Raw genomic sequence first — 82,156 nt, forward strand, 5'->3', positions numbered from 1 at the left:
CGAGAAGCTTGCCGATGCCGGCGACCCGAAGCAGCTGATCAAGTTCGTCAACCAGAAGCAGGGCCGGGCGTACGAGTACCGCACCGACCTGCCCGAGGCGGACAAGCTGCGCGAACGTTGCGAGGACTACCGCGAGCTGGTCATTCCGGCCGGTGGGCTGATACTGTTCCTCACCGTCGACGTGCAGCACGACCGGATCGCCCTGATCCTGCGTGCCTGGGGGCGCGGCGAAGAAAGCTGGCTTGTGCTGTGGACGGAGATTGCCGCGCAGAGCGGCACATCGGACAAGACCGACCCCGTATGGGCTGAGCTCGACCGCATATTGTTCGGCACCTATGCCCACGCCAAGGGCTACCGCCTTCGCGTCAGCGCGGCCAGCATCGACTCCTCGGACGGCCAGACCAACGACGCCGTTTACAACTACGTGCGCACGCGCAAGAAGCGCTTCGCCAAGCTGCTGGCCATCAAGGGCAGCACCAACGTGGACGCTGAAATCCTCACTGCGCCGCGCAAGATCGACCTCAACACGCAGAGCACCAAGGCCTCGCGCTACGGCCTGCAGGTCTATCAGGTCGGTGTCACCAAGGCCAAGGATCTGCTGTTCGAACGGTTAAAGGTAACCGGCCACGGGCCGGGGCGCATGCACTTCTACAAGGGCGTGCGCGCCGACTACTTCGACCAGCTGCTGGCCGAGGTCAAAGCGCCCAGCCGCAAGCACGGTGGCAAGAAGGTGTACCAGAAGAAGGCCGGCGCCGCGAACGAGGCGCTGGACTGCGAGGGTTACCAGATCCACCTGGCCCGCTACATGCGCCTGCACCTGAAATCGCCGAGCGACTGGGACGATATCGAAGCCGGTTTGATGCAGGTCGACCTGCTGGCCGAAGCCGACGAGCAGGCGCCGCTGGTAGCGGAAGACGGGAAATCAACCGCTCCGCCGCCGCCGGCCGCCAAGCCTGCCGGCATGAGCCTGGCCGACCTTGGCCGGATGATGAACGGAGACGACTGATGATCACCCAGCAGCACCAGCTACAGGAGGCGCGCAATGCGCTGCACCTGCTGCTCACCGGGCAAAGCACGGTGAGCATCCAGCGCGACGGCAAGAAGGTGGACTTCTCACCGGCCAACCGCCGCGACCTCGAAAACTACATCAGCCAACTGGAGGGCCAGCTGGGTGTCGGCGGCCCGCGCCGTCGTGGCCCAGCTGGTGTGATCGCATGAAGACAGTCGAGATCCTGGCCCCCAACGGTCTGCCCGCGCGCGAGCAGCTCAGCACCTGGCAGGGCGCCGCGGGCGGTTTCGGTGGTCAGCTGGAGCGCTGGCTACCGGCTATGAAGAGCATGGACGCCGCGCTGCTGCCGAACCTCAAGCTTGGCAACGCTCGCGCTGAAGACGTCACCCGCAATAACGCCTTCGCCGCCAACGGCGTGCAACTGCACATCGATAACATCGTGGGTCACCTGTTCCGCCTCAGCTACAAGCCACGCTGGAAGCGCCTGGGCATCAGCGATGCGGACGCCCGCGCTTTTGCCGAGGATGTCGAGGCCTGGTGGTTCGAGTTTGCCGAGGATCCCGTGGGCTGCTGGCTCGACGTGGAGCGCAAACGCACGGCCACCATGATGGTGCGCGAGGCGGTCGGCACCCACACCCGGCTCGGCGAGATATCCGCCGCTGCCGAGTGGGTCGAACGACGTGGCACACCTATGCGCACTGCAGTACGTATGGTCAGCCCCAAGCGCATCGGTAACCCCGGTGATCGGTCGGACACTGCCACCATTCGCGGTGGCGTGGAGTTCGACCGCAACGGCGTGGCCATCGCCTACCACGTTCGGCAGTTGGCCTCGGGTGGTATGGGGCTGGGCAACGGCTATGGTCGCGAGTGGCGCCGGGTCGAGCGCGAGGCGGCCAATGGCAGGTTGAAGTTCATCCACGTGTTCGAGCCAACCGAGGACGGCCAGGCCCGCGGAGCCAACCAGTTCCTGAGCGTGCTCGAGCAGAGCCACATGCTGCCGAAGTTGCAGCACACCAAGCTACAGAACGCGATCGTCAACGCCATGTACGCAGCGACCATCGAAAGTGAGATGGGCACCGATGCGGCGTTGGAGATCATCGGCGCTGGTGATGAGGGCGTAAGCAACATCACCAAGTACATGATGGCGGTGAACAGCTTCAACACCGGCAGCAAGCTGTCGCTGAACGGCGTCAAGATCCCGCACCTGTTTCCGGGCGAGAAGCTGCACCTGCAGACCAGCGGCAACGTCGACAATGGCTATGCCGAATTTGAGTCGAGCATCCTGCGCTGGATGTCAGCGGGGCTCAACGTGCCCTATGAACCGTTTGCCCGCGACTACCGGCAGAGCACCTACAGCAGCGCTCGCGCCTCGATGATGGAAGGCTGGCGTTACTACATGGGCCGCCGCAAGGTCATCGCCTCGCGCTTCGCCACGCACCTGTTCGTGCTGGCGTTCGAGGAAGCACTGCAGCGGCGTCTGCTCACGCTACCGCGCAATGCTGCCCGCGGCTTCTACGAAGCTCGCGCCTCTTGGTGCAACTGCGACTGGATCGGCGCCGGCCGCCTGGCCATCGATGGCCTCAAAGAGGTGAAAGAGTCGGTGCTGCGCATCCAGGAAGGGCTCAGCACCTACGAGAAGGAGCTGGCCATTCTCGGTGAGGACTATCAGGAAACCTTCGCCCAGCAGGTGCGCGAAATGAACGAACGCCGGGAGGCAGGCTTGCCGCCGCCGAGCTGGATGCGCACGCAGGAACTATCGCCGGAAGTCGCCGAGCCCACCGAATAGGACAGGCCATGAACCAATATCCCCACATCGCCAGTCGGGTGCTGAACACGCCCCTGTTGCTGGAGCCTGGCTACGCCCGGGTGTTTTTCAGTGCCCTGAGCAGCCGCCTCGGCATCGCCTCGCTCAGCGACGAGCAGGGTGCCGTCGACATGAGCCAGAAGCTGCGGGTGGATGCCCGCAGCTACAGCAAGACTGCCACCAACCGCTGGGGCGAAGAGGAAGTGCTGTTCCAGGTCGTGGACGGCGTCGCGCTGCTCGACGTCAAGGGTTCCCTGGCCCACAAGACCGGCAACCTCAAGCCCTACAGCGGTATGACCGGCTACGACGGCATCATCAACCGCGCCGCCATGATGTTCGCCGAGCCGGACGTGAAGGGCGTGCTGATGGACATGCACACGCCGGGCGGCGAAGTGTTCGGTTGCTTCGATACCGCCGACCGCCTGCAGCAGCTGTCGCAATTGGCCGGCAAGCCGATCTGGTCGCTGGCCTGCGACTCCTCCTGTTCGGCAGGCATGGCGCTCTCCAGCGCCGCCAGCCGCCGGCTGATCACCCAGACCGGCTACGTCGGCTCGGTGGGCGTGGTCATGGCCCACGCCAGTTACGAAGACTATCTGGAGCAGGAGGGCATCAAAGTCACGCTCATCCACTCCGGGGCGCACAAGGTGGAGGGCAACCCCTACGAGGATCTGCCCGCCGAGGTGCTGAGGCGCTTCCAGGCCGACACCGACGCCTTGCGCCAACAATTCGCCCAGCTGGTGGCCCGCAACCTGGGGCTTTCCGTAGAGGCGGTACTGGCCACCGAAGCCGCGGTGTTCCGCGGCCAGGCGGCAATCGATGTCGGCTTCGCTGATGGCCTGGTCAACGGGCATGAGGCGGTGGCCGAGTTCTCTGAGTATCTGTCCACGCAGGGCAGGACAACCACCATAGGAGCCACACGCATGACCGGGACAACCCCCGCGCCATCTGCCGAAGCTGCCCCACCTGCGCAGGCAGGTAGTCAGCCGGCAGCACCCTTTGATGCTGCTGCAACCGCCAGCGCCGAGCGCGCTCGCGTCCAGGGCATTCAGCAGCACGCCGAGGCCGAAGGCCGCAGCAAGCTCGCCAGCCACCTGGCGTTCAACACGGACATGGGCGTCGAGCAGGCCGCTGCACTCTTGGCCGCAGCGCCGAAAGAGCAGGGCGCCGCCCTCGATGCCAGCACCGCGCTGGACAAAATGATGGCCGCTGAAGAACAGCCGAACCTCACCGCTGGTGCTGGCGACGCCAAACCCACCCAGGCCCAGGGCATCGCAGCCAGCTGGGCCAAAGCCACGGGAGCGAAAGTCTGATGGCCATCGTTGAACAGCCCGTCGACAACTGGGTCACCGGTTCCGACTCGTACCAGACCACCCTGGTCACCATCCTGCTGGGCCAGAACCTGCTGGAGAAGACGCCCCTGGGCGTCGTCGAGGCCAGCGGCAAGGTGGTCGCCTGGGATTCGGCGGCCAGCGATGGCCGCGAAAAGGCCGTGTACATCACCGCCTATGCCGTGGACGCCACCGCTGCCGACCAGCAGGCCCAAGTGATCAAATCCGGCACTTTCAACCCAGAGCAGGTCGTCTGGCCGGCCGGCACCACCGATGCGCAGAAACGGGCGGCCTTCGTGGGCTCGCCGATCAGCCTGCAACTGCCCGTATAAGGGCGCCACACCACACACCCAAGGGGCCGCTACAGCGGCCTTTTTCATTTCAGGAGACTGAACAATGGCCGCTGGCTACGATACGACCACCCTCTTGGGTGTGAAGGAAATCCTTCCCAAGTTCACCCCGCTGTTTCTGCAGATGTTCTTCCCGACTGCCGCGACCTTCGGTACCGAAGAAGTGGCGTTCGACAAAATCAAGAAGGACCGCCGCCTAGCGCCCTTCGTGTCGCCGCTAGTTTCCGGTCGCCCGCGCCGTGAGCGCGGTGGCTTCCTCAGCACCATCAAGCCGGCCTACATCAAGGAAACCGATGTGGTGCGGCCCACGCGCTTGCTCAAGCGCCGCCTGGGCGAGGCGCTGAATGGCGAGATGAGCGCCGCCGAGCGTCACGATGCTGTGATCGGCGACATCCTCGTTGAGCAAGAGGAAAACATCGTTGCCCGCGAAGAGTGGATGGCGGTGCAGGCGGTGCTCTACGGCAAGGTGATCATGGAAGGCCCCGACCACCCGGCGGTCGAGGTCGACTATGGCCGCAGCCCCGAGAACCAGATCGTGCTCGCCGGCGCTGCCAAGTGGGACGCCGCGGACGTGGAAACCTACGACCCCACCGACGACCTGGAAGAGTGGAGCGCCGAGACCACCGGCGCCGTCGGGCTGGTGATCATGGGTAAGGGCGCCTGGAAGCTGTTCAGCCGCTTCAAGGCCGTGAAGGCCCTGCTCGAAACGCGCCGCGGCAGCACCAGTCAGCTGGAGCTCGGGCCGCAGCTCGAGAAGGAAGTTATGCGCAAGGGCTTCTTCGGCGAGTTCGAGATCGTCGTCTACACCGGCAAGTACACCGACGACGAAGGCGCGAAGACCAATTTCATGCCGGACTACGGCGTGCTGATTGCCCCGGCCAGCGCCGACAACGTGATGGCCTACGGCGGCATTCAGGATGCCAAGGCCAACGCAAATGGCATCGCTGAGGCTACGCGCTACCCGTCGAACTGGTTCACCGACAACCCCAGCGTCGAGTGGCTGCAAACGCAGACCGCGCCGGTGCCGGCGCTGTTCGATGCCGACGAGTTCGTGTTCGTCACCGTAGCCTGATCGGCTCCCTTTCGCTGAGGCGCGCAGCCGCGCGCCTTCAGGAGATATCCCATGGCAAAGCTCTACATCGTGAAAACCACCGTGCACGCCATCCCGAAAAAGGGCGGCAAGAAGGTGATCATCAAGGCCTCGAAAGACCCGCAGCCGGTTCCCAGCGAGTTCATCAAGGAGCTGCTGGCCAGTAAGGTCATCGAGGAAGCTGGCAGCGACAACACGGCGGCCGTCGATACCACCGCTGCCCCTGCCGGCGGCGCTGGCGGCAGTGGCGACGACGCGACAGGCGACTGACCATGCCCAGCGACTTCGACCGACTCATGCGCCGCGCTGACGACAGCCTGTTCCGTGTGTTCGGCGAGGATCGCGCTACGTGCAAGCCCACCTACGTGGCACCCGGCAGTATACCGGTGCCGTGTGAGGTGATCCTGGCGCGCAACGTCACCGTGGCCGGCGCTGATGGCTTGTTCCGCCCCGTGCGGGTGCTGGCCGAACTGCGCTGCCACCAGGTGCAGGGCCGTCGAGGGGGCATCCTCACGGTGCCCGAAGGGCGCTTCAAGCTGGCCGAGCCGATTGATAGCGACGGCCTGGTCGAACGCTGGGAGCTACTGGAGGTGACCTGATGGCCGGCTACGACAGCTTTCGCGTTGAGGTCAGAGGTGGCGAAGCTGCGCTGGCCCGCTTCGCGGCCGCACCCAACAAGCTGCGGCGGGCCGTGCAAATGGCCTTGAACACCGTAGGGCGCGGCACCCGCACGCAGAGCTGGCGGGAGATTCGCGACGAAATCAACCTCAAGCCCAGCTACATCCGCAACGAAGTGAACTTCATCCCTGCCACGCCCGATGAGCTGCGCGTGATCATCTTCGCGCGGCGGCGCGGCGTCACCCTCAGCCAGTTCCCGAACCGCCAGATGTGGCGACAAGGCAAGAACGGCAAGCGGGTGAAGGCAGGTGTTCGCGTCGAGGTGGGCAAGGGCTGGACGGAGCTGATCGAAACCGCCTTTATCGCGCCTATTGGCCCGGCCGGCGGGTTGATCGCCGAGCGTACGGGCAAGCCTCGCCTGCCGATCGAAGTGCTGCACGGCCCGTCTCCGTCCCAGGTGCTCAGCACCAAGCTGGACGATATCGGTGCCGATGCTCAGCGCAAACTCGAACCCGAGATTGAACGCCAACTGAGGCGCATCAACTTATGACCAACCCCATCAAGCAGGCGCACCAGGCAATGGTCCAGCGCCTCGGGCAGATCATGCCTGCTAACGGCTACCTCACCGACGCCGGTACCCGCATCCGCGAAGGCTGGCTCAGCGAGCTGATGCAGGCGCCTGACCTGGTGTTCCCCTTCATCGCCCTGCAGCCCGGCCTGTACGTGCCGGGCAGCTGGGGGCCAGGCGCAACGCTTACACGCGTGGGGCGCCGGGTGGTTGGGGCAGTCAATGGCGCGGCGGACAACTACCTCGAGCAGCTCGAAGAGCTTTACTGCGACCTCGTCGCCTGCTTGCAAGTGGCCGAGGGCGTACCCAACCCCTGGGGCCGGCCTGGGCCGTACCAGGTCACGCTGGAGCCCGGCCAGATGTTCCCGCCGGGTGACGGGCTCAACGCTGGCACGGTGCTCATGCCGCTCCAGCTTCACATTATCATTCAGCAGAACGGAGCATGACCCCATGACCAGCAAGACCGCTGCCGATCAGGCAGCCGCTGCGCAGGCAGACAAGCCCAAGCGCGAGCTTGTTGAGGTCACCCTCAGCAAGCCCCATACCCACGCCGGCAAACCCTGCCAGGCGAAGAACAAAATCAAGGTGACGGCTGCTCAGAAAGAGTGGCTCGTTCGCCAGGGCAAGATCGAAGGCCAGGAGGTGAGCAATGGCTGATAACCGTGGCGCCTACCTCGGCGTAGGCAAGATGTATCTCGAAGATATCGACGAGCCCAAAGGCCTCATCTTCATCGGCAACGTCAGCTCGTTGACCTACGAGGCAACCCCTCAGGAAATCGAAGAGCAGGACTACACCAGCCCAGGCGGCGGCCTTGATGCCTCGGTACAGCGCATCAGCTCGCTGAACATCAACTACAACGCCCGCCACTTCAAGAAGGACAACATGGCCCGTGCGCTCTACGGCAGTGCGTCGGACGTGGCAGCCGGTACCGTAACCGGTGAAGAGCACAAGGCGTACCCGGGCGCGCTGCTCTTGCTACGCAACCCCGGAGCGACCAGCGTTGTGGTCACCCCAGCAGCCGGCAGCACGCCCTTGGTGTTGGACACCGACTACTCCCTCGACCCGGCTGGCTTCCCGGTCATCACCGAAGGCGGTGCAGTACCTGCAGCCGGCCTAGATGTGGAAGTGGACTACGCGTTCGCCAAGCACGCCACCATTCAGGCCTTGGTCAAGTCCGGCAAGCGCTATCGCCAGGTGTTCGTCGGCCTCAACGAGGCGCGCAGCGGCAAGCCGGTAGTGATCGAAGTGTTCCGCGTGAACCACTCGCCGGCCACGCTCGGCTTCATCGGCGACGAGTTCCAGGGCATGGAGTTCACCGCCAAGGTCGAGAAGGACCCTACCAAGGTCGGAACCGGCCTCTCGCAGTACATGGAGATCAAGGACGTGGAGTGATGCAGTGGGCCAAGGATGGCCCGACTTTCCAGCAGGTGGTAGATTCCCGCCATTGAATGGGAGGGAAGCCAATGTATAAAGCAATGACAGCATTGCTGGGATTGTCGATCCTCGCCGGCTGCGGTAAATCCGAATTCACTTGTAGCGAGTCACGGGCATATGGTGCAGCTCAAAGAATCATAGAGCGGCACTTGAATGCGCCTTCGACTGCTGACTTTCCGCTGTCCAGTTCATCCCGGGTGCGAATAACCGAAACTTCCAAATGCAAGTATCGCGTCGAGTCTTATGTCGACGCCCAAAACGCTTTTGGTGCAAAGATTCGTACCCCATTTTCCATTACCGTTGAGGGTTTTCCATCTAAGGATGAGTGGATGGGGTCTGACCTCTCAATGTGATTTTTTCCACCCGCACAAGCCCGCTTCGGCGGGTTTTTTATTACCTGGAGAAAAGCATGAGTGATTCAGCAGCGAAGGACGTCGTGCGTGTTGGTCCAGAAGAAAATCGGCGGGATATCGTTGTTTCCGAGCTGACGGTCGCGCAGATGCGTCAGGTGATGATGTTGAACACCTGGCCAGGCGCCGACGCCAGCCAGGAAGAGCTGATGCATTACCAGCTCGACAACTACCTCTTCGATGGCTGCCGACTGAGCGACCTTGGCGTGATGGCAAATCTCAGGAAGGAAGAACTCAGCCAACTGACCGGCGGTGAGCTGCGCAAGGTGCTGGCCAAGGCCAAGGAGTTGAACCCGGATTTTTTCGGCGCTCTGGCTCGAATGGCGGCGGCCCGGAGCAATTCCTAGCGGATCTCGAATCCTGCATCGCTGTGCTTGGCCGCCTCGGCCACCCCAACGCAATCCATTACCCGTGGCGCCTGTTCAAGCGCTGCCTGAAGGAGTGACCCCATGGCTGACGTTGAGCTGCGGCTGACGGCCGACACTGATGGTGCCGAGAAGGGGATCTCCGGTTTTCGCAAGGAATACCAGGAACTGGTCAAGGTCATCCAGAAGCCGCTGAGCCAGATCGAGGCGCTGCAGAAGACCACCGAGTCGGCCAAGAAGGCGACCGCCGAATTCTTTGCGGCAAAGCGTCGTGTCGATGAGCTGAAAACCGCTATTGCCGCCGCAGGGCAGCCAGTGAAAGAGCTGGATCGGGATCTGGCCCGCGCCGAACGCACCCTGAATAGCGCAACCCGCGCCTTTGAACTGCAGAAGAACCGCGTGCGCGAGCAGCGCGCCGAACTGAAGGCGGCGGGTGTGGACTACCGCAACCTGGCCGCCGAGCAGCAGCGCCTGCAGGGCGCTTTGGCGGGTGCCATTGGCAAGGGCCAGGGTGATGCAGCTATCAGCCGGGCCATGGATACCTTCGGCGTTACCAAGCTGCGCGAGCTACGTGCTCAGCTGGTCACCCTTCGTTCCGATTACGCCCGCCTGACCCAGGCTGGGCAGATGTCCGCCCAGGAACGCATCGCTGCCGAGATCCAGTATCAAGCGAGCCTGCGACGTACGCAGCAGCAGATCGCCGCGCTGGGGTCTGAGCAGGGTAGTGAGGGCGGTAGTGGGATTGCCGCCATCACGGCCCGAATCGCTGCTGTTGCCGCGGCGGCCTACACAGTGCAGCGGGTTGCAAGCTTCTACTTCAACGCCGCGGATGCAGTGGGCGAGCTGGAAGACCGCATGCGCAATGCGCTTCCTACCCAGGAAGCATACGAGCGTTCTCAGGCTAGGCTTGAGGATGCGTCGCGCCGTCTACGTGTTCCAATTGAACAGGTAAGTGAGCTATTCCTGGGTACGCTCAAGCCGTTGAACGATATGGGGTTCTCAACTGCCCAGGTCACTGACGTGGTCGCAGCCCTTAACGCGGGTTTAGTTGCCAACAGCATCAAGGGGCAGCGTGCGGCCTCAGTCATTGATGCCATAAATAAAGGCATGCAGACCGGCGTCATCCGTGGCGATGCTTTCAATGCTGTTCTGCTCAACTCAAGTGCCCTGACTGACGCTCTCACCAAGAGCCTTGGGGTCAGCCGTGCTGAGTTGATCCGTATGGCAAATGCGGGCGAGCTCACAACGGAGAAGTTCGTTAATGCTATGTCCGAGCAATCGGCTGCATTGCTCGGAATGGCCGATGCAATGCGCGTTACTGGCGGTGACGCCGCTGGCACCTTCTCTCAGTCGATCGACAAGCTGATCGGATCTATCGACAAGATCACCGGCGCCTCGGCTGCGGCCACAAGTGGGCTGGATAAAATCTCCGATTCCATCAGTGATCTGGTGGACGGCAAGGGCCAAAAAGCGGTGGACTTGCTGAACAGTCTGGCGATTACGGCCGGAAAGCAGTTGGGCACCCTCATTCCTGGTTTCGGCGCAGGCGCCAATCTGGCGGATGCATACCAGCAGTACAGCGCTCAGGCTGCCGATGCGATCGAAGATGTTACCCAGGCTGAAGAGCTTGGGCGGACTGAAGCCGAGCGCATCGAGGAGCAGCGGCTGGCATCTATGCGCGCCTACGCCAGCCAGTTCACCACCGTGCAGGAAGTCCTGACCAACGCCTTCAAGACTGCCGTGAACGACCAAGTGGCCGCGCAGACACGTGCGAACTCGAGGCTGCGCAAGGCTCAGGACGAGCAACTGGCCACGCAAAAGCGCTACAAGGATGCGTACGAAAAGCTGCGCGTTGGTGCCACTGGCCCGGCCAGCTACGGCAATGCCACTGACCTGAAGGTGGCAGCGAACCGCGCGCTGGTAGCTGGTGACTTCCAGCGGGCGAAGAAGTACGCCCAGGAGTCACTGGACATGCTCATTGAGTTGGCGGACGCCGGCGAGAGCACCTGGGGTTTCGCTGGGCTGATCAAGGGGCTGGAAGCCATTGAGAACCAGGCTGACAGCGCCCTGGTGAAGAACGCCGAAGCGCTGCGCCAGAAAGAGATCGACAAGGTTCGCGACCTCAAGAAGGAATTAGAGGAGCTGAAGAACTTCAAGCTGTCCCCGACCGTGGACGACGCGGCGCTGGCCGAGGCGACTGCCAAGATGCAGCGCTGGGCACAGATGATCGGCAAGTCGTTCGTCATCGATCCGCGCAGCGGTTCGGTGAGCACGCCCGGTGCCGCCAGCACGCCTTCCACGCCACCGGCAGCCACGCCCTCGGCACCACCGAAGGTCAGCGGTACCGTGGCGGCGGATGTGCAGCCGACCGGGATCAAGCAGGCCGCCGGCTCTGAAACCAGCCTGCCGCCTGTGAAGGCCCCGGTAGCGCCCTCGACCATCCGCCAGGACGGCCCCAACAGCTGGACCAACCTGCCTCCCGTGGAGGCGGACATCCTGCCGAAGGGCATCCGTAAGGTCGCCGAAAACAGCTTCACGAATTTGCCGGTGGTCGAGGTGGACGTGTTGCCTAAGGGTATCCGCAAGGATGGGGCGAACAGCTTCACCAACCTGCCGGCCGTTGAGGCTGAGGTGGTGGTGAAGAAGGTGAGCGTGCCAGAGGATGGGCCGCCGGTGGTGCCGGCACTGCTGCGGCCCATCGCCGTGGCGCCGGACGTGCCGCCGGTGGCGGTCGAGAGCAAGCTGAGCGAGGAGTCCACGAACGGGGTGCTGCAGCAGTTCAGCGCGCTGATCGAGCAGCTGAAGGGCTTGGGCAACGTGCCGATCAACCTTTCGGTTGGCCCGAGCATGGTGCCGTCCGGCCCGCTGCCTGGTTACGCCACCGGCGGCATCATCCGCGGCCCCGGTACCGGCACAAGCGACAGTATCGTGGCCAGGCTCTCGAACGGTGAGGGCGTGCTGAACGCCCGGGCCGTGCGGCACTTCGGCCCGGACTTCGTGCACCAGCTGAACCGGCTGCAGATGCCGGCGTTCGCCGAGGGCGGCGTGTTCCGCGCACCGCCGATCAGCGCGCCGAGTATTCCGCAGCCGAGCCAGGCACTTCTTGATCGCGCTGCCGGCCCGGATTATCCGGATCTCGGCTCGGTCAATTTCAACCTGCCCGGCGGGGAGTCGGTGACCGCTTACATGCCGTCGAACGAGGCGAGGAGGTTGCAGCGTTTGGCAATGAAATTTGGCAAGTCCGATTAAGCGAGTTGATGGCTATCTGCTATGTTTTGAAGTCCGACCATTTAAGGAGCTTTGCTATGGATGATGTTGCCGATGAAAAACGCAAGCCTCTAGGCGCGTTAGATGACAGGGATTGGATGCTGCAGACCCTCGTTGAGTGGGCCAATAACGGGATGAACCTGCCTATCACGGTGACTGTAGGCGCGGGATTCATCACTGGAACGCTTGTGTCTGGAAAGGAATACATCGAATACGTCGAGAAGGTTTACTTCCCGACTTCTGCCGGTGAAACCAACGATACTCTGGCTCAGCTCTTCAACTACTGGAAACGCCCCTATGAGCCCGGTTATGAAGATGATAATGACCTGGGTCGTTTCTACATTCATCTGAAGGACGCAAAGCTTTTCAACAACGGAGCGTTTGTACCGAACAACGGTACTTACTGGCGCGGGCGTATCAGTTCGATTGATGGTTTTTCGCTGGGTGAGTTGGCGAAGGCCGAGGATTAATAGCACTGCGTACTCAGCTAACCAGCCCGCCACCCGGCGGGCTTCTTATTTCTGGAGCCTTACCCATGGCATTGCCACCCCTCATGCTCGGCGGCGTGCCGATCGTGTTGCACGCCGGTGCGCCTGAAGAAAGCATCGAGCCTATCGGCGGCAACAGCCTGCTGCGCATGAGCGGCGGGGCGGCGGTGAAGCAACAGCACTGGAGCCGGTCTGCCGGCAGCATCAACGGCGCCGGCTGGATGCCGCCCGGTCTGGAAGGGCTGGAATACACCGGCCCGCTGGAGCTGCGCAGCACCAAGGTGCAGAACCAGGCGGGCGCTGGCCCAACCTTCAACCTCGCCGGCACGCCTCGCCCGGACTACGCCCCGTGGGGCATGGCCTTGGTGGGGCGCGATTGGGTGGATGTGCCGAGCAGCTACGAGCCTGGCGAAGACGGCGGCCCGGGCGTTCTGACCATCCCGCCAGTGCCTGGCGCCACGTTGTACATGGCAAGCTGGCTGCCGGTGTTCTCGGTGTTCGCCAACAAGCCAGGCGGCTCGCAGAGTGCGGCAACCGCCAACCACAGCTGGTCCATCACCTGGGAAGAGGCCTGACATGATCAACGGATCCCCGCTCAACAGCGGCCCGCTGAACACGCTCCGGGCCGGTGCGGCGCCGCAGCCTGAGCCCGAGTATCGCGTGCACGGCACCTCTTACGTGTGGCGTGTGCGGCTGCTGGTCGGCGGGGTGGACATGACGGCGATTCTCACCGGGCAGCTGGACGTCGACCGGGAAGAGGGCGCCGCCGCGGTGGCGGGCTTCAGCCTGTACCTGGCGCCCGGGCAACCAGTGGTGCCCACGCAGTGGATCGGCAAGGCCGTGACGCTCGACTACATCAGCCGTGACCGCTATGGCGTGGTGACCGAAGCCCGCCTGTACACCGGCCTGCTCGAGCTGCCCACCTGGGACGCCACCACCCGCGTTCTGGGCTGCGAGTGCAGCGACCAGCTGCAGCAGCGCATCGAGGGCCTGACGCTTGAACAGATCGACACGCTGTGCGGCGGCACCTGGTCGGCGGACGTGTTCGAGCCGGTCGATGGCCGCAGCCACTGGGACTACGCCGTCGAGCGCATGAGCACCCGCCCGGCCAGCCTGGATGCCGACACCTACGGCAACCTGCGCACCACCAGCTGGTACGCCGCGGCCACGCCACATTTCGTGTTCGGCTCAGGCCAGACCCTGGACGGCAGTGTGCAGATCGAGCTGCAGGCCCATGGCGGCACCACGAACTATGTCGAGATCACGCTCGACTACCGGTACAGCCGGTTGTGGCAGCTCAACCAGCGATTCGGCTGGACGCACACAGGCACAGGCGGATTTACAGGCCTTCAGGGTTTCTGCATGTGGCGCCGCGACTCTACCGAGTTGCCGACGACTGAAATGGTCGAAGCTGCCGTAACCGGTGCTGGTCTACAGATGATCGGTGCGGTGGGTGGCTACAAGCTACCGCTTGGCATGCCTAACCCTTGCGGTGACGGAATCCCTTGGGTCAACACATTCGACAACTTGTGGCTCAGCGCGAGCGCGGTCGGTGCGCGTCGCTGGGTGCAAACCGTTACCGAGCAGTACAAGCTTGCGCTGTTCACGCCTCTGGGCGCGGAAGAAGCCACCCGCGTAATCAACCGGGAATCCACCAGTTTCGAGGTGGAGAGCGAGCGGGCCGATGATTGGGAGCAGGGCAAGGCTTTGGGCGAAAGCCGTAGTGAAGACCTGATCGATGACTCACGCCGTGGTCTCGCGCTGGAGTGTTTGCTTCAGCGCGGAAGTACGTCGCTTGTGAGCGCGCACCGAGGCACGTCGCTGAGCTGGCAGGTACCCACCGATATGGCTCTGAGTATCGACCTGGTGCACACCCTCGAGCTTGGCGATCGGGCTCAGGGAAAAGGCAAGTGCCGGCGTATTCAGCATGTGCTCGACCTTGGGGAAGGCACGGCTATCACCACGCTTGATGTCGCACTTATGCAGGGCGGCGGAGAAAGCGATCCGTTGTCGGTACCTGGGTCGCCAGATACGACACTTCCTCCGGTGCCGGGGAACGCCCCAGGGCTCGGCACGCACATCGGCGGGCGCGTGGATTCACCACCGTTCGACGAAACATGGCTGGGCTTCACTGGCAATTACTCCGTGACGACGAGTGATGAAACCTACCCGCGCAACTTTCGCGCGAAAACCCACGACATCCTCGCCGAGTACCGCGACGAACGCACGGCAACCGCTGAGCGCTCGTACCGAGTGGGCATCCCGGACGATCTTCTGGAGCTGTAAGCATGTCACCTGGAGAACGCGAGCGCCGCGCAATCGGGAAAAAGAACGAAGCTGCTCGGCGGAATATCGGCACGAGCAATGAAGCGGCCCGCCGCCAGATCGGCCGCGACATGATCGAGCGCCGTACAGGCAAGCAGCAGGTCGATGACATCAACGCAGTGGTGACGCCACCCCGCCAGAATCGGACCCTGCAGCGGCAAGAACCGCGTGGTGGGTTGGCTGGAGGTGTCGGAGTGGGTGTATACACGCCGCCGCCGGCCAGCCCTGGCGGTGCCGGCATCGCCAGCCCACTGACCGTGCAGCAGATAATTTATGCGGAAGAGCCCAGCTACATCGCCACATTCGATGCAAGCGGCTACTTCGCAGTGAAGATGATCACCCGCATGGTGATGGTCGATGCCGAGGGGCGGCAGATCATCGTCGAAGGTTTCGACAAGCTGGACGAAAACGGCAACCCGAAACCACCGGAGAACCCGAATGGCTAACACCTGGCCGCCCAGCGCGATCATGGGCATCGATCCGCTGCCGTACCACGGCCTGGTGTACACCACCCAGGGCAATCCGCAGGTCATGCTCGACCCCATGGACGGCCGGGCGCCGGTACCCATGCCGGCGTTTTACTCGCTGTACCTGGGCGAGAACCACCGGATGGCGGATTACGCCGCGCAGCAAAACGGCTATCTCTGGGACATCGGTATGCCGGACCCGCCGCCCAACGAACAGATTGAGGCCGCTGGGGGCAAACTGCTTGGTCGCCGAATCGTGGGCGGCGGGTTGTACCTGCCGGTACGCCTTGGCGAGCTGACGCGCCACTTGTTCGTTTACGGCAGCGTGTTCGATGGGCAGGTGCGGTTCGAGGCGCAGCCGCGCGGTGGTGCATCGAGGATACTGACCCAACTGCCACTGGCCGATGTTCAGCTCGACTGGTCCAAGGCCGCGATCGAGTACGACGGATCCCTGGCCTCAAGGATCATGCCGGTGCCGAGCTATGGGCTCAGTACACTGGATATCAGCCCGGACGGTACGCGCCATCTATTCGGCGTGAGCCTAGCCGGTCTGGCGGACACCGCCGGGTGGGCGACCACCATGGTTGCGATCATCGAACTGGTGCTGAGCCTGGATGACCAGGGCGAGATAAAGGGCACGGCAACGATTCGGCGCACTGCCACCGAGCTTTTGGGCAGTTACAGCTTCACGGTTAACAGCGATCTCAAGCGCCTGACCAGCGTATCGGACGATTACCCGAGCTGTACCTCGCACCCCGAGGTGCAGGACAGGCCCAACGAAACCACCGGGGATAACGGTTCACGGGGCTGGGAGGGGCGACGAAGTAGCGTGGTGGTCGGTGCCGTGTTCGCAGGTGACGACATCGATTACATCACCGCAAGCTACAGCGCCGCCCGCCAAGAGACGATCACCACCTCTACTGATTCGTACCAGTGGGGCAAGCCAAACGCCGAATCTGGTACTTGCGAGCCCTGGCAGCCCGGTGAAGCGCCACCGATTCCGCCTACCCGGCAAAGCTACATCTTCAACTACCGCTACGAGCTCACGTTCAGCTTCAAGGGGGCGAGCATCGACGTGTGGATGGAGTCTGACGAGGTGGTCACGCTCACCAAGCCGGCCGGCCAGGCTGCCACCGGTACTTCGGCGTCCGTTGACAGAGCGTCGGTTGGGTTGGAGCACCAGCTCGATGAACCGATGACGATGAACTCGCTGCTGTCGCTGGACAAGGTGAACCCTCGTAACGACGCGGGGCTGATCTACCTGCCGGCGGCGCTCTGGGACACCAACTACTACACCGTCAGCGCCGTGGTGCGCAGGAACTGGGTGTCGCTTGCCACCTTCGAGAGCTACACCCTGACGGGCCAACCCGGCTACAAAACCTTTTGGGGCCCGCTGCTCACGCCGCTGGGTGTGGCGGGCGAAACCATCGAGTATCCGATCCGCACTGCCGGTGGCGGCGGGTTGGTACCGAACTTCATCTACAACGCCGCTTACAACCCCATCACCGGCCAGGCCATGCGCGACTGCGACATGCCCGGGCGAACCATCGCAGGATTCATATGAACTTCGTGAACAACTGGAACCGGCCGGTCACCCTGGCGCTCGGTGCGACTTCGCTCGCGCTGGATTTGCCGGATGGGCCGTACCGCCTGACGCTGACGGACAGTGCGGCCGAGCCGACCCGCTGGGAAATCATCGACTCGGTTGTGGCCAGTGGCACTGCCACGCTGCAGCGCGGCCGCGAGGGCACGCTCGAGCAGAACTGGCCGGTAGGCAGTGTGATTTACAACGCGCTCACCGCCGGGGTGATCACGGACTTGCTGCAGGCAGTGGCCGATCTTCAGGCGCGCGTGGCGGCTCTGGAAGGCGGCGCCGACGGGCACCTGGTGACCGTGGGCGACAACGGCTTTTTACTGGGCTACTTCCTCGACGCCCAGGGCAATCAGCTCGGCAGCATCCAGCCGCAAACCGTTTCAGTACCTGGGGCTGGCGATCGCCAGGTGATGGCGGTGGCCTTTCTACAGGGTGCCGACATGTTCGTGATCGGCTTGGGCGGCGGTGAGGTGCCGGAAGGCGCGCTCCAGTCTGTCGAGGTCGAGGGGTACGGCCTGCTGCTGGCGGCTGACGCGACCTTCACGGCGAACGTTGACGGCGGCCAGTGGCAGTGGACGGTTACCAGCACCGGCGATTGGGCCGATGGCGAGCAGCGCCGCATCGATATCCAGTTAGGCAGCTCGGGTGGTGGTAACGAGCTCACCAATTCACAAGGCCAGCCGCTGGTAGACAGCGCCGGCAATCAACTGACTACAGGGGAAACTACGTGAGCGTACAACATGAATACCAGGGTGGCGGCGACCCGAACGGCGTCGTTACCGCCGACGTCAACAGCCACTACCTGAACCTTGATGATCAAGGCGTATGGATCTGCACCAGCAGAACCGGGAATGTGTCGCAGTGGGCGCTGATCGGCGGGCCGCTGCGCGACGCCGCCGGCGAGCGTTACGACATTAACGGCCTGCAGTACTTCGATGGCGTGGTTGGGCAGAGCGTGCAGTTCGTGTTCAATCTGCCCAACCGCCTGCTCTCCAACGTGGAGATCGGCGGCAACCCAGCCGAGTTCTTCACCTCGGACCCTTACTCCCGCGTCGAAATCCGCCCGGTGGCCAACGGCGACCTCATGGTCTGCGTAACCCCGCTCACCGAGTACTGACCCCATTGCCCTGGAGTAGCCAGCCATGCAGCCGGCCTGCCTCGACCTGCCCGTGACAAAAGGCGCCACCCTGCGCAAACCGCTGCTGCTGATGCAGCCCACCTACACCTACCGACCGATCACCGCGATTCTGCCGACCGCGCCACTACAGCTCACCGTGCCGGCGCATGGCCTGCCCGGCGAGTGGCCGACGTGGATTGAGGGCGTAAGCCAGTGGTCCGCACTGAACCGCGACAAGGCACGCGAGCCGTTCCGGATCGCCAAGCCGGTGGATGCTGACACCCTCGAATACAACGACATCAATGGCCTGGGCCAGCGCGCCAACGGCGGCACACTCGTATACCAGTTGCCGGTCGACCTCGCCAGCTGCGGCGCCGAGTTGGTGATTTCGCCGGAGCAGGGCGCTGAGCTGGTGTTCAGCACCGACAACGGCGGCCTGGCCATTACCGGCCCTGGCCGCCTGCTGCTGGAGATGACAGCTGAACAGACGGCCACCATCGACTGGAGCGAGGCCCGATACAGCCTGGACATCAGCTTCAGCGACGGCAGCGTGCAGCGCTGGCTGCAGGGCAAGGTGACCCTCAGCGGGGGATGCTGCCATGGCTGACGCCCCGATCGTGATCGTCGACGCCGTGCCGCATGTGCTGGTCGCCGAGCGGCAGAAGCTGGCGGTAGTGCTGGTGGCGAGCGGGGAGCAGGGGCCGCCCGGGCCACCGGGAATTGGCGGCGCGCAGATCAGTGCCGAACCAAACAACCGACTGACCCAAAAAGCGGATGGGTTGCACGTCTCTGACGACTTCCAGCCTGACCCGCTTGCCCACTACATACTCGCAAAAGGCTGAACGCTATGACTATGGAAACCCGCCTGATCGCACTGGCCAATGCCATCGGCACCGACATCAAGAACCTCACCGCCAAGCAGGGCGACCTGACCAGCCTGCCCACCCAGGCCAAGGGCAACCTGGTCGCGGCCATCGCCGAGATCTACAGCCTGATGGGGCAGGCCGGCGCTGTGATCGACGACACCGCCGGCGACGGTGCCACAAGCGTCACCTGGTCGGCGGACAAGATCCACGACACCATCGAGCTGGCCAAGGTCGCTGTAAAGGACTCGATCCTGGGCGGTGCGTCCGAGGCCTACGACACCCTGCTCGAGCTGGAGCAACTGGCCACGGGCAATGCCTCGGCCGGCGCCGCCTTGGCAACGGCAGTTGCCAACCGCGTGCGCTACGACGAAGCGCAGACCCTCACCGTCGCGCAGAAGCTGCAGGCCTGTTCGAACATCGGTATCGGTAACCCCGATACCGACTTCGCCGCGGCCTACGCCACCGCCAAGGCTTGACCGATGACACTGGTAGCGCGCGTGATCGCGCTAGCCCAGGCGGTGGCAGGTGACATCAAGGCTATTCAGGTCTCGCTTTCCGGGCTCGGGACTGCGGCAAGGAAGAACGTCACTACATCGGCCGTCGACGTCACGGCTGATCGAGTACTGCGCACGGGGGACGGCGGCTGGATGGGGGACGTGCCCTCGGGCCTCCTTGCGTACAGCGTGGATGACCGCACCTTGAGGGGCTGGAGATATGTCTCGGTTACCAGTGGGACGGTCGGGACGCTACCTGATGTTCTTTTCGGGCACCTTTTCACCTTCGGCAATACCGGAGACATCGTTTGCCAGGAGCTAACTGCTTTCGCTCCACCGCGGCTCCCTCGCAAGTACCACCGTCAATGCTTCGGGTCAGATGCATGGGGGCCTTGGGTGCCAGAAGTTCAGACAAAGGACACAGCGGCGTACCCTTTCATCAACCTCATGGCGGACAACGGCAGGTGGGCGGGCAGAGTAGATCCAGTTGCCACGTTGTTCACGGCAGCTTTCGCGACAAACAGTTGGTATCCAGCCTATAACGGTTCGTCTATGGCCAACGGCGGTAAGTTCATCTATGACAACAGCACCAACGGCGGCTCCGCCGGAGCACTAACGGAGCCAGTCCAGTCGCTGCTGCTGGCTCAGGGCAGAAGCCTGGATGTTCGTCGCTATGGTGTTGAATTCTACGTGGCTACATCCACTGCGGGTCAGGGCACAACTGTGCCAAGCACAGGCGCTGACGGGGTGATCCGCTACCTTACCTGGGCCATGCAGAAAGCGATCGCGGCCTCTGACAATTTCGCTACCCACGTGTGCTGGATACGTTGCAGGTCAGGCTCGGTACACATTGCAGCCAGGTCATTTGTGGACGGCGTGGAGAGGCAGGCTGGGTATGTGCTTCCTGCCGGTTGGCACCACCTAAGGGTTGTTATGGCTAACGCCTACGGTTACTTCGGGAACATGCCCTATGTCTACTCAACGCCTGGCGCAGTCATCGACCTTGCATTACCAGCCTACTTTAGCGGGGCTGTGGACGTGGGAATGCACTTTAATCCGATCCCTTCAGCAAACGGAGCGAGCCCGGTATGAGGAAGGTTTTTCTATACGGGAAATTCTTTGCCGACTGGGCAGGCACTCTGGAGGAGCTGGCCGACTTCGCCGGAGTTAGCGTTTCGCGCCTCTCCTACGATGTTGCCGACACTAAGGCCCAGGCGATCAAGAGGCTCAATGAGGATTTCGCCGCCGCAATGGCCGCGCTGCATGACGGCTGGCCGGACTACGAGATCCAGACCTGGACTGTGCAGGCTGAGGAGGCGCGCCAATGGATGGCGGCTAAGGCTGATGCCAAGCCGGTCGTGCCGTTTCTCTCCAGCCTGCACACCCAGCGTGAGGCGATGGGATGGGAGGGCACGCTCGAAAATCTCGTAGAGAGGGTGCTCCAGAACACCAATGCCTACACCGCGGCCACCGCCAGCCTGATCGGGCGGCGGCATGTCGCGGAGCGAGCGATCGACGCGGCAGAGGATCCATCGTCGATAACCTGGGACTTCGTTTTTTCAGCCCCGACAGAGGGCTAACCTGGCCCGCCGACACTCATCAATCCAGCCCGCCACGTGCGGGCTTTTTCATGCCTGGAGAAAACCAAATGGCTCGACTCACTGCAAAAGAAGCGGGCGGCGCGAACGTGCTCGCCTTCCTGGATATGCTCGCCTGGAGCGAGGGCACCGACCATCCCAACCAGCGCAGCAACGATGACGGCTATGACGTGCTCGTCGGCGGCAAGCTGTTCACGGACTACAGCAAGCACCCGCGCATCTCCGTATCGCTGCCGCGCTACGGCATCAGGTCCACCGCCGCAGGCCGCTACCAGTTCCTGGCGCGCACCTGGGATGCGATCGTCGAGAACTACAACTTCATTGGCCGCTTCATTCCACGCGCTCAGGATCTGGCCGCGGTAAAGCTGCTCACGGAATGCGGCGCTCTTCCGCACATCAAAGCCGGCCGCATCGAGGAAGCCATTGCCGCCGCGGCACCCATCTGGGCCAGCCTGCCGGGCGCCGGCTATGGCCAGCGCGAGCACAAGCTGGCCAGCCTGCTGAAGATCTACGCCGATGAGCGCGCCGCCGAGCCGTGCGACCAAGGCGACCTGCTGGCCATGTTCACCGCGTGTGGGGGGGTGGTCGCATGATTCCGGTCCAGTACCAGTTGCTCGCCAAGGTTGCTGGCGTTCTGGTGCTTATGGCTGCTGCCGCCGGTGTCGTGTGGTGGGGCATGGCGCCTCGTATCGAAATCGAGGATCAGCGAGCGGGCAGGGCAGAGCAGCAGTTGGCCGATGCCCAGGCCATGATCGAGCTGCAGGCCGGCGTGCTGGCTCAGCAGCAACACCAGCTCGGTCAGCTTGCCGACGTCGACCGTCGCATCCAGCAGCTTGGCCAGACTATCAACCGCAATCAGGCCGCGCAGTCGGCTGCCCTCGAGGAGCTCAAACGCAATGATCAAGCCGTGGCTGTATATCTGTCTGGTGCTGTCCCTGGCGACCTTGGCCAGTTGTACGCGCGACCCGAAACCAACGACCCCGCCGCCTACCGCGGCTCGCATGGAGTGCAGCCTGGTGCCGTGCCGGCTGCCGGGCCGCCAGGCGCTGGTGGTGAATGACGACTGGCGGCGCGCCGTCGACGAGCTGGAGTACGAGCTGGGGCAATGCAGCACCCAGGTGATTGCGTGCATCGAGCGTCAGGCCGCGCAGCGGCCGCAGTGAAAGAGAGGCGACGAGCCCAGGTGCGCCAACACCCAGGCTCGACACCTGACCCGCAGAACGTCCCTGCAAGCCAAGCCATGGCCTCCGCCTCGTGCACGAAGCGCGGCGAGCCTAGCACCTGTTTATCCATACAGTAAAGGTTTGCACCTAATGACCACTCCGATCATCCCTTGGATGGGCGGCAAGCGCCGTCTTGCCGATCGTCTTATCCCCCTGTTCCCGCCCCACGAATGCTACGTCGAAGTGTTCGCCGGGGGCGCGGCCTTGTTCTTCATGCGTCCTCAACCAGCCCCGGTCGAGGTGCTGAACGACATCAACGGCGACCTGGTGTCGCTGTATCGCGTTGTCCAAAACCACCTCGAGGAATTCGTGCGGCAGTTCAAGTGGGCGCTCACCAGCCGCCAGCTGTTCGAATGGCACAAGGTCAGCCGGCCGGAGACGCTGACCGACATCCAGCGCGCTGCGCGCTTCTTCTACCTGCAGCACAACGCCTTCGGCGGCAAGGTGTCCGGGCAGACGTATGGCACTGCCACCACCGCGCCAGGCTTCAGCGTGATGCGCATCGAAGAGAACCTGACGGCTGCCTGGCAGCGCCTGGCCGGCACCTACGTTGAGAACCTGGGCTGGTTGGAATGCGCCGAGCGCTATGATCGCGCCCACACCTTTCATTACATGGATCCGCCGTACTGGAAAACCGAGGGCTATGGCGTGGGCTTCCCGTTCGAGGAGTACGAGCGGATGGCCGACTTCATGCGGCGCTGCAAAGGCAAGGTGATGGTGAGCATCAACGATCACCCGGATATCCGGCGCGCGTTCGATGGCTTCCATATGGAGCAGCTGGATATCAGGTACAGCTGCACGAACCAGCGCAAGGCAGTGGCTGATACGACCGGCGAGTTGGTGATCATGAACTGGGAGCCGGCGGCGTTGGGAGGGTTGTTCTAGCCTGGTTGGCTGAGGGCTGAGTGTGGCGACCGTGGCGTGTCGCTGCTTGGGGGTATACTCCGGTAATTGATCAGAGAGGTAGTGCCCGTGCTGGTAGTACAAATGAAAGGGTGGGGGCTGAACCTTGATAAGAAAATCGGCCAGTCACAAGGCTCGAGCATCTGGGAATTCAGCCGGAACTCGAACTCATACTGGAACGCAGACCTGCGGCAGCCTTATCGATACGCCCGCATCACGCCTGCAGAGCCAAAAGATGGCCAGGTGGTGGAGGTGGTTCTGTTGCAATCTCCCTCATCGCCGGAACATGAATGGGTTGCCAAGGGCCAGGGCGAAGCAAGGGGGTATGAGGGCTGAAGATTACGGGCGGCCGAGACAGGTGACTGGCTCACCTCGAGCATCAGGTCGCGCAGCGCTCGGCTTGAGCTGAAGTCGCAGACACAAAAAACCCCGCCTAGGCGGGGTTTTTTGGTTGGGTGTGATCAGGCAGCTTTTTTGTCAGCTACGTGAAGGGCAAGCGCTTTCTCAGTTTGGCTCAACTTAGCGTTGATCAAACCAATGAGCGCCTCAGCGCGCTTAGCGGTTGCGAAAAATTCGAAGTCGTTCAGCTTCTTCACAGGAAAGGCCTCGTCTCTAGATGTTGAACAAATTGGTTGAGGGCTTCTGAGTCATCGTCCTCGATGGCCTTAGCTATGCCCTCCATACAGGCGATGTATTCCTTCGCCTTGTCTCCAGTCAGAGCGTCATCGATCTGCTGGGCCAGGAAGTCAATCAAGTCTGCGACTTCCCTAAAATGAGCTGAGATTTCTGCGTAAGTCGGGTTTTCCAGCCTCAGCACACTGATGGAATAATTCTTAGCCTGATGTAGAAACCTGTTAGCTGCGTTGAGCAGTGAGTCATACAGGTGATCAACAACAAACTTTTTTTGTGCGTTTAAACTCATCCCTGACAACCCGGTTTCGATAAAGGTCGCGGGATTTTACAGATTGCTCTGTGGCTGTCAATCCACAGTTTTATCCACAACCCCAATATCGTTGACCACTACCGTCTCGTCAATATAGTCCTATCGAAGCTGTGATGAGTTCCGTGAATCACTGTGATAGGTATTGTATATCCTTCCTACAAAAATCCTTTTAAATCAATAGTTAGGCAATGAATCAAGTGCTTCGTGTAAGCAAATGCTTACGTCCGTTGTGGGTCATTGCCTACACGATTGACCCGCTGACACACAAAATTATCCACAGATGATTAGATATCGGTCAGCCCCTAGAAAAAACAAGGGGGCCCCGACGAGCGGTTGAGGGCGAGCGGCATTTGGGCTGCCTTTCACAGGAGTGAATTGCCGATAGCCTCAATCAATTGAGGGCCCTGGTTTTTGACGCTTCCTACTGCGCTGCCTACCGGATACCACTCAAACTCATCCTCCGGGGTGTCGTTGTGCCTGGCCAGGTCCTCGGCGCTCTCGGGCAGCAGGCCGGGCTCCATCCATTCCCTCGCAACATCTGGCGGCAGCACGACCGGGCGGCGGTCGTGGATGTCGACCATCCCCTGATCGCTGGCTGCTGTGATGATCGCAAAGCCGCCAGCGCCTTCCTCCTGCGGCACGTCGGCAATGCCGGCGAAGAACGCCGGGGCCCCGCCTTTCAGCCGGATGAAGTACGGCTGCTTGACCTTGGGATTGTCCGGGTCTTTCTTCCATTCATACCAGCCGTCCGCCGGAATTATCACGCGCCCCTTCTTCCAGATCGCACCCCAGAATCGACTGGTGGCCGCCGTCTCGATCCTCGCGTTGATCGCCGGCGGCCGCTTGCCGTCCGCCCAGTGCGGTGCGTAGCCCCATCTGGTCAGCGTGGCTTGCGTACCCTGGTCGTCCTGATGCAGCAGCAGTACGCGCGACTGGGGCGCGACGTTGTAGCGTGCAAGGGGATCATTCGACCAGTCGCCCTCGAGCAGGCCCAGCTGCAACGCTTTGGCGTACTCGTCGACAGTTCGGTACTGCGTGAATCGTCCGCACATGGAACCCTCCGGTCGTCAGTTGGCCATCATCATCCTTTGACCGCGGCTCAAGCGTTTTGGTATCTGTATATGTATACAGTATTATTTTTGAGTTCCATCATGGGTAACGCGTCCTTTCTCTGTCTCCTCAAAAGCTCCTCCGCCGTGCTGCCTTTTCTGTCGGCCCGAGTGCCTGCGGGCATGGGCTTCCCCAGTCCCGCGGCTGACCACATAGAGCGCAAGGTGTCCCTTGATGAGCTGCTCGATATTGACGCCCCTCAGACGTACCTCGTTCGGGCACACGGTGAGAGCATGACCGGTGTGGGGATTTTTCACGACGATGTGATGGTGGTGAACAGGGCGCTGGACGCTGGGCCGGGCGATGTAGTGATCGCGGCTATCAACGGTGACACGCTGGTGAAGACGTTCTGCCGGGAGGGCGATCAGATCGTTCTCCGCTCGGAGAACCCTAAGTACGCGCCCAGGTACGTGCTGGAGGGCGACGAGCTCATGGTGTGGGGCGTGGTGATCACCAACCTGCGGAGCCTGCGCCAATATGGCTGAGTCGGCGATCGCGCTAATCGACTGCAATAGCTTCTACTGCAGTTGCGAACGGGTATTCAGGCCGGATCTCCAGCATGTCCCGCTGGTGGTGCTGAGCAACAACGACGGCTGCGTGATTGCCAGGTCGGCAGACGCCAAGCCCTTTGTCTCTATGGGTGATCCCTACCACCTGATCAAGGGCGTATTGAGGCGGCACGGCATTGTGCCGTTCAGCAGTAACTACGCGCTGTACGGCGACATGAGTGAGCGCGTGATGACCGTCATCGAGTCGATGGTGCCCGAGGTCGAGGTGTACAGCATCGATGAAGCCTTCGCTGACCTTACCGGTGTGCCAGGCGACCTCGAGCAGCTCGGCCGGCAGATCCGCGCGCGCGTACTGAAGCACACGGGGATACCAACCGGAGTCGGAATCGGTACCACGAAGACGCTGGCCAAGCTGGCGAACCATTGCGCGAAGAAGTGGCAGCGGCAGACGGGAGGCGTCGTCGATCTTCGCGACCCCGAGCGCCGTGACAAGGCGCTGAAGGTTCTGCCCGTTAGCGACGTGTGGGGCATCGGCCGGCGCATGACCGAGAACCTCAACAAGCTGAAGATCAAAACGGCCTGGGATCTTGCGCAGGCCGATGCCTGGACGCTGCGCAAACAATTCAGCGTCGTGGTCGAGAAAACCGCACGCGAGCTGCGCGGTACGTCTTGCCTGCAGGTCGACGACCAAGTGACGGCGAAACAGGAGATCTGCTCAAGCAGGATGTTCGGCATCAGGCTGGAGCGAATCGAGCCGATTCGCGAGGCGGTGGCCACGTACGCCGCGATCGCTTGCGAGAAGCTCCGCGCCCAAGGCTCGGTGTGCAAGCGGATCCGTGTCGGTATCAGGACGGGAATGCACAACCCCGACGAGCCGAAGTTCGCCCGGGGGATGACCCTCGAACTGCCATACCAGACCGACGATACCCGGATGATCACCCACTACGCCTTGCTGGCCCTAGAGCAGATCTACCGCAAGGGCTACTCGTTCTCGAAGGCCGAGGTAATGCTGCTTGAGCTGTGCCAGCGCAACGAGTTCACCTCCGACCTGTTCGCGCCCCAGCAGCCCCACGAGAGCACCAAGGTGATGGCGGTGTTTGACGAGATCAACGCGAAGTGGGGGAGGGGCACAGTGCGGCCGGGCCGGGTGGAGCTGAACCCGGAGTGGGGGATGAAGCGGGAGATGTTGAGTCAGAGCTTCACTACGCGGGTAGATCAATTGTGGAGCGTCGGAGGGAGTGAAAGGCGCTGATGGTCAGGATAGCTTTGCCCATAGCGATGCAATGGGGTCCCAGTACCTGGTTGCGGCCAGTATCAACGCGCCGCCCAGAATGAAAGCGGTGACCAGCCAGTGGCTTCGGATTTGCTCGACTAGGTAGGATGGCGAAATTCCGTACACATCCATCCAGCTGGCTGTCGTTTTAAGAGTTTTATCGTGTGTACGCTCGAAGATATTCGAGAAGATATCGAGCTTTCGAAGCGTGGACTGATGCAGTTTCAGGTACTCACCATCAACAAACGCATCGGCCTCTTGTTTGCCAGTCAGTGCGTCAGCATCAGTAATCTTGTTGATCTCGACGATGCTGAATATCCGACCCTTACGGCCCGAAGCTGATTCGTGGGGCGCATATTGACGGCCATATAGCGTGACGAGCTCGCGAGCCAGGTCCACCTTTCGATTGTCTTGCAGCTCAAAAGGCGTCCCGCCGAGTACCCGGTAGCGATGCTCGAGGGCATAGAAACCATAGTTCTCGTCCCGCATGTTCCAATGTATGAAGTGGCAATTGCTATGGCTGCGGATGAAGTCGAAATAGCCGTCAAGCATCATTCTCTCAAGTCGAGGGAAATTAGTGGCTATCGAATCCAGGCAGCCTTCAAGTTCAGCTGCTTTATGGATTGACCAAGATTTCGTCTGTGCGGACTTGAGGTTTCGTATGGCGATCGAGGTTACGCGTGTGGATCCGCCAGTGGAATTCTCATAGAAGGATTCACAGGAATAATGGACGATGTAGACGTTCATTGAGTCGCTATACAGCTCCTCAATGCGTCTGCGGCTTTGCTTGCGTTCGTGTACGCGAGTTACCTCAGACCCCATCATTCGCTCCTTTCTTGTTACGCCAAAATTACGCCATGACAAACAAAAAAGCCCGCAAGTTCAGTAACTTGCGGGCTGTATATGGTGCCCCGGGGGAGACTCGAACTCCCACTTCTTTCGAAAACGGATTTTGAATCCGCCGCGTCTACCGGTTCCGCCACCGGGGCACAATGGCGGCGCAGTATAGGGAGCAAGATGCCATTGGTCAATGCGCTCGCGTGGTCACTTGCAGGGAATTCCGGTAAGCTGCTCCGCCCTGCAGTACGACACACTTTCCGATCATGCGCGTTGCCGACTTTCATTTCGACCTGCCTGACGGGCAGATCGCCCGCCACCCCCTTGCCGAGCGCCGTGCCAGCCGACTGCTGATCCTCGATGGCGCCAGTGGCGCGCTGGCTCATCGGCAGTTCGCCGACCTACTCGAATACCTGCGCCCCGGCGACCTGATGGTGTTCAACAACACCCGGGTGATCCCGGCACGTCTGTTCGGGCAGAAGGCTACCGGCGGCAAGCTGGAGATCCTGGTCGAGCGAGTGCTCGACGAGCATCGCGTGTTGGCCCATATCCGCTCGAGCAAATCGCCCAAGCCGGGCTCGCTGATCGATATCGATGGCGGCGCCCAGGCGCAGATGCTGGCCCGTCACGAGGCGCTGTTCGAGCTGCGTTTCGAGGAGCCGGTGCTGCCGCTGCTCGAGCGCGTCGGGCACATGCCGTTGCCTCCTTATATAGACAGGCCTGATGACGCCGCCGACCGCGAGCGCTATCAGACCGTCTATGCGCAGAAGGCCGGCGCCGTCGCAGCGCCCACGGCGGGGCTGCATTTCGATGACGAACTGCTGGTTGCGCTGCGTGAGAAAGGCGTCGAAAGCGCCTTCGTCACCCTGCATGTCGGCGCGGGTACCTTCCAGCCGGTGCGCGTGGAGCGTATCGAAGATCACCACATGCACAGCGAGTGGCTCGAGGTCGGTCAGGACGTGGTCGATGCGGTGCAGGCGTGCCGCGACCGTGGTGGCCGCGTCGTGGCGGTGGGCACTACCAGCGTTCGCTCGTTGGAAAGCGCTGCCCGAGACGGCGAGCTGAAACCGTTCAGTGGCGATACCGACATCTTCATCTATCCAGGCCGGCCGTTTCACGTGGTCGACGCCCTGGTCACCAACTTCCACCTGCCGGAATCGACCCTGCTGATGCTGGTGTCCGCGTTCGCTGGCTACCCTGAAACCATGGCGGCCTATGCCCAGGCCGTGGCCGAGGGTTATCGCTTCTTCAGTTACGGTGATGCCATGTTCATCACCCGCAATCCCGCCCCGCGCGGGCCCGAGGTTTCAGTATGACGCGCACCTGCCGCATGTCCTTCGAACTGCTCGCTACCGACGGCAAGGCCCGTCGTGGCCGGCTGACGTTCCCGCGTGGCGTGGTGGAAACCCCGGCGTTCATGCCGGTGGGCACCTATGGCACGGTCAAGGGCATGTTGCCGCGCGACATCGAGGCCATCGGCGCGCAGATCATTCTCGGCAACACCTTCCACCTGTGGTTGCGCCCGGGCACCGAGGTCATCAAGCGCCATGGCGACCTGCATGATTTCATGCAGTGGCAGGGCCCGATCCTCACCGATTCCGGCGGTTTCCAGGTGTTCAGCCTGGGGGCGATGCGCAAGATCAAGGAGGAGGGTGTGACCTTCGCCTCGCCGGTCGACGGCTCCAAGGTATTCATGGGGCCGGAAGAGTCCATGCAGGTGCAGCGCGACCTTGGCTCGGACATCGTGATGATCTTCGACGAGTGCACGCCGTACCCCGCCGAATTCGACGTGGCCAAAACCTCCATGGAGCTGTCGCTACGCTGGGCCAAGCGCTCAAAACTTGCCCATGGTGACAGCAGTGCCGCGTTGTTCGGCATCGTCCAGGGCGGCATGCACGAGTCGCTGCGCATGCGCTCGCTGGAAGGCCTGAGCGAACTGGAGTTCGATGGCCTGGCCATTGGCGGTCTGTCGGTGGGTGAGCCGAAGGAAGAGATGATCAAAGTACTCGACTACCTGCCCGGGCAGATGCCGAGCGACAAGCCGCGTTACCTGATGGGTGTCGGCAAGCCGGAAGATCTGGTCGAGGGCGTGCGCCGCGGCGTTGACATGTTCGACTGCGTGATGCCGACCCGCAATGCGCGTAACGGACACCTGTTCGTCGATACTGGCGTGCTGAAGATCCGCAATGCGTTTCATCGTCACGATGACTCGCCGCTGGACCCGACCTGCGACTGTTACACCTGCAAACACTTCTCGCGCGCCTATCTGCATCATTTGGATAAGTGCGGCGAAATGCTCGGCAGCATGTTGAATACAATCCACAACTTGCGCCATTACCAGCGCCTCATGGCTGGTTTGCGCGAGGCAATTCAACAGGGTACATTGGCCGCCTTTGTCGATGCCTTCTACGCCCGGCGCGGCCTGCCAACGCCGCCGCTGGATTGATGATTCGATGGCTAAAAGATCTTTCAACAGGAGTGTCAAATGAGCTTTTTTATTCCCGCTGCCTACGCTGATGCCGCTGGCCCTGCTGCCGGCCCGGCTGGTACCGGTTTCGAGTGGATCTTCCTGATCGGCTTCCTGGTCATCTTCTACCTGATGATCTGGCGCCCCCAGGCCAAGCGTGCCAAGGAGCACAAGAACCTGCTCGGCAATCTGCAGAAGGGCGATGAAGTGGTAACCAGCGGCGGCATCGCCGGCAAGGTTTCCAAGGTCAGCGACGATTTCGTGGTCATCGAAGTGTCCGACACGGTCGAGCTGAAGATCCAGAAAGCAGCCGTTGCGGCAACCCTGCCCAAAGGCACGCTGAAAGCCATCTAATTCCTCTGTTCCAGTTTTATCCATCCCGCGGGGCGCATATTGCGCCCCGCGTCATAAGCGGGCGGCGTCATTCATGCTCAACAAATACCCTTTGTGGAAGTACCTGCTGATCGCGGTCGTGCTGATCGTCAGTCTGATTTATTCCGCACCCAATCTTTACCCCGATGATCCGGCAATCCAGATCAGCGGGGCCAGTTCGGCGCAGACCATCGCGCAGGCCGATCTCGACCGCGTCAGTAAGGCGCTGACCGAGGCGGGCATCGAGGTCAAGGCATCGAACGTAGGCGAGCAGGGCCGCAGCGGCCTGATTCGTCTGGTCAGCCAGGGCGACCAGCTGCCGGCCAAGGACATCGTACGCAAGGCCCTGGGCGACAACTTCGTGGTGGCCCTGAACCTGGCCCAGACTACGCCCGAGTGGCTGCGCAAGCTTGGTGCGAGCCCGATGAAGCTCGGCCTTGACCTCTCCGGCGGTGTGCACTTCCTGCTCGAAGTCGATATGGACAAGGCGCTGGACGTGCGTCGCCAGGTCTACGAGGGCGAGCTCAAGAGCCTGCTGCGCAAGGAGCGTGTGCGTTATCGCAGCATGCCGCAGCAAGGTGGCGCCATCCAGCTGGGCTTCGCTGACGCCGAAACGCTGGCCAAGGCCGAGCAACTGATTCGCAAGGATTACAACGACTTCGAGCTCAACGCTCAGGAGCGTGGTGGCCAGCAGGTGCTGCGCGTGACCATGACGCCGGCCAAGATCGCGGAAATTCGTGAGTACTCCATTCGCCAAAACCTGACCACGGTGCGTAACCGGGTCAACGAGCTGGGCGTGGCCGAGCCGCTGGTGCAGCGCCAGGGTGCCAACCGCATCGTGGTCGAGCTGCCAGGTGTGCAGGACACTGCCGAAGCCAAGCGTATTCTCGGCAAGACCGCCAACCTGGAGTTCCGTCTGGCAGCCGACCCGAACGCGCCGCGTGGCACTACCGAGCAGTTCGGTTTCCGCGAAGAAGGCCGTCCGCCGGTACAGCTCGAGCGTGAGCTGATCATCACCGGTGACCAGGTCACCGATGCCCAGGCCAGCTTCGACGAGAACGGTCGTCCGCAGGTCAACATCCGTCTGGATGGCCACGGCGGTGACCTGATGAACCGCGCTACCCGCAGCAACGTCGGGCGCAGCATGGCGGTGATCTTCATCGAGCAGCGTCCGCTGACCCGCTACGTGAAGCAGATGGTCGACGGTGTCGAGAAGGAAGTGCAGGTCGACTCCTTCAAGGAAGAGAAGCAGATCATCAGCCTGGCGACCATCCAGTCGCCGCTGGGCAGCCAGTTCCGCATTACCGGCCTGAACGGTCAGGGTGAGTCGTCCGAGCTGGCGCTGCTGCTGCGTGCCGGTGGTCTGGCTGCGCCGATGTACTTCGCTGAAGAGCGCACCATCGGCCCGAGCCTGGGTGCCGAGAACATCGTCAAAGGCATCGAGTCCACCGAGTGGGCAATGATCTTCGTGTCGCTGTTCATGGTCTGCATCTACCGTTTCTTCGGCTTGCTGGCCACCATCGCTCTGGCATTCAACCTGACCCTGCTGGTTGGTCTGATGTCGGTGATCGGTGCGACCCTGACTCTGCCGGGTATCGCCGGTATCGTGCTGACCCTGGGTATGGCGGTCGATGCCAACGTGTTGATCTACTCGCGTATTCGCGAGGAGTTGAACAACGGCCTATCGGTACAGCGCGCCATTCATGAAGGTTTCGATCGTGCCTACACCGCGATTCTCGACAGTAACCTGACCACGCTGCTGGTCGGTGCGATCCTGTTCGGGTTGGGGACCGGGCCGATCAAGGGTTTCGCCGTCACGCTGTCGATCGGGATCATCACCTCGATGTTCACCGCGATCATGTTCACCCGAGGGATGGTCAACCTGATCTTCGGTGGCCGTAACTTCAAGAAACTGTGGATTTGAGGTGAGGCTATGAGACTTCCATCCCGCATTCCGTTCATGGCGATACGCAACGTTGCGTTCGCCATCACCGTGGTTATCAGCCTCATCGGCCTGGGTAGCCTGTTCAAGCATGGCCTTAATTTTGGCCTGGATTTTACCGGCGGTACGCTGATCGAGCTGACCTACGAGAAGCCAGCCGATCTGGAACTGATCAAGCGTGAGCTGGGGCAGGCCGGTTATGCCGACGCCGTGGTGCAGAGCTTCGGTTCCACCACCGACGTACTGGTACGCCTGGCTGGTGACTCGGCCGATCTGGGCAACCAGGTCGCCGCTGCGCTGCGTCAGATCGACACCGAGACCTCTTTCGAGGTCAAGCGCGTCGAGTTCGTTGGCCCGCAAGTGGGCGAGGAGCTGCGTGACCAGGGTGGCCTGGCGATGTTGCTGGCCCTGGGTGGCATCCTGCTGTACCTGGCGTTCCGCTTTCAGTGGAAGTTCGGTGTCGGCGCGGTGGCATCCCTGGCGCACGACGTGATCGTCACGCTCGGCATCCTGGCGTTCTTCCAGGTGCCCTTCGATCTGACGGTGATGGCGGCCGTGCTGGCGATGCTGGGTTACTCGCTGAACGACACCATCATCATCTACGACCGCATTCGCGAGAACTTCCGGATGATGCGCAAGGCGGACATCATCGAGAACATCGACGTGTCGGTGACCCAGACGCTGCTGCGTACCATCGCGACCTCCACCTCGACCGCCATGGCGCTGATCGCCCTGCTGGTCTTCGGTGGCGACAGCCTGGCCGGCTTCGCGCTGACCCTGCTGATCGGTGTCGTGGTCGGTACCTACTCGTCGGTCTACATCAGCGCCCCCGTGCTGATCTGGCTGAAGCTGACCTCCGAGGATCTGATTCCTCCGGCGACCACTGCAGAGGGTGTGGATGACCGCCCCTGAGGCGTGATGCATTCACCATTTGCGCTGCATAAAGGCGGGCGACAAGGGAACTTGTCGCCCGTTTTGCATTTCCAAGGCTGGGAGTAGAGCGCGTATAGGCGCTGCAGTTGTGATCAGGAGAATCGCATGAACAAGTCATTGTTGGTTGGTGCTGTGCTGGGTGCCGTCGGTGTCACTGCGGGTGGCGCTGTTGCGACCTATAGCATGGTGAGCGGGCCCAAGTACGCCGAGGTTCTGGCAGTCAAGCCGGTGACCGAGACCATCAAGACGCCGCGTGAAGAATGCCGGGAAGTCGCGGTGACCCGTCAACGCCCCGTGCAGGATCAGCATCAGATCGCCGGTACGGCGATCGGCGCCGTGGTCGGTGGTCTGCTGGGCAATCAGGTGGGCGGTGGTAATGGCAAGAAGATCGCCACCGTTGCAGGCGCCGTAGGTGGCGGTTATGCCGGCAACAAGGTGCAGGAGGGCATGCAGGCGCGTGACACCTACTCCACCACTGAAACTCGCTGCAAGACCGTGAACGACACCAGCGAGAAGATCGTCGGTTATGACGTGAAGTACGATCTGGATGGCAAGGTAGGTCGTGTACGCATGGACGAGGAGCCGGGCAGCAAGATTCCGGTTCGCGATGGCAAGCTGGTGCTGGCGGATTCCGATTCGGATGAATGATCCGTCTTTCGAAATATAGAAAAGGCGCTCCCCGGAGCGCCTTTTTCTTGGGTAATAAAAAACCGGCCCGAAGCCGGTTTTTCATTGGAGTCGCGATCAGCGCTTGAGCGATGCCGAGAGGTGCGGCTGAATCGCGGTCAGCACGGCCTTGAAGCATTTGGTATTGCCGGCAACGATCTGGCCCTTCTCGAGGAATTCGTGGCCACCGCTGAAGTCGCTGACCAGGCCGCCCGCTTCCTGGATCAGCAGTGCGCCGGCGGCCATGTCCCACTCGGACAGGCCGAACTCCCAGAATGCGTCGAAACGACCGGCAGCCACGTAGGCCAGGTCAAGGCTGGCAGCGCCGGCGCGGCGTACGCCAGCGGTCTGGCCGACCAGGCTGCGGAACATGCCCAGGTAGTTCTCGAGGTTATCGAGCTGGTCGTTACGGAACGGGAAACCGGTGCCGAGCAGGGCGCCGTCCAGGCTCTTGCGGTTGCTGACGCGCAGGCGACGACCGTTGAGGGCGGCGCCACGGCCGCGGCTGGCGGTGAATTCTTCCTGGCGAACCGGATCGATGATCACGGCGTGTTCCAGGCGACCGCGGTATTTGCAGGCCAGGCTGACGGCGAAATGCGGAACACCACGCACGAAGTTGGTGGTGCCATCGAGCGGATCGATGATCCACTGGTAGTCGGCGCCTTCGCCGCTGCCTTCGAGCAGGCCACCTTCCTCGCCGAGGAAGCTGTGGGTCGGGTAGGCCTTGCGCAGGGCCTGGACGATCATCAGCTCGGCCGAGCGGTCGATCTCGGTTACGTAGTCCTTGGCGTCCTTTTCATCTACGGAGATGACGTCCAGGCGTTCGATTGAGCGGAAGATCATTTCACCGGCGCTACGGGCTGCGCGCAGCGCGATGTTCAGCATGGGCTGCATGGAAGTTCACCTGGGGTCGTAATAAAGCCGGCCATTCTAGCAGAAAAGCCCGTCGCATGAAGTGCCGTCCGTGTCCTGCATGACACAAAGGAGGGTGCTTCTGTAAGATTTGCTACCTCATTTATCCGACGCGGGCGTCTACCTTGCTGCAGAACATTCGAGTGGTACTGGTCAACACCAGTCATCCCGGCAATATCGGCGGTGTGGCCAGGGCCATGAAAAACATGGGGTTGTCGCGTCTGGTGCTGGTCGAACCGCGCCAGTTTCCGAGCGAGGAGGCCGTCGCACGGGCCTCCGGCGCCACCGATATTCTCGAGGCCGCCGAAGTCGTGTCCTGCCTCGAGGATGCCTTGGTTGGTTGCAGTCTGGCCTTCGGAACCAGTGCACGAGAGCGACGTATTCCCTGGCCGTTGATCGATCCGCGCGAGTGCGGCGTGGCGGCCGTGCAGAAGGCTGTCGAGGGCGGCGAAGTGGCGCTGGTGTTCGGTCGTGAGCACGCAGGCCTGACCAACGAAGAGCTGCAGCGCTGTCATTTTCACGTGCACATCCCTTCCGATCCGGCCTTCAGTTCGCTGAACCTGGCGGCGGCCGTGCAGGTGCTGACCTACGAGGTACGCATGGCGGCCCTGGCTCGTGAAAACGCGCAGGTCGCGCCTCGCCAGGAGGCGGTTGTAGAGGAGGGCGATCAACCGGTAACGGCGGATGAGATGGAATCCTTCTATGGGCATCTGGAGAAGTCGCTGGTGGAGATCGGCTTTCTCGATCCCGCCAGCCCGCGGCATCTGATGAGTCGCCTGCGTCGCCTGTACGGGCGTGCCGAGGTGACCCGGTTGGAAATGAATATCTTGCGCGGCGTCCTGACCGAAACCCTCAAGGCGGCGCGCGGTGAGCACCACAAACGGGGAAAGACTGATGTTTGAGCGCATGCGGGAAGATATCCAGGGTGTTTTTCATCGTGATCCGGCGGCGCGTAACGCGTTCGAAGTGGTCACCTGTTACCCCGGGCTGCATGCAGTGTGGCTGCACCGTGCGGCGCATGCGCTATGGACCTCCGGCTGGAAGTGGTTGGCACGTGGCGTATCGAATTTCAGTCGCTGGCTGACCGGCATCGAAATTCATCCTGGCGCAGTGATCGGCCGGCGGTTCTTCATCGATCACGGCATGGGTATCGTCATCGGCGAGACCGCCGAAATCGGTGACGACGTGACGCTCTACCAGGGCGTGACCCTGGGCGGCACCAGTTGGAACAAGGGCAAGCGTCATCCGACGCTCGAGGATGGCGTGGTGGTCGGTGCCGGTGCCAAGGTACTCGGCCCGTTCACCGTAGGGGCGGGCGCCAAGATCGGTTCCAATGCGGTGGTCACCAAAGCGGTGCCGGCAGGGGCGACCGCGGTCGGCATCCCGGCCAAGATCATCGTCAAGGGTGATGACGGGCTCGAGGCGCAGCGCCAGGCCATCGCCGACAAGCTGGGCTTCGACGCCTACGGGGTCAGCCAAGATATGCCCGACCCGGTGGCCCGCGCGATCGGTCAGTTGCTCGACCACCTGCACGCGGTCGACAACCGCCTTGAAGGCATTTGCGGTGCGCTGGGCAAGCTGGGCAGTGATTACTGCGCCAAGGACATGCCGCAGCTGCGTGACGAGGATTTCGCTGGCGTTTGCAAGGATCAGGGCGACAAACCGGCTGCGTGATGCGGGGCGGGTCTGGCTTTGCTATGATCCGCCGCCACTTTTAGTGGGAAGGGGCTCCTAAATCCGAGTGTTTTGGTTGGTCTTATAGTTGACTCAAATACTCGGATAAGAGGATAATCGCTTCACATTGTGAATCCTTGGTAACCCTTCATGCGACTGACTACCAAAGGCCGATACGCCGTGACTGCCATGCTCGACCTGGCGCTGCATGCGCAGAATGGGCCGGTATCCCTCGCCGATATCTCCGAGCGTCAGGGTATTTCCCTTTCCTATCTCGAGCAGCTGTTCGCCAAGCTTCGTCGTGGAAGCCTGGTCTCCAGCGTGCGCGGGCCTGGTGGTGGTTATCAGCTGTCGCGCAACATGCAGGGCATCCAGGTCGCCGAAGTGATCGACGCGGTCAACGAATCCGTCGATGCCACGCGCTGCCAGGGGCAGGGTGGTTGTCACTCCGGCGATATCTGCCTGACCCACCACCTGTGGTGCGATCTCAGCCAGCAGATTCACGAATTTCTCAGCGGCATCAGCCTGGCCGACCTGGTCACGCGCCGCGAAGTGCAGGAAGTCGCCCAGCGCCAGGATCAACGTCGCTGCGCCAACAACGGCAGGGCGCACCATCTGGATAAGATTGAAGCGTCCACCGTCGATTGAGCACGCAAGGCGCCGGCCTGATACCTGATTAGGAGATACCGAAAAATGAAATTGCCAATCTACATGGATTACTCCGCGACAACGCCGGTCGATCCGCGCGTTGCGCAGAAAATGATCGAATGCCTGACCAATGAAGGCAACTTCGGCAACCCGGCTTCGCGCTCCCATGTATTCGGCTGGAAAGCCGAGGAAGCGGTCGAGAATGCCCGTCGCCAGGTGGCCGAGCTGGTCAATGCCGACCCGCGCGAAATCGTCTGGACCTCCGGTGCCACCGAGTCCGACAACCTCGCCATCAAGGGTGTCGCGAGCTTCTACGCCAGCAAGGGCAAGCACCTGATCACCTCGAAGATCGAGCACAAGGCTGTCCTGGACACCATGCGTCAGCTCGAGCGTGAAGGTTTCGAGGTCACCTACATCGAGCCCGGTGAAGACGGCCTGATCACTCCGGCCATGGTCGAGTCGGCGCTGCGCGAGGACACCACGCTGGTGTCGATCATGCACGTCAACAACGAGATCGGCACCGTCAACGACATCGCTGCGATCGGTGAACTGCTGCGTGCTCGTGGCGTGTTCTTCCATGTCGATGCCGCCCAGTCGACCGGCAAGGTCGAGATCGACCTCGAGAAGCTCAAGGTCGACCTGATGTCCTTCTCGGCGCACAAGACCTATGGCCCGAAAGGCGTGGGCGCCTTGTACGTACGTCGCAAGCCGCGTATCCGTCTGGAAGCCCAGACCCACGGTGGCGGCCACGAGCGCGGCATGCGTTCCGGTACCCTGGCGACCCACCAGTGCGTCGGCATGGGTGAAGCCTTCCGTATCGCCAAGCAAGAGATGGCCGCCGAGAACGCCAAGGTGCTGGCGCTGCGTGATCGCTTCTTCAAGCACGTCGAGGGCCTGGAGGAGTTGTACGTCAACGGCAGCATGACTGCCCGCGTGCCGCACAACTTGAATCTGAGCTTCAACTACGTCGAAGGCGAGTCGCTGATCATGGCCCTCAAGGATCTGGCGGTATCGTCCGGTTCGGCCTGTACCTCGGCGTCTCTGGAGCCTTCCTACGTACTGCGTGCCCTGGGCCGCAACGATGAACTGGCGCACAGCTCGATTCGCTTCACCTTCGGCCGCTTCACCACCGAAGAAGAAGTCGACTACGCGGCACAGAAGGTCTGCGAGGCCGTTACCAAGCTGCGCGAACTGTCGCCGCTCTGGGATATGTTCAAAGAAGGTGTCGACATTTCCAAGGTGGAATGGGCAGCACACTAAAAGCTGCCGGTGAGCGGCGCCTGATGAGAGAGGATTGATAACATGGCTTACAGCGAAAAGGTCATCGACCACTACGAGAACCCGCGCAACGTCGGCAAGATGAATGCGGAAGACCCGGACGTCGGCACCGGCATGGTCGGCGCGCCGGCCTGCGGCGACGTGATGCGTCTGCAGATCAAGGTCAACGAACAGGGCGTCATCGAAGATGCCAAGTTCAAGACCTACGGCTGCGGTTCTGCCATCGCTTCCAGCTCCCTCGCCACCGAGTGGATGAAGGGCAAGACGCTGGACGAGGCGGAAACCATCAAGAACACCCAGCTCGCCGAAGAACTGGCGCTGCCGCCGGTGAAGATCCACTGCTCGGTACTCGCCGAGGACGCCATCAAGGCGGCCGTGCGCGACTACAAGCAGAAGAAAGGTTTGCTCTAAGGAGGTTTGTCGATGGCTATCAGCATGACTCAAGCCGCTGCCCAGCATATCCGTCGCTCGCTCGACGGTCGTGGCAAGGGTGAGGGCATCCGTCTCGGGGTTCGTACCACCGGGTGTTCCGGCCTGGCCTACGTGCTGGAGTTCGTCGACGAAACCGCCAGCGAAGACCAGGTGTTCGAAAGCCATGGCGTCAAGGTGATCATCGATCCCAAAAGCCTGGTCTATCTTGACGGCACTGAGCTGGATTTCGTGCGCGAAGGGTTGAACGAAGGCTTCAAGTTCAACAACCCGAACGTGCGCGGTGAATGCGGCTGCGGCGAAAGCTTCAACATCTGATGAAGCGTTCAGGCCCCTGTCACTTCGCTCTGTTCGAGTTGCAGCCGAGCTTTCGTCTGGATCTCGACCAGCTCGCCGCCCGATACCGCGAGCTGGCGCGCAGCGTGCACCCGGATCGCTTCGCCGATGCCCCCGAGCGTGAGCAGCGCATTGCGCTCGAACGCTCGGCGAGCCTCAACGAGGCTTACCGCACGCTCAAGAGCGACTCGCAGCGGGCGCGCTACTTGTTGGCGATGCGCGGGCCCGAGTTGCCGCTGGAAGTCACCGTGCAGGATCCCGACTTCCTCATGCAGCAGATGCAGTGGCGTGAAGAGCTCGAAGATCTGCAGGACGAAGCCGACCTGGCTGGTGTGGCGGCCTTCAAGGGGCGCCTGAAAGTTGCCCAGCAGGAGTTGAACGAACGCTTCGCCGAGGCTTGGGAAGACGATGCGCGCCGAGAAGAGGCCGAACGCCTGATGCGCCGCATGCAGTTTCTCGACAAGCTTTCCCACGAGGTGCGCCAGCTGGAAGAGCGCCTCGACGATTAATGCTCGCGCGGCTGCCGTGGCCGTGCCTGATACCCAGATAAGCACCGACTACCTATGGCTTTATTGCAGATTGCTGAGCCCGGCCAGAGCCCCCAACCTCACCAGCGTCGTCTGGCGGTCGGGATCGATCTGGGCACCACCAATTCCCTCGTCGCGGCCGTGCGCAGCGGCGTCAGCGAGCCGCTGCCCGATGCCGAAGGGCGCCTGATTCTGCCGTCGGCCGTGCGCTACCACGCCGATCGCGTCGAAGTGGGCGAGGCTGCCCGCCTTCAGGCTGCCAGCGACCCGTTCAACAGCATCCTCTCGGTCAAGCGCCTGATGGGTCGTGGCCTCGCCGACGTGAAGCAATTGGGTGAGCAGTTGCCTTACCGCTTCGTCGCCGGCGAGTCGCACATGCCGTTCATCGACACCGTGCAAGGCCTGAAGAGCCCCGTCGAAGTGTCCGCCGATATCCTCAAGGTGCTGCGCCAGCGTGCCGAAGCGAGCCTGGGGGGCGAGCTGGTCGGGGCGGTCATTACCGTGCCGGCCTATTTCGACGACTCCCAGCGCCAGGCCACCAAGGACGCCGCGCGTCTGGCTGGCCTGAGCGTGTTGCGCCTGCTCAACGAGCCGACGGCCGCCGCGGTTGCCTATGGTCTCGACCAGAAGGCCGAGGGCGTGGTGGCGATCTATGACCTGGGTGGTGGTACCTTCGATATTTCCATCCTGCGTCTGACCGGCGGCGTGTTCGAAGTGCTGGCGACCGGGGGCGACAGTGCCCTGGGCGGCGACGACTTCGACCATGCCATCGCTGGCTGGATCGTCGAGCAGGCCGGTCTGTCGGCCGATATCGCGCCTGGTGCCCAGCGCAGCCTGCTGCAGGCGGCCTGTGCTGCCAAGGAAGCGCTGACCACCGCCGATAGCGTCGAAGTGACCTACGAGCAGTGGCAGGGCATGTTGTCCCGTGCCGACTTCCAGGCGTTGATCGAGCCGATTGTGGCGCGCAGCCTCAAGGCCTGTCGCCGCGCCGTGCGTGATGCCGGTATCGAGGTCGAGGACGTCGGCGCGGTGGTCATGGTCGGCGGCTCGACTCGTGTGCCGCGTGTACGTGAGGCGGTTGGCGAGTTGTTCGGCCGTCAGCCGCTGACCGATATCGATCCGGATCAGGTGGTCGCCATTGGCGCCGCGATCCAGGCCGATGCCCTGGCCGGCAACCGCCGTGCCGATGGTGAGGAGTTGCTGCTGCTCGATGTCATCCCGTTGTCCCTGGGGCTGGAAACCATGGGTGGGCTGATGGAGAAAGTGATTCCGCGCAATACCACCATTCCGGTCGCTCGCGCCCAGGAGTTCACCACTTACAAAGATGGCCAGAGCGCCATGATGATCCATGTGCTGCAGGGCGAGCGCGAGTTGATCAGCGATTGCCGCTCGCTGGCGCGCTTCGAATTGCGGGGCATTCCGCCGATGGTGGCCGGTGCTGCGAAGATTCGCGTGACCTTCCAGGTCGATGCCGACGGTCTGCTCAGCGTCAGTGCCCGCGAACTCGCCTCGGGCGTCGAAGCCAGCATCCAGGTCAAGCCATCCTACGGCCTTACCGACGGCGAAGTCGCGCGCATGCTGCAGGACTCTTTCCAGCATGCCGGCGGTGACAAGGCTGCCCGCGCATTGCGCGAGCAGCAGGTCGACGCGCAGCGTCTGCTCGAGGCGGTCGAGGGTGCCTTGCAGGCTGACGGCGAACGTCTGCTGGATGCCGAAGAACGCATGGTGATCGACCTGCAGATGCAGGAGTTACGTGATTTGTTGACGGGCACCGATGGCCTGGCCATCGAGCAGCAGACCAAGCGTCTGTCGCAGGTGACCGATGCCTTTGCCGCCCGGCGCATGGATTCGACGGTAAAAGCCGCGCTGGCCGGGCGCAGCCTGAATGAGATCGAGGAATAAGCGATGCCCGTGGTAACTTTTCTGCCCCACGAGAAATTCTGCCCCGAAGGGCTGGTGGTCGAGGCGCCGTCAGGCACCTCGATCCTGGAGCTGGCCCACGAGCACCATATCGAGATGGAAAGCGCCTGCGGCGGCGTGTGTGCCTGCACCACCTGCCACTGTATCGTGCGCAAGGGGTTCGACTCGCTGAACGAAGCCGACGAACTCGAAGAGGATTATCTGGACAAGGCCTGGGGGCTGGAAGCGCAGTCGCGCCTGGCCTGCCAGGCGATCGTCGGTGAACAGGACATTACCGTCGAGATTCCCAAGTACTCGCTCAACCACGCTGCTGAAGCGCCGCACTGATCAGGAAGCCACGACATGAGCCTGAAATGGGTTGATGTGCTCGAAATCGCCATCCAGCTCGCCGACAGCAAGCTGGACGTCGATCCCCGTTATGTCAATTTCGTCCAGCTGCACCGCTGGGTGGTCGAGCTGCCGGAGTTTTCCGACGACCCGCAGCGCGGAGGCGAGAAGGTCCTCGAAGCCATTCAGGCTGCCTGGATCGAAGAAGCGCAGTAAGCCTGGGCCGGACGTTATCCGGCTCTTTTATGCTGAGCAGGTGCCACCTTGGGGCATCGCTCTTATGCTTTTGACTGGAACCCGCGTATAATTCGCGGGTTTAATTTTTGGCTTTAATCCACCGTTTCTGGAGTTTCACATGGCTGTTCAACGTACTTTCTCCATCATCAAGCCGGATGCCGTTGCTAAAAACGTTATCGGCAAGATCACCACTCGCTTCGAAGAAGCCGGCCTGCGCATCGTTGCTTCCAAGCAGCTGCAGCTGTCCGAGCGTGAAGCTGCCGGTTTCTACGCCGAGCACAGCGAGCGTGGTTTCTTCAAGGATCTGGTTGCTTTCATGACTTCCGGTCCGGTCATCGTTCAGGTTCTCGAAGGCGAGAACGCCATCGCCAAGAACCGCGAGCTGATGGGCGCTACCAACCCGAAAGAAGCGGCTGCCGGCACCATCCGTGCTGACTTCGCCGTCTCCATCGACGAGAACGCCGTACACGGTTCCGACTCCGAAGCTTCCGCTGCTCGCGAAATCGCTTACTTCTTCTCCGCTACCGAGATCAACGCCCGCATTCGCTAAGGCGAAGCGTGCGAAGGTGACGTCATGACCGACACGAATGGCAAAATCAACCTGCTGGGCCTGACCCAGCCGGAAATGGAGCAGTTCTTCGACAGCCTCGGAGAGAAGCGCTTTCGTGCCGGTCAGGTCATGAAGTGGATTCACCACTTCGGCGTCGATGATTTCGCCGCCATGACCAACGTCGGCAAGGCCTTGCGCGAGAAGCTCGAGGCCGCTGCCTACATTCGCGGGCCCGAAGTGGTCAGCGAAGACATTTCCTCCGATGGCACACGCAAGTGGGTCGTGCGCGTGGCGTCGGGCAGCTGCGTGGAGACCGTGTACATTCCCCAGGGCGGGCGTGGCACCCTGTGTGTTTCCTCGCAAGCGGGCTGTGCCCTGGATTGCAGTTTCTGCTCCACGGGCAAGCAAGGCTTCAACAGCGACCTGACCAGCGCCGAGATCATCGGCCAGGTGTGGATCGCCAACAAATCGTTCGGCAGCGTGCCGGCGAAGATCGACCGCGCCATCACCAACGTGGTGATGATGGGCATGGGCGAGCCGCTGCTGAACTTCGACAACGTCGTCTCCGCCATGAAGATCATGATGGACGACCTGGGCTACGGCATCTCGAAGCGCAAGGTCACCTTGTCGACCTCCGGCGTGGTGCCGATGATCGACAAACTCGCCGAAGTCATCGACGTGTCCCTGGCACTGTCGCTGCACGCACCCAATGACGAACTGCGCAGCCAACTGGTACCGATCAACAAGAAGTACCCGCTGGACATGCTGCTGGCCGCCTGCAAGCGCTATATTTCCCGCCTCGGCGAGAAACGTGTGCTCACAGTCGAATACACCCTGCTCAAGGACGTGAACGATAAACTCGAGCACGCCGAGCAGATGGTCGCGCTGCTGGCCGATGTGCCCTGCAAGATCAACCTGATTCCCTTCAACCCGTTTCCCCATTCGGGTTACGAGCGGCCGAGCAACAATGCGATTCGCCGCTTTCAGGAGCTGCTGCAAAAGGCCGGGCACAACGTCACGGTGCGTACCACCCGTGGTGAAGACATCGATGCTGCCTGCGGGCAACTGGTCGGCCAGGTGATGGACCGCACGCGTCGTAGCGAGCGCTACATCGCCGTGCGCCAGCTGAATGCCGACGCCGAGGCGGCGCGCCCCGCCGCCAGCCGCAACTGAGAGGATCTCCATGACCGTGCTGCGTTCCCTGCTGTTCTTGTTCGGCACCAGTCTGCTCACCGCCTGCGTATCGACCGGTGACGTCGACCCGATGAAAACGCCCGAAGGGCGCAAGAAAGCCTACGATTCGTTCGTGCAGCTGGGTATCGGTTATCTGCAGCAGGGCGAGACCGGGCCGGCCAAGGTGCCGCTGAAGAATGCGCTGGACATCGACTCCTCGGGCGCTGACGCCCACGCCGTGCTCGCCCTGGTGTTCCAGCGTGAGATGGAACCCAAGCTGGCCGATGAACATTTTCGCAAGTCGCTGTCCAAGAACCCCAGGGATGCACGGCTGCTGAACAACTACGGTGGTTTCCTGTTCGAGCAGAAGCGCTACAAGGAAGCCATGGAACGCTACAGCCTGGCCGCCGAGGACAGCCTCTATCCGGAGCGCGCCCGGGTGTTCGAGAACATGGGCATGACCGCCATGATGCTCAAGCAGCGCCAGGAGGCCAAAGCCTATTTCGAGCGTTCGTTGCGCCTCAACAGTCGCCAGCCGCGGGCCCTGCTGGAGATGGCCAATCTCTCCTACGAAGATCGCGAATACGTGCCTGCGCGCAGCTATTACGAGAGTTTCAGCGCCATTTCCGAGCAGAACGCCCGCAGCTTGTTGCTGGGCGCGCGCCTGGCCACGATCTTCGAGGATCGTGACCGTGCTGCCAGCCTCGGCCTGCAATTGAAACGTCTTTATCCCGGTACGCCGGAATATCAGCAATATCTGTCGGAGCAAAGATGAAAGCGGCCCAACCCGAAGTTGCAGCAGCTCATCGCGTCAATCCTGGAGAAGCCCTGCGTGCAGCGCGTGAGAGCCGAGGCTGGTCGGTGGCCGAAGTCGCTACCCAGCTCAACCTCACGCCAATGCGCCTGAGCCAGCTGGAGGCCGGCGAGTTCGAGAAGCTGCCAGGCAACACCTTTTCCCGTGGTTACATCCGCGCCTACGCGAAATTGCTGGGCCTGGAGCAGGCACCCCTAGTGGCCGACTTCGATCAGTTCACCGGCAGCAACGCCACGGGCAGCAGCGTGCATGCGCTGGGCCGGATCGAGGAGCCGACGCGCTACTCGCAAAGCATTCTGCGCCTGGTCAGCTTCCTGCTGCTGCTCGGCGTTGGCGGCGCCTGTTTCTACTGGTGGCAGGACCAGGGCTGGCAGCTCGATGACCTGAAGAACGTCGGCATGGGCCATGTCGAGGTCGACGGCGCCGATGGCAGCACCCAGATTCATCCGCTCGATGAGCCGGAAGACCAGGCCGTCGCCGAGGCGCAGAACCAGGGTACCGAATTGCCGTTGCCAGGCGTTTCGGGCGAGCAGGCTGAAGAGGCCCCGAGCGAAACGCCGCCGGCCACCGCTACCGAATTGCTGGAACAGAACCCGCCAGCTGGCCAGACCGCGCCTGCTGAGCAGACACCCGCTGCACCAGCCGGATCGACTGCACCCGCGGCGCCAGCCGCACCGGCTGCCCAGGCGCCCGCTGCCGCCGCTGCCCAGCCGCAGGCCCCGGTGGCGGCTGGCGAAGGCCTGATCAGCGTGAAGTTCACTGCCGATTGCTGGATCCAGGTGACCGATGCCAACGGCAAGGTCGTCGCCAGCGGCCTGAAACGCAGCGGTGACAGCCTCGACGTACGCGGCCAGGCACCGATGGAGTTGCGCCTGGGCTTCGCCCGCGGCGCCCAGGTGACCTACAACGGTGCTGCTGTCGATGTGACGCCGCATATCTCCGGTGAAACCGCACGCTTGAAGTTGGGTGGGCAGTAATATGCACGGTGAATCACCGATCAAACGTCGTCTCTCTCGCAAGATCTGGGTCGGTTCGGTACCGGTCGGCGGCGATGCCCCCATCGCCGTACAGAGCATGACCAATACCGATACCAACGATGTGGCCGCCACCGTCGAGCAGATCCGTCGCCTCGAAGCGGCCGGTGCCGACATCGTCCGCGTCTCCGTTCCGGACATGGACGCTGCCGAAGCCTTCGGTCGCATCAAGCAGCAGGTCAACCTGCCGCTGGTGGCCGACATTCACTTCGATTACCTGATCGCCCTGCGTGTGGCCGAGCTGGGCGTCGATTGCCTGCGCATCAACCCCGGCAACATCGGCCGCGAGGATCGCGTCAAGGCAGTGGTCGAGGCCGCGCGCGACAAGGGCATTCCGATTCGCATCGGCGTCAACGCAGGCTCCCTGGAAAAGGACCTGCAGAAGAAATACGGCGAGCCGACGCCCGAGGCGCTCGTCGAGTCGGCCCTGCGTCACGTCGAGCATCTCGACCGCCTGAACTTCCCCGACTTCAAGGTCAGCGTGAAGGCCTCCGACGTGTTCATGGCCGTCGAGGCCTATCGCCTGCTGGCCAAGCAGATCGAACAGCCGCTGCACCTGGGCATCACCGAGGCCGGCGGCCTGCGCTCCGGTACCGTGAAGTCCTCGGTGGGCCTGGGCATGCTCTTGGCCGAAGGTATCGGCGACACCATCCGCATCTCCCTGGCGGCCGATCCGGTGGAGGAGATCAAGGTTGGTTTCGATATCCTCAAGTCGCTGCGCCTGCGTTCGCGGGGCATCAATTTCATCGCCTGCCCGAGCTGCTCGCGCCAGAACTTCGACGTGGTCAAGACCATGAACGAGTTGGAAACCCGCGTCGAGGACCTGCTGGTGCCGCTGGACGTCGCGGTGATCGGCTGCGTGGTCAACGGCCCAGGCGAGGCCAAGGAAGCCCATATCGGCCTCACCGGAGGTACGCCGAACAACCTGGTGTACATCGATGGCAAGCCGGCTTCCAAGCTGACCAATACCAACCTGGTGGATGAGCTGGAAAAGCTGATCCGCGAAAAGGCGGCCGAAAAGGCTGCAGCCGATGCGGCTGTGATCGTGCGCGGCTGATCCGTGCTTAAGGAAAACAAGTGAGCAAGTCCCTGCAAGCCATTCGTGGCATGAACGATATCCTGCCGCAGCAGACCCCGGCCTGGCGCTATCTGGAAAGCACGCTGGCGACCTTGCTGGATAGCTACGGCTATCAGGAAATCCGCCTGCCGATCCTCGAGTTCACCGACCTGTTCGCCCGTGGCATCGGCGAGGGCACCGATGTGGTCGACAAGGAGATGTACACCTTTCTCGACCGCAACAACGAATCCCTGACCCTGCGCCCCGAAGGCACCGCCGGCTGCGTGCGCGCCGTGCTCGAGCATGGCCTGACCGGTGGCGGTCAGGTGCAGAAGCTGTGGTACGCGGGCCCGATGTTCCGCTACGAGAAGCCGCAGAAGGGCCGTTATCGCCAGTTCCACCAGATCGGTGTGGAAGTGTTCAACCTGCCAGGGCCCGACATCGACGCCGAGCTGATCACCCTGACCTGGCGCCTGTGGAAGAAGCTCGGCCTGGCCGGCGCGGTGACTCTGCAGCTCAACAGCCTGGGTTCCAGCGAAGCCCGCGGCGTGTACCGTGACGCCCTGGTGGCCTACCTGCGCGAGCGCTTCGATCAGCTCGACGAAGACAGCCAGCGTCGCCTGACCACCAACCCGCTGCGCATCCTCGACAGCAAGAACGCCCAGACCCAGGCGCTGCTCGCCGATGCCCCGACGCTGCACGACTATCTGGATGACGAGTCCCGCGTGCACTTCGACGGCCTCAAGGCGCGTCTGGATGCCGTCGGCATCAAGTACGAGATCAACCCGAAGCTGGTGCGCGGCCTGGATTACTACGGCCGCACTGTATTCGAGTGGGTGACCGACAAACTCGGATCTCAAGGCACCGTATGCGCCGGCGGTCGTTACGACGGGCTGATCACCCAGTTCGGCGGCAAGCCTACTCCAGGTGTTGGCTTCGCCATGGGCGTCGAGCGCCTGGTGCTGCTGCTCGAAACCCTGCAGTGCGTACCCGCTGAATTGAACCGCCCGGCCGATGCCTTCATCTGCGCCTTCGGCGAAGCGGCTGAGTTGGCTGCATTGGCCTTGGCTGAAGACGTACGTAACCAGGTTCCGGGGCTGCGCCTGCTGGTCAATGCCGGCGGTGGCAGCTTCAAGAGCCAGTTCAAGAAGGCCGACAAGAGCGGAGCCCTGTATGCTCTGATTCTCGGTGAGGACGAACTGGCCAAGCGCGTGGTAGGTTGCAAACCTTTGCGCGACGACAGCGAACAACAAAGCATTGCCTGGTCGGATCTTGCCGACCATCTGGCATCCTGCACCCAGCAGGCTTGAGCGATTTAGCGATTAAGGAGTATTGGGGTGGCGTTGAACAGCGATGATGATGAACTGGCCGGCCTGAAAGACTGGTGGGATCGTAACGGCAAGCCACTGCTAGCGGGTGGCGCCCTGGCGCTGATCGCGGTATTTGGCTGGCAGGGTTGGCAGAAGTACCAGACCAACCAGGCGCAGGGCGCGTCGATTATCTATCAGCAACTGCTGGAGTCGGCCATGACCCCAAGCGGTCAGCCGGATGCCGCCAAGGTGGCCACGCTCGCCGGGCAGCTGAAGAAAGACTTCGGCGGCACCCAGTACGCCCAGTACGGCAGCCTGTTCGTGGCCAAGGTCGCGGTCGAGTCCGGCAAGCTGGACGATGCAGCGACCGAGCTGCGCAGCGTGGTCGACAAACCGGCCAACGAGACCCTGGGCGAGCTCGCTCGTCAGCGTCTGGCTCGCGTGCTGGCTGCCCAGGACAAGGCCGACGAAGCGCTCAAGCTGCTCGACGGCGACGCCGACCAGGCGTTCCTGGCCAGCCGTGAAGAACTCAAGGGCGACCTGCTGGTGAAGCTGGGCCGTACCGACGACGCCCATGCCGCCTACGTGAAAGCCAAGGGCGCGCTGGCTGAAGAAGCTGCCGTCGGTGGTCTGCAGATGAAGATCGACGACCTGGCCAAAGGGGATGCATGACGTGATGCGTTGGAAGAATGCCGCACTGCTGGCCCTGGCCGTCCTGGCCGTGGGTTGCAGCAGCAACAGCAAGAAAGAACTGCCGCCTGCCGAGCTTCCCAAGTTCACCGAGGAAGTGAAGCTGCAGAAAGAGTGGAGCCGCTCGATCGGTGACGGTCAGGGCGACATCTACAACATGCTCGAGCCGGTGGTCGATGGCGAGCAGATTTTCGCCGCCGACGTCGAAGGCCTGGTCGTCGCCATGGACCGCATGACCGGCAAGGTCGCCTGGAAGAAGGAGCTGGAAGTTCCGGTTTCCGGCGCCGTGGCGGCTAGCTATGGCATGGTCGTGGTCGGCACCCTCAAGGGTGAAGTGATTGCCCTGGATTCGTCCAACGGTGAAGAGAAGTGGCGCGCCCGCGTGCCCAGCGAAGTGCTCTCCGCCCCGGCCATCAGCAGCGACACCGTGCTGGTGCAAACCCAGGACGACACCCTCGTCGCATTGGACGCCTACAGCGGTCAGCAACGCTGGATCTTCGAGAACACCCCGGCCGTGCTGACGCTGCGTGGTACCGGCAGCCCGCTGCTGACCAACCAGCTGGCCATCGCCGGCCTGTCCAGCGGCAAGGTCATCGCCCTCGACGCACAGCGCGGCATCCCGGTCTGGGAACAGCGCGTGGCTATTCCCCAGGGGCGTTCCGAACTCGACCGTATCGTCGACATCGACGGCGGCCTGCTGCTCTCCGGTGGCCAGCTCTACGTGGTCACCTACCAGGGCCGCGTCGCGGCGCTGGATCTGCAGAGCGGCCGGGTGATCTGGCAGCGCGAGGCGTCCAGCTCCATGGGCGTGGCGCAGGGCTTCGGTAACGTGTACGTGACCCTGGCCAGTGGTACCGTTGAAAGCATCGACGAGCGCTCAGCCTCGGCACTGTGGACCAACGACGCCCTGGCGCGTCGCCAACTGTCGTCACCTGCGGTGTTCTCCAGCTACGTCGCGTTCGGCGATCTGGAAGGCTATCTGCACCTGATCAGCCAGGTCGATGGCCGTTTCGTCGGCCGTACCCGCATCGACAGTGACGGCCTGCGTGCGCGTCCGCTGGTGGTCGGCGACTGGCTGTATGCCTTCGGCAACGGCGGCAAACTGGTGGCTCTGACCATCAAGTGAGCCCCGGCTTCGCTCGTCCGGTAGTACCGGGCGAGCGGGGCAGATAGTGCGAGATTTGCGGCCGCTGCCTGTGCAGCGGCTTTTGTATTTTTTGAAATAACGAAGTGGAGAGCCGAATGGTTCCCGTAATTGCCCTGGTGGGCCGGCCGAACGTCGGCAAATCCACCTTGTTCAACCGCCTGACCCGCACCCGCGACGCGATCGTCGGGGACCTTTCGGGCCTGACCCGCGACCGCCAGTACGGCGAGGCCAAGTGGCAGGGGCGCACCTATATCGTGATCGACACCGGTGGTATCTCCGGTGACGAGGAAGGCATCGACGCCAAGATGGCCGAGCAGTCCCTGCAGGCCATCGAAGAAGCCGATGCCGTGCTGTTCCTGGTCGACGCCCGCGCCGGGTTGTCCGCCTCCGACCAGATGATTGGCGAGCATCTGCGCAAGCGCAACAAACGCAGCTTCCTGGTGGTCAATAAGGTCGACAACCTCGACCCCGACCTGGCCCGCGCCGAGTTCTCGCCGCTGGGCATGGGCGAAGCCCTGCCGATCGCTGGCGCCCATGGCCGCGGTATCACCCAGATGCTCGAAGCTGCCCTGGGCAGCTTCCCCAAGGATGCCGGCGAGCCGGAAGAGGGCGAGGTGGCCGAAGACGTCGCCGAGGGTGAGGAAGCCAAGCGCATTCCCGGCCCGAGCGAGAAGGACGGCATCAAGCTGGCCATCATCGGCCGCCCCAACGTCGGCAAGTCGACCCTGGTCAACCGCATGCTCGGTGAAGACCGGGTCATCGTCTACGATCAGGCCGGCACCACCCGCGACAGCATCTACATCCCCTTCGAGCGTGATGACGAGAAGTACACACTGATCGACACCGCCGGCGTGCGTCGCCGCGGCAAGATCTTCGAGGCGGTGGAAAAGTTCTCGGTGGTAAAGACGCTGCAGGCCATTCAGGATTCCAACGTGGTGGTGTTCGTCATGGACGCCCGCGAAGGGGTGGTCGACCACGACCTCAACCTGCTCGGCTTCGTGCTCGAGAGTGGCCGTGCCCTGGTCATCGCGCTCAACAAGTGGGATGGCATGGAGCCCAGTGAGCGTGATTACGTGAAGACCGAGCTGCAGCGCCGGCTGTTCTTCGTCGACTTCGCCGATATCCACTTCATCTCCGCCTTGCACGGTACTGGCGTTGGCCATCTGTACAAGTCGGTGCAGGCCTCGTTCAAGTCGGCGATCACTCGCTGGCCGACCAGCCGCCTGACGCAGATCCTCGAAGATGCGGTGCAGGAGCACCAGCCACCGCTGGTCAACGGTCGCCGTATCAAACTGCGTTACGCCCACCTGGGTGGCGCCAATCCGCCGCTGATCGTGATCCACGGTAACCAGGTCGACGCCGTGCCGCGCGCCTACTCCCGTTACCTGGAAAACACCTACCGTCGCGTGCTCAAGCTGGTCGGCACGCCGATCCGCATCGAGTACAAAGGGGGCGAGAACCCTTACGAGGGCAACAAGAACACCCTGACCGACCGCCAGGTGAACAAGAAGCGCCGCTTGATGAGCCACCACAAGAAGGCCGAGAAAAAGCGCAAGGACAAGCGCTGATCGCGCCATTGCCTGAACGAAACAGGGGTAGCTACCGAAAGGAGCTACCCCTGTTTCGTTTCGATTGCCGGAAAGCGGCGGCCAGCCGCTTTCGTCGCTGCGCTAGAACTGCGTGCGCAGGGTTACCGACATGCTGCGCGGGTCGCCGTAGATGGCGCCAGCGTAGAAGCCGTAGCGGGTGTAGTAGGTCTTGTCGAACAGGTTGTTGACGTTCAGGGTCACGTCGGTGTCGTCGTTGATGTCGTACTTGGCCATGGCGTTCCAGATCGCGTAGCCGGACCAATTCACGTCGGTGGCGCTGCGGCTCTGCCCGTTATTTGGGATGCCGGCCGGGCTGGAGAGCGCGCGAATGTTGCTTTGCGCGCTGACGCCGGTGCCCAGGGTCACGCGATCCAGCATGCCGCTCAGGCGATAGGTGGTCGAGGCCTTGAACAGGTGCGACGGGTCACTGCGGCCATCGCTGTCCAGGCGGCGGAAGTGCAGGTAGGTATAGCCGCCATAGACGTTCCAGTTGTCGGTGAGCGCGCCGGCCACCTCGATGTCGATGCCATCGGTTTCCGTGCCACTGCCAGCGACGTAGGCCTGGGCCTGGGACGGCGTTTGGTTGGCGCTATCGGTAACCGCCTTGTTGTCCTGCTTGGTGCGGAAGTAGGCGAGCTGGGCGTTCAGGCGGCCGTCCAGCCACTCGCCCTTGATGCCGGTCTCGTAGCTCTGCCCGACGATGGGTTCGACGCGGCTGCCGCTGGTGGTTTCCTCGCTTTGCGGGGTGAACAGGTCGGTGTAGCTGGCGTACAGCGAGTAGGTGTCGTTGAGGTCGTACACCGCGCCCACGTAGGGGGTGACGATGCCCGATTCGGTCTGGCTGGTCTTGATGCCTGCGGCGGTGGTGTTGCGGGTGCGGTAGTCGCTGGCCCGCACGCCGAGAATGACCGACAGCGGATCGGTGATGCTCAGGCGCGTGGCCGCGTACAGGCCCTGTAGACGGGTGACGCTCTTGCCGTGGCGGCCGGTTTTGCTGGCCGTCAGGTACAGGTCGTCGTCGACGCCGTTATGCCAGTCGGTGATCGGTAGGCCGTTGTTGCTGCGGAACTGGCAACCCAGGGCCGGTGCGCTCTGGCGTGTGGCGCTGGACATGATGCAGCTGTATTCCGGCGTCCAGCCCACGGTACGGCTGTCGCTATAGCCGAACATGGCCTGGTGGCTGCGGCCGAGCAGCTCGAACGCGCCGCTCAGGTCGAATTGTGCGGATTGCTGGGTGGTGTCGCTGGAACTGTGCAGCCCGTTGAGCACCATGCCGCTGCCGTCCTGCTCCGGGTAGCCGGTATAGAGTCCGCGGCTGAATTGGTTGACCTTGCCCAAACCGTAGTGATTGAGCGCTTCGGTGACGCTCTGCGCGGCCTTCACGTCCAGCGTCCAGTCCTCATTGAAACGGTGGCTGAGCGAGGCGAAAGTGGTGCGCGTTTCGTTCTCGCCGTGGCTCCAGCTCGGCACCAGGTTGGTGCTGCGCGACCAGTCGGTCTTGCTGCCATCGGCGTACCAGATCGGGATATTGGCGCCCCAGCCGCCGCCTACGGTCTTGGCGTATTCGTACTGATAGCCGGCGCCCAGGGTGGTGTCGTCGGTGAGGTCGAACTCGAAATTCGCCAGGGCGGCGCGGGCACGTTCGGACTGGTGATCACGGAACGAGTTGGCGTCCTCCTGGGTGATCACGAAGCGCGAGCGCAGGCGGCCGTCTTCGCTGAGCGGCAGGTTGAGGTCGGCGCCCAGGCGCGTCCTGTCCCAGCTGCCATAGGTCAGGTAGGAACTGCCGCCGAATTCCTTGCCGGGGCTTTTGCGGATCAGGTTGACGGTCGCCGACGGGTCGCCAGTGCCACCGAGCAGGCCATTGGCGCCGCGGACGATATCGATGCGTTCGTACATGTCCATGTTCAGCGAGTTGCCGGCACCGCTGAAGCCCGAGTCGCCGAAGTACTGCAGGCCATCGACCTTCCAATTGGTGATCTTGTAGCCGCGTGCGCGAAAGTCGGTGCGGCCGCCCACCTCGTACTTGCTGGCGGTGACGCCCGGCGTGACGTCCAGCGCCTGCTCGACGTTGCTGATGCCGCGGTCGGTCATCTGCTGGCGGGTGATGGTGGTCACGCTCTGCGGCGTTTGCCGGGGCGTCAGTGCCATGCCGGTCGAACTGGTGGTGCCGCGCACGGTATAGCCGAGTTGTTCGGTGGCATCGTCGATGGCGCTGTCTTCGATGCTGATCGCGCCCAGCTCCAGCGCGCCGGCGGGTGCATCCACCTCGGCGTGGCCGAGCGGGCTGAGCAACAGGCCGCTCAGGCTGATGGTGGCGGCTAGCAGCGTGCGTTGCGAGGGACAGAGGGTTTTACGGGGTAGGGGCGCGGCGTTCATGATAGCTCGTGTTGGTTGGCAGTCATTCTCATATGCATGAGATTTTTGTTACGATTCTAAGTACTGCGCTGGCTGCGTAATTTCTTGGTTTGTACGGGCATGTAATGGAACGTAATGAGGGGCAGGCCCTAAGGGCGCAGGGCATGGAGGCGGCGTCGCAGACCGTGCTGGTGGTGGACGACGACGACGAGATTCGCGAGCTGCTCTGCGAATACCTGAGCGACTCCGGTTACCGCGTATTGGCAGCCGCCGATGGTCGGCAAATGTGGTCGCTGCTCGAACAGCACAGCGTGCAATTGCTGATCCTCGACCTCATGCTGCCTGGCGAGGACGGCCTCAGCCTGTGCCGCCGCGTGCAGGCGGCGGATGGTCCGGCGGTGATCATGCTCTCGGCCCGTGGCTCGGCGCTGGACCGCGTCGTTGGTCTGGAGGTGGGCGCCGATGATTACCTGGGCAAACCCTTCGAGCCCCGCGAGCTGCTGGCACGGGCCAAGGCGGTATTGCGCCGCGCCGTGCCAGCCCGTGTGGAGCCTGCAAGCCAGGGCGACACGCCGATGGTGTTCGCTGGCTACCGCCTCGACCCCGTCAAGCGCACCCTGACCCAGCCCGACGGCACGGCAATGTTGTTGCCACGCTCCGATTACCGGGTGTTGAACGAGCTGCTCGGCGCCCGCAACCGCGTGCTGAGCCGCGATCACCTGACTCGCTGTGCGTTCTCCCGGCCCCATCTGCCGGATGATCGATCGGTGGATATGTGCGTCAGCCGTCTGCGCCAATGCTTCAAGGCAGGTGACGAGCGCGTGCAGATCCTCACCATCCGTAACGAAGGCTACCTGTTCAGCATCACCGCCAACGATGCGGTGACCTGAGATGCCCGCGCTTCCCGCCGCCACCGGTTTCAGGCGGCTGTGGCCACAGACCCTGTTCGCTCAACTGTTGCTGATCATGGTATGCGGCGTGGTAGCCATTCAGCTGTTGTCGAGCAGCATCTGGTTCGACGTACGCTTCGCCCAGGTGCTGGAGGCGCCGGTGCGTCTCGCTGCCAGCCGTACGGCGGGGATGATCGAAAGGGGTTGCAGCGCTGACGGCCCGCTCTCGGCGCCTGCCGGCTACCAGTTGAACTGCCTCGCCAGCGAGCCGCACGTCGACGCGACCGACCGGCGTGGTCTGCGGCGTATCGAGTTGCTGTTGCACCAGGCGTTGCTGCATGAACTGGGACACGAGCAGCGGATCCGCTTGCTGGAGGCCCGTCTGACCGACACGCACGGCCAGCCCATCGTCTGGCGCAGCCTGTTCGGCCTGGACACCGCCCAGGCTCATATCCGTTTTGCCGTCGCCCAGCCCGATGGTCGCTGGTTGGAAGTGGATGGCCATGAGCAGCAGGGCTGGAGCGGCGAATCGGCCTGGGCGCTGATCGCCGATTACATACTGCGTATCTACGTGCTGCGCATTCTGGCGGTGCTGGGCATCTGCTGGCTGGCGGTACGCCTGTGCCTGCGCCCGCTGCAGCGGCTCAGCGAGGCCGCTCGCGGCCTGGGCGACAACCTGGAACAGCCGCCGCTACCGCTGAACGGGCCGCTGGAAGTGCGCGAGGCTGCGCACACCTTCAACGTCATGCAGCAACGGCTGATTGCCATGATGCGTGACCAGGCGCACTTTCTCGCCGCCGTGTCCCACGACCTGCGCACGCCCCTGACGCGTATGCGCCTGCGTATCGAACGCCTCAGCGATGACGAGCAGCGTGAGCGCCTGAAGCACAACATCGCCCAGATGGACGCCATGATCGCCCAGGTGCTCGACTTCCAGCGCGCCGCCGAGCCTGGCGTGGCTGAGCCCGTTGATATCGAGCAACTGATCACGCAATTGTGTGGCGAACTGGCAACTGCCGATGAACCATTGCCTGTTTCGGGCAACGCGACACTGGTGCGCGGCAACCCGATTTTGCTGCAGCGTTGCCTGCAGAATCTGCTGGAAAATGCCCTGCGCTATGCCCGTGGGGTAGAAGTGGCGGTGGTCGGGCGGGAGCAGGGCGTTGCCATTCGCATCGAGGATCGCGGCCCCGGAATCGAGCCGGCCTTGCTGCCCAGCATCTTCGAGCCATTCGTGCGGGCGGAGGCTTCACGCAATGCTCGTTCGGGCGGCTATGGGCTCGGCCTGAGCATCGCCCGACGGATTGCCCAAGCTCACGGCGGCACACTGATTCTTGAGAATCGCACAGGTGGCGGCCTGGCGGCCGAGCTGTGGCTACCAGCCTGCTGGCAATGAAAAGCTTCGGGCACTCCGCGCGGTTTTCGGGCACTAACTCAGAACCCTATCGCCACATGCAAGGAGTTCATGATGAATGTTCTGATGGTACTGACCTCCCATGATCAGCTCGGCAACACCGGTGCAAAAACCGGCTTCTGGCTCGAAGAGTTCGCGGCGCCTTACTACGTGTTCAAGGATGCCGGCGCCAATGTCGTGCTCGCCTCGCCAGCCGGGGGCCAGCCGCCGCTGGACCCTAAAAGCGACGCGCCCGATGCACAGACCGACGCCACCCGCCGCTTCAAGGCCGACGCCGAGGCGCAGCGTCACTTGGCCAACACCGTGAAACTGGATTCGGTCAAGCAACAGGATTTCGACACCATGTTCTACCCCGGCGGCCACGGCCCGCTGTGGGACCTGGCCGAGTCGCGCGAATCGATCGGCCTCATCGAAGCCTTCGAGCGCGCCGGCAAGCCGATCGGCTTCGTCTGCCATGCGCCGGGTGCGCTGCGCCACGTCAGGGCGGCTGACGGCAGCCCCTTTATCAAGGGTCGTCGGGTCACCGGTTTCAGCAACAGCGAAGAAGCTGGCGTGCAACTGACCGACGTGGTGCCGTTCCTGATCGAGGACGAATTCCAGAAACTCGGCGGCCAGTACGAAAAGGGTGAGGACTGGGCGTCCTTCGTGATCGAAGACGGCAAGCTGGTCACCGGCCAGAACCCCGCCAGCTCGGAAGCCGCTGCCGAGGCGCTGCTGGCGAAGCTCAAGTAGCTGCGGCAGGTGAGTGGGGCAGGGCTTCTGTAGCGCCGTTAGGTGAATAACGGCCGCCCCGTTACTGCGACAAACCCTCAGAAACGAGAAAGCCCCGTCAGTGATGACGGGGCTTTTGTATTCCGATCTGGAGCGGGCTAAGGGAATCGAACCCTTTTCCAACTCCCGCAATGCTCCGCAAAGCCCCTGCGTTGCTCGCTTGCACGCGGATTTCACACGCTTTATCCCGCTATGCATCGCAGTGCTTTCGACACTTTTTCGACCCTAACATGCCAGCCAAGCGCACTTGGATGGAGATATTTCGGCGCTTTTAGTGGAGGCCTATTGACATCATCGTCATTTTTTAGGATCTTGAGACCGTTCTTTACGCGTAAAAGCTAGGCTGCACAGCCAGAGCTTAGTCAGGCGCTTCGCCAGACTCTATGAAATTGTTTGGTTTTATTCCGCAGACGAAATCTGCGGCCCTCCAATCGCAAGCTCATTACGGTCCACAGATTCCGTCTGCGGCTGTCCTTGGTAAAGAATAGTTCTTCATGGATGACCCTCGTTTAAGTGCATTGGAAGCTCTTAATTTAAAAGAGTCGAGGGTCGCCTTCTGTAACTCTCACGTCATACTGCTATGTGGCGGTAGAACCCCCGTCAAAGCTCATGCAGATGCTCCAGACCCACCAATAAGTAGTTTTCGGCACGCGCTGATTTTGTCCAATAGGCATGATCTTGAGCTATATTTGCCAGAGAATATCACTGACTGGAAAGAAGATGGTATTTTCAATAACCTAATTGAGCTCGAAGTTGAGCTCGCTGCTATATCATCTTTAGTTGTAATAATATTAGAAAGCCCAGGCTCCATTGCTGAGCTCGGGGCCTTTTCTCAGCTTCCCCAATTCAATGAAAAACTCATGGTTTTTTTGTCCAGAGAGTTTCATTGTGACTCATTTATAAATCTCGGCATCCTTAGGCATATTAAAAAATATAATCACGATGCAGTAAGGGTTTATCCTTGGGAGACAAAGTACCCTGCATCTATCTCTGAAGAGCTAATAGATGACGTCTGTGGCGATATCAGTGAGCATATAAAAGGGCTTCCCAAGAACCCTAAGCTGAAAATATCGAATATCTCCCATCTTTTCGTTATTATTTACGATATTGTTGAATTGTTTGTTGCCCTTAAAGAAAGCGAAATTGCGACTTATCTTAATTTTTTTGGCATAAAACTAAAAACAGATGATCTCCGTATTAAGTTGTTTTTGATGAAGAAGTTTGGTCTGTTGGATCATCTGGATTTTAGTAATTCGTGGTATTATCTAGTATCTAAAAATCAGTTTCATCGCGTAGCTTGGTCTGTCAACAAGGGTGCCAAGTTCGATAGACTCAGAACCTCTGTAGATTGTAGGAAATTTTATGCCGAGTCTGGTAAAGACAAGCATCGGCTGAGAGTAATTCGACAAAGGTTTGGAGCGAATTAATGAGTAATAATCCTCTCATTGACGCGCTTTTGTCTGATTTGGCGCTAAGTAAAGAGCAATTCTTAAGAATCGCTTCACGTGCCCCCAGGACTTACAAAATCTACCCGATTCTAAAGAAGAACGGCGGAATAAGGGTAATCGCTCAGCCAGCTAGAGAAACAAAATACATTCAGTCATGGCTTGCCAATAATGTTTTTGGGCTTTTGCCTGTTCACGACTCAGCTACCGCATACCGCAAAGGTTCTAGCATCAAAGTCAATGCTCAAATGCATGCGGCTAATCCCTACATTGTAAAATTAGATTTTACGAATTTTTTTCCATCAATAAAGTCTTCAGATGTATTTGCTCATCTAAAACAATTTTTGATTGGCGCCACTGACTCTGAGCTTAAGATTTTTACGCTCCTATCGTGTTTCAATAATAATGGGGAGCTATGCTTAAGTATTGGCTCTCCATTATCTCCCGGGCTTTCTAATTCGATAATGTATGAGTTTGATTCGATTATTTCGGATTGGGCGGCTGGAAATAATTTTATTTACACTCGATATGCAGATGACCTCACCTTCTCAACACCTATTAAGGGGGCGTCCGAGGCTGTCGTTGATAAGGTAAGAGAAGTTATAGGTAAAATTGCTTACCCTCGCTTATCCTTAAATGAGAAAAAAACTATCCACCTGTCTCGTAAAGGATGCCGCAGAGTTACAGGCTTAGTGCTCTCTAATTCTGGATCTGTATCTATTGGCAGAGATAAGAAACGAGAGATTAGCGCGATGGTTCATAGATTTTCTATTGGTAAGATATCACATGACGACTTGCGCAGACTGCAAGGCCTTTTAGGCTTCGTTCAAGATGTTGAGCCGTTATTTATTGCTCGCTTGCGTGCTAAATACTCGTCCGCTGTTGTCGTTGATTTGCTCCGGAGAAGAGTAAAAAAGGAGTCTGATAAGTGATTGCCTTAACTATGCTTCAATTTTTAAATATGTCTTTTCTAGAGTGAGCGTGCACTAGGCCTTAATCCGTAGCGATGGTCACGACGATCCAGTAGCTGCTTGGTTTTCTTTCATGAAGCCTTAGCTTAGTGTCGATCCAGTTAATGGTCATCCATTCCCCTGGCTTAAAAGTCTTGACGATCTTTTTTTGAACTCCCGTATTTTTGATATCCCATCTTCCATTAGGGGTTAAGTAGGCGTAATCAAAAGCTACGTATTCGACCTTTCTGCTTTTATTGTGCTTAGGATTGTTTGTGAATTTAATATATTCATATTCAGTATAAATAAGAGTTTCACCGACAATCGCTTTACCTTTGCCAACTACATTTAATGCCCAGTCGTTGTGGCTCTGACCTATATAAAAGCTCACTTCGTTGGCGTTGCAGGTGGTGGTGATAAATATTGATAAAGCAAAACCCATTAACAAATCTTTCATCCTTTTCCCAACTCCATTCGGGCGTACCAGCGTCTAGCTACTTCCTGTGTGATCGCTATCCCGCGGTGGGTTGGCTCAAGTTTCGGTTTGCTTCGTCGTATCCGGACTGGTTTGGCCAGCCTCGGGCGTGATCTGGCCGCTTGCCAGCCAGAGGGCGTACTGGGTGTAAATCTTCACCAGTACGTCTATCTCGTCTGCGCTCACTCGTACAGCGCCCTTGCTGACGTTTCTCGAGCGCTCGTAATCCCCACCTTGCTCGCTAGCTCGGTTGTGCCTTCGAGCTTGATCGATGCGCGCGCCCTATCGGACGCGCTTAGACCAAGCACGGGCCATTCCCAAATGCGTGAGGGCGTAAGGTGCTGCACTTGACCACGATCAACCCACTCAAAGGGGCAGGCCAGCCACATACTGCGGCACACCTTCGCAGCTCACTTCATCATGGGTGGCGGGCATATCGTCACGCTGAAAGAGATCCTGGGCCATGCCTCGTTGGCGATGACCATGCGCTATTCGCACCTGGCGCCTGAGCACCTGCATGACGCGATCAGGCTGGGGCCGATGGCTGACTTCTCACACTGAAACCAATTGAATGGAGGTGCGCCACTGGCGTACTATTTCGGCATGATCTTTATCGAGACTCCCATCTTCACCAAGCGCTTGAAAGAGCTGCTGACTGACGACAGCTACTCGGCCTTTCAGCGCGAACTGGCAGACCGGCCAGATATGGGCGATGTGATCGAAGGCACGGGCGGAATCCGCAAGGTGCGGGTGGCCTCAAGCGGCCATGGCAAACGCGGTGGCTCCAGAGTCATCTACTATCACTTCACGTCCGCTTCGCAGATCGCGTTACTGCTGATCTACCCGAAGAACGAGAAGGATGATCTGTCAGCCGATGAGCGCAAAGTGCTCAAGCAAATTATCGATCGGTGGAGGTAATCACCATGAACAAGTTCTTCGACGACCTGCTGGAAAGCGTTCAGCAGATGGACGAGATTCACCGGGGCGAACGCCAGCCATCCAGGGAGTTCACCGTGGACGCCCTGCAGGTGAAAGAGATCCGCAAGGCCACCGGCCTCACGCAAACCAAGTTCGCGGCCATGATCGATGTGCAGCTCGGCACCCTGCGTAACTGGGAACAAGGCCGCCGCGAACCGACCGGCCCGGCCAAGGCGTTGCTGCGCGCTATCCACAACGACCCCAAGCACGTCATCCAGGCACTGTCCGTCTAGGTTTCGACACTTCTTCGACAGCCCCAAAACGTCGCCCACAAAAAAGCCCTGTAAAAACAGGGCTTTAATGTTTCTGATCTGGAGCGGGTGATGGGAATCGAACCCACGGCTCTAGCTTGGGAAGCTAGGGTATTACCATTATACGACACCCGCAGCGGCCGCCTTTATACCCGAATCCATCCGCAAAATGAAGCCCGCGTTGCCCATTGGCCATCTGCCAGGGCAACGCGGGCTGCTCTATTGCGTGTCATACGGCCATGGCATGCAGGCCGGGGTGGACGGTGAAGCGTTTGCTGGTGGTGTTGTGTTGCAGGAAGCCCAGCAGGGCGTTCTGGGTCTGCAGCCAGGCGCCTTTGTGTTCCATGTCGATGAAGTGGCCGGCGTTGCTGACCGTGGCGAAGTGGCAGTCGTTGATGTGTTGGGCCATCAGGCGGGCATCGGCGGCAGAGGTGTATTCGTCGTGCTCGCCGTTGATGAACAGCAATGGGATGTCGATATCGCTCAGGCAATCCAGGTGGCAGTGGGCTTCCATGCGCAGCACTTGTTGCACGTGGGCGTTCATCTGCCGGTATTCGTGGCTGCTCAGGCGGCTGATGTGCTTGTGGTTGTAACGCTTGAACAGCGACGGCAGGTGCTTGCCGATGGTGTCGTTGACCAAGTGGCCGACCTTGTCGCCGTCCTCCTGATTGAGGCACACCAGAGCGCGGCCCAGGTAGTCGAGCATCGGTTCGTTGAGGGTCGGCGAGAACGACGCGAAGATGGCCTTTTCCAGCGTGGGCGGGCGCCTGGTGAGCGCGAGCATGGTGGCCACGCCGCCCCAGGAAAACGACATCACGTACTGGGCCCCGTAATGGTCGATCAGGTCGAGCAGGATCGCCGCTTCGTCTTCCTTGCTGATGCAGTGGTCGTTGCGGTTGTGCGCCCGCGACTGGCCGGCGTAGGGCTGGTCGAAGAGCACCACGTTGAATTGGGTGGCGAGGTATTTGACCGTCTGCGCGAAGGAGGCGGTGGTCGCCAGCGAGCCGTTGACCAGGATGATGGTCTTCTGGGCCGAGGGGTTGGCGTGGAACTCCGTATGTACCTTGTACGTCCTGTGCACATCGATGACAGCGATTGCTGGCTTCATATGTATTTCCTCCTGGCGCAAAAGATGAACGCGGCTGACGGCGAACCGTAAACCGGGCAAGTCGGATAGCTAGGAAAACGCCTGGACATGACAAAGCAATGTCAGGCTGGAGGATCTTGTGATTAGAGGGGTGAAGCAGGTTTCAAGGCTGTAATGGAACGGCTTGAGCGCGTTCTTCTCACCAGGCAGGAGCCCCTTTTGCGGGTAACGCAGGCCGCGCGCTGGCGACCCCGATATCGCCTGGCGCTATCGAGCGGCATGGCGACATCTTTTTCGATTTAAGCAGCGGCCAAAACGGCTGGCAAGGAAGCTGAAAGGATTCCGCATGACCGCTGGTCGGCGGCGCTTCAGACGCTGGCGATTTCCGCGGCGGTGAGTGCTCGGTACTGGCCGGGCGCCAGTTGTGGGTCGAGGACGATCTCGCCCATGCGCTCGCGGTGCAGGGCGACGACGCGGTTGCGGAAGTGGCCGAACATACGCTTGACCTGATGGTAGCGGCCTTCGAACAGGGTGAGCCGGGCGTGGTGACTGTCCAGCACCTCGAGCCCGGCGGGCAGGGTGGTGAGATCTTCGAAAGCGAAGTACAGCCCGCGGGCGAAGACCTCGGCGTACTCGCCGGTGATCGGCTGTTCGGTGGTGACGTGATAGACCTTGGGCTTGCGCTCTTGCGGTTGAGTGATGCGCCGCGACCAGCGCCCATCATTGGTGATCAGCAACAGGCCGCTGGTGTTGAGATCCAGACGGCCGGCCAGGTGTAGCTCGTGTTTGTCCGGCTCGTCCAGCAGATCGAGCACGGTGCGGTGTTCGTCGTGCTCGGTGGCGCTGACCACTCCGACCGGTTTGTGCAGCATCCAGTAGCGTGCGCTGCGCCCGGCCTGCAGCAGTTCGTCGTCCAGCTCCACGCGCTGGAAGTCGCGGATATCGAAGCGCGGATCAGAGATGACCTCGCCGTCCACGCGCAGGCGACCAGCGCTGATCAGCAGGCGGCTGTCCTGGCGGCTGAAACGGGGAAAATTACTGAGGAAACGATCCAGGCGCATGGTTCAGTCGGGCTCGCGTTCGTGCTCGCGAGAGGCAACGATTTGTACGACGCCTGCGCAGGCTGGGCACAGGCAGGCGCGGTTCAGCGCCTCGGGCGGCAGATCCTGCAACGCCTGCGGTTTGACCTCGACCTCGAAGCACCAGCAGTGCGTGACCTCGCTGTCGCTGGCGGCCTGGGCGCAGCTGTTGAGCTTGCCGCAGGCGGGGCACAGATTGGCGTTCATTGGGTTTCTTCGCACAGGCGGTTGCGCCCGGCCTGCTTGGCCCGGTACAGGGCGCGGTCGGCGCGGGCGATCAAGGCCTGCAGATCGTCACCTTCCTGCAGGGTGGCCAGGCCGATGCTGGTGGATGTGTGCAGCGTCTGCTCGGCGAACGTGAAGGCGCTGACCTCGGTCTGCTGGCGGATCTTCTCACCGAGCTGGCGGGCCGCGTCGAGCGGGGTGTCCTTGAGCAGCAGGATGAACTCTTCACCGCCCCAGCGGCAGATGATGTCCGACTGGCGCAGGTTCTCTTGCAGATGGCGGGCGAAGCCACGTAGCACCGCATCGCCGGCCAGGTGGCCGTGGCTGTCGTTGAGCTGCTTGAAACCATCGAGGTCGAAGAGCAGGGCGCACAGGGTGCTCTGGCCGCGCCGTGCTTCCTGGATGGCCTGGTTGGCCAACAGCTCGAAGCCGCGGCGGTTGGGCAGTTCGGTCAGCGAGTCGGTGGTCGCCAGGGCGGTGATGCGCGCCTGGTAGCGGCGCAGCACCAGGGTCACCAGGGTGAGCACCACCAGGGTGACCACGCCGCAGATCAGCAGGTTGAGGTAAAGCGACTGGCGAATGCCGGCCAGGGCGCCTGTTTCGTGCTTGTCGACGAACAGGTACCAGTCCAGCTCGGGAATGAAGCGCACGTTGAGGAAATGGCCGCGGCCATGTTCCTGGTAGAAGAAGTTGCCGCTCTTGGGGTGGGGCAGCTTGCTGTGCAGCTCTTCGAGGCCCTCGACGTCGCTCAGCTGGTCGCCGATGCGCGCGCCCATGGGGCCGCCGCTGGCGCCGGTGAGCACGATGCGCCCGGTGGTGTCGACGAAGTACACGCTGCGGTCGTAGCGCCGCTGGTACTGGTCGATCAACTGCACCACGGCGTCCACGGTGAGACCGACACCGGTGGCACCGATGAAGCGGTGCTCGTAGTCGAACACCTTGTAGTTGATGAACACCGTCATGCGATCGCCGTTGGCCATGTCGATGTCGACGTTGATCTCGTAGGGCTCCTCCTGATCGCGCAGGCGGTAATACCAGACGTCGCGGGTGGCCTGCTCGTCGACCTTTTTCAGCACGCCCTTGGCCTGGTAATAGGTCTTGCTCTGCTCGGAGACGAAGAAGCTGGTAACCGCGCCATAGTGGCTCTGCACTTCCTGCAGGTAGCGGATCATCGGCTCCAGGTCCTGCTCGCCGCCGAGCACCCAGTCCCGCACGAAGGTATCGCGGGACATCATCGAAGAGATGAGGATGGGCCGCACCAGATCCTTCTGGATCTCCGAATAGACGTTGTCCGAAGTCAACGGCAGTTCGGTGTTGACGATGTTGTCGCGGATCGAATCCAGCGCCGCGTGATAGCTGGCCAGCGAGGTGGCGATGAAACCGCAGATGAGCAGGATCAGCAGAATGAAGACCAGCGAGCGAGGGCTGGCAGCTTTGGCGGACGGTGATGGCATCGTGCTGGCTTCTTTGTAGATGGCCGCCATGCTAGGTGGGCTGGGGCGCGGGCGCAAGCCAGGCCGCGCGAAGCCTGATGGCTTGCGCGGCACGGCGGAGCCTGCCAGTGGCCGAGGTGCTTATGCCTGTTCGATGACGGCCACGCGCTGGCCGGCGCGCACGGCGGCGCCCGGTTGCACGCGAACCTCGCGGACGATGCCGGCGACCGGTGCGGTGAGCGGGATTTCCATCTTCATGGATTCCAGAATCACCAGTACGTCGCCAGCCTCGACGCTGGCGCCGGCCTCGACCTGCACCTGCCAGAGGTTGCCGGCGATGTGGCTGTCGACGCTGTGTTGGCCAGCGTCGAGCGGTGCATCCTCGGTGACTTCGGCCACGCCTTCGTCGCTTTCGAAATGCGCCTGGCCGGAGTCGATCCAGCGCTGGCGTTCGGCGGCGAAGGCGGTGCGCTGCTGATCGCGGAAGGCGGCGATGCCGTCGGCTTCGTCAGCGAGGAACTGCTGGTAGTCGGCCAGGGCCAGCTCGCTCTCCTCGATGCGCAGCTCGAAGCGGCCCAGGGGAAAGTCGCGGCGGATGCGCAGCAATTCGTCGGCGCTGACCGGGTAGAAGCGGATCTGGTCGAAGAAGCGCAGCAGCCAGGGCTTGCCATCGAAGGCGGCGACTTCACGGTAGCGGTTCCACATCTGCAGGGTGCGGCCAACGAACTGGTAACCGCCGGGGCCTTCCATGCCGTACACGCACATGTAGGCGCCACCGATGCCCACCGAGTTCTCGGCGGTCCAGGTGCGCGCCGGGTTGTACTTGGTGGTGACCAGGCGGTGGCGTGGGTCCAGCGGCGTGGCCACCGGCGCGCCGAGGTAGACATCGCCCAGGCCCATGACCAGGTAGCTGGCGTCGAACACGGTGCGGTAGACCTCGTCGAGGTTTTCCAGGTCGTTGATGCGGCGGATGAACTCCAGGTTGCTCGGGCACCAGGGCGCGTCCTTGCGTACGGTGGTCATGTACTTGTCGATCGCCAACTGGCAGGCCGGGTCGTCCCAGGACAGCGGCAGGTGGACGATGCGTGACGGCACCTTCAAGTCGCGCGCGGCGCACACCGCGTCCCATTCGCCGGCGACGATAGCCAGCAGCGTTTCCAGTGCCAGGGTTTCCGGCTGGTAATGCACTTGCAGCGAGCGGATACCGGGCGTCAGGTCGATCACGCCGTCGAGTCGCTTGGCTTCGAGTGCCTGCATCAGTGCATGGCCGCGGAAACGCAGTACCAGGTCGAGCTCCGGCTGGCCGATTTCCAGCAGCAGATGGGTGTCGCCGGAGAGACGCGCGACCAGGCGCGTGTCGTCCTGGCCGATATCCAGCACGATGGGGCTTTGCAGCTCGGATGTTCTTGTGGGAGCGGTCGCGTCTGTGGGTGCGGCCGGGCGGCGCTCCGTTTCAGCCGCGATGCAGGCAACATTGGTATCGCGGATAAATCCGCTCCCACGGAGGGTGGTGCATTCGAGGTTGATCGCGCTGGCCAGCTCCCGCGCAGTGGCGATATCCACCGCCACGAAGCGTACCTTGTCGCCGGCCTTGAGCTGGCCGAGCTGCCACAGATCGGCCTCGATGATGGTCACCGGACACACGAAGCCGCCCAGGCTCGGGCCGTCCGGGCCGAGGATCACCGGCATGTCGCCAGTGAAGTCCACCGCGCCGATGGCGTAGGGGTTGTCGTGGATGTTCGAGGGATGCAGCCCGGCCTCGCCGCCGCTCTCGCGCACCCATTCGGGCTTAGGGCCGATCAGGCGCACGCCGGTACGGCTGGAGTTGAAGTGCACCTCCCAGGCGGTGGCGAAGAAGGTGTCGATATAGGCGGGCGTGAAGTACTCCGGCGCGCCATGGGGCCCGTAGATCACGCGGATCTCGCGCACGGCGGGTAAGGCGGGGCACAGCTCTGCCGGCAGTTGCGTGCCTGCCTGACGATCCACCAAGGCCGGGATGTGCAGCACGTCGCCGGCACGCAGGGCGCGGCCGCCGTGGCCGCCGAACTGACCGAGGGTGAAGGTGCTCTTGCTGCCCAGGTAATCCGGCACCTGGATGCCGCCACCAATGCTCAGATAACTACGCGCGCCGGGCCCATTGATGGTGCCAAGGGCCACGGTACTGCCGGCTTTGACCAGCAGCGCGGTGTTGATCGGCTGGGCGATACCATCGATGCTCAGGGGAATCTCGGCACCGGTCACGGCGATCACCGCGTCGGTGTTGAAGCGCAGCAGCGGGCCGCTCATGGTGATTTCCAGCGCAGCGGCGCCTTCGACATTACCGAGAAGACGGTTGCCCAGTCGCAGCGCGCGGCTGTCCATCGGCCCGGACGGCGGCACGCCGACTGCCCAGTAGCCGAGGCGGCCGGGGAAGTCCTGCACGGTGGTCTGGGTGCCGGCGCTGAGCATCTCGAAGGTGCTGGCCTGGTAGACCAGGTTTTCCAGGCAGCGTGTCCAGGGCGAGCCGCTGGCGAACGGGGCGTCGCAGAGAATCTGGCGCAGGTAGTCGCGGTTGCATTCCACGCCATAGAGCACCGAGTCGGCCAGGGCTTTATCGAGGGCGGCGCTGGCTTGTTCACGGCTCGGCTGCCAGGTGATCAGCTTGGCGATCATCGGGTCGAAGTAGGGCGGGATCTCGCAGCCGGCTTCGACCCAGGTATCGATGCGCAGCGCCTTGCCGTCGGCTTCGGGGAACTGTACGGCGGTGAGCAGGCCGGGGCTGGGCTGGAAGTCGCGGCCCGGGTCTTCGGCATACAGGCGCGCCTGGATGGCATGGCCGCTGGGCTGCAGGCGTGCGGCCAGTTCGCTGAGCGGCGGCAGATCGCCGGCGGCGAGCTCGATCATCCAGCGCACCAGGTCGACGCCCCACACCTGTTCGGTGACGCCATGCTCGACCTGCAGGCGGGTGTTCACTTCCAGGAAGTAGAAGCGCTCGGCCTCGCTGTCGTAAACGAATTCGACGGTGCCGGCACTGCGGTAGCTGACCGCCTTGGCCAGCTCGATCGCCGCGGCGCACAGCGCCTCATTCATGCCCGCGGGCAGGTTGGGGGCCGGGGTTTCTTCCAGCACCTTCTGGTTGCGGCGCTGCACCGAGCAGTCGCGCACGCCGAGGGCGATCACCTCGCCCTGGCCATCACCGAACACCTGCACTTCCAGGTGGCGGGCGCGCTGGATGTACTTTTCGATGAACACGCCGCTGTCGCTGAAGTTGTTCTGCCCCAGGCGCTTGACCGCCTCGAAGGCGTCGCAGAGCTCGGCCGCCGAACGGCAGACGCGCATGCCGATGCCGCCGCCGCCGGCGGTGCTCTTGAGCATCACCGGATAGCCGACCTGCTCACCGGCGACCAGGGCGGCGTCGAGGTTTTCCAGCAACTCGGTGCCTTCGAGCATCGGCACGCCGTGCTGTTTGGCCAGGGCGCGGGCGGTATGCTTGAGACCGAACACGCGCAGTTGCTCGGGTGTCGGGCCGACGAAGGCGATACCGGCGGTTTCGCAGGCTTCGGCGAAGGCGGCGTTTTCGGAAAGGAAGCCGTAGCCGGGGTGAATGGCTTTGGCGCCAGTCTGCCGGGCGACAGCGAGGATCTTGTCGACCACCAGATAGGTTTGCGCGGCCGGGCCCTCGCCGAGGGGGAACGCCTCGTCGGCTTGCTGGACATGCAGGCTGGCCACGTCGGCTTCGGAGTAGACGGCGACGCCCTTGACGTCGAGCTCACGCAGGGTGCGCAGGATGCGGCAGGCAATGGCGCCACGGTTGGCGATCAGCAGTTTGTCGAACATTCGAGGTGCCCTCGAAAAAGGCGGGCCGTCCCGCCGGTATTGGGTCTTGGCCACGGTCGTCCGTGGTTGAAATCGAGTTGATCGCTTGCTGCTTATGCTGGCGCGATTCAGATCGCGCTCTGGTGGGCGTAAAGAGCGACGGCTAGGCGCCCCGATCCACCCTACGCATCGCGGTTTTGCTTGGCGGTTAGGCATTGCCCCGAGCGGCTCTGGCAGATCAGCAGCAGGAAGCGGCGCAGGCGCTGGCTCAGTTCCATACCAGCACCTCGGCAGGGGTCGGGTTCCAGCCGTTGCAGGGATTGTTCAGCTGCGGGCAGTTGGAGATCAGCACGATCACATCGGTCTCGGCACGCAGCTCTACGTACTTGCCGGGCGCGGAGATGCCGTCCTCGAAGGTCAGGCCGCCTTCCGGCGTGACCGGCACGTTCATGAAGAAGTTGATGTTGGCGCCGATGTCGCGCTTTTCCAGGCGACCGTCGTGCAGGCTGGCACGCAGGAAATTGTCGCGGCAGCTGTGCATGTAGCGTTTGTCCAGGGCATAGCGCACGGTGTTGCTCTCCTGGGCGCAAGCGCCGCCGAGGGTGTCGTGGCGCCCGCAGGTGTCGGCGACGATCGTCAGCAGGGGGTTGCCGAGGTTGGAGTAGAGCACCGTGCCGGTTGTCAGGTAGACGTTGTTCTGCTTGCGCAGGGTGCGCTGCGGGTCGAAGCGCTCACGCGGGTTTCTGGCGGCGAAGAACAGCGTGTCGATGGCCTGGTTACCTTCAAGGTCGTGCAGGCGCAGGGTCTGCCCGGCCTTGACCTCGAACAGGTAGGGCTCGCCGGCCGGAATCGTGTGGCGGAATACGGCGGTTTCGGGATGCAGGTTACTTGCGGTCAGGCTCATGTCGGCATCCTCAAAGGTACTGGCGTTCGGTGTTATGGAAGGCGCGGCCGTTCTCCGGGCGCGAGGTGCGGCACAGCACGCTGATGCCGTCGCTCTGCACCTTGCTCCAGGCGAGCTGCACCGGCTTGGGCGCGTACTGCGGGTTGGGGTCCATTGGGTGCTGCAGGGCGGTGAGCACCACCAGGCTGTCCATCGGTGCGTACAGCTCGACGTAGTCGCCAGCCTGGCTGTTGCCGGGCCGGAAGCGGAAGGCGCCATCGGCGTCGACGTCCACGCGGCTGAACAGGTTGAGGTTCATCAACAGGTCCTGCAGGTTCAGGTTCCACTTGCCCATTTCCACCAGCAGGTTGTCGGTGCCGTTACGAAAGAAGCCGTTGCGCAGTTCCTGGTAGCGGCCCTGGCCGTACTTCTCGGCGACTTCCTCGGCGTTCAGCACGCCGCCGAAGCTGTCGTGCCAGCCACAGGTGTCGGCGGTGATGGCCGCCAGCACCTTGCCCATGTCCGAATACAGGCAGTGGCCGGTGGTGAGCTTGGCGGTGTGCTGGCCCTTGAGGGTGTCGGGGAGGTTCAGGCGCTCGCTTTTTTCGGCAGCGTTGAACAGCAACAGGCTGACGTTGGCGCCGCCTTCGATATCGGTGATACGCAGCAGTTCGCCGCGCTTGAGCACGAAGGAGGTGTGGCCGCCACCTGGGACGGTTTCTTCGTACAGCGTGTGGCGCAAATCAAGTACTGTCATGGCAGTCTCCTACAGGGCTGGCGCAAGGTGCGCCGGCAACGCCGCGATAGCGCTTCGGCGATCGCTGTTCAGGGGGATGTCGTAGGTGATGCGCGCACCGAAGGCATTCGGCGCGTGCGGGTCGACGCGGGTCTTGTCGAATACCATCAGGCGGGTGCCGAGGCTGAAGCCTTCGGACAGGTCATGGGTGACCATGAACACGGTCAGGCCGGTTTCGCGCCACAGCTCGAGCAGCAGGGCGTGCATATCCTTGCGGATGCCGGGGTCCAGCGCGCCGAAGGGTTCGTCGAGCAACAGCACGCGCGGCTTCATGATCAGTGCCTGGGCAATCGCCAGGCGCTGCTGCATGCCGCCGGAGAGCTGGCTGGGGTATTTGTCCAGGGCATGGCCGAGGCCGACTTTCTGCAGCAGCTCGGCGGCTTGCTCGCGGGCGTCACGCTTGGCACTGCCGAACAGTCGGCCGAGCAGGGCGGAGCGCGGCAGCTCCAGGCCGATGGCGACGTTATCCAGCACGCTCAGGTGCGGGAACACCGAGTAGCGCTGGAATACCACGCCGCGGCTGGCGTCCGGCTCGCCAGCCAACGGTTTGCCGTCCAGCAGGATCTCGCCTTTGCTGGGCCGTTCCTGGCCCAGCAGCAGGCGCAGAAAGGTCGACTTGCCGCAGCCGGACGCACCGACCAGGGTGCAGAACTCGCCTTCGGTGATGGACAGGTTCAGGCGCTCGAGAACGGTCTGGTCACCATAGCGCTGCCAAACGTTGTTGACCTCGATGAACGCACCTACTGCGCTATTTTCTTTATGGGTCATGCCTTGGCCCCCTCGTACCAGGGAAAGCACAGCCGGGTGAGCTGGCGCAGGCCCAGGTCCATCAGCCAGGCGAGCAGGGTGATCCACACCACGTACGGCAGGATCACGTCCATGGCCATGTAGCGGCGTACCAGAAAGATGCGGTAGCCCAGGCCGTCGGTGCTGGCGATGGCTTCGGCAGCGATCAGGAACAGCCAGGCCGAACCCAGCACCAGGCGCAGGGCGATCAGCAGGCGTGGCAGCAATTGCGGCAGCACCACGCGCAGGATCAGCGTCCAGGTGCTGGCACCCAGGGTCTGGGCCTTGATCAGCAGCTCCCGGGGAATTTCCCGGGCACGCTGTTCCAGGTCCCGGGCGAGGATCGGGGTGATGCCGATGACGATCAGCATCACCTTGGATAGCTCGCCCAGGCCGAAGACGATGAACAGGATCGGCAGGATCGCCAGCGGCGGCACCATCGACAGCACGGTGAGCAGAGGCGACAGCGGCGCACCGAACAGCGGCAGGATGCCTGCGGCGATACCCAGGCACAGGCCGACCACGGCAGCGATGCCGATGCCGATGCCCAGGCGCGTCAGGCTCGAGGTGGTGTCCTGCCAGAAGGCGTACTCGCCGGTGCGCTTGTCTTCGGTGAAGGCCAGGCGGTCGACGGCGGCAATCATCTGGCTGGCGCTGGGCAGCAGCTTGTCGTTGGGGTTGTCCGCCAGACGCTGCGCCGAGCCCGCGAAGTAAGCGAACAGCAGCAGCGCGAACGGCAACAACACCAGCAGCAAGCGGCCGGCCCGGTCGGGATGTCGGTTGATCAGGCGCATAGAACTCTCGTTGGCGATGGCTGAGTCGAGACGCGTCCCCACGCCGGGCGTGGGGACGATCAGCCCCTAGAGTTGGCCGTCGGCGGCCATCTGCATGAAGGTCGGATCGAAGCGCAGCTTGAGGTTGCTCTGGTCGCCAGTCGTCATGTCGTTGGCGAAGCTCATGCCAATGGCATCGGCGCTCTGTGCGCCTTCGCCGAGCAGGCCGTGATCGAAGGAGAACGCCGCGACCTTGCTCATGGTCTCCGGTAGGCGTGGGCTCATGGCGAAGGCCACGGCGTCCTTGGCGCTGTAGAACATCTTGGTGGTGGCGAGCTGCGCCTCGTAGCTCTTCAGGTCGGTGCCCGAGGCCTTGGCCATGTGCTCGCGAGCGGCCTTGCCCGCCGATCCGGTATCGGCCATGGTCGCCATGATTTCGTACCAGGCGCCGGTCAGCGCCTTGCCCAGGGCGGGGTTGTCCTTGAGGGTGTCGCTGTTGACCACCATCAGGTCGATGATTTCGCCGGGAATCTGGCTGGAGTCGAACACCTTGGTCACCCCAGGCGTGGCTTCGATTTCGGCCAGCAGCGGGTTCCAGGTGGTCACCGCGGTGACGTCAGGTGTGGCGAACGCAGCGACCATGTCGGCATCCGAGGTATTCACCACCTTCAGGTCGCGCTCGCTCAAACCGGCTTTTTCCAGGCCGCGGGCGAGCAGGTAGTGGGAGACCGAGAGCTCGACCAGGTTGACGTTCTGGCCCTTGAGATCGGCAAGGGTTTTCTTCTCGCCCTTGAGCACGACACCGTCATTGCCGTTGGAGAAATCGCCGACGATCAGCGCGGTGCTGTCCACGCCACCGGCGGCGGGGATGGTCAGGGCGTCCATGTTGGTCATGGTGCAGCCGTCGAACTGGCCGGCGCTGTACTGGTTGATCGACTCGACGTAGTCGTTGATCTGCACCACGTCGATGGAGATGCCGTACTTGTCGGCCCATTTGTCGACGATGCCCTGGGCGTCGCCATACTCCCATGGCATCCAGCCGGCGTAGATGGTCCAGCACACGCTGAAACTGTCCTTTTGCGCAGCCTGGCTGTTTAGGGAGAGAGCTGCCGCGAGGCCGGCGGCGAGAACGGAGAAAAGACGGGGCTTGCGCATAGGAACCTCCAGTTCGAGAAAGGGCGGGCAGGAGTGCGCGGCATGTCCCATCGCTGGGGCGCGTTCTCCCGGGCTTTTGTCCCGCCGTGTAACCTCTCGAGGAGGTCGCCAACTCTCGGACCAGTCATCCGCCGTTACTGGCGAACCGGAACCCTAGTCGGCTATTTGCAAATTGTGATGCCGCTGTCCTGGACGATGCCGAGGATTTTCCTGCACGCCAGTGTATAAGCGAGGATCGTGCCAGGCAGCGAAGCGTGCGCTGGTGCCGGGCGCTCGTTACCGATGAGGAGATGGATGCGCTCTGGTGGTGCGCAAGCGTCAGCGTGTGCGCAGTTTCGGCGCGCCGGTGTGCTGTCGACCGCGCTGAAATGATTTGTAGCCACTGTGCGACGAGTGGAACGGATTCGCCGCCTCCGGGATTGTCTGATGGGCTGGGGACAACCCCGGTACCGGCAGCCGCCGGTGCATGATTCGCGGTCGAAGGAGGCCGCCCATGATCCGTAAATCCATGCTCGTCGCGTTGTTGGGTTTCTCGCTGACCGGTTGCGCCGTTTACGATGACAGTCGTTATGGCAACCGCTACTACGAACGCCAGTACTATCCAGGCACCTACGTGGAGCGCACCGAGGTGTATGGCGCACCGCGTTTCTATGTCTACGAGGATCGTCGCCACGACTCGTACTATCCGCCGCCGGGTCATCATTCGCGGCCGCCACGTCATTACAACCCGCCAGGCTACGATCCGCGCTATTACGGTCGGCACGACCGTAATCGGCGCGACTACCGCCCGGCGCCGCGGCCGGGTTGGGAAGGGCAGCGTCATCACTATCAGCAACAGCAACGCCCGCGCTATTCACCGCCGCAATGGCAACAGCGCGAGGCACCTCAGCGTATCCAGGGATTTCCGATGCGCGACCGTTGATCATGGGTGCCGATGCGCACATGAGTGCGCATCGGTACGTTCGTCGCCTGTAGTGGCATCTAGCAATTGTTTTTTACGTGCATGCGCCGCACCATGACGGCGTTGCTCGTCTGGAAGCATTGTCGTGCCAATCGGCGGATCTGGCGTTCTCTCACTTCGTTATCGCTGGCCCGTGCTGGTGGCGTGGCTGCTCGCCCTGTCGCTGGTGGCTGGCGGCCTGCACGCGCAGTGGGACTTCCAGCGCATTGCCGCTCGTGCCGAACAACTCTACGGCCCGCTGGGCGCCGGCAAGCCGCGTATCGATGCCTGGCAGCGCCTGCTCGACGAGCAGCGCAACGCTCCCGAGGCCGACCAGCTCAAGGCCGTGAACCGGTTTTTCAACCTGCAATTGCGCTTTCGTGACGACCAGGAAATCTGGGGCGTTGCCGACTACTGGGCGACGCCCGTCGAAGCGCTGATGCGCGGCGCTGCCGACTGCGAAGATTACGCCATCGCCAAGTATTTCAGCCTGCGTGAGCTGGGCGTGCCGAGCGAGAAGCTGCGCATCACTTACGTCAAGGCGGTGCGTCTGAACCAGGCGCACATGGTGCTGACCTATTACCCGACTCCTACCTCGGTACCGCTGGTACTGGATAACCTGATCGATGCCATCGAGCCGGCGACCGAACGCCGGGATCTGGTACCCGTGTACGCCTTCAACGCTGAAGGGCTGTGGGTGCCTGGGCCGGCGGGCGGCAAACAGGTGGGAGACAGCAAGCGCCTTTCGCGCTGGCAGGATTTGTTGAAGAAGATGCGCGCCGAAGGCTTTCCTTAAGGCGTAGCGAGGAGTTGTGCATGTCACTGTTCAAGCAGTTGTGTGTCGCCATCTGCGTGCTGATGCTGGTGAGTTTCGCCGGCAGCGTCGTGGTCAACGTGGAGAGCTCGCGCGAGCAGCAGGTCAACCAGTTGCGCTCCCACGCGCAGGACGCCGCGACGGCGCTCGGCCTGTCGCTCGGCTCGCACCTGGACGACCCGGCGATGCTGGAACTGATGGTCAGCTCGATTTTCGACAGCGGCTATTTCGAGAGCATCCGCGTGATCGGCCCGGACGACAAGGTGCTGGTCGAGCGTTCCGGCCCGAGCCTGGGCCGCGGCGCGCCGCAGTGGTTCGCCGACCTGGTGGACCTGGCGCCTGCACAGGGCGACGCCATCGTCAGCGACGGCTGGAGTCAGGCGGCCCATGTCGAGGTGGTCAGCCACCCGTATTTCGCCATCGCCAAGTTGTGGCAGAACGCCTACGCGACCTTGCTGTGGCTGGCGCTGATCAGCTTCGTGTGCATCGGCCTGGGCGTGCTGTTGCTCAAACGCCAATTGCGCCCGCTGGAGTACATGGTCGAACAATCCAATGCCATCGCCCGCCGCGAGTTTCTCAGCGCGCCGAACCTGCCGCGCACGCCCGAGTTTCGCCGGGTGGTGAACGCGATGAATCAGATGGTGGAAAAGCTCAAGACACTGTTCGACGAAGAAGCTTCGCGCAGCGAGAAACTCCATGCCGAAGCCTATCAAGACAGCCTGACGGGCCTGGCCAACCGCCGCTATTTCGATCTCGATCTGCAGGCACGCCTGACGGGAGAGGAACGGGCCAGCAGCGGTGCGCTGATGCTGTTGCGGGTCAATGACCTGATCGGGCTGAACCAGCGTATCGGCGGGCAACGCACAGACCAGCTGCTCAAGGCGGTGGCCGAACAACTGCAGCAGGTCAGCCAGGGCCGTTTCCTGCTGGCACGCAACCGCGGTGGCGAGTTCGCCTTGCTGGCTGCCGGTGTCGACCGCCAGGAAGCCGAGCAACTCGCCGAGCAACTGTGCAGCGCCTTGCTGTCGTTGCAGCAGACCGGTGCCAGCGATTGCTCGCCCGTAGCCCATATCGGCATCACCACTTTCGCGCCGGGGGCGAGCAGCAGCGAACTCTACAGCGCGCTGGATGCTGCCTTGGCCGAGGCCGTCAGCAACAGCCGCCACCATTGGGCCTTCGTCGAACATCATCACCAGGGCGTTGCCAACGGCGAGCGCAATGACTGGCATCGCCTGCTGGAAGGCGCCCTGCAGCAGGGGCGTTTCCTGCAATACGTACAGCCGGTGGTCAATGCCGCCGACCCGACTAAGGTGCTGCATAACAAGGTGCTGGCGCGTTTGCTCGACGAGCGCGGCGAAACCATTCCCGCTGGCCAATTCCTGCCGTGGCTGGAGCGTTTCGGCTGGACCGCTCGTCTGGATCTGGTGATGCTCGACGCCTTGCTGGCGCAACTCGCCGACCATGAAGGGCAGGTGGCGCTGAGCCTGTCGGGCATCACTGTGCGTGACCCGCAGGCCCTGCAACAGGTCTACGAGCGCTTGCGCCTGAATCCGGCGGTCAGTGGCCGACTGATTCTGGAATTGGACGAAGGCCAACTGCCCGGACCGGCCGAACTCGAGGCGATCACCCGCAGGCTGCGCAGCCTGGGCGTCGAGCTCGGCCTACAGCATTTCGGTGGGCGCTTCAGCATGATCGGCAACCTGGCCAAGCTCGGCCTGGCTTACCTCAAAGTGGACGGCAGCTTCATCCGCGGCATCGATCAGGAAGGCGACAAGCGCCTGTTCATCGAGGCCATGCAGCGAGCGGCCAACAGCATCGACCTGCCATTGATCGCCGAGCGGGTGGAAACCCGTGGGGAGTGGGAAGTATTGCGGGCGATGGGCGTCAGTGGTGTGCAGGGGCGTCTGTTCAGCGAGCCGGCCGCCTGGGCCTGATCAGATCAGGCCGCGCTCCTCGTCATTGATCAAACGGTTCATGCCGCCGAGTGCATCGCGCGCTCGGCTACGGCCCATCAGCTTGCTCTGGGCCGCTTCCGGCAGGTCGGTAATGCGCACCACGCCCTTCTTGATCAGCACGTCGATCAAGTCTTCGAGTACGCGGATCATGTCCAGGTCGCTCTGCTTGAGTTGCAGCAGGCTGCTTTCCACGTTCTGGTTGGAAAACCAGGCCCGGGCTTCTTCGCTATCGGCCGGCAGCTCGCCGTTCATTCCCTCGAAAGGCTCGGGCTGCACGCGCAGCAGCTCGCCTTCGGCGTTACGTTTTATATAGAACACGGCCCTTCTCCGATAAACCTGTCTGCTACAGCTTAGCGCCCCGCCACGAAAGTGTGGCGGGGCATTGGCCTATCATGGGTCGACTTTGATCGTGTGGTTGGCGATCAGCGTGTTGATGTCATAGCTCGGCAGGCTGGCCTGGCCCAGGTCGATCTGTACATCGGCCTTGGCAGCGACCTGTTGACTGGTGGTATCGGCGTTGTTGAACTCACCCTTGGTGCTGATCAGCAGGGTGGAGCTGCCGTTGTCCGTCACCAGCTTCAGGTAGCTGTCCAGGTTGTTGCTGTGATCCTGCAGCAGCGAGCTGAGGTCGATGGTATCGCCCTCGGCCACGTTGAAGTCCTTGATCACGTCCTTGCCGAAGTCGCCTTTCTGCCAGGCGAAGGTGTCGGCACCCGCGCCGCCGAACAGGATATCGTCGCCAGCCCCGCCGACCAGCAGGTCGTTGCCGCCCTGGCCGTAGAGGATGTCATTACCGGCACCGCCGTAAAGTTTGTCCGAGCCGCCGCGGATGTCGCCAGCCACGTTGAAGGTCTCGTGGTTGGCACGAATGTAGTCGTACAGGTCGGCGTTGGTCGGGGCGATACCGTTCTTCAGTTCCAGGAACACTTCCAGGGCATGGGTACCTGCACCGTTGTGCAGTTCGGCCGGTTTGGCCGGGTTGCCATTGACCCCCCACGGCAGTGCGTCCGTGTTGATCACGTCACCGAAGATGATGTCGTTGCCGTCGCCACCGTAGATGATGTCGTTGCCGACGGTCACTGGTACGTTGGCGTTCGAGCCGCCGTGCAAAGCGATGGTCAGCTCGTCGGACGTGTTGACGATATCTGCTTTGCCGATCGGTACCGCCGTGTAATTGACCTGGGCGATGTTGTCGATCCACATGGTCGCGCTGCTGGAGTTGTTGCTCTTGTCGTCGACGCTGAATGCCAGGCGGTAGGTGCCGGCGCCGACGCCAGAGGTCTCTGCGGTCGTCCACGTGTTGTTGGTAAAACCACCTCCCGACTGCACGTCGACCCAGGCGCCGTTGACCTGCTGCTGCAGTTTCCAGCTCATGGTATCGCCGTTGGCGGTGCCGGCAGTGGCGTAGTTGAATTTCAGGCTGTTGTATCCGCCTTCGCTAATCGTGATGCTCGGCGTGTAGGCCTTGGTGGCGCTGCCGCCAGTAGCATCGACAATTCTCAGGGCACCGCCGTTGCTCGTCTGAGTGCTGACCGAGCTGCCGCCGCCTGTTCCCTCGGTGGTCCAGCTGTTCAGGTTGTTCCAGCCGGTAGAGCCGCCATTGAAGTTGGCCAGCACGGTTTCCGACGAAGCGAGGCGAGTAGTGCCCATGCTGGCGGTGGTGTTGTCGAACAGCGCAAGGTTCTTCTCGCTGACCCCGCTGCCGATGCCGATGGCATGAACGGCAGTTTTTCCGGCCAGCACATTGAATGTATCAAGCGATCCGAACAGCACTTCATCGTTGGTCGTCGAGCCGTTGCCACTGACGGTGGTGGTATTGCCGTTGTAGTAGAACGTCGGGTCGCCGTCGGACAGGAAGAACGTCAGGTTCTCGTAGCCCGCTGCCGAAGTCTTGCCTGCTGCACTCTGGGCGTCGAACCAGGCGGATGCCTCCTTGAACGAGCTTTCGTAGTTGGTGCCACCGTTGGCAGTGAGCTTCTGGATGTCCGCCAGCAGACCGTCGAGCTTGGCGCCGGACTGAAGTTCGGAGACCTTGACGCTCAGGGTCACTTCCCCGGCAAAGCCGACCAGGGCGATGTTGATCACACCATCGTGGCCGGCAAGGGTTGTCACGAACTTGGAAAGCGCGTCCTTGGTCAGGCTCATGCGGTCGCCCTGCATGCTGCCTGAGGTATCGACGAGCAGGGCGATGTTGTAGTTGGTGGCCGGCTGAATGGTGGTCAGCGTGCCCCCCGCATCGCCAAGCAGCACGTCGTTGCCGGCGCCGCCGTTGATGGTGTTGTCACCATTGTCGTTGGCACCCCCGCCCGCGATTCGGATGGTGTCTGCAGGTTGGTTCACCTTCAGGGTGACGGTCGCGATATCGCTGCCTCCCTTACCATCGCTGATGGTGTACTGGAAGCTGGCGTCGCCGTAGAAGCCCGATTTCGGCGTGAAGACGATGTTGCCGTTGTTGAGCGTGACCGTGCCGTTGGTGGCGTTCTGCACGCTGGTGATGGACAGCGCATCGCCATTGGGGTCGGTGTCGTTGCCGAGCAGGGTGCTGCCGGCGATGGTCAGGCTGTCGCCCGCGTCCACCACCAGGCTGGAGGTGGTCGGCACGTGGTAGAGCATGTCCGAGTCGACGACCTTGAAGTTGCCGCCTTGGCCCAGTTCGACTTTCAAACGCGCGTCGCCGCCTTGATCCCAGTAGATGATCTCGATCTGCTGAGGGCCGGCATTTGCTGCGCTGATGGTGAAGGACTTGCCGGTGGCGGTGGCGCTCGACTGGATATTGTTGAACTCGGCGACCACCTGGCCGTTGATACGGATGCTGTAGCCATCGTCCGCGGTCACCCGGAACTGGTAGGTACCAGCAGCCAGGTTGACGTAGCCGCTCATCTTGATGATGGCGTCGGACGTGTTGCCCGGATCCGTGGACAGCGAATTCGCCTTGGCGCCGTTGCCCGTGGTGGTGTTGACGCCCAGGAACGTCTGCAGGTTGGTGCCGTTGCCCAGGCCCGAAGCGTTGCTGAGGTTGCCGTAATCCAGGGTAGTAGCGTTGAAGGTCGCCGCCGCTTTGTGGGTGTCGATGAACTGGCGAACCTGGCTCAGGTTGGTCAGGTTGGCGCCGTCATTACCCGCGCCGGTGCTCGTGTCGTTATAGCCGAAGTATTCGGCTTTCAAACCGGTGACCTTGGTGTAGCTGTCGTCCTTCGCGTCCGGGGTGCCATCGATGATGCCGCCGGTGGCGCTCTGGCCGCCGATGTCCAGCTTCACCGTTTCCAACGGCTCGGCCACCACGTTGTCGGCGAGGGTCTGGACGGTCACCGAGAAGCTGGTGACGCCGGCAGGCACGGTGATCTTTCCGGTGTTGGCATCGTACGTCACGCCGTTGCTGAAGCTCTGTGCGGTCAGCTTGTAGTCGACGTTGGCGGTTGCCGTACCGGTGGCGTTGAAGGACAGCACGGTCGGCGTCGAACTGGCATTGCTCAGGGTGACGTTGAAGACCAGGTTGTTGCCTTCGACCACGTTGTCATCGGCCGTACCGGGTTGGCCGACGTCGATGGTTTTCACCGTCGGCACCGGGTCGTTGTCGATGATGGTCGCGGTGCCGACCTTGCCACCTACGTTGAGCGTGAAGGTTTCGGTTTGCTCGTAAACGGTATCGTTGATGGTCGGTACGGTGACCGTGAAGCTGGTCACGCCTGCAGGCACGGTAACCTGGCCGGTGGTGGCGTTGTAGGTCACGCCATTGCTGAAGCTCTGGTTGCTCAGCGTGCCGTTGTAATCGCTACCGGCAACCGCCGTACCAGCGTTCAAGGCGAGACTGAACGTAGTCGGGGTGCTGCTGGCATTGGTGAGGTTGACGGTGAAGACGGCGTTGTCGCCTTCATCGACCTGGCCGCCTGCGTTATCGACTGCGGAGCTTACGGTGCTGACCGTCGGTACCGGGTCGTTGTCGATGATGGTCGCAGTGCCGGTCTTGCCGCCTACGGTCAGGCTGAAGGTTTCGGTCGGCTCGAAAACGGTGTCGTTTATGGTTGGCACGGTGACAGTGAAGCTGGTCACGCCAGCCGGTACGGTGACCTGCCCGGTGATGGCGTTGTACACCACGCCATTGCTGAAACTCTGATTGTTCAGTACCGCGTTGTAGTCATTGCCAGCGGTCGCGGTACCCGGGTTCAGCGCGAGGCTGAAGGTGGTCGGCGTGCTGCTGGCATTGCTCAGGCTGACGGTGAACACGGCATTGTCGCCTTCGTCGACCTGGCCACCGGTGCTGTCGACAGCCGCGCTCACGGTGCTAACGGTAGGCGCCGCATCGTTGTCGATGATGGTCGCGGTACCGGTCTTGCCACCTACGGTCAGGCTGAAGGTTTCGGTTGGTTCGGCAACGGTGTCATTGATGGTCGGTACGCTGACCGTGAAGCTGGTGACGCCAGCCGGCACCGTGACGACGCCGGTCAACGCGTTGTAGGTGACGCCGTTGCTGAAGCTCTGGTTGGTCAACGTACCGTTGTAGTCCAGGCCTGCCACAGCTGTACCGGAGTTCAGGGACAGGCTGAAGGTCGTGGTCGTGCTGCTGGCATTGGTGAGGTTGACGGTGAACACGGCGTTGTCGCCTTCGTCGACCTGGCCGCCGGTGCTGTCGACCGCCGCGCTGACGGTGCTAACGGTAGGCGCCGTATCGTTGTCGATGATCGTGGCCGTACCAGTCTTGCCTCCAACGGTCAGGTTGAAGGTTTCGGTCGGTTCGAAGACGGTGTCGTCGAGCGTGGGAACGGTGACGGTGAAGCTGGTGACGCCCGCTGGCACGGTAACGGTTCCGTTAGCGGCGTTATAGGTCACGCCATTGCTGAAGCTTTGGTTGGTCAGTGTGCCGTTGTAGTCACTACCCGCCG

At 62.1% G+C, this 82,156-nt stretch carries 86 protein-coding genes, 2 tRNA genes, 2 pseudogenes and 1 riboswitch (1 of these 91 running past the window's edge); of the genes and pseudogenes, 69 read left to right on the plus strand and 21 right to left on the minus strand.

The features are described from left to right. The 31 genes and pseudogenes from BVH06_RS22065 to BVH06_RS22210 all read left to right on the plus strand — a co-directional run. Positions 1-1,006: the 3' portion of a phage terminase large subunit family protein gene (locus BVH06_RS22065; RefSeq protein WP_218189504.1), read on the plus strand. 1,031 nt of this gene lie to the left of the window's left edge; only the last 1,006 of its 2,037 coding nucleotides appear in the window; its start codon lies beyond the left edge, outside the window; it ends in the stop codon at positions 1,004-1,006. Further along, positions 1,006-1,218, plus strand: a complete 213-nt coding sequence (gene gpW, locus BVH06_RS22070; protein ID WP_083652157.1) for a gpW family head-tail joining protein — start codon at positions 1,006-1,008, stop codon at positions 1,216-1,218. Before BVH06_RS22065 ends, gpW begins: the two co-directional genes overlap by 1 nt. Continuing rightward, entirely contained in the window at positions 1,215-2,795 is a 1,581-nt protein-coding gene (locus BVH06_RS22075) for a phage portal protein (RefSeq protein ID WP_075935492.1), read from the plus strand. The genes gpW and BVH06_RS22075 overlap by 4 nt, the downstream gene beginning before the upstream one ends. A gap of 8 nt (positions 2,796-2,803) precedes the next feature. Further along, a complete protein-coding gene (locus BVH06_RS22080) occupies positions 2,804-4,123 on the plus strand; it encodes a S49 family peptidase (protein WP_075935493.1) in 1,320 nt (439 codons plus the stop codon). Further along, the gene (locus tag BVH06_RS22085) at positions 4,123-4,473 is read left to right on the plus strand and encodes a head decoration protein (protein WP_075935494.1); all 351 of its coding nucleotides are present in this window, start codon (positions 4,123-4,125) and stop codon (positions 4,471-4,473) included. The genes BVH06_RS22080 and BVH06_RS22085 overlap by 1 nt, the downstream gene beginning before the upstream one ends. A 64-nt stretch (positions 4,474-4,537) precedes the next feature. Then, positions 4,538-5,563: a major capsid protein gene (locus BVH06_RS22090; RefSeq protein ID WP_075935495.1), complete on the plus strand. Its 1,026-nt coding sequence runs from the start codon at positions 4,538-4,540 to the stop codon at positions 5,561-5,563. Positions 5,564-5,614: 51 nt separating this feature from the next. Next, positions 5,615-5,851: a hypothetical protein gene (locus BVH06_RS22095; RefSeq protein WP_075935496.1), complete on the plus strand. Its 237-nt coding sequence runs from the start codon at positions 5,615-5,617 to the stop codon at positions 5,849-5,851. Positions 5,852-5,853: 2 nt separating this feature from the next. Next, positions 5,854-6,180 carry a hypothetical protein gene (locus tag BVH06_RS22100; protein WP_075935497.1) on the plus strand — a complete coding sequence of 109 codons (327 nt, stop codon included), beginning with the start codon at positions 5,854-5,856 and terminating at the stop codon, positions 6,178-6,180. After that, the gene (locus BVH06_RS22105) at positions 6,180-6,749 is read left to right on the plus strand and encodes a phage tail protein (RefSeq protein ID WP_075935498.1); all 570 of its coding nucleotides are present in this window, start codon (positions 6,180-6,182) and stop codon (positions 6,747-6,749) included. The genes BVH06_RS22100 and BVH06_RS22105 overlap by 1 nt, the downstream gene beginning before the upstream one ends. After that, positions 6,746-7,213, plus strand: a complete 468-nt coding sequence (locus tag BVH06_RS22110) for a hypothetical protein (RefSeq protein WP_075935499.1) — start codon at positions 6,746-6,748, stop codon at positions 7,211-7,213. The genes BVH06_RS22105 and BVH06_RS22110 overlap by 4 nt, the downstream gene beginning before the upstream one ends. A gap of 4 nt (positions 7,214-7,217) precedes the next feature. Beyond that, the gene (locus BVH06_RS22115; protein WP_075935500.1) at positions 7,218-7,424 is read left to right on the plus strand and encodes a hypothetical protein; all 207 of its coding nucleotides are present in this window, start codon (positions 7,218-7,220) and stop codon (positions 7,422-7,424) included. Beyond that, the gene (locus tag BVH06_RS22120) at positions 7,417-8,160 is read left to right on the plus strand and encodes a hypothetical protein (RefSeq protein WP_075935501.1); all 744 of its coding nucleotides are present in this window, start codon (positions 7,417-7,419) and stop codon (positions 8,158-8,160) included. The genes BVH06_RS22115 and BVH06_RS22120 overlap by 8 nt, the downstream gene beginning before the upstream one ends. A gap of 451 nt (positions 8,161-8,611) precedes the next feature. Beyond that, a complete protein-coding gene (locus tag BVH06_RS22125; protein WP_075935502.1) occupies positions 8,612-8,959 on the plus strand; it encodes a hypothetical protein in 348 nt (115 codons plus the stop codon). A 102-nt stretch (positions 8,960-9,061) separates the two neighbouring features. Continuing rightward, entirely contained in the window at positions 9,062-12,226 is a 3,165-nt protein-coding gene (locus tag BVH06_RS22130) for a tape measure protein (RefSeq protein WP_075935503.1), read from the plus strand. A 56-nt stretch (positions 12,227-12,282) separates the two neighbouring features. After that, on the plus strand, positions 12,283-12,714 hold the full coding sequence (locus BVH06_RS22135; protein ID WP_075935504.1) for a hypothetical protein: 432 nt from the start codon (positions 12,283-12,285) through the stop codon (positions 12,712-12,714). A 65-nt stretch (positions 12,715-12,779) separates the two neighbouring features. Further along, positions 12,780-13,307: a hypothetical protein gene (locus BVH06_RS22140; RefSeq protein ID WP_075935505.1), complete on the plus strand. Its 528-nt coding sequence runs from the start codon at positions 12,780-12,782 to the stop codon at positions 13,305-13,307. 1 nt (position 13,308) lies between these two features. Continuing rightward, on the plus strand, positions 13,309-15,018 hold the full coding sequence (locus BVH06_RS22145; RefSeq protein WP_075935506.1) for a hypothetical protein: 1,710 nt from the start codon (positions 13,309-13,311) through the stop codon (positions 15,016-15,018). Positions 15,019-15,020: 2 nt separating this feature from the next. Next, a complete protein-coding gene (locus tag BVH06_RS22150) occupies positions 15,021-15,503 on the plus strand; it encodes a hypothetical protein (protein WP_075935507.1) in 483 nt (160 codons plus the stop codon). Then, a complete protein-coding gene (locus BVH06_RS22155) occupies positions 15,496-17,088 on the plus strand; it encodes a hypothetical protein (RefSeq protein ID WP_075935508.1) in 1,593 nt (530 codons plus the stop codon). The genes BVH06_RS22150 and BVH06_RS22155 overlap by 8 nt, the downstream gene beginning before the upstream one ends. Beyond that, positions 17,085-17,849, plus strand: a complete 765-nt coding sequence (locus tag BVH06_RS22160) for a hypothetical protein (RefSeq protein ID WP_075935509.1) — start codon at positions 17,085-17,087, stop codon at positions 17,847-17,849. Before BVH06_RS22155 ends, BVH06_RS22160 begins: the two co-directional genes overlap by 4 nt. Then, complete coding sequence (locus BVH06_RS22165) at positions 17,846-18,235, plus strand: hypothetical protein (RefSeq protein WP_075935510.1); 390 nt, start codon at positions 17,846-17,848, stop codon at positions 18,233-18,235. Before BVH06_RS22160 ends, BVH06_RS22165 begins: the two co-directional genes overlap by 4 nt. Positions 18,236-18,260: 25 nt before the next feature. Continuing rightward, on the plus strand, positions 18,261-18,842 hold the full coding sequence (locus BVH06_RS22170) for a hypothetical protein (RefSeq protein ID WP_075935511.1): 582 nt from the start codon (positions 18,261-18,263) through the stop codon (positions 18,840-18,842). Then, positions 18,835-19,077 (plus strand): hypothetical protein, encoded by a 243-nt coding sequence (locus BVH06_RS22175; protein ID WP_075935512.1) that lies wholly within the window; start codon positions 18,835-18,837, stop codon positions 19,075-19,077. The genes BVH06_RS22170 and BVH06_RS22175 overlap by 8 nt, the downstream gene beginning before the upstream one ends. Before the next feature lie 5 nt (positions 19,078-19,082). Then, positions 19,083-19,577: a hypothetical protein gene (locus BVH06_RS22180; RefSeq protein ID WP_075935513.1), complete on the plus strand. Its 495-nt coding sequence runs from the start codon at positions 19,083-19,085 to the stop codon at positions 19,575-19,577. 3 nt (positions 19,578-19,580) lie between these two features. Beyond that, the gene (locus BVH06_RS22185; protein WP_075935514.1) at positions 19,581-20,687 is read left to right on the plus strand and encodes a hypothetical protein; all 1,107 of its coding nucleotides are present in this window, start codon (positions 19,581-19,583) and stop codon (positions 20,685-20,687) included. Continuing rightward, positions 20,684-21,175 carry a hypothetical protein gene (locus BVH06_RS22190; protein ID WP_075935515.1) on the plus strand — a complete coding sequence of 164 codons (492 nt, stop codon included), beginning with the start codon at positions 20,684-20,686 and terminating at the stop codon, positions 21,173-21,175. Before BVH06_RS22185 ends, BVH06_RS22190 begins: the two co-directional genes overlap by 4 nt. Before the next feature lie 68 nt (positions 21,176-21,243). Then, positions 21,244-21,786 (plus strand): glycoside hydrolase family protein, encoded by a 543-nt coding sequence (locus BVH06_RS22195; RefSeq protein ID WP_075935516.1) that lies wholly within the window; start codon positions 21,244-21,246, stop codon positions 21,784-21,786. Continuing rightward, on the plus strand, positions 21,783-22,253 hold the full coding sequence (locus BVH06_RS26100; RefSeq protein WP_075935517.1) for a hypothetical protein: 471 nt from the start codon (positions 21,783-21,785) through the stop codon (positions 22,251-22,253). The genes BVH06_RS22195 and BVH06_RS26100 overlap by 4 nt, the downstream gene beginning before the upstream one ends. Beyond that, positions 22,177-22,356: pseudogene (locus BVH06_RS25920) on the plus strand (hypothetical protein); the annotation flags it as partial. The gene BVH06_RS26100 and the pseudogene BVH06_RS25920, both read left to right, overlap by 77 nt. Positions 22,357-22,506: 150 nt before the next feature. Next, complete coding sequence (locus tag BVH06_RS22205; RefSeq protein ID WP_075935518.1) at positions 22,507-23,301, plus strand: DNA adenine methylase; 795 nt, start codon at positions 22,507-22,509, stop codon at positions 23,299-23,301. An 87-nt stretch (positions 23,302-23,388) separates the two neighbouring features. Continuing rightward, positions 23,389-23,655: a hypothetical protein gene (locus BVH06_RS22210; RefSeq protein WP_075935781.1), complete on the plus strand. Its 267-nt coding sequence runs from the start codon at positions 23,389-23,391 to the stop codon at positions 23,653-23,655. Positions 23,656-23,780: 125 nt separating this feature from the next. Here BVH06_RS22210 and BVH06_RS26105 read toward each other — a convergent pair whose 3' ends face one another. The 3 genes from BVH06_RS26105 to BVH06_RS22220 all read right to left on the minus strand — a co-directional run bounded on the left by BVH06_RS26105 (position 23,781) and on the right by BVH06_RS22220 (position 25,314). Further along, on the minus strand, positions 23,781-23,915 hold the full coding sequence (locus BVH06_RS26105; protein WP_256575244.1) for a hypothetical protein: 135 nt from the start codon (positions 23,913-23,915) through the stop codon (positions 23,781-23,783). Next, entirely contained in the window at positions 23,912-24,241 is a 330-nt protein-coding gene (locus tag BVH06_RS22215; RefSeq protein ID WP_075935519.1) for a hypothetical protein, read from the minus strand. Before BVH06_RS22215 ends, BVH06_RS26105 begins: the two co-directional genes overlap by 4 nt. A 383-nt stretch (positions 24,242-24,624) precedes the next feature. Then, positions 24,625-25,314 (minus strand): SOS response-associated peptidase family protein, encoded by a 690-nt coding sequence (locus BVH06_RS22220; RefSeq protein WP_075935520.1) that lies wholly within the window; start codon positions 25,312-25,314, stop codon positions 24,625-24,627. Between the two features lie 99 nt (positions 25,315-25,413). Between BVH06_RS22220 and BVH06_RS22225 the strand changes: the two genes are divergently transcribed. Both BVH06_RS22225 and BVH06_RS22230 read left to right on the plus strand, forming a co-directional pair. Further along, on the plus strand, positions 25,414-25,857 hold the full coding sequence (locus BVH06_RS22225; protein WP_075935782.1) for a LexA family transcriptional regulator: 444 nt from the start codon (positions 25,414-25,416) through the stop codon (positions 25,855-25,857). After that, a complete protein-coding gene (locus BVH06_RS22230; protein ID WP_075935521.1) occupies positions 25,850-27,133 on the plus strand; it encodes a Y-family DNA polymerase in 1,284 nt (427 codons plus the stop codon). The genes BVH06_RS22225 and BVH06_RS22230 overlap by 8 nt, the downstream gene beginning before the upstream one ends. 3 nt (positions 27,134-27,136) lie before the next feature. Here BVH06_RS22230 and BVH06_RS22235 read toward each other — a convergent pair whose 3' ends face one another. Then, a complete protein-coding gene (locus tag BVH06_RS22235; protein WP_075935522.1) occupies positions 27,137-27,976 on the minus strand; it encodes a hypothetical protein in 840 nt (279 codons plus the stop codon). A gap of 82 nt (positions 27,977-28,058) precedes the next feature. Then, positions 28,059-28,143 (minus strand) — tRNA-Leu (locus tag BVH06_RS22240). A 114-nt stretch (positions 28,144-28,257) separates the two neighbouring features. Between BVH06_RS22240 and queA the strand changes: the two genes are divergently transcribed. From queA to BVH06_RS22270, 6 genes are all read left to right on the plus strand, one after another. Then, the gene (gene queA, locus BVH06_RS22245; RefSeq protein WP_075935523.1) at positions 28,258-29,307 is read left to right on the plus strand and encodes a tRNA preQ1(34) S-adenosylmethionine ribosyltransferase-isomerase QueA; all 1,050 of its coding nucleotides are present in this window, start codon (positions 28,258-28,260) and stop codon (positions 29,305-29,307) included. A gap of 14 nt (positions 29,308-29,321) precedes the next feature. Beyond that, entirely contained in the window at positions 29,322-30,437 is a 1,116-nt protein-coding gene (gene tgt, locus BVH06_RS22250; protein ID WP_177344617.1) for a tRNA guanosine(34) transglycosylase Tgt, read from the plus strand. 39 nt (positions 30,438-30,476) lie between these two features. Continuing rightward, complete coding sequence (gene yajC / locus BVH06_RS22255; RefSeq protein ID WP_070887893.1) at positions 30,477-30,812, plus strand: preprotein translocase subunit YajC; 336 nt, start codon at positions 30,477-30,479, stop codon at positions 30,810-30,812. Between the two features lie 73 nt (positions 30,813-30,885). Then, positions 30,886-32,754, plus strand: coding sequence for a protein translocase subunit SecD (gene secD, locus BVH06_RS22260; RefSeq protein ID WP_075931265.1), 1,869 nt, complete (start codon positions 30,886-30,888; stop codon positions 32,752-32,754). A 9-nt stretch (positions 32,755-32,763) separates the two neighbouring features. Continuing rightward, on the plus strand, positions 32,764-33,684 hold the full coding sequence (secF, locus tag BVH06_RS22265) for a protein translocase subunit SecF (RefSeq protein WP_075935524.1): 921 nt from the start codon (positions 32,764-32,766) through the stop codon (positions 33,682-33,684). Between the two features lie 126 nt (positions 33,685-33,810). Continuing rightward, the gene (locus tag BVH06_RS22270; protein ID WP_075931263.1) at positions 33,811-34,353 is read left to right on the plus strand and encodes a glycine zipper 2TM domain-containing protein; all 543 of its coding nucleotides are present in this window, start codon (positions 33,811-33,813) and stop codon (positions 34,351-34,353) included. Positions 34,354-34,449: 96 nt separating this feature from the next. Here the strand turns inward: BVH06_RS22270 and suhB are convergent, their stop codons facing one another. After that, positions 34,450-35,265 carry an inositol-phosphate phosphatase gene (suhB, locus tag BVH06_RS22275; RefSeq protein WP_013792395.1) on the minus strand — a complete coding sequence of 272 codons (816 nt, stop codon included), beginning with the start codon at positions 35,263-35,265 and terminating at the stop codon, positions 34,450-34,452. 143 nt (positions 35,266-35,408) lie between these two features. On the opposite strand from suhB, the gene trmJ reads away from it, so the two are divergent. From trmJ to der, 19 genes are all read left to right on the plus strand, one after another. After that, a complete protein-coding gene (gene trmJ / locus BVH06_RS22280) occupies positions 35,409-36,185 on the plus strand; it encodes a tRNA (cytosine(32)/uridine(32)-2'-O)-methyltransferase TrmJ (RefSeq protein ID WP_075935525.1) in 777 nt (258 codons plus the stop codon). After that, a complete protein-coding gene (gene cysE / locus BVH06_RS22285) occupies positions 36,178-36,957 on the plus strand; it encodes a serine O-acetyltransferase (RefSeq protein ID WP_013792393.1) in 780 nt (259 codons plus the stop codon). The genes trmJ and cysE overlap by 8 nt, the downstream gene beginning before the upstream one ends. 150 nt (positions 36,958-37,107) lie before the next feature. After that, entirely contained in the window at positions 37,108-37,605 is a 498-nt protein-coding gene (gene iscR, locus BVH06_RS22290) for a Fe-S cluster assembly transcriptional regulator IscR (RefSeq protein ID WP_070887886.1), read from the plus strand. Positions 37,606-37,650: 45 nt separating this feature from the next. Continuing rightward, positions 37,651-38,865: an IscS subfamily cysteine desulfurase gene (locus BVH06_RS22295; protein ID WP_075935526.1), complete on the plus strand. Its 1,215-nt coding sequence runs from the start codon at positions 37,651-37,653 to the stop codon at positions 38,863-38,865. Positions 38,866-38,907: 42 nt separating this feature from the next. Further along, positions 38,908-39,294 (plus strand): Fe-S cluster assembly scaffold IscU, encoded by a 387-nt coding sequence (gene iscU, locus BVH06_RS22300; protein WP_002552476.1) that lies wholly within the window; start codon positions 38,908-38,910, stop codon positions 39,292-39,294. 12 nt (positions 39,295-39,306) lie between these two features. Then, complete coding sequence (gene iscA / locus BVH06_RS22305; RefSeq protein ID WP_070887884.1) at positions 39,307-39,630, plus strand: iron-sulfur cluster assembly protein IscA; 324 nt, start codon at positions 39,307-39,309, stop codon at positions 39,628-39,630. Further along, complete coding sequence (hscB, locus tag BVH06_RS22310; protein WP_075931260.1) at positions 39,630-40,157, plus strand: co-chaperone HscB; 528 nt, start codon at positions 39,630-39,632, stop codon at positions 40,155-40,157. The genes iscA and hscB overlap by 1 nt, the downstream gene beginning before the upstream one ends. A 54-nt stretch (positions 40,158-40,211) precedes the next feature. Next, entirely contained in the window at positions 40,212-42,077 is a 1,866-nt protein-coding gene (gene hscA, locus BVH06_RS22315) for a Fe-S protein assembly chaperone HscA (protein ID WP_075935527.1), read from the plus strand. 3 nt (positions 42,078-42,080) lie between these two features. Next, positions 42,081-42,422, plus strand: a complete 342-nt coding sequence (gene fdx, locus BVH06_RS22320) for an ISC system 2Fe-2S type ferredoxin (RefSeq protein ID WP_070887881.1) — start codon at positions 42,081-42,083, stop codon at positions 42,420-42,422. 15 nt (positions 42,423-42,437) lie between these two features. After that, positions 42,438-42,638, plus strand: a complete 201-nt coding sequence (gene iscX, locus BVH06_RS22325) for a Fe-S cluster assembly protein IscX (RefSeq protein ID WP_075935528.1) — start codon at positions 42,438-42,440, stop codon at positions 42,636-42,638. Between the two features lie 139 nt (positions 42,639-42,777). Continuing rightward, positions 42,778-43,209 carry a nucleoside-diphosphate kinase gene (gene ndk / locus BVH06_RS22330; RefSeq protein ID WP_013792385.1) on the plus strand — a complete coding sequence of 144 codons (432 nt, stop codon included), beginning with the start codon at positions 42,778-42,780 and terminating at the stop codon, positions 43,207-43,209. Positions 43,210-43,233: 24 nt separating this feature from the next. After that, positions 43,234-44,382 carry a 23S rRNA (adenine(2503)-C(2))-methyltransferase RlmN gene (gene rlmN / locus BVH06_RS22335; protein WP_075935529.1) on the plus strand — a complete coding sequence of 383 codons (1,149 nt, stop codon included), beginning with the start codon at positions 43,234-43,236 and terminating at the stop codon, positions 44,380-44,382. 10 nt (positions 44,383-44,392) lie between these two features. Beyond that, complete coding sequence (gene pilW, locus BVH06_RS22340) at positions 44,393-45,157, plus strand: type IV pilus biogenesis/stability protein PilW (protein ID WP_075935530.1); 765 nt, start codon at positions 44,393-44,395, stop codon at positions 45,155-45,157. Continuing rightward, positions 45,154-46,173 carry a RodZ domain-containing protein gene (locus BVH06_RS22345; RefSeq protein WP_075935531.1) on the plus strand — a complete coding sequence of 340 codons (1,020 nt, stop codon included), beginning with the start codon at positions 45,154-45,156 and terminating at the stop codon, positions 46,171-46,173. The genes pilW and BVH06_RS22345 overlap by 4 nt, the downstream gene beginning before the upstream one ends. A gap of 1 nt (position 46,174) precedes the next feature. Continuing rightward, positions 46,175-47,287, plus strand: coding sequence for a flavodoxin-dependent (E)-4-hydroxy-3-methylbut-2-enyl-diphosphate synthase (gene ispG, locus BVH06_RS22350; protein ID WP_075931255.1), 1,113 nt, complete (start codon positions 46,175-46,177; stop codon positions 47,285-47,287). A 20-nt stretch (positions 47,288-47,307) separates the two neighbouring features. Further along, entirely contained in the window at positions 47,308-48,597 is a 1,290-nt protein-coding gene (gene hisS / locus BVH06_RS22355; protein WP_075935532.1) for a histidine--tRNA ligase, read from the plus strand. Between the two features lie 33 nt (positions 48,598-48,630). Further along, positions 48,631-49,269 carry a tetratricopeptide repeat protein gene (locus BVH06_RS22360; RefSeq protein ID WP_075931386.1) on the plus strand — a complete coding sequence of 213 codons (639 nt, stop codon included), beginning with the start codon at positions 48,631-48,633 and terminating at the stop codon, positions 49,267-49,269. Next, positions 49,262-50,413 (plus strand): outer membrane protein assembly factor BamB, encoded by a 1,152-nt coding sequence (gene bamB / locus BVH06_RS22365; RefSeq protein ID WP_075935533.1) that lies wholly within the window; start codon positions 49,262-49,264, stop codon positions 50,411-50,413. Before BVH06_RS22360 ends, bamB begins: the two co-directional genes overlap by 8 nt. Before the next feature lie 116 nt (positions 50,414-50,529). Further along, a complete protein-coding gene (gene der, locus BVH06_RS22370; protein ID WP_075931252.1) occupies positions 50,530-52,002 on the plus strand; it encodes a ribosome biogenesis GTPase Der in 1,473 nt (490 codons plus the stop codon). A 102-nt stretch (positions 52,003-52,104) separates the two neighbouring features. On the opposite strand, the gene BVH06_RS22375 is transcribed toward der, so the two are convergent. After that, positions 52,105-54,402, minus strand: coding sequence for a TonB-dependent siderophore receptor (locus BVH06_RS22375; RefSeq protein ID WP_139315706.1), 2,298 nt, complete (start codon positions 54,400-54,402; stop codon positions 52,105-52,107). Positions 54,403-54,506: 104 nt separating this feature from the next. Between BVH06_RS22375 and BVH06_RS22380 the strand changes: the two genes are divergently transcribed. The 5 genes from BVH06_RS22380 to BVH06_RS22400 all read left to right on the plus strand — a co-directional run bounded on the left by BVH06_RS22380 (position 54,507) and on the right by BVH06_RS22400 (position 59,833). Continuing rightward, on the plus strand, positions 54,507-55,271 hold the full coding sequence (locus tag BVH06_RS22380; protein ID WP_083652165.1) for a response regulator: 765 nt from the start codon (positions 54,507-54,509) through the stop codon (positions 55,269-55,271). Position 55,272: 1 nt separating this feature from the next. Then, positions 55,273-56,667 (plus strand): ATP-binding protein, encoded by a 1,395-nt coding sequence (locus BVH06_RS22385; RefSeq protein WP_075935534.1) that lies wholly within the window; start codon positions 55,273-55,275, stop codon positions 56,665-56,667. 72 nt (positions 56,668-56,739) lie between these two features. Further along, the gene (locus BVH06_RS22390) at positions 56,740-57,417 is read left to right on the plus strand and encodes a type 1 glutamine amidotransferase domain-containing protein (protein WP_075935535.1); all 678 of its coding nucleotides are present in this window, start codon (positions 56,740-56,742) and stop codon (positions 57,415-57,417) included. A gap of 533 nt (positions 57,418-57,950) precedes the next feature. Next, positions 57,951-58,883 (plus strand): retron St85 family effector protein, encoded by a 933-nt coding sequence (locus BVH06_RS25580; protein WP_139315707.1) that lies wholly within the window; start codon positions 57,951-57,953, stop codon positions 58,881-58,883. Then, the gene (locus tag BVH06_RS22400) at positions 58,883-59,833 is read left to right on the plus strand and encodes a retron St85 family RNA-directed DNA polymerase (RefSeq protein WP_075935537.1); all 951 of its coding nucleotides are present in this window, start codon (positions 58,883-58,885) and stop codon (positions 59,831-59,833) included. The genes BVH06_RS25580 and BVH06_RS22400 overlap by 1 nt, the downstream gene beginning before the upstream one ends. A gap of 61 nt (positions 59,834-59,894) precedes the next feature. Here BVH06_RS22400 and BVH06_RS22405 read toward each other — a convergent pair whose 3' ends face one another. Beyond that, positions 59,895-60,308 (minus strand): hypothetical protein, encoded by a 414-nt coding sequence (locus BVH06_RS22405; RefSeq protein WP_075935538.1) that lies wholly within the window; start codon positions 60,306-60,308, stop codon positions 59,895-59,897. Between the two features lie 387 nt (positions 60,309-60,695). Between BVH06_RS22405 and BVH06_RS22415 the strand changes: the two are divergent. From BVH06_RS22415 to nadS, 3 genes and pseudogenes are all read left to right on the plus strand, one after another. Then, positions 60,696-60,887, plus strand: a pseudogene (locus BVH06_RS22415) (tyrosine-type recombinase/integrase); the annotation flags it as partial. Between the two features lie 42 nt (positions 60,888-60,929). Next, positions 60,930-61,244, plus strand: coding sequence for a type II toxin-antitoxin system RelE/ParE family toxin (locus tag BVH06_RS22420; RefSeq protein ID WP_075935539.1), 315 nt, complete (start codon positions 60,930-60,932; stop codon positions 61,242-61,244). 5 nt (positions 61,245-61,249) lie between these two features. Continuing rightward, complete coding sequence (gene nadS, locus BVH06_RS22425) at positions 61,250-61,537, plus strand: NadS family protein (RefSeq protein WP_075935540.1); 288 nt, start codon at positions 61,250-61,252, stop codon at positions 61,535-61,537. Positions 61,538-61,616: 79 nt separating this feature from the next. Here the strand turns inward: nadS and BVH06_RS22430 are convergent. From BVH06_RS22430 to BVH06_RS22480, 11 genes are all read right to left on the minus strand, one after another. After that, positions 61,617-61,690 (minus strand) — tRNA-Gly (locus BVH06_RS22430). A 94-nt stretch (positions 61,691-61,784) separates the two neighbouring features. Continuing rightward, on the minus strand, positions 61,785-62,663 hold the full coding sequence (locus tag BVH06_RS22435; protein WP_075935541.1) for an alpha/beta fold hydrolase: 879 nt from the start codon (positions 62,661-62,663) through the stop codon (positions 61,785-61,787). Positions 62,664-63,010: 347 nt separating this feature from the next. Beyond that, positions 63,011-63,703 (minus strand): pseudouridine synthase, encoded by a 693-nt coding sequence (locus BVH06_RS22440; RefSeq protein WP_075931246.1) that lies wholly within the window; start codon positions 63,701-63,703, stop codon positions 63,011-63,013. Positions 63,704-63,706: 3 nt separating this feature from the next. Then, on the minus strand, positions 63,707-63,928 hold the full coding sequence (locus tag BVH06_RS22445) for a cysteine-rich CWC family protein (protein WP_075931245.1): 222 nt from the start codon (positions 63,926-63,928) through the stop codon (positions 63,707-63,709). Continuing rightward, on the minus strand, positions 63,925-65,400 hold the full coding sequence (locus BVH06_RS22450) for a sensor domain-containing diguanylate cyclase (RefSeq protein ID WP_075935784.1): 1,476 nt from the start codon (positions 65,398-65,400) through the stop codon (positions 63,925-63,927). Before BVH06_RS22450 ends, BVH06_RS22445 begins: the two co-directional genes overlap by 4 nt. A 120-nt stretch (positions 65,401-65,520) precedes the next feature. Beyond that, on the minus strand, positions 65,521-69,195 hold the full coding sequence (gene uca, locus BVH06_RS22455; protein ID WP_075935542.1) for an urea carboxylase: 3,675 nt from the start codon (positions 69,193-69,195) through the stop codon (positions 65,521-65,523). 247 nt (positions 69,196-69,442) lie between these two features. After that, a complete protein-coding gene (locus BVH06_RS22460; RefSeq protein WP_075935543.1) occupies positions 69,443-70,078 on the minus strand; it encodes an urea amidolyase associated protein UAAP2 in 636 nt (211 codons plus the stop codon). Between the two features lie 10 nt (positions 70,079-70,088). Next, positions 70,089-70,814, minus strand: coding sequence for an urea amidolyase associated protein UAAP1 (locus BVH06_RS22465; protein WP_075931242.1), 726 nt, complete (start codon positions 70,812-70,814; stop codon positions 70,089-70,091). 9 nt (positions 70,815-70,823) lie between these two features. Further along, positions 70,824-71,621 carry an ABC transporter ATP-binding protein gene (locus BVH06_RS22470; protein ID WP_075935544.1) on the minus strand — a complete coding sequence of 266 codons (798 nt, stop codon included), beginning with the start codon at positions 71,619-71,621 and terminating at the stop codon, positions 70,824-70,826. Continuing rightward, on the minus strand, positions 71,618-72,433 hold the full coding sequence (locus BVH06_RS22475) for an ABC transporter permease (protein ID WP_075935545.1): 816 nt from the start codon (positions 72,431-72,433) through the stop codon (positions 71,618-71,620). The genes BVH06_RS22470 and BVH06_RS22475 overlap by 4 nt, the downstream gene beginning before the upstream one ends. 66 nt (positions 72,434-72,499) lie before the next feature. Next, entirely contained in the window at positions 72,500-73,567 is a 1,068-nt protein-coding gene (locus tag BVH06_RS22480) for a putative urea ABC transporter substrate-binding protein (RefSeq protein WP_075935546.1), read from the minus strand. 63 nt (positions 73,568-73,630) lie between these two features. Beyond that, positions 73,631-73,735, minus strand: a riboswitch (guanidine-I (ykkC/yxkD leader). 325 nt (positions 73,736-74,060) lie between these two features. Here BVH06_RS22480 and BVH06_RS22485 point away from each other — a divergent pair. The 3 genes from BVH06_RS22485 (at position 74,061) to lapD (ending at position 77,255) form a co-directional block, all read left to right on the plus strand. Further along, positions 74,061-74,489, plus strand: coding sequence for a hypothetical protein (locus BVH06_RS22485; protein WP_075931238.1), 429 nt, complete (start codon positions 74,061-74,063; stop codon positions 74,487-74,489). 124 nt (positions 74,490-74,613) lie between these two features. After that, the gene (lapG, locus tag BVH06_RS22490; protein ID WP_371915313.1) at positions 74,614-75,303 is read left to right on the plus strand and encodes a cysteine protease LapG; all 690 of its coding nucleotides are present in this window, start codon (positions 74,614-74,616) and stop codon (positions 75,301-75,303) included. Between the two features lie 20 nt (positions 75,304-75,323). Then, positions 75,324-77,255, plus strand: coding sequence for a cyclic di-GMP receptor LapD (gene lapD, locus BVH06_RS22495; RefSeq protein ID WP_075931237.1), 1,932 nt, complete (start codon positions 75,324-75,326; stop codon positions 77,253-77,255). Here lapD and BVH06_RS22500 read toward each other — a convergent pair whose 3' ends face one another. Continuing rightward, positions 77,256-77,594 carry a tryptophan synthase subunit beta gene (locus BVH06_RS22500; RefSeq protein WP_075931236.1) on the minus strand — a complete coding sequence of 113 codons (339 nt, stop codon included), beginning with the start codon at positions 77,592-77,594 and terminating at the stop codon, positions 77,256-77,258. It abuts the gene before it with no gap. 72 nt (positions 77,595-77,666) lie between these two features. Further along, the coding region (locus BVH06_RS22505; RefSeq protein ID WP_218189506.1) for an S-layer family protein at positions 77,667-82,156 on the minus strand (4,490 nt) is incomplete at its 5' end.

The sequence above is a fragment of the Pseudomonas sp. PA27(2017) genome (assembly GCF_001945445.1).
Lineage (GTDB): Bacteria > Pseudomonadota > Gammaproteobacteria > Pseudomonadales > Pseudomonadaceae > Aquipseudomonas.

Excerpts from the sequence above, each read along its gene's own strand:
- gpW (WP_083652157.1), top strand. The coding sequence starts at position 1,006 with ATGATCACCCAGCAGCACCAGCTACAGGAGGCGCGCAATGCGCTGCAC.
- BVH06_RS22075 (WP_075935492.1), top strand. The coding sequence starts at position 1,215 with ATGAAGACAGTCGAGATCCTGGCCCCCAACGGTCTGCCCGCGCGCGAG.
- BVH06_RS22080 (WP_075935493.1), top strand. The coding sequence starts at position 2,804 with ATGAACCAATATCCCCACATCGCCAGTCGGGTGCTGAACACGCCCCTG.
- BVH06_RS22085 (WP_075935494.1), top strand. The coding sequence starts at position 4,123 with ATGGCCATCGTTGAACAGCCCGTCGACAACTGGGTCACCGGTTCCGAC.
- BVH06_RS22090 (WP_075935495.1), top strand. The coding sequence starts at position 4,538 with ATGGCCGCTGGCTACGATACGACCACCCTCTTGGGTGTGAAGGAAATC.
- BVH06_RS22095 (WP_075935496.1), top strand. The coding sequence starts at position 5,615 with ATGGCAAAGCTCTACATCGTGAAAACCACCGTGCACGCCATCCCGAAA.
- BVH06_RS22100 (WP_075935497.1), top strand. The coding sequence starts at position 5,854 with ATGCCCAGCGACTTCGACCGACTCATGCGCCGCGCTGACGACAGCCTG.
- BVH06_RS22105 (WP_075935498.1), top strand. The coding sequence starts at position 6,180 with ATGGCCGGCTACGACAGCTTTCGCGTTGAGGTCAGAGGTGGCGAAGCT.
- BVH06_RS22110 (WP_075935499.1), top strand. The coding sequence starts at position 6,746 with ATGACCAACCCCATCAAGCAGGCGCACCAGGCAATGGTCCAGCGCCTC.
- BVH06_RS22115 (WP_075935500.1), top strand. The coding sequence starts at position 7,218 with ATGACCAGCAAGACCGCTGCCGATCAGGCAGCCGCTGCGCAGGCAGAC.
- BVH06_RS22120 (WP_075935501.1), top strand. The coding sequence starts at position 7,417 with ATGGCTGATAACCGTGGCGCCTACCTCGGCGTAGGCAAGATGTATCTC.
- BVH06_RS22125 (WP_075935502.1), top strand. The coding sequence starts at position 8,612 with ATGAGTGATTCAGCAGCGAAGGACGTCGTGCGTGTTGGTCCAGAAGAA.
- BVH06_RS22130 (WP_075935503.1), top strand. The coding sequence starts at position 9,062 with ATGGCTGACGTTGAGCTGCGGCTGACGGCCGACACTGATGGTGCCGAG.
- BVH06_RS22135 (WP_075935504.1), top strand. The coding sequence starts at position 12,283 with ATGGATGATGTTGCCGATGAAAAACGCAAGCCTCTAGGCGCGTTAGAT.
- BVH06_RS22140 (WP_075935505.1), top strand. The coding sequence starts at position 12,780 with ATGGCATTGCCACCCCTCATGCTCGGCGGCGTGCCGATCGTGTTGCAC.
- BVH06_RS22145 (WP_075935506.1), top strand. The coding sequence starts at position 13,309 with ATGATCAACGGATCCCCGCTCAACAGCGGCCCGCTGAACACGCTCCGG.
- BVH06_RS22150 (WP_075935507.1), top strand. The coding sequence starts at position 15,021 with ATGTCACCTGGAGAACGCGAGCGCCGCGCAATCGGGAAAAAGAACGAA.
- BVH06_RS22155 (WP_075935508.1), top strand. The coding sequence starts at position 15,496 with ATGGCTAACACCTGGCCGCCCAGCGCGATCATGGGCATCGATCCGCTG.
- BVH06_RS22160 (WP_075935509.1), top strand. The coding sequence starts at position 17,085 with ATGAACTTCGTGAACAACTGGAACCGGCCGGTCACCCTGGCGCTCGGT.
- BVH06_RS22170 (WP_075935511.1), top strand. The coding sequence starts at position 18,261 with ATGCAGCCGGCCTGCCTCGACCTGCCCGTGACAAAAGGCGCCACCCTG.
- BVH06_RS22175 (WP_075935512.1), top strand. The coding sequence starts at position 18,835 with ATGGCTGACGCCCCGATCGTGATCGTCGACGCCGTGCCGCATGTGCTG.
- BVH06_RS22180 (WP_075935513.1), top strand. The coding sequence starts at position 19,083 with ATGACTATGGAAACCCGCCTGATCGCACTGGCCAATGCCATCGGCACC.
- BVH06_RS22185 (WP_075935514.1), top strand. The coding sequence starts at position 19,581 with ATGACACTGGTAGCGCGCGTGATCGCGCTAGCCCAGGCGGTGGCAGGT.
- BVH06_RS22190 (WP_075935515.1), top strand. The coding sequence starts at position 20,684 with ATGAGGAAGGTTTTTCTATACGGGAAATTCTTTGCCGACTGGGCAGGC.
- BVH06_RS22195 (WP_075935516.1), top strand. The coding sequence starts at position 21,244 with ATGGCTCGACTCACTGCAAAAGAAGCGGGCGGCGCGAACGTGCTCGCC.
- BVH06_RS26100 (WP_075935517.1), top strand. The coding sequence starts at position 21,783 with ATGATTCCGGTCCAGTACCAGTTGCTCGCCAAGGTTGCTGGCGTTCTG.
- BVH06_RS22205 (WP_075935518.1), top strand. The coding sequence starts at position 22,507 with ATGACCACTCCGATCATCCCTTGGATGGGCGGCAAGCGCCGTCTTGCC.
- BVH06_RS22215 (WP_075935519.1), bottom strand. The coding sequence starts at position 24,241 with ATGAGTTTAAACGCACAAAAAAAGTTTGTTGTTGATCACCTGTATGAC.
- BVH06_RS22220 (WP_075935520.1), bottom strand. The coding sequence starts at position 25,314 with ATGTGCGGACGATTCACGCAGTACCGAACTGTCGACGAGTACGCCAAA.
- BVH06_RS22225 (WP_075935782.1), top strand. The coding sequence starts at position 25,414 with ATGGGTAACGCGTCCTTTCTCTGTCTCCTCAAAAGCTCCTCCGCCGTG.
- BVH06_RS22230 (WP_075935521.1), top strand. The coding sequence starts at position 25,850 with ATGGCTGAGTCGGCGATCGCGCTAATCGACTGCAATAGCTTCTACTGC.
- BVH06_RS22235 (WP_075935522.1), bottom strand. The coding sequence starts at position 27,976 with ATGGGGTCTGAGGTAACTCGCGTACACGAACGCAAGCAAAGCCGCAGA.
- queA (WP_075935523.1), top strand. The coding sequence starts at position 28,258 with ATGCGCGTTGCCGACTTTCATTTCGACCTGCCTGACGGGCAGATCGCC.
- tgt (WP_177344617.1), top strand. The coding sequence starts at position 29,322 with ATGTCCTTCGAACTGCTCGCTACCGACGGCAAGGCCCGTCGTGGCCGG.
- yajC (WP_070887893.1), top strand. The coding sequence starts at position 30,477 with ATGAGCTTTTTTATTCCCGCTGCCTACGCTGATGCCGCTGGCCCTGCT.
- secD (WP_075931265.1), top strand. The coding sequence starts at position 30,886 with ATGCTCAACAAATACCCTTTGTGGAAGTACCTGCTGATCGCGGTCGTG.
- secF (WP_075935524.1), top strand. The coding sequence starts at position 32,764 with ATGAGACTTCCATCCCGCATTCCGTTCATGGCGATACGCAACGTTGCG.
- BVH06_RS22270 (WP_075931263.1), top strand. The coding sequence starts at position 33,811 with ATGAACAAGTCATTGTTGGTTGGTGCTGTGCTGGGTGCCGTCGGTGTC.
- suhB (WP_013792395.1), bottom strand. The coding sequence starts at position 35,265 with ATGCAGCCCATGCTGAACATCGCGCTGCGCGCAGCCCGTAGCGCCGGT.
- cysE (WP_013792393.1), top strand. The coding sequence starts at position 36,178 with ATGTTTGAGCGCATGCGGGAAGATATCCAGGGTGTTTTTCATCGTGAT.
- iscR (WP_070887886.1), top strand. The coding sequence starts at position 37,108 with ATGCGACTGACTACCAAAGGCCGATACGCCGTGACTGCCATGCTCGAC.
- BVH06_RS22295 (WP_075935526.1), top strand. The coding sequence starts at position 37,651 with ATGAAATTGCCAATCTACATGGATTACTCCGCGACAACGCCGGTCGAT.
- iscU (WP_002552476.1), top strand. The coding sequence starts at position 38,908 with ATGGCTTACAGCGAAAAGGTCATCGACCACTACGAGAACCCGCGCAAC.
- iscA (WP_070887884.1), top strand. The coding sequence starts at position 39,307 with ATGGCTATCAGCATGACTCAAGCCGCTGCCCAGCATATCCGTCGCTCG.
- hscB (WP_075931260.1), top strand. The coding sequence starts at position 39,630 with ATGAAGCGTTCAGGCCCCTGTCACTTCGCTCTGTTCGAGTTGCAGCCG.
- hscA (WP_075935527.1), top strand. The coding sequence starts at position 40,212 with ATGGCTTTATTGCAGATTGCTGAGCCCGGCCAGAGCCCCCAACCTCAC.
- fdx (WP_070887881.1), top strand. The coding sequence starts at position 42,081 with ATGCCCGTGGTAACTTTTCTGCCCCACGAGAAATTCTGCCCCGAAGGG.
- iscX (WP_075935528.1), top strand. The coding sequence starts at position 42,438 with ATGAGCCTGAAATGGGTTGATGTGCTCGAAATCGCCATCCAGCTCGCC.
- ndk (WP_013792385.1), top strand. The coding sequence starts at position 42,778 with ATGGCTGTTCAACGTACTTTCTCCATCATCAAGCCGGATGCCGTTGCT.
- rlmN (WP_075935529.1), top strand. The coding sequence starts at position 43,234 with ATGACCGACACGAATGGCAAAATCAACCTGCTGGGCCTGACCCAGCCG.
- pilW (WP_075935530.1), top strand. The coding sequence starts at position 44,393 with ATGACCGTGCTGCGTTCCCTGCTGTTCTTGTTCGGCACCAGTCTGCTC.
- BVH06_RS22345 (WP_075935531.1), top strand. The coding sequence starts at position 45,154 with ATGAAAGCGGCCCAACCCGAAGTTGCAGCAGCTCATCGCGTCAATCCT.
- ispG (WP_075931255.1), top strand. The coding sequence starts at position 46,175 with ATGCACGGTGAATCACCGATCAAACGTCGTCTCTCTCGCAAGATCTGG.
- bamB (WP_075935533.1), top strand. The coding sequence starts at position 49,262 with ATGCATGACGTGATGCGTTGGAAGAATGCCGCACTGCTGGCCCTGGCC.
- der (WP_075931252.1), top strand. The coding sequence starts at position 50,530 with ATGGTTCCCGTAATTGCCCTGGTGGGCCGGCCGAACGTCGGCAAATCC.
- BVH06_RS22375 (WP_139315706.1), bottom strand. The coding sequence starts at position 54,402 with ATGAACGCCGCGCCCCTACCCCGTAAAACCCTCTGTCCCTCGCAACGC.
- BVH06_RS22380 (WP_083652165.1), top strand. The coding sequence starts at position 54,507 with ATGGAACGTAATGAGGGGCAGGCCCTAAGGGCGCAGGGCATGGAGGCG.
- BVH06_RS22385 (WP_075935534.1), top strand. The coding sequence starts at position 55,273 with ATGCCCGCGCTTCCCGCCGCCACCGGTTTCAGGCGGCTGTGGCCACAG.
- BVH06_RS22390 (WP_075935535.1), top strand. The coding sequence starts at position 56,740 with ATGAATGTTCTGATGGTACTGACCTCCCATGATCAGCTCGGCAACACC.
- BVH06_RS25580 (WP_139315707.1), top strand. The coding sequence starts at position 57,951 with ATGGATGACCCTCGTTTAAGTGCATTGGAAGCTCTTAATTTAAAAGAG.
- BVH06_RS22400 (WP_075935537.1), top strand. The coding sequence starts at position 58,883 with ATGAGTAATAATCCTCTCATTGACGCGCTTTTGTCTGATTTGGCGCTA.
- BVH06_RS22405 (WP_075935538.1), bottom strand. The coding sequence starts at position 60,308 with ATGAAAGATTTGTTAATGGGTTTTGCTTTATCAATATTTATCACCACC.
- BVH06_RS22420 (WP_075935539.1), top strand. The coding sequence starts at position 60,930 with ATGATCTTTATCGAGACTCCCATCTTCACCAAGCGCTTGAAAGAGCTG.
- nadS (WP_075935540.1), top strand. The coding sequence starts at position 61,250 with ATGAACAAGTTCTTCGACGACCTGCTGGAAAGCGTTCAGCAGATGGAC.
- BVH06_RS22435 (WP_075935541.1), bottom strand. The coding sequence starts at position 62,663 with ATGAAGCCAGCAATCGCTGTCATCGATGTGCACAGGACGTACAAGGTA.
- BVH06_RS22440 (WP_075931246.1), bottom strand. The coding sequence starts at position 63,703 with ATGCGCCTGGATCGTTTCCTCAGTAATTTTCCCCGTTTCAGCCGCCAG.
- BVH06_RS22445 (WP_075931245.1), bottom strand. The coding sequence starts at position 63,928 with ATGAACGCCAATCTGTGCCCCGCCTGCGGCAAGCTCAACAGCTGCGCC.
- BVH06_RS22450 (WP_075935784.1), bottom strand. The coding sequence starts at position 65,400 with ATGCCATCACCGTCCGCCAAAGCTGCCAGCCCTCGCTCGCTGGTCTTC.
- uca (WP_075935542.1), bottom strand. The coding sequence starts at position 69,195 with ATGTTCGACAAACTGCTGATCGCCAACCGTGGCGCCATTGCCTGCCGC.
- BVH06_RS22460 (WP_075935543.1), bottom strand. The coding sequence starts at position 70,078 with ATGAGCCTGACCGCAAGTAACCTGCATCCCGAAACCGCCGTATTCCGC.
- BVH06_RS22465 (WP_075931242.1), bottom strand. The coding sequence starts at position 70,814 with ATGACAGTACTTGATTTGCGCCACACGCTGTACGAAGAAACCGTCCCA.
- BVH06_RS22470 (WP_075935544.1), bottom strand. The coding sequence starts at position 71,621 with ATGACCCATAAAGAAAATAGCGCAGTAGGTGCGTTCATCGAGGTCAAC.
- BVH06_RS22475 (WP_075935545.1), bottom strand. The coding sequence starts at position 72,433 with ATGCGCCTGATCAACCGACATCCCGACCGGGCCGGCCGCTTGCTGCTG.
- BVH06_RS22480 (WP_075935546.1), bottom strand. The coding sequence starts at position 73,567 with ATGCGCAAGCCCCGTCTTTTCTCCGTTCTCGCCGCCGGCCTCGCGGCA.
- BVH06_RS22485 (WP_075931238.1), top strand. The coding sequence starts at position 74,061 with ATGATCCGTAAATCCATGCTCGTCGCGTTGTTGGGTTTCTCGCTGACC.
- lapD (WP_075931237.1), top strand. The coding sequence starts at position 75,324 with ATGTCACTGTTCAAGCAGTTGTGTGTCGCCATCTGCGTGCTGATGCTG.